Annotated in this window: 114 protein-coding genes and 8 pseudogenes (2 of these 122 cut by a window edge); 76 read left to right on the forward strand and 46 right to left on the reverse strand. The window is 63.2% G+C overall.

From position 1 onward, the window contains the following. On the reverse strand, positions 1–293 hold the start of the coding sequence (locus tag AMR74_RS12840; protein ID WP_053772462.1) for a glycerophosphodiester phosphodiesterase. 640 nt of this gene lie to the left of the window's left edge; 293 of the gene's 933 nt are visible here — the first part of the coding sequence; its start codon is at positions 291–293; its stop codon lies off the left edge, out of view. 120 nt (positions 294–413) lie between these two features. On the opposite strand from AMR74_RS12840, the gene AMR74_RS12845 reads away from it, so the two are divergent. After that, complete coding sequence (locus tag AMR74_RS12845) at positions 414–809, forward strand: hypothetical protein (RefSeq protein ID WP_053772463.1); 396 nt, start codon at positions 414–416, stop codon at positions 807–809. 3 nt (positions 810–812) lie between these two features. On the opposite strand, the gene hisE is transcribed toward AMR74_RS12845, so the two are convergent. The 3 genes from hisE to AMR74_RS12860 form a co-directional block, all read right to left on the reverse strand. Next, a complete protein-coding gene (gene hisE, locus AMR74_RS12850) occupies positions 813–1,139 on the reverse strand; it encodes a phosphoribosyl-ATP diphosphatase (protein ID WP_053772464.1) in 327 nt (108 codons plus the stop codon). Continuing rightward, positions 1,136–1,729 carry a pyridoxal 5'-phosphate synthase glutaminase subunit PdxT gene (gene pdxT / locus AMR74_RS12855; protein WP_053772465.1) on the reverse strand — a complete coding sequence of 198 codons (594 nt, stop codon included), beginning with the start codon at positions 1,727–1,729 and terminating at the stop codon, positions 1,136–1,138. Before pdxT ends, hisE begins: the two co-directional genes overlap by 4 nt. Before the next feature lie 92 nt (positions 1,730–1,821). Further along, positions 1,822–1,983: a preprotein translocase subunit Sec61beta gene (locus AMR74_RS12860; protein ID WP_077152317.1), complete on the reverse strand. Its 162-nt coding sequence runs from the start codon at positions 1,981–1,983 to the stop codon at positions 1,822–1,824. 145 nt (positions 1,984–2,128) lie between these two features. On the opposite strand from AMR74_RS12860, the gene AMR74_RS12865 reads away from it, so the two are divergent. Together AMR74_RS12865 and AMR74_RS12870 are read left to right on the forward strand one after the other, a co-directional pair. After that, the gene (locus tag AMR74_RS12865; protein ID WP_004598787.1) at positions 2,129–2,398 is read left to right on the forward strand and encodes a thioredoxin family protein; all 270 of its coding nucleotides are present in this window, start codon (positions 2,129–2,131) and stop codon (positions 2,396–2,398) included. A gap of 137 nt (positions 2,399–2,535) precedes the next feature. Continuing rightward, a complete protein-coding gene (locus AMR74_RS12870; RefSeq protein WP_006111655.1) occupies positions 2,536–2,685 on the forward strand; it encodes a 50S ribosomal protein L40e in 150 nt (49 codons plus the stop codon). Between the two features lie 105 nt (positions 2,686–2,790). On the opposite strand, the gene AMR74_RS12875 is transcribed toward AMR74_RS12870, so the two are convergent. Then, positions 2,791–3,432: an MBL fold metallo-hydrolase gene (locus AMR74_RS12875; RefSeq protein ID WP_053772466.1), complete on the reverse strand. Its 642-nt coding sequence runs from the start codon at positions 3,430–3,432 to the stop codon at positions 2,791–2,793. Positions 3,433–3,542: 110 nt separating this feature from the next. Between AMR74_RS12875 and AMR74_RS12880 the strand changes: the two genes are divergently transcribed. From AMR74_RS12880 to AMR74_RS12890, 3 genes are read left to right on the forward strand one after another with little or no spacing between them, the layout of a single operon-like run. Continuing rightward, on the forward strand, positions 3,543–3,725 hold the full coding sequence (locus AMR74_RS12880) for a DUF5786 family protein (RefSeq protein ID WP_007995123.1): 183 nt from the start codon (positions 3,543–3,545) through the stop codon (positions 3,723–3,725). Further along, on the forward strand, positions 3,726–4,343 hold the full coding sequence (locus AMR74_RS12885) for an endonuclease dU (protein ID WP_053772467.1): 618 nt from the start codon (positions 3,726–3,728) through the stop codon (positions 4,341–4,343). A gap of 24 nt (positions 4,344–4,367) precedes the next feature. Beyond that, positions 4,368–4,991 carry a uracil-DNA glycosylase gene (locus tag AMR74_RS12890; RefSeq protein ID WP_053772468.1) on the forward strand — a complete coding sequence of 208 codons (624 nt, stop codon included), beginning with the start codon at positions 4,368–4,370 and terminating at the stop codon, positions 4,989–4,991. Between the two features lie 4 nt (positions 4,992–4,995). On the opposite strand, the gene AMR74_RS12895 is transcribed toward AMR74_RS12890, so the two are convergent. The 3 genes from AMR74_RS12895 to phnD form a co-directional block, all read right to left on the reverse strand. After that, positions 4,996–6,012 carry a PhnE/PtxC family ABC transporter permease gene (locus tag AMR74_RS12895; RefSeq protein WP_053772469.1) on the reverse strand — a complete coding sequence of 339 codons (1,017 nt, stop codon included), beginning with the start codon at positions 6,010–6,012 and terminating at the stop codon, positions 4,996–4,998. Beyond that, positions 6,009–6,827, reverse strand: coding sequence for a phosphonate ABC transporter ATP-binding protein (gene phnC / locus AMR74_RS12900; protein ID WP_053772470.1), 819 nt, complete (start codon positions 6,825–6,827; stop codon positions 6,009–6,011). Before phnC ends, AMR74_RS12895 begins: the two co-directional genes overlap by 4 nt. A 66-nt stretch (positions 6,828–6,893) precedes the next feature. Next, positions 6,894–7,955, reverse strand: a complete 1,062-nt coding sequence (gene phnD, locus AMR74_RS12905; protein WP_053772471.1) for a phosphate/phosphite/phosphonate ABC transporter substrate-binding protein — start codon at positions 7,953–7,955, stop codon at positions 6,894–6,896. A gap of 129 nt (positions 7,956–8,084) precedes the next feature. Here phnD and hisH point away from each other — a divergent pair, with 129 nt between their 5' ends. Next, positions 8,085–8,786 (forward strand): imidazole glycerol phosphate synthase subunit HisH, encoded by a 702-nt coding sequence (gene hisH, locus AMR74_RS12910; RefSeq protein WP_053772472.1) that lies wholly within the window; start codon positions 8,085–8,087, stop codon positions 8,784–8,786. Between the two features lie 22 nt (positions 8,787–8,808). Here the strand turns inward: hisH and AMR74_RS12915 are convergent, their stop codons facing one another. The 4 genes from AMR74_RS12915 to AMR74_RS12925 form a co-directional block, all read right to left on the reverse strand. Further along, positions 8,809–9,822 (reverse strand): aldo/keto reductase, encoded by a 1,014-nt coding sequence (locus AMR74_RS12915; RefSeq protein ID WP_053772473.1) that lies wholly within the window; start codon positions 9,820–9,822, stop codon positions 8,809–8,811. Between the two features lie 153 nt (positions 9,823–9,975). Continuing rightward, complete coding sequence (locus tag AMR74_RS18575) at positions 9,976–10,119, reverse strand: DUF7560 family zinc ribbon protein (protein ID WP_121600285.1); 144 nt, start codon at positions 10,117–10,119, stop codon at positions 9,976–9,978. Between the two features lie 62 nt (positions 10,120–10,181). Then, positions 10,182–10,937: an ABC transporter permease gene (locus AMR74_RS12920; RefSeq protein ID WP_053772474.1), complete on the reverse strand. Its 756-nt coding sequence runs from the start codon at positions 10,935–10,937 to the stop codon at positions 10,182–10,184. Beyond that, complete coding sequence (locus AMR74_RS12925; RefSeq protein ID WP_082356877.1) at positions 10,934–12,121, reverse strand: ABC transporter ATP-binding protein; 1,188 nt, start codon at positions 12,119–12,121, stop codon at positions 10,934–10,936. Before AMR74_RS12925 ends, AMR74_RS12920 begins: the two co-directional genes overlap by 4 nt. 110 nt (positions 12,122–12,231) lie before the next feature. On the opposite strand from AMR74_RS12925, the gene folP reads away from it, so the two are divergent. The 4 genes from folP (at position 12,232) to AMR74_RS12945 (ending at position 18,460) form a co-directional block, all read left to right on the forward strand. After that, positions 12,232–14,850 (forward strand): dihydropteroate synthase, encoded by a 2,619-nt coding sequence (folP, locus tag AMR74_RS12930; RefSeq protein WP_053772475.1) that lies wholly within the window; start codon positions 12,232–12,234, stop codon positions 14,848–14,850. A 91-nt stretch (positions 14,851–14,941) separates the two neighbouring features. Next, complete coding sequence (locus tag AMR74_RS12935; RefSeq protein ID WP_053772476.1) at positions 14,942–16,426, forward strand: DHH family phosphoesterase; 1,485 nt, start codon at positions 14,942–14,944, stop codon at positions 16,424–16,426. A 76-nt stretch (positions 16,427–16,502) separates the two neighbouring features. Further along, entirely contained in the window at positions 16,503–17,237 is a 735-nt protein-coding gene (locus AMR74_RS12940; protein ID WP_053772477.1) for a class I SAM-dependent methyltransferase, read from the forward strand. Positions 17,238–17,389: 152 nt separating this feature from the next. Further along, a complete protein-coding gene (locus AMR74_RS12945) occupies positions 17,390–18,460 on the forward strand; it encodes an NAD(P)/FAD-dependent oxidoreductase (protein ID WP_053772478.1) in 1,071 nt (356 codons plus the stop codon). A gap of 417 nt (positions 18,461–18,877) precedes the next feature. Here AMR74_RS12945 and ilvA read toward each other — a convergent pair whose 3' ends face one another. Further along, a complete protein-coding gene (ilvA, locus tag AMR74_RS12950; RefSeq protein ID WP_053772479.1) occupies positions 18,878–20,089 on the reverse strand; it encodes a threonine ammonia-lyase in 1,212 nt (403 codons plus the stop codon). Between the two features lie 267 nt (positions 20,090–20,356). Then, a complete protein-coding gene (locus AMR74_RS12955) occupies positions 20,357–20,764 on the reverse strand; it encodes a gamma-glutamylcyclotransferase family protein (protein WP_053772480.1) in 408 nt (135 codons plus the stop codon). 129 nt (positions 20,765–20,893) lie between these two features. Between AMR74_RS12955 and AMR74_RS12960 the strand changes: the two genes are divergently transcribed. The 3 genes from AMR74_RS12960 to AMR74_RS12970 all read left to right on the forward strand — a co-directional run bounded on the left by AMR74_RS12960 (position 20,894) and on the right by AMR74_RS12970 (position 23,895). Then, on the forward strand, positions 20,894–21,979 hold the full coding sequence (locus tag AMR74_RS12960) for an ATP-binding protein (RefSeq protein WP_053772481.1): 1,086 nt from the start codon (positions 20,894–20,896) through the stop codon (positions 21,977–21,979). A 29-nt stretch (positions 21,980–22,008) separates the two neighbouring features. Continuing rightward, entirely contained in the window at positions 22,009–23,445 is a 1,437-nt protein-coding gene (locus AMR74_RS12965) for an MATE family efflux transporter (RefSeq protein ID WP_053772482.1), read from the forward strand. 72 nt (positions 23,446–23,517) lie between these two features. After that, a complete protein-coding gene (locus AMR74_RS12970; protein WP_053772483.1) occupies positions 23,518–23,895 on the forward strand; it encodes a group I truncated hemoglobin in 378 nt (125 codons plus the stop codon). A 49-nt stretch (positions 23,896–23,944) separates the two neighbouring features. Here the strand turns inward: AMR74_RS12970 and AMR74_RS12975 are convergent, their stop codons facing one another. Together AMR74_RS12975 and AMR74_RS12980 are read right to left on the reverse strand one after the other, a co-directional pair. Further along, positions 23,945–24,256, reverse strand: a complete 312-nt coding sequence (locus tag AMR74_RS12975; protein WP_053772484.1) for a hypothetical protein — start codon at positions 24,254–24,256, stop codon at positions 23,945–23,947. Positions 24,257–24,304: 48 nt separating this feature from the next. Then, entirely contained in the window at positions 24,305–25,879 is a 1,575-nt protein-coding gene (locus AMR74_RS12980) for an alpha-isopropylmalate synthase regulatory domain-containing protein (protein ID WP_053772485.1), read from the reverse strand. Between the two features lie 300 nt (positions 25,880–26,179). Here AMR74_RS12980 and AMR74_RS12985 point away from each other — a divergent pair, with 300 nt between their 5' ends. Then, entirely contained in the window at positions 26,180–26,668 is a 489-nt protein-coding gene (locus AMR74_RS12985) for a cupin domain-containing protein (RefSeq protein WP_053772486.1), read from the forward strand. Positions 26,669–26,807: 139 nt separating this feature from the next. Here the strand turns inward: AMR74_RS12985 and AMR74_RS12990 are convergent, their stop codons facing one another. Further along, positions 26,808–27,485, reverse strand: coding sequence for a hypothetical protein (locus AMR74_RS12990; protein WP_053772487.1), 678 nt, complete (start codon positions 27,483–27,485; stop codon positions 26,808–26,810). 399 nt (positions 27,486–27,884) lie between these two features. Between AMR74_RS12990 and AMR74_RS12995 the strand changes: the two genes are divergently transcribed. From AMR74_RS12995 to AMR74_RS13020, 7 genes are all read left to right on the forward strand, one after another. After that, complete coding sequence (locus AMR74_RS12995; protein WP_053772488.1) at positions 27,885–28,970, forward strand: sulfite exporter TauE/SafE family protein; 1,086 nt, start codon at positions 27,885–27,887, stop codon at positions 28,968–28,970. Between the two features lie 113 nt (positions 28,971–29,083). Then, complete coding sequence (locus AMR74_RS13000; protein WP_082356878.1) at positions 29,084–30,076, forward strand: S49 family peptidase; 993 nt, start codon at positions 29,084–29,086, stop codon at positions 30,074–30,076. Further along, positions 30,073–31,101: a DUF4350 domain-containing protein gene (locus AMR74_RS13005; RefSeq protein ID WP_053772489.1), complete on the forward strand. Its 1,029-nt coding sequence runs from the start codon at positions 30,073–30,075 to the stop codon at positions 31,099–31,101. The genes AMR74_RS13000 and AMR74_RS13005 overlap by 4 nt, the downstream gene beginning before the upstream one ends. A gap of 108 nt (positions 31,102–31,209) precedes the next feature. Beyond that, complete coding sequence (locus AMR74_RS13010; RefSeq protein ID WP_053772490.1) at positions 31,210–32,262, forward strand: zinc-dependent alcohol dehydrogenase family protein; 1,053 nt, start codon at positions 31,210–31,212, stop codon at positions 32,260–32,262. Between the two features lie 73 nt (positions 32,263–32,335). Beyond that, a complete protein-coding gene (locus AMR74_RS19170; protein ID WP_167551917.1) occupies positions 32,336–32,509 on the forward strand; it encodes a hypothetical protein in 174 nt (57 codons plus the stop codon). Positions 32,510–32,806: 297 nt separating this feature from the next. Then, positions 32,807–36,037: a right-handed parallel beta-helix repeat-containing protein gene (locus AMR74_RS13015; protein WP_053772491.1), complete on the forward strand. Its 3,231-nt coding sequence runs from the start codon at positions 32,807–32,809 to the stop codon at positions 36,035–36,037. A gap of 3 nt (positions 36,038–36,040) precedes the next feature. Beyond that, positions 36,041–37,504 carry a PKD domain-containing protein gene (locus AMR74_RS13020; protein WP_139043005.1) on the forward strand — a complete coding sequence of 488 codons (1,464 nt, stop codon included), beginning with the start codon at positions 36,041–36,043 and terminating at the stop codon, positions 37,502–37,504. 39 nt (positions 37,505–37,543) lie between these two features. Here the strand turns inward: AMR74_RS13020 and AMR74_RS13025 are convergent, their stop codons facing one another. Beyond that, entirely contained in the window at positions 37,544–37,912 is a 369-nt protein-coding gene (locus tag AMR74_RS13025) for a VOC family protein (protein ID WP_053772493.1), read from the reverse strand. 132 nt (positions 37,913–38,044) lie between these two features. On the opposite strand from AMR74_RS13025, the gene AMR74_RS13030 reads away from it, so the two are divergent. The 4 genes from AMR74_RS13030 to AMR74_RS13045 all read left to right on the forward strand — a co-directional run bounded on the left by AMR74_RS13030 (position 38,045) and on the right by AMR74_RS13045 (position 40,348). After that, positions 38,045–38,716, forward strand: coding sequence for a class I SAM-dependent methyltransferase (locus AMR74_RS13030; RefSeq protein ID WP_053772494.1), 672 nt, complete (start codon positions 38,045–38,047; stop codon positions 38,714–38,716). Further along, entirely contained in the window at positions 38,713–38,979 is a 267-nt protein-coding gene (locus AMR74_RS13035; RefSeq protein ID WP_053772495.1) for a hypothetical protein, read from the forward strand. The genes AMR74_RS13030 and AMR74_RS13035 overlap by 4 nt, the downstream gene beginning before the upstream one ends. Positions 38,980–39,043: 64 nt before the next feature. Beyond that, on the forward strand, positions 39,044–39,229 hold the full coding sequence (locus AMR74_RS13040; RefSeq protein WP_053772496.1) for a hypothetical protein: 186 nt from the start codon (positions 39,044–39,046) through the stop codon (positions 39,227–39,229). Positions 39,230–39,280: 51 nt separating this feature from the next. Continuing rightward, positions 39,281–40,348, forward strand: a complete 1,068-nt coding sequence (locus AMR74_RS13045; RefSeq protein WP_082356879.1) for an ABC transporter substrate-binding protein — start codon at positions 39,281–39,283, stop codon at positions 40,346–40,348. 158 nt (positions 40,349–40,506) lie between these two features. Here the strand turns inward: AMR74_RS13045 and AMR74_RS13050 are convergent, their stop codons facing one another. Continuing rightward, positions 40,507–40,965 (reverse strand): hypothetical protein, encoded by a 459-nt coding sequence (locus AMR74_RS13050; protein WP_053772497.1) that lies wholly within the window; start codon positions 40,963–40,965, stop codon positions 40,507–40,509. Between the two features lie 55 nt (positions 40,966–41,020). Between AMR74_RS13050 and AMR74_RS13055 the strand changes: the two genes are divergently transcribed. Both AMR74_RS13055 and AMR74_RS13060 read left to right on the forward strand, forming a co-directional pair. Then, positions 41,021–42,079, forward strand: coding sequence for an ABC transporter ATP-binding protein (locus AMR74_RS13055; RefSeq protein ID WP_053772498.1), 1,059 nt, complete (start codon positions 41,021–41,023; stop codon positions 42,077–42,079). Continuing rightward, positions 42,076–42,918: an ABC transporter permease gene (locus AMR74_RS13060; protein WP_053772499.1), complete on the forward strand. Its 843-nt coding sequence runs from the start codon at positions 42,076–42,078 to the stop codon at positions 42,916–42,918. The genes AMR74_RS13055 and AMR74_RS13060 overlap by 4 nt, the downstream gene beginning before the upstream one ends. 244 nt (positions 42,919–43,162) lie before the next feature. On the opposite strand, the gene AMR74_RS13065 is transcribed toward AMR74_RS13060, so the two are convergent. Beyond that, positions 43,163–43,648, reverse strand: a complete 486-nt coding sequence (locus AMR74_RS13065; protein ID WP_053772500.1) for a DUF7529 family protein — start codon at positions 43,646–43,648, stop codon at positions 43,163–43,165. 80 nt (positions 43,649–43,728) lie between these two features. On the opposite strand from AMR74_RS13065, the gene AMR74_RS13070 reads away from it, so the two are divergent. From AMR74_RS13070 to AMR74_RS13090, 5 genes are all read left to right on the forward strand, one after another. Continuing rightward, on the forward strand, positions 43,729–46,464 hold the full coding sequence (locus tag AMR74_RS13070; RefSeq protein ID WP_053772501.1) for a dipeptide ABC transporter ATP-binding protein: 2,736 nt from the start codon (positions 43,729–43,731) through the stop codon (positions 46,462–46,464). 90 nt (positions 46,465–46,554) lie between these two features. Continuing rightward, positions 46,555–48,267 carry an ABC transporter substrate-binding protein gene (locus AMR74_RS13075; RefSeq protein WP_053772502.1) on the forward strand — a complete coding sequence of 571 codons (1,713 nt, stop codon included), beginning with the start codon at positions 46,555–46,557 and terminating at the stop codon, positions 48,265–48,267. A gap of 50 nt (positions 48,268–48,317) precedes the next feature. Next, complete coding sequence (locus AMR74_RS13080; protein WP_053772503.1) at positions 48,318–49,331, forward strand: ABC transporter permease; 1,014 nt, start codon at positions 48,318–48,320, stop codon at positions 49,329–49,331. Beyond that, a complete protein-coding gene (locus AMR74_RS13085) occupies positions 49,328–50,245 on the forward strand; it encodes an ABC transporter permease (protein WP_053772504.1) in 918 nt (305 codons plus the stop codon). The genes AMR74_RS13080 and AMR74_RS13085 overlap by 4 nt, the downstream gene beginning before the upstream one ends. After that, positions 50,238–50,585, forward strand: a complete 348-nt coding sequence (locus tag AMR74_RS13090; protein WP_053772505.1) for a DUF7268 family protein — start codon at positions 50,238–50,240, stop codon at positions 50,583–50,585. Before AMR74_RS13085 ends, AMR74_RS13090 begins: the two co-directional genes overlap by 8 nt. A gap of 157 nt (positions 50,586–50,742) precedes the next feature. Here the strand turns inward: AMR74_RS13090 and AMR74_RS13095 are convergent, their stop codons facing one another. Together AMR74_RS13095 and AMR74_RS13100 are read right to left on the reverse strand one after the other, a co-directional pair. After that, positions 50,743–51,192 carry an acyl-CoA thioesterase gene (locus AMR74_RS13095; protein ID WP_053772506.1) on the reverse strand — a complete coding sequence of 150 codons (450 nt, stop codon included), beginning with the start codon at positions 51,190–51,192 and terminating at the stop codon, positions 50,743–50,745. Between the two features lie 87 nt (positions 51,193–51,279). Then, entirely contained in the window at positions 51,280–52,035 is a 756-nt protein-coding gene (locus AMR74_RS13100; RefSeq protein WP_053772564.1) for a class I SAM-dependent methyltransferase, read from the reverse strand. Positions 52,036–52,242: 207 nt separating this feature from the next. Between AMR74_RS13100 and AMR74_RS13105 the strand changes: the two genes are divergently transcribed. The 3 genes from AMR74_RS13105 (at position 52,243) to AMR74_RS19175 (ending at position 55,364) form a co-directional block, all read left to right on the forward strand. Then, on the forward strand, positions 52,243–53,949 hold the full coding sequence (locus AMR74_RS13105) for a methyl-accepting chemotaxis protein (protein WP_053772507.1): 1,707 nt from the start codon (positions 52,243–52,245) through the stop codon (positions 53,947–53,949). After that, the gene (locus tag AMR74_RS13110; protein ID WP_053772508.1) at positions 53,946–54,683 is read left to right on the forward strand and encodes a bacteriorhodopsin; all 738 of its coding nucleotides are present in this window, start codon (positions 53,946–53,948) and stop codon (positions 54,681–54,683) included. Before AMR74_RS13105 ends, AMR74_RS13110 begins: the two co-directional genes overlap by 4 nt. Positions 54,684–55,193: 510 nt before the next feature. Then, the gene (locus AMR74_RS19175; RefSeq protein ID WP_167551918.1) at positions 55,194–55,364 is read left to right on the forward strand and encodes an HVO_0758 family zinc finger protein; all 171 of its coding nucleotides are present in this window, start codon (positions 55,194–55,196) and stop codon (positions 55,362–55,364) included. Positions 55,365–55,634: 270 nt separating this feature from the next. On the opposite strand, the pseudogene AMR74_RS17350 reads toward AMR74_RS19175, so the two are convergent. After that, positions 55,635–55,859: pseudogene (locus AMR74_RS17350) on the reverse strand (IS5/IS1182 family transposase); the annotation flags it as partial. Between the two features lie 650 nt (positions 55,860–56,509). On the opposite strand from AMR74_RS17350, the gene AMR74_RS19180 reads away from it, so the two are divergent. The 7 genes and pseudogenes from AMR74_RS19180 to AMR74_RS19610 all read left to right on the forward strand — a co-directional run bounded on the left by AMR74_RS19180 (position 56,510) and on the right by AMR74_RS19610 (position 61,295). Further along, entirely contained in the window at positions 56,510–56,647 is a 138-nt protein-coding gene (locus tag AMR74_RS19180) for a hypothetical protein (RefSeq protein ID WP_158293652.1), read from the forward strand. Positions 56,648–56,861: 214 nt separating this feature from the next. Further along, positions 56,862–58,028, forward strand: coding sequence for an ISH3 family transposase (locus AMR74_RS13115; RefSeq protein ID WP_053772509.1), 1,167 nt, complete (start codon positions 56,862–56,864; stop codon positions 58,026–58,028). Positions 58,029–58,254: 226 nt separating this feature from the next. Continuing rightward, positions 58,255–58,473, forward strand: coding sequence for a type II toxin-antitoxin system HicB family antitoxin (locus AMR74_RS20055; protein WP_449272041.1), 219 nt, complete (start codon positions 58,255–58,257; stop codon positions 58,471–58,473). Positions 58,474–58,515: 42 nt separating this feature from the next. After that, positions 58,516–59,583, forward strand: a pseudogene (locus AMR74_RS13125) (RNA-guided endonuclease InsQ/TnpB family protein); the annotation flags it as partial. Positions 59,584–59,663: 80 nt separating this feature from the next. Continuing rightward, positions 59,664–59,864 (forward strand): annotated as a pseudogene (locus tag AMR74_RS19605) (RNA-guided endonuclease TnpB family protein); the annotation flags it as partial. Between the two features lie 291 nt (positions 59,865–60,155). Further along, positions 60,156–60,593, forward strand: a complete 438-nt coding sequence (locus AMR74_RS13130; protein ID WP_053772511.1) for a hypothetical protein — start codon at positions 60,156–60,158, stop codon at positions 60,591–60,593. A gap of 450 nt (positions 60,594–61,043) precedes the next feature. Then, the gene (locus tag AMR74_RS19610) at positions 61,044–61,295 is read left to right on the forward strand and encodes a hypothetical protein (RefSeq protein WP_240471168.1); all 252 of its coding nucleotides are present in this window, start codon (positions 61,044–61,046) and stop codon (positions 61,293–61,295) included. A 259-nt stretch (positions 61,296–61,554) separates the two neighbouring features. Here the strand turns inward: AMR74_RS19610 and AMR74_RS13140 are convergent, their stop codons facing one another. The 3 genes from AMR74_RS13140 to AMR74_RS13150 all read right to left on the reverse strand — a co-directional run bounded on the left by AMR74_RS13140 (position 61,555) and on the right by AMR74_RS13150 (position 64,204). Then, positions 61,555–62,382 carry an undecaprenyl-diphosphate phosphatase gene (locus AMR74_RS13140; protein ID WP_053772513.1) on the reverse strand — a complete coding sequence of 276 codons (828 nt, stop codon included), beginning with the start codon at positions 62,380–62,382 and terminating at the stop codon, positions 61,555–61,557. A 63-nt stretch (positions 62,383–62,445) separates the two neighbouring features. Then, a complete protein-coding gene (locus AMR74_RS13145) occupies positions 62,446–63,018 on the reverse strand; it encodes a hypothetical protein (protein ID WP_053772514.1) in 573 nt (190 codons plus the stop codon). An 85-nt stretch (positions 63,019–63,103) separates the two neighbouring features. After that, the gene (locus AMR74_RS13150) at positions 63,104–64,204 is read right to left on the reverse strand and encodes a DUF4330 family protein (protein ID WP_053772515.1); all 1,101 of its coding nucleotides are present in this window, start codon (positions 64,202–64,204) and stop codon (positions 63,104–63,106) included. A gap of 130 nt (positions 64,205–64,334) precedes the next feature. Here AMR74_RS13150 and AMR74_RS13155 point away from each other — a divergent pair, with 130 nt between their 5' ends. Then, positions 64,335–64,781, forward strand: coding sequence for a VanZ family protein (locus AMR74_RS13155; protein ID WP_053772516.1), 447 nt, complete (start codon positions 64,335–64,337; stop codon positions 64,779–64,781). Between the two features lie 48 nt (positions 64,782–64,829). Here the strand turns inward: AMR74_RS13155 and AMR74_RS19190 are convergent, their stop codons facing one another. Next, complete coding sequence (locus AMR74_RS19190) at positions 64,830–64,994, reverse strand: hypothetical protein (RefSeq protein WP_167551919.1); 165 nt, start codon at positions 64,992–64,994, stop codon at positions 64,830–64,832. Between the two features lie 377 nt (positions 64,995–65,371). On the opposite strand from AMR74_RS19190, the gene AMR74_RS18580 reads away from it, so the two are divergent. Next, positions 65,372–66,901 (forward strand): hypothetical protein, encoded by a 1,530-nt coding sequence (locus AMR74_RS18580; protein WP_167551920.1) that lies wholly within the window; start codon positions 65,372–65,374, stop codon positions 66,899–66,901. A gap of 52 nt (positions 66,902–66,953) precedes the next feature. Beyond that, positions 66,954–67,106 (forward strand): annotated as a pseudogene (locus AMR74_RS19615) (IS5/IS1182 family transposase); the annotation flags it as partial. A gap of 225 nt (positions 67,107–67,331) precedes the next feature. On the opposite strand, the gene AMR74_RS13160 reads toward AMR74_RS19615, so the two are convergent. Next, a complete protein-coding gene (locus AMR74_RS13160; protein WP_053772517.1) occupies positions 67,332–67,562 on the reverse strand; it encodes a hypothetical protein in 231 nt (76 codons plus the stop codon). 327 nt (positions 67,563–67,889) lie between these two features. Here AMR74_RS13160 and AMR74_RS17380 point away from each other — a divergent pair. The 11 genes and pseudogenes from AMR74_RS17380 to AMR74_RS17405 form a co-directional block, all read left to right on the forward strand. Further along, positions 67,890–68,072: pseudogene (locus AMR74_RS17380) on the forward strand (IS5/IS1182 family transposase); the annotation flags it as partial. A gap of 139 nt (positions 68,073–68,211) precedes the next feature. Next, positions 68,212–69,666: a sugar transferase gene (locus AMR74_RS13165; RefSeq protein WP_053772518.1), complete on the forward strand. Its 1,455-nt coding sequence runs from the start codon at positions 68,212–68,214 to the stop codon at positions 69,664–69,666. Between the two features lie 128 nt (positions 69,667–69,794). Continuing rightward, complete coding sequence (locus AMR74_RS17385; RefSeq protein ID WP_077152321.1) at positions 69,795–70,703, forward strand: NAD-dependent epimerase/dehydratase family protein; 909 nt, start codon at positions 69,795–69,797, stop codon at positions 70,701–70,703. A 65-nt stretch (positions 70,704–70,768) separates the two neighbouring features. Further along, positions 70,769–71,020, forward strand: a complete 252-nt coding sequence (locus tag AMR74_RS13175; RefSeq protein WP_240471169.1) for a hypothetical protein — start codon at positions 70,769–70,771, stop codon at positions 71,018–71,020. 57 nt (positions 71,021–71,077) lie between these two features. Further along, positions 71,078–71,557: a DUF7342 family protein gene (locus AMR74_RS13180; protein WP_053772565.1), complete on the forward strand. Its 480-nt coding sequence runs from the start codon at positions 71,078–71,080 to the stop codon at positions 71,555–71,557. A 783-nt stretch (positions 71,558–72,340) separates the two neighbouring features. After that, the gene (locus tag AMR74_RS13185) at positions 72,341–72,589 is read left to right on the forward strand and encodes a UPF0175 family protein (protein WP_053772520.1); all 249 of its coding nucleotides are present in this window, start codon (positions 72,341–72,343) and stop codon (positions 72,587–72,589) included. A gap of 176 nt (positions 72,590–72,765) precedes the next feature. Then, complete coding sequence (locus tag AMR74_RS19405) at positions 72,766–72,945, forward strand: hypothetical protein (protein WP_053772521.1); 180 nt, start codon at positions 72,766–72,768, stop codon at positions 72,943–72,945. Positions 72,946–73,173: 228 nt separating this feature from the next. Beyond that, entirely contained in the window at positions 73,174–73,404 is a 231-nt protein-coding gene (locus tag AMR74_RS13195; protein WP_014556651.1) for a DUF433 domain-containing protein, read from the forward strand. Further along, positions 73,401–73,727: a DUF5615 family PIN-like protein gene (locus AMR74_RS13200; protein WP_053772522.1), complete on the forward strand. Its 327-nt coding sequence runs from the start codon at positions 73,401–73,403 to the stop codon at positions 73,725–73,727. The genes AMR74_RS13195 and AMR74_RS13200 overlap by 4 nt, the downstream gene beginning before the upstream one ends. Positions 73,728–73,773: 46 nt before the next feature. Continuing rightward, positions 73,774–74,025 (forward strand): hypothetical protein, encoded by a 252-nt coding sequence (locus tag AMR74_RS19195; RefSeq protein ID WP_053772523.1) that lies wholly within the window; start codon positions 73,774–73,776, stop codon positions 74,023–74,025. Between the two features lie 603 nt (positions 74,026–74,628). Beyond that, positions 74,629–75,255, forward strand: a complete 627-nt coding sequence (locus tag AMR74_RS17405) for a glycosyltransferase family 2 protein (RefSeq protein WP_077152323.1) — start codon at positions 74,629–74,631, stop codon at positions 75,253–75,255. Positions 75,256–75,472: 217 nt separating this feature from the next. Here AMR74_RS17405 and AMR74_RS13210 read toward each other — a convergent pair whose 3' ends face one another. The 4 genes from AMR74_RS13210 to AMR74_RS18605 form a co-directional block, all read right to left on the reverse strand. Then, positions 75,473–75,826 (reverse strand): hypothetical protein, encoded by a 354-nt coding sequence (locus AMR74_RS13210; RefSeq protein WP_053772524.1) that lies wholly within the window; start codon positions 75,824–75,826, stop codon positions 75,473–75,475. Then, the gene (locus AMR74_RS13215) at positions 75,823–76,194 is read right to left on the reverse strand and encodes a MarR family transcriptional regulator (protein ID WP_053772525.1); all 372 of its coding nucleotides are present in this window, start codon (positions 76,192–76,194) and stop codon (positions 75,823–75,825) included. The genes AMR74_RS13210 and AMR74_RS13215 overlap by 4 nt, the downstream gene beginning before the upstream one ends. Positions 76,195–77,302: 1,108 nt before the next feature. Beyond that, on the reverse strand, positions 77,303–79,297 hold the full coding sequence (locus tag AMR74_RS18600) for a hypothetical protein (protein WP_139043007.1): 1,995 nt from the start codon (positions 79,295–79,297) through the stop codon (positions 77,303–77,305). Continuing rightward, positions 79,294–81,678 (reverse strand): hypothetical protein, encoded by a 2,385-nt coding sequence (locus AMR74_RS18605; RefSeq protein ID WP_139043008.1) that lies wholly within the window; start codon positions 81,676–81,678, stop codon positions 79,294–79,296. Before AMR74_RS18605 ends, AMR74_RS18600 begins: the two co-directional genes overlap by 4 nt. A 342-nt stretch (positions 81,679–82,020) precedes the next feature. On the opposite strand from AMR74_RS18605, the gene AMR74_RS13225 reads away from it, so the two are divergent. After that, a complete protein-coding gene (locus AMR74_RS13225; RefSeq protein WP_053772527.1) occupies positions 82,021–82,296 on the forward strand; it encodes a hypothetical protein in 276 nt (91 codons plus the stop codon). Next, positions 82,293–82,733, forward strand: coding sequence for a type II toxin-antitoxin system VapC family toxin (locus AMR74_RS13230; RefSeq protein ID WP_053772528.1), 441 nt, complete (start codon positions 82,293–82,295; stop codon positions 82,731–82,733). Before AMR74_RS13225 ends, AMR74_RS13230 begins: the two co-directional genes overlap by 4 nt. Before the next feature lie 68 nt (positions 82,734–82,801). Here AMR74_RS13230 and AMR74_RS13235 read toward each other — a convergent pair whose 3' ends face one another. Continuing rightward, positions 82,802–83,260 (reverse strand): hypothetical protein, encoded by a 459-nt coding sequence (locus AMR74_RS13235; RefSeq protein ID WP_240471170.1) that lies wholly within the window; start codon positions 83,258–83,260, stop codon positions 82,802–82,804. 83 nt (positions 83,261–83,343) lie between these two features. On the opposite strand from AMR74_RS13235, the gene AMR74_RS13240 reads away from it, so the two are divergent. Beyond that, positions 83,344–84,624 carry an RNA-guided endonuclease InsQ/TnpB family protein gene (locus AMR74_RS13240; protein ID WP_053772530.1) on the forward strand — a complete coding sequence of 427 codons (1,281 nt, stop codon included), beginning with the start codon at positions 83,344–83,346 and terminating at the stop codon, positions 84,622–84,624. 99 nt (positions 84,625–84,723) lie between these two features. On the opposite strand, the gene AMR74_RS13245 is transcribed toward AMR74_RS13240, so the two are convergent. Beyond that, the gene (locus AMR74_RS13245) at positions 84,724–85,431 is read right to left on the reverse strand and encodes a DUF7437 domain-containing protein (protein WP_053772566.1); all 708 of its coding nucleotides are present in this window, start codon (positions 85,429–85,431) and stop codon (positions 84,724–84,726) included. 238 nt (positions 85,432–85,669) lie between these two features. Here AMR74_RS13245 and AMR74_RS13250 point away from each other — a divergent pair, with 238 nt between their 5' ends. The 6 genes from AMR74_RS13250 to AMR74_RS13275 all read left to right on the forward strand — a co-directional run bounded on the left by AMR74_RS13250 (position 85,670) and on the right by AMR74_RS13275 (position 89,119). Further along, the gene (locus tag AMR74_RS13250) at positions 85,670–86,377 is read left to right on the forward strand and encodes a sugar phosphate nucleotidyltransferase (protein ID WP_053772531.1); all 708 of its coding nucleotides are present in this window, start codon (positions 85,670–85,672) and stop codon (positions 86,375–86,377) included. Between the two features lie 136 nt (positions 86,378–86,513). Continuing rightward, positions 86,514–87,071 carry a DUF7342 family protein gene (locus tag AMR74_RS13255; RefSeq protein ID WP_053772532.1) on the forward strand — a complete coding sequence of 186 codons (558 nt, stop codon included), beginning with the start codon at positions 86,514–86,516 and terminating at the stop codon, positions 87,069–87,071. 5 nt (positions 87,072–87,076) lie between these two features. Continuing rightward, positions 87,077–87,580, forward strand: coding sequence for a hypothetical protein (locus AMR74_RS13260; protein WP_053772533.1), 504 nt, complete (start codon positions 87,077–87,079; stop codon positions 87,578–87,580). A gap of 81 nt (positions 87,581–87,661) precedes the next feature. Next, positions 87,662–88,222 carry a DUF7342 family protein gene (locus AMR74_RS13265; RefSeq protein WP_053772534.1) on the forward strand — a complete coding sequence of 187 codons (561 nt, stop codon included), beginning with the start codon at positions 87,662–87,664 and terminating at the stop codon, positions 88,220–88,222. A gap of 71 nt (positions 88,223–88,293) precedes the next feature. Continuing rightward, positions 88,294–88,689 carry a hypothetical protein gene (locus tag AMR74_RS13270; RefSeq protein WP_240471171.1) on the forward strand — a complete coding sequence of 132 codons (396 nt, stop codon included), beginning with the start codon at positions 88,294–88,296 and terminating at the stop codon, positions 88,687–88,689. A 130-nt stretch (positions 88,690–88,819) separates the two neighbouring features. Beyond that, the gene (locus AMR74_RS13275) at positions 88,820–89,119 is read left to right on the forward strand and encodes a sugar phosphate nucleotidyltransferase (RefSeq protein ID WP_077152324.1); all 300 of its coding nucleotides are present in this window, start codon (positions 88,820–88,822) and stop codon (positions 89,117–89,119) included. Between the two features lie 46 nt (positions 89,120–89,165). Here AMR74_RS13275 and AMR74_RS19410 read toward each other — a convergent pair whose 3' ends face one another. Beyond that, positions 89,166–89,579 (reverse strand): hypothetical protein, encoded by a 414-nt coding sequence (locus tag AMR74_RS19410; RefSeq protein ID WP_053772535.1) that lies wholly within the window; start codon positions 89,577–89,579, stop codon positions 89,166–89,168. 306 nt (positions 89,580–89,885) lie between these two features. Between AMR74_RS19410 and AMR74_RS13285 the strand changes: the two genes are divergently transcribed. The 4 genes from AMR74_RS13285 to AMR74_RS19200 all read left to right on the forward strand — a co-directional run bounded on the left by AMR74_RS13285 (position 89,886) and on the right by AMR74_RS19200 (position 93,481). Continuing rightward, positions 89,886–91,085: an orc1/cdc6 family replication initiation protein gene (locus AMR74_RS13285; protein ID WP_053772536.1), complete on the forward strand. Its 1,200-nt coding sequence runs from the start codon at positions 89,886–89,888 to the stop codon at positions 91,083–91,085. Positions 91,086–91,195: 110 nt separating this feature from the next. Continuing rightward, the gene (gene tnpA / locus AMR74_RS13290; protein WP_053772537.1) at positions 91,196–91,585 is read left to right on the forward strand and encodes an IS200/IS605 family transposase; all 390 of its coding nucleotides are present in this window, start codon (positions 91,196–91,198) and stop codon (positions 91,583–91,585) included. Then, a complete protein-coding gene (locus AMR74_RS13295) occupies positions 91,582–92,820 on the forward strand; it encodes an RNA-guided endonuclease InsQ/TnpB family protein (RefSeq protein ID WP_053772538.1) in 1,239 nt (412 codons plus the stop codon). The genes tnpA and AMR74_RS13295 overlap by 4 nt, the downstream gene beginning before the upstream one ends. 523 nt (positions 92,821–93,343) lie before the next feature. Further along, complete coding sequence (locus AMR74_RS19200; protein ID WP_158293564.1) at positions 93,344–93,481, forward strand: hypothetical protein; 138 nt, start codon at positions 93,344–93,346, stop codon at positions 93,479–93,481. Positions 93,482–93,632: 151 nt separating this feature from the next. On the opposite strand, the gene AMR74_RS13300 is transcribed toward AMR74_RS19200, so the two are convergent. From AMR74_RS13300 to AMR74_RS13310, 3 genes are all read right to left on the reverse strand, one after another. After that, complete coding sequence (locus tag AMR74_RS13300; protein WP_053772539.1) at positions 93,633–95,048, reverse strand: ATP-binding protein; 1,416 nt, start codon at positions 95,046–95,048, stop codon at positions 93,633–93,635. 780 nt (positions 95,049–95,828) lie between these two features. Beyond that, positions 95,829–96,242: a type II toxin-antitoxin system VapC family toxin gene (locus AMR74_RS13305; protein WP_053772540.1), complete on the reverse strand. Its 414-nt coding sequence runs from the start codon at positions 96,240–96,242 to the stop codon at positions 95,829–95,831. Continuing rightward, positions 96,229–96,456, reverse strand: coding sequence for an antitoxin VapB family protein (locus tag AMR74_RS13310; RefSeq protein ID WP_053772541.1), 228 nt, complete (start codon positions 96,454–96,456; stop codon positions 96,229–96,231). The genes AMR74_RS13305 and AMR74_RS13310 overlap by 14 nt, the downstream gene beginning before the upstream one ends. A gap of 600 nt (positions 96,457–97,056) precedes the next feature. Here AMR74_RS13310 and AMR74_RS18610 point away from each other — a divergent pair. After that, positions 97,057–97,164, forward strand: a pseudogene (locus AMR74_RS18610) (IS5/IS1182 family transposase); the annotation flags it as partial. Positions 97,165–97,287: 123 nt separating this feature from the next. Here the strand turns inward: AMR74_RS18610 and AMR74_RS17420 are convergent. The 4 genes and pseudogenes from AMR74_RS17420 to AMR74_RS13320 form a co-directional block, all read right to left on the reverse strand. Further along, positions 97,288–98,820, reverse strand: coding sequence for a flippase (locus tag AMR74_RS17420; RefSeq protein WP_077152325.1), 1,533 nt, complete (start codon positions 98,818–98,820; stop codon positions 97,288–97,290). A 53-nt stretch (positions 98,821–98,873) separates the two neighbouring features. Beyond that, positions 98,874–99,455 carry a sulfatase/phosphatase domain-containing protein gene (locus AMR74_RS19950; protein WP_139043010.1) on the reverse strand — a complete coding sequence of 194 codons (582 nt, stop codon included), beginning with the start codon at positions 99,453–99,455 and terminating at the stop codon, positions 98,874–98,876. Between the two features lie 12 nt (positions 99,456–99,467). Continuing rightward, positions 99,468–99,842, reverse strand: a pseudogene (locus AMR74_RS13315) (IS6 family transposase); the annotation flags it as partial. A gap of 5 nt (positions 99,843–99,847) precedes the next feature. Continuing rightward, the gene (locus tag AMR74_RS13320) at positions 99,848–100,483 is read right to left on the reverse strand and encodes an IS6 family transposase (protein ID WP_053772542.1); all 636 of its coding nucleotides are present in this window, start codon (positions 100,481–100,483) and stop codon (positions 99,848–99,850) included. A 271-nt stretch (positions 100,484–100,754) separates the two neighbouring features. Between AMR74_RS13320 and AMR74_RS13325 the strand changes: the two genes are divergently transcribed. Beyond that, positions 100,755–101,660, forward strand: coding sequence for a hypothetical protein (locus AMR74_RS13325; protein ID WP_240471173.1), 906 nt, complete (start codon positions 100,755–100,757; stop codon positions 101,658–101,660). On the opposite strand, the gene AMR74_RS18210 is transcribed toward AMR74_RS13325, so the two are convergent. After that, positions 101,657–101,941: a hypothetical protein gene (locus AMR74_RS18210; protein WP_053772543.1), complete on the reverse strand. Its 285-nt coding sequence runs from the start codon at positions 101,939–101,941 to the stop codon at positions 101,657–101,659. The two genes, AMR74_RS13325 and AMR74_RS18210, sit on opposite strands and share 4 nt — an antisense overlap. Positions 101,942–102,815: 874 nt before the next feature. Here AMR74_RS18210 and AMR74_RS18215 point away from each other — a divergent pair. Further along, entirely contained in the window at positions 102,816–104,417 is a 1,602-nt protein-coding gene (locus AMR74_RS18215) for an O-antigen ligase family protein (RefSeq protein ID WP_167551921.1), read from the forward strand. Between the two features lie 101 nt (positions 104,418–104,518). On the opposite strand, the gene AMR74_RS17440 is transcribed toward AMR74_RS18215, so the two are convergent. Both AMR74_RS17440 and AMR74_RS17445 read right to left on the reverse strand, forming a co-directional pair. Then, the gene (locus AMR74_RS17440; RefSeq protein ID WP_077152328.1) at positions 104,519–105,988 is read right to left on the reverse strand and encodes a sulfatase-like hydrolase/transferase; all 1,470 of its coding nucleotides are present in this window, start codon (positions 105,986–105,988) and stop codon (positions 104,519–104,521) included. 66 nt (positions 105,989–106,054) lie between these two features. Then, positions 106,055–107,260 (reverse strand): glycosyltransferase, encoded by a 1,206-nt coding sequence (locus AMR74_RS17445; protein WP_077152329.1) that lies wholly within the window; start codon positions 107,258–107,260, stop codon positions 106,055–106,057. 90 nt (positions 107,261–107,350) lie between these two features. Between AMR74_RS17445 and AMR74_RS17450 the strand changes: the two genes are divergently transcribed. Together AMR74_RS17450 and AMR74_RS17455 are read left to right on the forward strand one after the other, a co-directional pair. After that, positions 107,351–108,454 (forward strand): glycosyltransferase family 4 protein, encoded by a 1,104-nt coding sequence (locus AMR74_RS17450; RefSeq protein WP_077152330.1) that lies wholly within the window; start codon positions 107,351–107,353, stop codon positions 108,452–108,454. Between the two features lie 85 nt (positions 108,455–108,539). Continuing rightward, complete coding sequence (locus tag AMR74_RS17455; RefSeq protein WP_077152331.1) at positions 108,540–109,904, forward strand: sulfatase-like hydrolase/transferase; 1,365 nt, start codon at positions 108,540–108,542, stop codon at positions 109,902–109,904. 35 nt (positions 109,905–109,939) lie between these two features. Here AMR74_RS17455 and AMR74_RS17460 read toward each other — a convergent pair whose 3' ends face one another. Then, positions 109,940–111,091: a glycosyltransferase gene (locus tag AMR74_RS17460; protein ID WP_077152332.1), complete on the reverse strand. Its 1,152-nt coding sequence runs from the start codon at positions 111,089–111,091 to the stop codon at positions 109,940–109,942. A 134-nt stretch (positions 111,092–111,225) separates the two neighbouring features. On the opposite strand from AMR74_RS17460, the pseudogene AMR74_RS13355 reads away from it, so the two are divergent. Continuing rightward, positions 111,226–112,282, forward strand: a pseudogene (locus AMR74_RS13355) (cell division control protein Cdc6); it runs 154 nt beyond the window's last position.

The following is a 112,282-nucleotide window of genomic DNA, read 5'->3' on the forward strand; positions in this document are numbered from 1 at the left end:
CGCACGTCGAGCTCGGTCCGGTCGGTCGCCGCCGCGGCCGCCTCGACCGCCGCGACGGTGTTCTCCGGGTTCTCGGCCGCGAAGCCGCGGTGCGCGATCAGGGGCGGGCCGAGGTCGCTGCGGTCGCCGCCCGCCTCGGTCGCCCCGCCGCCGTCCCGCCCGACACAGCCCGCGAGGGCGGCCGATCCGGCTACCGCCGCCCCGCCGACCGCGATCGACCCGCACCGCCGAAGCACCGCTCTGCGGGACGGGTAGGTCTCCGCACCGGATCCGGTCGGCTCAGTGTCGCTCACGGGACCGTCCTCGTCGAGGAGTTCGGCCCCGCGGACAAAAGCTCGCGGTCGGCGACGCTCGGCCGGCGACCGCGCTCGCCCGGGAGAAGGTATTTGCGGCCGGCAGCCCGATTTCGGGGCATGGACGGGAAGCAGGCCCTCTACTACGCGGCGATCGCGATCGCGGTGCTCGTCGGAGTCAGCGTCGTCGTCAGCGTGGTCTCGGCCCTCTTGAGCCTCGCGTGGGCGGTCGTCTCCGGGATCGTCACGCTCGCCGTGCTGGCGGGGCTCGCGTACGCCGCGTACAAGGCCGGCTCGTGGCTGCTCGGCGACGGGGACGCCGGCGCCGACTCGCTCGACTCGATCGGGTCCTCGTCGTCCGCCTCCGCCGACGCCGCGACGAGCCGGCAGGACCGCCTCCGCCAGCAGTACGTCGAGGGACAGATCAGCGAGTCGGAGTTCGAGCGCCGCATCGGCGAGGAGTTAGAGACCGAGGAGGTCGACGACATCGACCGCGAGCTCGAACGCGAGCGCTGAGGATCAGAAACGGTCGCGGAGCTCTCCGCGCAGGTCGTCGACGTCGAGGTCCTTCATCGCGAACAGCACGAGCAGGTGGTAGACGAGGTCGGCGCTCTCCGCGGTGAGCTCGTCGCGGTCGTCGTCCTTCGCCGCGAGGATCGCCTCCGTCGTCTCCTCGCCGATCTTCTCTAAGACGGCGTTTTCCCCCTTCTCGTGGGTGAACAGCGAGGCCGTGTACGACCCCTCCGGCAGCTCCTCCTTCCGCGACTCGATGGTGGCGAACAGCTCGTCGAGGACCGCGTCGGGCGGCGCCGCCCCCTCGCCGGATTCCGGACCCCGATCGCTCACGCGACCACCTCCCGCTCGGGGAAGAAGGCGAGGTCGTGGATCCGCGGGTCGTCGGTGAGCTCCGGGTGGAACGCGGTGGCGACGACCGGGCCGTCCCGCACCGCGACCGGGCGCCCGTCGACGGTCGCGAGCGTCTCGACCCCCGGCCCGACCTCGTCGATGGCGGGCGCGCGGATGAACACGGCGTGGAAGGGGTCGTCGAGCCCGGCGACCGGGACCTTCGCCTCGAAGGAGTCCTTCTGTCGACCGAACGCGTTGCGGTCGACGGAGACGTCGACCAGCCCCAGCGGGTCGACCCGGTCGTCCTTCGCGTCGTTCGAGCAGACGATGAGCCCGGCGCAGGTCGCGAGGACGGGCTTCCCGCTCGCGACGTGTGCCTCGATCTCGGCGGCGATCCCCTCGCGGTGGATCAGCCGGGAGATGGTGGTCGACTCTCCGCCCGGCATCAGGAGGACGTCGCAGTCGGGCACGATCCCCGCGTCCCGGACCTCGACGACCTCCGCGGACTCGTCGTGGGCGGCCGCGGCGTTGCGGACCGCGGCGGCGTGTTCGGCCACGTCGCCCTGAACGGCGATGACGCCTGCTTTCATACGAACAGGTGGGGCGGGCGCGTGGAAAAAGGGCGCGCTACGCGGGCGAACGGCTCGCGCTCGGTCCGTCGGTGCGAGGAGAGGGGGAGCGTCTACGCGACGGTCAGCGACAGGATCTGGACGAACACGCCGAAGAGGACGCAGAACGCGACGACCGTCTTGGGGTCGATCGAGATGGCGTTCCGGTCCTCGTTCTCGAAGTAGCGGACCAGTCCCGCGCTGGACATCAGCCCGCCGGAGTTGGAACCACTCATGTCCGTTGCTGGACGGCGACGCGGCGTAAACGTTTCGTTCGCCGTCCGAGCCGACGGGTCGCAGCCGCCGATCGCGCCGCGCGGACCGCCCGCGTACACGAGTGGGAAACCCTTATGCGCGGGCCGGCGATAGTTGACGCCGACTATGACCGTTCGACTGCTGGATTTCCACGCCGAGTGGTGCGGCCCGTGTAAGACCCAAGACCCCATCCTGGAGGAGATTCAGGAGGACCTCGGCGACGCGTTCGAGCTCCAGAAAGTCGACGTCGACGAGGAGCAGGACGTCGCGAACCAGTACCAGGTCCGCTCGCTCCCGACGCTCATCGTCGAGAACGACGACGGCGTCGTCGACCGCTTCGTCGGCGTCACGCAGCGCGAGGACATCGAGGCCGCCCTCACGGAAGCGGGCGCCTGACCGTCGGTCCCGCTCGGCAGCCGTTCTTCTCGCGGCCGATGGCCGCACCCGAACGCTTTCAGACGGCCGCTTCGGGGGCGCGACCCGCCGCCGCGGCGTCTCGCAACCTTTTACAGCACCGCACGCGCAGTAACGGTATGGCCAAATTCGACGCCGCCGAACGCCGCATGCTCGACCGACAGATCTGTATGCGCTGTAACGCCCGGAACGCCTCCGAGGCCGAGCGCTGCCGCAAGTGCGGCTACACCAAGCTCCGCCCGAAGGCGACCGAGCGCCGCGCCGCGTAATCCGGTCGGCCGCCGGGCCGCCCTCGGCCCTTCCTCCGAGCTATTCCCCCTCGACGAACAGCCGCGCGTCCCCCTCGCGGCCCCGGCCTCGGTCGCGCCCCGCGCTCACTCGTCGGGGTACTTCGGCTCGCGGCGCTCGGCGCGCTCCGTCGCGCGCTCTATCACCTCGCGGACGGTGTCCGGCCCGTCGGCGGCGCGGTAGACGTCGCCGTGGCCGGGGAACATCGCCGCGGTCGTGTCGGGCAAGCGGTCGAGGATCTCGCAGAGGCTCTCGATCAGGCGCTCGCGGGACTGGCCGGCCATGTCCGTCCGGCCGAACGAGCCGTCGTCGAAGGCGCCGTCGTTGTAGACGACCACGTCGCCGGAGTAGAGCCGATCCTCGCCGACGAGCGAGACGTGGTCGTCGGCGTGGCCGGGCGTGTGGACGACCTCGCACGCCTCGCTCCCGACGAGCACCTCGTCGCCGTCTTCGAGCGCCACGTCGCGGCGCGGGTGGTCCGCGTACGCGAACACCCGCGGGTCGAACCGGTCGGCCACCGCGTCGAGCTCGCCCACGTGGTCGTGGTGCTGGTGGGTGATCACGACGCGGTCGAGCCCGTCGACGCCGGCGTCGTCGAGCGCGTCGGCGATCACGTCGTCGACGCCCGGCATCGTTCCCGCGTCGACGAGCGTCGTCGCGTCCCCGACGGCGAGGTACGCGTTACAGGTGAACTCATCCGCGTCCGCGGTGACGGTGATCGGCTCCATGCCCGTACTCGCTCGCGGAGCGACAAAAGGGTACAGCCGCGGCCGCGCGGCGTCTCTCCCCGCGAGCGGCCGTGGATTTATTTGACACCCGCCGTTAACTTCACACACAGATGGGCTTCGGCAGCTACGACGAGTCCGAACAGGAGAATCAGGACCTGGACGCGGACTTCGACGACGACGACGGTGTCCGGGCTGCCCAGGAGACCCACCAGGGGTCCGTCGACTACGAGCCCGGCGCCTCGAACGACGAGCTTCTCGACCGGCTCCAGGAGATCAAGTCCGAGGACGCGTGAGTGACCGCGCCGAGCCGCACGCTCGGCGTCGCGTTCTCCGACGCCCGCGACGTTAGCTACGCGGCCGGCGTCGTCGTCCGCGCCGACGGGACGCCCGACGGCGTCGCGTTCGCGTGGTGTACCGTCGGGGGAACCGACGCGACCGACGCCGCCCTCGACTGCTGGCGCGCGCTCGACCGCGAGGACGTCCGCCACGTCGCCTGCGCCGGGGTCGCGCCGGCGTGGTTCAACCTCCTCGACCTCGACCGACTCCGCGAGGCGCTCGACCGCCCGGTGTACGCCGTGAGCTACGAGGCGAGCCCCGGGCTCGAACCGGCCCTGCGCGACGCCTTCGACGGCGACGCGCTCGCCGAGCGCCTCGCGACGTACCGGTCGCTGCCGCCCCGCGTTCCGGTCAGCTCCGCGGACGCGGACGGCGGCGACGCTCCCGACGGCGGCGAGCCTCGGTTCGTCCGCGCGGTCGGCCTCGACCCCGAGCGCGCCGCCGCGGCGGTCAGGGCGCTCACCCGCGACGGCTTCCGGCGCTGCGAGCCGCTCCGGATCGCCGCGCTCGCCGCGAGCGCCCACCGCGAGGCGGTGACGGCGAGCGATCCCCCCGGGGCGACCGACGCACCTTAGACGGCCGCGCCCGGAGCCGTGGGTATGAGCGAACACGGCGGCGACGGCCTCGACGAGGACCTCCGCGTGCCCGCCTGCGAGCGGTGCCCGGAACTGGTCGCCTCGCGGAGCCGGATCGTCGACGGCGTCGGCCCGACGGACGCGGACCTGCTGTTCGTCGGCGAGGGGCCGGGCGCCACCGAGGACGAGGAGGGCGAGCCGTTCGTCGGGCGGTCGGGCGACGTGCTCGACGAGGCGCTACGCGACGCGGGGCTCGCCCGCGCCGACGTGCGGATCACGAACTGCGTCCGGTGCCGCCCGCCCGACAACCGGGACCCGACGGCCGAGGAGCTGTCGAACTGCCGCGGGCACCTCGACGCGGAGATCGACCGCCTCGACCCGGCGCTGATCGTGACGCTCGGGAAGGTGCCGAGCGAGCACCTCCTCGACCGGTCGGTGGCGATCACCTCGGCGTCCGGCGACGTGGTGGACGCGCGGCTCGCCGGGGCGTCGCGGCGCGTCCTCCTGTCCGTCCACCCGGCGGCGACGCTGTACGACCGGAGTCAACGCGACGGCTTCTTCGAGACGATCGCGCGGGCGGCGGAGCTGAGCGGCGTCGGAGAGCGCGGCGAAAACGGCGGCGGCCAGTCGCGGCTCGGCGACTTTTAGGCGCTCAGTCCCGCTTGGGACCGTCGCCGATACCGAGCCACTTCTTGGCGTCGAACAGGCCGCGGATGGCCTCGATCAGTCCCTTCCCCTCGTGCTCGCCGGGCCGGAGCCGGGCGCGGATCCGCGAGGAGATGAGCTCGATGCCGAGGACGACGATGAACACCATCACCAGCCCCGCGGCGGTCTGCTGGAACTCGAAGAGGTCCTGACTGTTCCGGATCATCAGCCCGAGGCCGCCGGCGCCGACGACCCCGAGCGAGATGGCGATCCGGGTGTTGATCTCCAGGATGTACAGCGTCCACGCGATGAACGACCGCGAGACCTGACTCAGCATGCCGAAGCTCACGGTCTGGGTGCCCGAGGCGCCCGTCGACCGGATCGCCTCGATCGGCCCCTCCTCGATCTCTTCGAGGTCGTCGGTGAACAGGCGGCCGAGGTTCCCGATGCTGTCGGTCGCGATCGCGAGCACCGCCGTCACCTGTCCCGGCGGGCCGACGGGGATGTACAGGAAGATCCAGACGATCGCGGGGATGGCGCGGATGCCGCTGAGCGTGCCGCGGAAGATGAAGTTGAACGGGAACGGCGTGACGCGCTCGCTGCCGAGCACGCCGAGGATCAGCGCGAACGGGAAGGCGAACACGGTGCCCATGAAGCCGAGGAGGAGCGTCACGAGGCTCGCCTTCACCAGCGTCTGCCGCGGCGACTGGAAGCTCTCGACGATGCGGGCCCCGCCCTCGCCGAAGCTCGCCGGGATCGCCTGAAGCCCCGTGATTCCCTGGTCTTTGGTGTAGATCGTGAAGTTCTGGAAGTCGGGCGGGAAGAAGCCGGTCGCGATGAACTCGTACATCGCCGGGAGCCGCCCGGCGACGACGTTCGGCTGGAAGCCGATGAAGCCGAGCCCCCAGTAGGTGACGCCGAGGACGGCGGTGAGGAGCACGGCCCACAACAGGTACTTGAGTCGCCGGAGCCGTTCGAGCGCGCGGAACTGGTCCCTAATCGCGGAGTCGGACGAGGAACTCACGCTTCTTGCCCCCCGTCTGCGGCCGCATCAGCCTCAGCGTCGGTCTCGCCCAGCTCCTCGCCGGTCGTGCCGGTCGGGACCGTCTTTCCGTCCTGTGCGCTGCCGTAGTAGATGCGGTCCATCTCGTCCATGGTGAGGTCGTCGGCGTCGCCGTCGAAGATCACCTCGCCGTCGCGGATCCCGAGGAACCGGTCTCCGAACTCGCGGGCGATGTTCACCTGGTGGAGGCTGGTGACCGTGGTGAGGTCCTGTGCGGTCGCCGCCTTCTTGAGGTACCGCATCACGTCCCGCGCCGCCTTCGGGTCGAGGCTGGCGACCGGCTCGTCGGCGAGGACGATCTCCGGCTCCTGAACCAGCGCCCGGGCGATCCCGACGCGCTGTTTCTGCCCGCCGCTCATCGACTCGGCGCGCTGCCCCGCCTCGTCGAGGAGGCCGACCGTCTGGAGGGCTTCCAAGGCGGTCCGCTTGTCGTCGTCGTCGTGCATCCCGAGGGCGCTCCGGAGGAGGCCGTTCCGGGAGAGCGCGCCCGACAGCGCGTTGCCGAACGCGGTCTTGCTCTCGATGAGGTAGTGTTCCTGGAACACCATGCCGACGCTGCTGCGGTTACCCTGTATCTCCTCGCCGCCGATGCGGACGGACCCCTCGGTGGGCTGCGTGAGTCCGTTCAGCACGCGCAGCATCGTCGACTTGCCGGCGCCGGAGGGACCGAGGAGGATGACGAATTCGCCCTCGGAGATGGTGAACGATACGTCGTCGAGGGCGACGGTGTCCTCGCCGTATCTCTTGGTGACGTTCTCGAATTCGATCGTTGGCATAGGGTGTGGCTTTGTCCGAAAGGGGAGGAATCGGGTGAAAAGTGATCCGAAGTTGGAGACGGGGCCTTACTGGTCGAAGATGTCGGTGCCGACGCCGAGCTCGTTGGCGACGTCGATGACGGACTGGTAGTCCTCCTGGCTCGCCTCGCGGACCTTGCTGAACCAGAGGTCGTCGTCGGTGTCGGACTCGCCGTCGGCGCCGTAGTAGATGCTGTCCGGCGCCTCGAGGAACGACTCCCGAATGGCGGACTTCACGTCGTCGCTCAGTTCGGGCGACACCACCATCGGCGCGCGCGGCAGCCCCTCGTCCTCGTGGAGCGTGGTGGCGACCTCCTGCCACTCCTCCGGCGCGGGGCCGGTGCCGGTGTCGCGGACGAAGCCGCCCATCGCGGCGGCGTCGACCTGGCCCTGTTCGAGCAGGGTGTACGAGCCGACGTGGCCCCCGGCGAAGCGGGCGTCGAACTCGGCCTGCGAGCCGTCGCCCTCGGGGAGCTCGCCGATGTCGAGGTCGCCCTGGCTCGACATGCTGTACAGCGGGTACAGCGCACCGCTGGTCGACAGCCGGTCGGAGAAGGCGACGGTCTTGCCGGACAGGTCCGACAGCTCCGTGATGTCGCTGTCGTTCGGCGTCGCGATGATGCTCTTGTACGTCCAGCCGCCGTAGCCGAACCGCTGGAGGATGATCTCCGCGTTCCCGGTCTTCACGCCGAGGGCGGCCGCGAACGGCCCTGTCTCCGCGACGTCGGTCGTGCCCTGGCCGAGCGACTGGATGATCGCGCTGTAGTTACTGCCGACGTTCCCCTCGACCGAGAGGCCGTCGGGGACCTCGTAGTTCTCCTTCAGATAGCTGCCCACGTGGTCGAGCAGCGGGGAGTACTGCACCTCAAGGTCCTCCTGCGGGACCGACGGCGAGATGCCAAAGTCGACCTTCCCGTCGCCGCCGAACGACATCTGCGAGTCGCCGCCGTCAGAGCCGTCAGACCCGTCGCCGCCGTCGGACCCGTCGCCGCCGTCGGACCCGTCGGATCCGTCACCGCCGTCGGACCCGTCGCCGCCGCCGCTACAGCCTGCGAGTCCAACGATACTTGCCGCACCCGCGATCTTGAGGAATTTGCGTCGTTGCGCCATGAGGTGTCCATTTGATGCTTCTACTGGCGTTTCAAAAGTGTTGCTGTTGACATATACACACGACTCTATACCGCTATGTAACAGTTCCCGGATGGAAACTGACTTCCACCGCGGTCGCGAACCGAAACCATGGACGAATCACCAACGGGCGCCGAGGTGTCCGTCGCGCTCGTGGACTACGGGCTCGGGAACCTCCGGTCCGCGACCCGCGGGCTGGAGCGCGCGGGCGCGTCCGTCGAGATCACCGACGACCCCGAGGCGTTCGCGGCCGCCGACGGCGTCGTCCTCCCCGGCGTCGGCGCGTTCCGTGAAGGGATGGAGAACGCCGGGCCGCTGCGCGAGGCGCTGACCGACCACGCCGAGGCGGGGCGCCCCCTCTTCGGGATCTGCCTCGGGATGCAGATGCTCCTCACGACGAGCGAGGAGGCCGACCACGCGGGCGAAGGCGAGGTGACGGGGCTCGACCTGATCCCCGGCACCAACGTCCGCTTCGAGGTCGACCGGAAGGTGCCGCACATGGGCTGGAACGAGCTCGAAGTCGAGCGCGACCACCCGATCGTCGACGGCGTCGACGGGGCGGAGGAGTCGGGGGCGGCCGAGTCCGCCGGCGGGTCCGTCGACGGCGAGCACGCCTACTTCGTCCACTCCTACTACGCCGCGCCGGACGACGCCGACGCGGTCGTCGCCACCGCCGACTACGGGGTCGACTTCCCGGCGGTCGTCGCCAACGACGCGGGCAACGTGTTCGGCACGCAGTTCCACCCCGAGAAGAGCGGCGAGACGGGACTGACGATCCTGCGGAACTTCGTCGACTACTGCGCGGAACGGTAGTCGGCGACCGCGTCCGCTCCGCTTAGAGCTCGTCGTACGGGCCGGGCTTGGCCGCAGTCAGGCGGTCGACTTGCTCGTCCGAGAGGTCGATCGTCGCGGCCGCGAGGTTCTCTCGCAGCTGGTCGACGGTCCGGGCGCCGACGATCGGGGCCGTGACGCCGTCGCGGTGCGAGAGCCACGCGAGCGCGGTCTGCGCGGGCGAGGCGCCGACTTCCTCGGCCACGGCGTCTAACTCGTCGTGGACGTCGAAGTTCGCCTCGGTGAGGTACGCCTCCTGGAACCGGCTCGACTCCGCCGCCTTCGAGTCGCCGGGCAGGTCGGCGTCGCGGTCGTACTTCCCGGTCAGGAAGCCCTGTCCGAGCGGGCTCCACGGGGAGACGGCGAGGTTCCGCTGGCGCGCGAACTCCAGGTACTCCCCCTCGATCTCGCGGTCGACGAGGTTGTAGCGCGGTTGGAGCACCGTGAACGGCTCCCAACCCTCGCTGCGGGCGATCTCGTTGGCGCGGGCGACCTTCCAGGCGTTCGGGCAGAGCGTCGAGGCGCCGAGGTAGTGGACCTTCCCGGACTCGACGAGCCCGTTCAGCGTCTTCATCAGCTCGCGGGCCGGGGTCTCGTCGTCCCAGCGGTGGATGTAGAGGACGTCGACGTAGTCGGTGCCGAGCCGGTCGAGCAGGGCGTCGACGCGGTGGCGCACGTTCTTGCGGTTCGTCCCGCGGCTGTTCGGGTCGCCGTCGCGGATCTGCCAGTACACCTTCGAGGCGACGGTGTAGCGCTCGCGGTCGCGCTCGGCGAGCCAGTCGCCGATCCAGCGCTCGCAGTCGCCGCCGCCGTACACGTCGGCGGTGTCGATGTACCGCCCGCCGGCGGTCTCGTAGGCGTCGAGCAGCTCGTGGGCGCGCTCCTCGTCGATCTCAACGTTCCCCGCCTCGGTCACGCGGCCGAACCGCCACGTGCCGAACTGGAGCTCGCTCGTCCGCAGGCCGGTCCGACCCAGCGGCACGGTTCCCAGATCGATCTCGTCGAGTTCGGGCGTCATCGCCGAACGGTTGTCGCGGTCGACGCAAAAAGGCTCAGCAACCGGATGCGATGTGCGAACGCGTGGCGGCCGCGGGGGCGGGACGGCGGCGGGAGCGTCGCTCTGGTTTCCGACGGGGCCCGGCGTCGAACCGACGCCACCGGATCGCGGCGGTCACTCGCACGTCACGGCGAAGTCCTCCTCCGCCGCGGCTGCGGTACACACCGGACAGCCGGCGTCGAGGATGGTCTCCCGCATCGCGTCGTTGACCTCGATGGTCTGCTCGCAGTCCGGACAGGTGAAGTGAACGGTGGTCAACGCTTACCCTCTCGTTCCCCCCGGATGCGGTCTGCGGACATAAATGGACGGTTCCGACCGGCTCACTCCGTCCGCGGTACCGCGTACGCGCCGACAGCGAGGAAGACCGCCGCGAGCGCGGTCAACACGAGGAGGTCGCCGGCCCACCGACCGCCGGTGAAGGTGATCGCCCGAGCCCCGCGCGCGAAGTACGTCAGCGGCGAGGCGGCGACCGCGGGCAGGAACCACTCCGGCAGGAGCGAGGGGGTGACGAACGTCTCGGAGAGGAAGAGCAGGGGAAGCGCGACCGTGTTGCTCGCGGCGATCACGCCGTCCTGCGAGTCGGCGAGCGCGCCGAGGACGGCGCCGAGCCCGCAGAAGAGCGCGACCGCGACCGCGACGAAGACCGGCAGGGCGGCCAGCGACGGCGAGACCACGAGCGTCGCGTCGGTCACCGCAACCACGAGGCCGAGGATGAGCAGGCTCGCGGCGCCGATGATGCCGACGTTGACGAGCGTGTGCGCGACGAGCCACTCGGCGCGGGAGAGGGGCGTGGTCGCCAGCTTCTCGAACCGCCCGCCGTCGCGGTGGCGCGCGATCTCGGAGCCGACCCGCGACAGCGGCGTGAACAGGACGACGACCGCGAGGTAGCCGGGAATGTAGTAGCCCGCCGGCTCGGCGAAGAGGCCGCCGCCGGTCGGCTGCGTCCGCACCAGCGCGCCGAAGATGACGACGAGGATGACCGGAAAGAAGAAGGTGAAGAACACCGCGGTCCGGCGCCGGGTGAACGACCGCGCCGCCGCGACCGCCTCGGTCCCGATCCGCCCGAGCCGGGTCATCGCTCGCCCCCGTCGGGCGCCGCGTCGTCTGCTGCGCGACGCCCGTCGGGCGCCGCGTCGTCTGCTGCGCGGCCCCCGTCGGACGCCGCGTCGTCTGCTGCGCGGCCCCCGTCGGACGCCGCGTCGTCTGCTGCGCGACGCCCGTCGCCGACCGCCACGGTCGGTCCCCCATCGGCTCCCCGCCGCGCGTACTCCTCGCCGGTCAGCCGCAGGTACACGTCTTCCAGCGACGGCTCCGACCACGACAGCGAGTCGAAGGCGACCCCGGCGCCGTCGAGCGCGTCGACGGCCGCGCCGATCGCCTCGGGCCGCACGCCGCGCACCCGGATCCCCCCGTCTGTCGCCTCGACGGTGGGGTCATCGCCGAGTCGCTCGCGGACGCCGGCCGCGACCGCCGCGACGGTCTCGTCGGTCGCCGGCCCCGCGGTCGCGGCGTCGAGCCGCGGCGCGCCGCCGTGTTCCGCGACCAGCCGGTCCGGCGCCCCGCTCGCGACGACCCGCCCGTCGCGGAGCATGGCCACGCGGTCGGCGAGCCGCTCGACCTCGTCCATCGCGTGGCTCGTGAGGAAGACGGTCGTCCCGCCGGCCGCGAGCCGCTCGATCAGCCGGTGGATCGCCCGGCGACCGGCGGGGTCGATCCCCGTCGTCGGCTCGTCGAGGAAGAGGAGGTCCGGGTCGTTGACGACCGCGGTCGCGACGCAGGTGCGGCGCTTCTGCCCGCCCGAGAGCGTCTCGTACCAGGCGTCGGCGTCGTCGGCCATCCCCACGTCCTCGAGGACCGCCTCGGTGTCGCGGGCCGCGTCGTAGAGGCCGCCGTAGTAGTCGACCAGCTCGCGGGCCGTGAGCCGCGCGGGCGGGTCGAACGACTGCGGGAGCAGCCCGACTCGGGCGGGGTCGACCTCGCGAGGCGGCGCGCCGAACACGCGGAGGTCGCCCTCGGCCTCGGTCGTCCCGGTGAGCGCGCGCACCAGCGTCGTCTTCCCGGCGCCGTTGGGGCCGATGAGCCCGAACACCTCGCCGGCGGCCACGTCGAGGTCGACCCCGTCGAGCGCGTCGACCTCGCCGTACGCCTTCCGGACCCCCTCGCCGACGACGACGGGGTCGCCGGCGGGCGCGTTCGAGTTCCCCGCGTCCGCCCCGGCGGTCCCGCTCCCGCCCGCGTCGACGGTCGCTGTCTCGTCCATGCGACCGAGTCCGGCCGCCGCGCGCGTAAGGGTTGCTTTTCGGCCGACGCGGTCGCCGGGGCTCGGTCAGGTCCGTCACGCCTAAGCGACGCGCTCCCGACCTACGGCGTATGTACTACCACGAGGCGGCGGCGTTCCTCTTCGACCTCCGCCGCTTCTCGGTCAAGCCCGGGACGGAGCGGGTGGAGGCGCTGCTCGCGCACCTCGGGGACCCGCACGAGGAGGTCCCGTTCGTCCAGATCGCCGGCTCGAACGGGAAGGGCAGCGCGGCGCGGTTGACGGAGTCGGTCCTCCGAGAGGCGGGGCTGTCGGTGGGCCTCTACACCTCGCCGCACCTCTCCGCGCTCGCCGAGCGCGTCCGGGTCGACGGCCGGCGGATGACCGAGTCGGCGATCGCCGACTTCGTCGCGGAGGTGCGCCCGTGGCTGGTCGACCGCGCGGCCGCCGGCGAGCCGCTCACCTTCTTCGAGGTCGTGACGGCGATGGCGGTGCGGGAGTTCGCGCGCCGCGAGGTCGACGTGGCGGTCTTGGAGGTCGGCCTCGGCGGCGAGTACGACGCGACGAGCGCGGTCGACCCCGTCGCGACCGCCGTCACGAACGTCTCCCTCGAACACACCGACGTGCTCGGCGACACGATCGGGGAGATCGCCCGCACGAAGGCCCGGATCGCCCGCCCCGACGCGCCGTTCGTCACCGCCTGCGAGGGCGAGGCCCTGGACGTGGTCCGCGAGGTCGCCGGCGAGGCCGGCGCGCCGGTGACGCGGGTGACCGGCGACGGCGACGCCGACGACGCGGGCTCGGCCGACGAGGGTGACCCCGGGGACGAGACCGACGACTCGCCCGCGCTCGCCGCGACCTACGAGGGCCGCGTCAGCGCCACAGACGCCGCGGTCTCGCTCGCCGGCGAGCGAGAGGGGACCTACCGGATCCCGCTCGTCGGGCGTCATCAGGCCGCGAACGCGGCGGTCGCCGTCGCGCTCGCGGACCGGACCGCGGCGGCGCTGGGGACCGACCTCCCCGACCGCGCCGTGCGCGACGGGCTCGCGCGGGCGACGTGGCCGGGGCGGTTCGAGGTGGTCGACACGGCGCCGCTGACCGTCCTCGACGGCGCGCACAACCCCGCCGCCGCCCGGACGCTCGCCGCGACGCTCGACGAGTACGACTACGACGACCTCCACCTCGTGTACGCCGCGATGCACGACAAGGACCACGCCGAGACGGCGGCCGGGCTCCCGGACGCGGCGACGGCGGTCACCTGCCGCCCCGCCATCGACCGCGCCGAGGACCCCGCCGTGCTCGCGGCCGCGCTCCGGTCGGCGGGCGTCGACGAGGTGACGGCCGGCGACGACGTGGCGGACGCGCTCGCGACCGCGACTGACCGCGCCGCCGACGGCGACTGCGTACTGCTCGTCGGCTCGCTGTTCGCGGTCGCCGAGGCCCGGGCGGCGACCGTCCGGACCGTCCGCGAGCGGACGGTCCGGGGGCCCGACGACGCGGCGCACGCCCTCGACGCGGCCGGCGTCCCGCCCGAGGGCGTCGCGGCCCACCGGGACGGCGTCGACCACCGCGTCTTCACGCTCCGGCTGCGCGGCGACCGGGCCGAGCGCGTCGCCAGCGAGGCCCGAGCGGTCGGCGGCGGCGCCGCGCTCGGGGGGCTCGGGGCGGACGAGGACCGCGGGGCCGCCGGCGAGCAGATCCCCGTCACCGTCGCGGGCACGGTCGCGGAGTTGCGCGCGCTCGTCGACCGCCTCGACGCGGCCGACGGGGGCGGGCTCGGCGGCGTGGCGGCCGACCTCGCGGCGGCGGCCGGGATCGACGCATGCGGACCCGGCGGAACGGAGGGCGAGGGCGACGCGGCCGACCCCGAATCCCCCGACTACCCGTGGACCGACCGCACCGCGGTGATGGGCGTGCTCAACGTCACGCCGGACTCGTTCCACGACGGCGGGCGCCACGCGGACCTCGACGACGCGGTCGCGGGCGTCGAGCGGATGGTCGACGCCGGGGTCGACGTCGTCGACGTCGGCGGAGAGTCGACCCGCCCGGGCGCGGAGCCGGTCCCCGTCGAGGAGGAGATAGAGCGCGTCGTGCCGACGATCGAGGCGATCCAGTCGGTGCCCGCGGTCGGGTCCGGCGAGGTGCTGGTCTCGGTCGACACGCGCAAGCCCGCGGTCGCCGAGGCGGCGCTCGACGCGGGCGCGGACGTCATCAACGACGTGACCGGGCTGGAGGACCCCGAGATGCGCTCGGTCGTCGCCGACGCCGACTGCCCGGTGATCGTGATGCACAGCCTCGACGCGCCGGTCGACCCGGACGCCGACCCCGAGTACGACGACGTGGTCGGCGAGGTCGTCGACGCCTTACGCGAGCGGCTGGCGCTGGCGGACACGGCCGGCATCGACCGCGACCGCGTCATCGTCGACCCCGGGCTCGGCTTCGGGAAGTCGCCGGCGGAGGACTTCGAACTGCTCGCCCGCTGCGGGGAGTTCGCGGCGCTCGGCTGCCCCGTCCTCGTCGGCCACTCGCACAAGTCGCTGTACGGCGCGGTCGGGCGCGACGCCGACGACCGCGAGCACGCGACGGTCGCCGGCACCGCGCTCGCCGCCGACCGCGGCGCCGACATCGTCCGGGTCCACGACGTGGCCGAGAACCGCGCCGCGGTCGACGTCGCCGCCGCGGTGAACGGGGCGCTCCGTGGCGGGGGCGACCCCGCGGAGGACGGGGAGTGACCCGGGACCGGCGCGCGGTCGGGCGCGACGCCGACGGTCGCTCCCGCCGCGCCGACGGCAGCGTTTTGCCTCGCGGTCCCGTCGCGTCCCTATGACCCGGCGCCTGCTGCTCGGCTGTAGCGCGGTCGGGAACGCGCTCGTCGAACACGCCCGCGACGGGCGCGGCGGGCGCGACGACCTGGTGGCGATCACCGACGACACCGGCTGGGTGTCGACGCTGCGCGACCGCAACGTCGCCACCGTCGAGGCCGACCCGACCGACCCCGGGACCTACCCCGACAGCGCCGGCGTCGTGCTGATCGCGAGCGACGACGCCGAGCGGAACGTCGCCGCCGCGCGCGCCGCCCGGGAGCGGTACCCGGAGGCGCTGATCGTCGCGCACCTCGGGGCGGCGCCGACGGACGAGCAGCGCGCGGCGGTCGAGGCGGTCGCCGACCGCGTTGTTGACCCGGTCGAGGCGGTCGCCGACCGCGTCTTCGCGGCGGTCGGCCTCGACGACGCCCCCGACCCGACCGCGGAGTTCGCCGCCGCCGACGGCGCCGAGAAGCCGGCCCGGCTGCTCGCGGCGCTCCGGGGGCTCTCGGGGCCGCTGCTCGTCGTCGCCCACGACAACCCCGACCCCGACGCCATCGCGAGCGCGCTGGGACTGGCGCGGATCGCGGCGTCGATCGGCGTCGAGGCCGACGCCTGTTACGGCGGCGAGATCGCTCACCAGGAGAACCGCGCGATGGTGAACCTCCTCGACATCCGGCTCCGGTCGTTCGACGAGATCGACCTCGACGCGTACGGGGGCGTCGCCTTGGTCGACCACTCCCGCTCGGGGATCAACGACAGCCTCCCCGAGGGCCACCCGGTCGACGTCGTCGTCGACCACCACCCGCCGCGGGGGCCGGTCGCGGGGTCGTTCGTCGACATCCGTCCCGGGGTCGGCGCGACGAGCACGCTCATCTCGGAGTACCTCTCGCGGTACGGGATCGCGCCGGAGCGGGACCTCGCCACGGCGCTCCTCTACGGCATCCGGATCGACACGAAGGACTTCACGCGCGCGACCGCCACCGACGACTTCGAGGCGGCGGCCGCGCTGCTCGCGCACGCCGACGAGTCGACGCTCGAACGCGTCGAGAGCCCGAGCGTGAGCCCGGAGACGCTGCGCGTCCTCGCGGCCGCCATCGAGAACCGCGACGTGCGGGGGTCGGTGGCGGCCTCCTGCGTCGGCGAGATCGCCGACCGCGACGCGCTCGCGCAGGCCGCCGAGCGGCTCCTCGACCTGGAGGGCGTGACGGTGACGTTCGTCTACGGATACACGGAGGGAGTTATCTACGGCTCCGCCCGCGCCCGCGGCGCTGACCTCGACGCGGGCGAGCTGCTGCGCGACGCGCTCGACCCCGTCGGCTCCGCCGGGGGCCACGCGGCGATGGCCGGCGCGCAGGTCCCCCTCGGCATCCTGAGCGAGGTCTCGGAGTCGGAGTCGCTGGCGGACGTCGTCGAGGCGTTCGTCGCCGGCCGGTTCTTCGAGGCGCTCGACGACGCGCCGACGCAGCCCACCGGGCTCCCGCCCGAGTTCCCGACCGATTGACCGCACGGGACCGACGAATGGGACGGCGTCGCACGGCGCCGTAACGCATTCGGCGCCGGCCCGCGACGCGCCCGACATGCCCGACGGTCTCTACGACGAGCGCCCGCGGCTGTACGACGCGATCCAGTCCGAGTGGGACTACGACCGCGACGTCGCCTTCGTCCGCGGCACGCTCGCCGACCGCGGTGTCGACCCCCACCGCCTGCTGGAGGTCGGCTGCGGCACCGGCGAGCACACGCGCCGGCTCGCCGCCGGCGGGCTCGACGTGACCGCGATAGACGTCCACGAGGGGATGCTCGGCGTCGCGCGCGAGAAGTGCGCCGACCTCGACGGCGACGGCACCGCCGAGTTCCGCCGGACGGGAATTCCCGACCCGGACCTCGGCGGCGCCGGCCCGTTCGACGCGGCCGTCGCGATCCGCGGCGTCGTGAACCACCTCGCGCCCGCGGACCTCGACCCCGCGCTGGCCGCGCTCCGCGACCGCCTGCGGCCGGGCGGCGTCCTCGTCTTCGACAACTCCCCGCTGCCGCCCGAAGGGAACCGCCCCGGGCTCGACGTGGGCCGCGACGCGGACGGGGCGGTCGAGTACGTCCGCGTCGCGCACCACGTCGCGACCGGCGACGGCCGCCTCGACTGGCGCGCGGTGACGTTCACGCCCGACGGCGACCCCTTCGTCGACGCCCGTCGGATGACGCCGTTCGCCGACGAGCGGATCGCCGACGCGCTCGCCGCGGCCGGGTTCGACGAGGTCGATACCGTCGACGGCTACGGCCCCGACGACGACCGGAGCGTGTTCGTCGCGGTGCGGTAGGTGTGAGTCGCGGTACGGTGGCGCGGTCGTCGCGGTGCGGTGGCGCGGTCGTCGCGGTGCGGTGGCGCGGTCGTCGCGGTGCGGTGGCGCGGTCGTGCGGGAATCGCGCAACGGTCGCAACGTACATACGGCGCGCCGGCGAACCGGATTACATGACCGACGACATCGTCGAACACCGTCGACTCATCATCGCCGGCACCGGTATCTCGGGGCTCTCGGCGGCGATCTACGCCGCCCGGTCGAACAACGACCCGCTGCTCATCGAGGGCGACGAGCCGGGCGGCCAGCTCACGCTGACGACCGACGTGGAGAACTACCCCGGGTTCCCCGAGGGCGTCTCCGGGCCCGGCCTGATCAACGACATGAAAGAACAGGCCGAGAAGTTCGGCGCGGAGGCCCGCAACGGCGTCATCGAGGACGTCTCGAAGGAGCCCGCGGGGCACTTCCGCGTCGCGCTCACCGACGGCGACGCCTACACCGCCGACGCCGTCATCGCCGCGTCGGGCGCCAGCGCCCGGACGCTCGGCGTCCCCGGTGAGGAGGAGCTGATGGGATACGGGCTCTCCACGTGCGCGACCTGCGACGGCGCGTTCTTCCGCGGCGAGGACATGCTCGTCGTCGGCGGCGGCGACGCCGCGATGGAGGAGGCGAACTTCCTGACGAAGTTCGCGGACACGGTGTACGTCGCCCACCGGCGCGAGGAGTTCCGCGCCGAGGACGTGTGGATCGAGCGCACGATGGACGCCGTCGAGGAGGGCGACATCGAGCTCCTCCTCAACACCGAGCTCACCGAGATCCACGGCACCCCCGAGGACGGCATCGATCACGTGACGCTCGTCGAGCATCCCGACGGCCACCCGAAGGAGAAGCTCGACGACCCCGCGACCGCCGACGAGGTCGACGAGTACGACTTCGACGTGGGCGCCGTCTTCTACGCCATCGGTCACACGCCGAACACGGACTTCCTGGAGGGGACCGGCATCGAGACCGACGACGACGGCTACCTGATCACCGAGGGCGGCCGCGGCGGCGGGCAGACCCGGACCGGCGTCGAGGGGCTGTTCGGCGCCGGCGACGTGGTCGACTTCCACTACCAGCAGGCGGCCACCGCGAGCGGCATGGGCGTGAAGGCCGCGCTCGACGCCGACGAGTACCTCTCGGACCGCGAGCGCGCCGGCGAGCTGTACGAGGGCGAGGTCGACGCCGCGGCCGCGGACGACTGATAATCGCGTAGTTCCGCGGTTTCTTATGTATCACCGTTGGGTCTCGCTTTCGGGGTCCGACGACTGATAGACCTCGGGTCGACCGTTCATTTATAAATAACCGGCTGTGAATCGACGGCGAACGGCTTCAAAGCCCCAGCCGTGAGGACTCGCGCGGCTTGCTGTGCTCCTCGCTCAGTCGCTTTGCTCCTTCGCTGCGGTGCTTACTGCGCCGGGCTTCGTCCTCACGGCTGCCCCTTTGAGTCCCACCCGACAGCGACCGCACAGCACCTCACGCCTCCCCAGCCTCGCGGCTCGTTCGGGGCTCCCTGCGGTCGCCCCTCACTCACCGCGTCCCTCGCGCGTGCGGTTCGCGGCCTGTCGGCCGCTCACCGGCACGCGCCACCGCCGTTCCGCTTATGAAAAGTCGCCGCTCGTTCAGGACAGGATCTCCACGTCGTACCCCTCGGCTTCGAGCGCGTCGACGATGTCGGCGGCGTGTTCGGCGTCGTCGGTCTCTAATTCGAGTTCGAGCTCGGCGGCGTTGACGGCCACGTCGCGGGAGGTGCGGTCGTGGTGGACCGCGTACACGTTCGCGCCGGTGCGCGCGACGATGCTGGAGACCCGCTCCAGCTCGCCGGGCCGGTCCTTCAGGTCGATCGTGATCTTGAGGTACCGGCCCATCTGGACGAGGCCGCGCCGGACCACGGTCCCGAGGCGGTTGAGGTCGATGTTGCCGCCGCAGAGCGCGGCGACGACCGTCTCCCCGTCGTCGTACTCGAAGGCGTCCGAGAGGACGGCGGCGAGCGCGACCGCGCCCGCGCCCTCGACGAGCGTCTTCGCGCGCTCCAAGAGCAGCGTGAGGGCCAAGGCGATCTCGCGGTCGTCGACGGTGACGACCTCGTCGACGTACTCCTCCATGACCGCCAGGGTCTCCTCGCCGATCGACCGCGTCGCGATCCCGTCGGCGATCGTGTCGACGCTGTCGATCTCCGCGACCTCGCCCGCTTCGAGCGACTTCGCGGCCGAGGCGGCGCCCTCCGCCTGAACGCCGACGACCCGCACGTCGGGGACCTGCTCTTTGATCGCGACCGCGACCCCGGAGATCAGGCCGCCGCCCCCGATCGGGACGACGACGGTGTCCAGGCCGGGGCAGTCGTCGACGATCTCCAGGCCGAGCGTCCCCTGGCCGGCCATCACGACGGGGTCGTCGAACGCGTGGACGTAGGTGCGCCCCTCATCGCGCTCCAACTGATGGGCGTACGCCTGCGCCTCGTCGTAGTCGACGCCCTCCAAGCGGACGCTCGCGCCGTATCCGCGGGTCGCCTTCACCTTCGAGACGGGCGCGAACTTCGGCATCACGACGGTGGCGTCGACGCCCGCGCGGCTGGCCGCCAGCGCCACGCCCTGCGCGTGGTTGCCGGCGCTCGCGGTGACGACGCCGGCCTCCCGCTCCGCCGCCGAGAGGGTCCGGATCCGGTTCATCGCGCCGCGGATCTTGAACGCGCCGGTCCGCTGGAAGTTCTCCAGCTTGAGGTGGAGGTCGGCGCCGCTCATCTCCGAGAAGGACCGCGACCGTTCGAGGGGCGTGTGCCGGGCGACGTCCGAGACGCGCTCGCGCGCCTCCCGGATGTCGGCGAGACTGAGCATGCCACCCCGTCGCCGCGCCGACCGCTAATCGGTTCCGGTCGGACGCGACGGGGCACGCGGCGCGCGACCGCCGCGTCGCGGTCGCCGCGCGGGCCGACGCCGCCGATCCGGCCCGCGGGTGCGGGTCGACGGCGCGGTCGCTCGCGGTGGTAAAGGGGGGAATGCACGCGTGTGACGTGCGAGTGAAACGAGGCGACGAGAATACAAAAAGGTGAGGCTACCAGAGCGAAAGTGAAACCGCACGACTGCGGCGCCGTCATCCGCCCGTCAGACGGGATCTCGGGGGGTCAGCCGCACCCGCACGTCGCGGTCGCCGAGCACCGTCCGCACCCGGTCCGGAAACGGTCCGGTCCCGGGCCACGTCGCGTCCGCGTCGAGGCGGTCGGGGTCGCCGACGTACACCGCGGCGGTGTCCGGGTAGTCGTCCGGGGCGTCGAGCGGCACGGCCTCGCGGACGTACAGGCCGCCGTCCACGTCCTCGTACGCGTCGAGCGCGTCGACCGCCTCCGTCCGGAGGAGCCGCCCGGCGGTCTCGCCGCCCGGCGCGAGCGTCGGGTACCGCCCCTCCACGAGCCGGAGGCCGTCGAGGGTCGCCGGTCCGACGAAGACGAACGAGTCGACGACCTCGGCGACCCGCTCCGGTTCGGTCAGCGTCCCGTACACGAAGACGTCCATGAGGCCCGTGGGTCGCTCGCGGGTTTCAACGTTCGGACGAGTCTCCCGCCGCGGCGTCGATTCCTCGCACGGCGCTCCGCCGCTCGGCGATCCACAACTGTTTTACTCGTTTCCTCGGTTCGATACGTAATGTCGACGCTGCGTGGTCACCACGCGGTCTCTCTGATCGGGGCCGGTCTCCTCGCCGCCGCCGCGGTCCACCACGTCACCGAGATCGGCGCCATCGGGACCTCCGCGGGGCCGCTGCTGGCGTTCGCGCTCGACGGCGGGATCGCGGTGACGGTCCTCGTCGCGAGCCGCCGGATCGCCCGCAGAGATCTCTCGCCGGCGGAGGAGTGGCGCGTCGCGCGGTGGACCGCCACCGGGACCGTCCTCGCCGTCGCCGCCTTCGCCGCGACGCTCGCCGTCCGCGCCTTCGAGGGGCGGCCGCTCGTCGAGCCGGCCTTCCCGATGCTCGTCGCCGCCGGCGTCGGGGGGCTCGGCGGCGCGGTCGCGGGCTACTACGCCGTCCGCCAGGCCGCGGAGGCCCGGCGCGCCCGCGACGCGGTCCGCGCCGTCTCCTTCGTCAACCACCTCCTGCGGCACGACCTCCGCAACGACCTCTCGACGATCCGCGGCTACGCCGACCTGCTGGACGGCGACGGGGAGGGGGCCGACCACGCCGCGACCGTGGCCTCGAAGGCCGCCGAGGGCCTCGACCGCATCGAGGCGACGAGCGCGGTCGCGGACGCGATCCTCGGCGACGCGGACTCCAGCCGCGTCGACCTCGCGGAGACGACGCGGGGCGTGCTGGCGAGCGTGGCGGACGACGAGTCGGTGACGGTCGAGGCCGACCTCCCGGAGACGGCGCCCGTCGCGGCCAACGACGGCGTGCGATCGGTCGTTCACAACCTCGTCGAGAACGCGATCGAACACGCCGGCCCGGCGGTCACCGTCCGCGTCTCGGTCCGGGTCGACGGCGACGCAGGCGAGGTCGCGCTCGTCGTCGAGGACGACGGCTCGGGGGTCCCGCCGGAGATCCGTGACGGGTCGTTCTTCGCCGACGAGCCGTCGGCGGCGGACCCGAACGGCGGCGTCAGCGGCCTGCGGCTGGCCGCCACGCTCGCGGGGGCGTACGGCGGGTCCCTCACCCCCGGCGAGTCGCCGCTCGGCGGCGCGCGGTTCGCGGTACGGCTCCCGCACGCACCGGCCGACTCGACCGGCTCCGACACGTAAAAACCGCGGGCGACCGTCCCGGACGACAGATGGACTTCCCGCGGCTGCGGCGCGTCTGGAGGCGCGTGTTCTCGCTCGCGTGGCCCGTCATGGCCGAGCAGACGTTCCGCACCGCGATGCGGACGACGGACGTCCTCGTCACCGCGCTGTTCTCGCCGGCCGCCGTCGTCGCCATCGGCCTCGCCGACCTCTACGCCCGGTTCCCGCTGCGGATCGGGCTCGGCCTCGGCGGCGGCGCCATCGCGCTCTCCTCGCAGGACACCGGCGCGGGCGCGGCGGAGAACCGCGACGAGGCGGTGACGCAGGCGATCCTGCTCGGCGCGCTCGCCGGGGTCCCGTTCGTCCTCTTCGGCTTCCTCTTCGGCGAGTTCGCGATCGGCGTGTTCGGCCGGCTCGTCGGCGAGCGCACCTCGCCCGCGGTCGTCGACCTCGGCTCGACGTACCTCGCGATCGTGTTCGCCACCGCGCCGGCGCGCCACGTCGCCCTCGTCGGCGCCCGCGCGCTCCAGGGGACCGGCGACACCCGCACGCCGATGTACGTCAACATCGCGGCCAACTCCGTCAACATCGCGGGATCGGTCGTCCTCGGGCTCGGACTGTTCGGGCTCCCGCGGCTGGAGGTCCTCGGCGTCGGCCTCGCGACCGCGGGCGCCAACGTGCTCACGGCCGGGCTGCTCTGTTTCGCCATCTGGGGCTCGTGGACCGACGCGGAGTTCGCGTGGCCGCGCGACCTCACGATCGCGAAACAGCTCCTGGTCGTGAGCGCGCCCCGCGTCTTAGAGGGGTTCGGCTCCGAGATCGCGGAGTTCCCGTTCAACGCGCTCCTCTTAGGCTTCGGCGAGACGGTCAACGCCGGCTTCCAGATCGGCCGCCGCGTCTACCAGCAGGTGACCGGCCCGCTCTCGCGCGGTTACAACGTCGCGGCGTCGGTGCTCGTCGGCCAGGCGCTCGGCGAGGGCGACCCGGAGGCCGCGCGGTTCAACGGGTGGGCCGTCGTGGGGCTCGGCGTGCTCACGGTCGGGTCGATCGGGCTCGGGCTCGTCGTCGCCGCGCCGCGGATCGTGCCGATATTCACCGACGACGCGGCAACGGTCGCGTCCGCGGTCGACTTCGCGCGGGTGTACGGCGTCGCCGGCGCCGCCCTCGCCTGCTTCTCCGCGCTCTCCGGCTCGCTCCAGGGCGCAAGCGAGACGCGGATCCCCCTCGTCGCGCGCGTCTCGGCCATGTTCGGACTGTTCTTGGGCCTCTCGTGGGTGCTCGGCCGCACCGTCGGCCTCGGCCCGACCGGCGCGTACGTCGGGGTGTCCGCGGCCTACGCCTGGATGGCGCTCGTCGTCGCCGCCGGCTTCCGCCACACGGGCTGGGCGGGCCGGGCCGCGGACATGATGGACGCCCGCGGGTCCGGACCGGGCGCCGACCCCGACGCGGCCGCCGGCGACGGGTCGCGCGCGGACGATTCGCCGTGAGGCGCCGCGCCGCGGGATGAGCGCCCGCCTCCGCAGGGGAACAGTGATACGGCCGGCGTCCGTCACCGACGTATGTCGAACGAGACGCTGTACGAACGCCTCGGCGGCGAACCGGCCATCGGCGCGGTCGTCAACGAGTTCTACGACCGGGTGCTCGACGACAACCGGGTGAACCACTACTTCGACGACGTGGACATGGCCGACCAGCGCTCGCACCAGACCAAGTTCCTGAGCGCCGTCACCGGCGGGCCGATACAGTACGAGGGCGAGGAGATGGCGACCGCCCACGAGGAGCTGGCGATAACCGACGCGGAGTTCGAGGTCGTCGCGACGCACCTCGACGAGGCGCTGCGGGCCTTCGACGTCGACGACGCCGACCGCGAGGCGGTGATGGAGGCGGTCGCCGGGTTCGAGGACGACGTCGTCGGCAGCCCGGGCGGAGACGAGTAGCGGCGAGCGAAGGGGTAGCGCCGACCCGCCCGCGGGCGGGGACCGCGGATCAGGGCTCGCCGCCGAGCGACTCCTGCTCGGAGCCCGGGTCGCCCCTGAGCCGCCGACGCCGCTTGTCGTACGCCGCCTCCAGCTTCGCGTTCGTGGCCCGGGAGACGAGGTAGCAGTCCGCGTCGCCGTCGTCGCGGGGGTGCGCGCTCGCGACCCAGACGTGGCCGTCGCCGGCCGAGAGGTCGTCCGCCCACCGCTCGGCGGCCGCGCGGCTCTCGAAGGCGTGACGCGGCCCGTCCTCGAAGACGAGCCGACCCACCTTCGCGTTCCGCTTGCGCGCGGACGGCTTGATCGCGACGACGACGCTCACACCCCGGGATCGGACGCCATCGGGTAAAAACCTCGTCAGACGCCGGCGTCAGTCGTCGGCGACGGCGCCCGGCTCGGCGTCCGCGGCGTCGGCCTCAGCCGCGAGCAGGCGGTCGAGCCCGTCGACCATCCCGACGACGCTCGCCCGGGTGATGTCCGCGTCCGACGCCGAGACGCTCACCGAGCGGTCGCCCCGCGAGAGGTCGACCTCGACGGTGACGACCGCGTCCGTGCCGCCCGTGATCGCGTCGACGTGATAGGAGTCGAGGTCGAACGCGACGCCGCCGTCAGCGCCGTCCTCCCCGCCGCGCTCGCCGTCCCCGTCGCCCGCCAGCGCCGCGCGGACCGCCTCTAACCCCGCGTCGACCGGGCCGGCGCCGGTGCCGGAGGCGACGCGCTCCTCGTCGCCGACGCGGAGCCGCACCGAGGCGGTCGGGAGGTTCCCGCCGGAGGTCGCCGAGAGGTCGACGAGCTCGACGTGGCGCTCGCGCTCGCGGCCCCGCACGTCGTCGGCGATGGCGAGCAGGTCGGCGTCGGTGACGCGCTTCCCGCGCTCGCCCAGCTCCTTGACGCGGGCGACGACCTCGCGCAGCTCGTCGTCGTCGACCGCCACGTCGTGCTCGGCGAGCGCGGCCTTCACGCCGGCGCGGCCCGCGTGCTTGCCGAGGACGAGCCGGCGCTCGCGGCCCACGGTCTCCGGCGGGTACGGCTCGTACATCGTCCCGTCCTTCAGCGTCCCGTCGGTGTGGATCCCGGACTCGTGGGCGAAGGCGTTGGCGCCGCAGACGGCCTTGTTCGGCGGGAGCGCGACGCCGGTCGCCTCCGAGACGGTCCGGCAGAGCCGGTAGAGCCGCGCGAGGTCGACGGTGTCGACGCCGTACGACTCGCCGAGCGCGATTGCGACCTCTTCGAGAGCGACGTTGCCGGCGCGCTCGCCCACGCCGAGGACGGTGCCGTGGACGGTGTCGGCGCCCGCCTTCAGTCCCGCGTGAACGTTCGCCAGCCCGAACCCGAGGTCGTCGTGGGTGTGGAGGCTCGTCGGGCCGAGGTCGGCGAGCCGCGAGACGACCGCGGCGGTGCGCTCGGGGTCGGCCGCCCCGACGGTGTCGCAGTAGCAGATCCGGTCGGCGCCGGCGTCGAGGCCGGCGCCGAGCAGGCGTTCGAGGTAGTCGAGGTCGGCCCGCGAGCCGTCCTCGCCGAGCACTTCGACCCAGAGGCCGTGGTCCTTCGCGTACTCGACGAGTTCGACGGTCGTCTCGACGACCTCGTCGCGGGTCGAACCCACCTTCGTCTCGACGTGCTTGTCGGAGGCGGGGACGACGAGGTTGACGCCGCCGACGCCGCAGTCGAGCGCGTGGTCGACGTCGCGTTTCACCCCGCGGGCGAAGCTCGTCACCGTCGCGTTCAGCCCCTCGTCGGCGACGCGGCGGATCGCCTCGCGCTCGCCCGCCGAGGTGCACGCCGACCCGGCCTCGATCAGGTGGACGCCCGCGGCGTCGAGCTCGCGGGCGACGCCGACCTTCTCGCCGGGCGTCAGGGAGACGCCCGGCATCTGTTCGCCGTCGCGCAGGGTGGTGTCTAACAGCTGTACCTCGTCGAGGTCTGTGAGCGGTGTTCGGGTCAAAAGGGAGTCCGTCGGCTCTGCGGTGGTCTCGGGGTCGGTGCCGCCGCGGGGCGGTCGTGCCCCGTCGTCGTTATCGCCGGAGAATTTCGCGGCCAGCCGCCGCGAGGCGACTTCCTCTATCCTCCGAACGATCGCGAGTATCTCGCGTCATTCGTATCCGTGCGGACGACACACACACGGATAAACTGTCGGGTCGCGTCAGGTTTGACCGAGCGATCGTCGCCGCGAGGCGGGGGTACGCCGACGGATCCTCGGCGCGGCCGCCGACAGCGTTAGGGGCGTCCTCTGCGACCAGCCCGCATGGAGCGAGTCGCGGTCGACGACGTCGACGTCGTCACGAACCCCATGGGCGTCCACGACATCCGGAAGCCGGTCTCGCGCGCGCTCGGCACCGACCACGTCGCGATGAACTACTTCGAACTCGCGCCCGGCGACGCCTTCTCGGGCGGCCTCCACACGCACGACGACCAGGAGGAGGTATTCTACGTCCGCTCGGGCACCGCGACGTTCGAGGTCGGCCGCGACCGCGAGCGCGTGACCGTCGGGCCCGACGAGGCGATCCGCTTCGCCCCGGGCGAGTTCCAGTCCGGATTCGTGCCCGCAGACGCCGACGAGGAGGTGGTCGCCTGGGCGATCGGCGCGCCGGGCGCGCGCCACGACTGGGACCGGATCCGGTCCGTGGTCGAGTGCCGCGAGTGCGGCGGCGAGCGCGTCCACGACACTGAGCTCACCGACGAGGCGCGGTTCCGGTTCACCTGTACCGACTGCGGCACCTCCTTTTCGCCCTGAGCACGGCTCGCGGGGTGTAGCGGCGACGCAAGGACCGCAAGGAGGGAGCGCCAGCGACTGACTGAGGACCGCAGCGAGCCGCGCGAGTCCTCGCGGCTGGGGCTTTGGAGGGGTTCGTCGCCGCTCCGCGGCTAACTGCTTATAAAGAAACGTCCGTCTCGATGTCCTCGGTCGCCTCGCGCAGGCCGTCCTCGCGGGCGTCGCTCGCGAGCGACCCCTGGATGTCGGCGTCGGTGAGCAGGTCGCGGAATGCGTCGCGGAACCGATCGTTCGCCCGCGTGGAGGCGATGTCGGTGCGTGCGACCGCGGCATACCGGGCGACCGTATCCGGCTGGGCGTCCAGCTCCTCGGCGCACTCGACGATCGAGTTCCCGGCGGCGGTGAGTCGCTCCAGGTCGGCGTACGCGAACGCGGTATCCGAGTCGCCGTCGGGCGCGTCGACCTCGCGGTCCGACTCGCGCACGAGGTGGAGGTCGAGGCGCGCTTTCCGGACGGTCTCGGCGTCAATTTCATCCGGATCGACATCGCCGTCGCCGTCTGTGTCAGTCAGTCCGTCGCGGATCGCCGCCGCAATCGCCGCGTCGTCCTCATCTGTGAACCGGCCGCGGGCGACGAGGGCGTAGGTGTCGTCGTTGAGGGGCGTCGAGAAGCCGTACCGCTCCCGCATCGCGGCGACGAGGTCGCGGACCCCCTCGCCGACCGCCTCGTCGTCGCGGTCGACGAGGGTCCCCCGCGCCGCCTCCTGGCGTTCGGTGACCGTCTCCGAGCCGGTGGCGTCGACGAACAGGTCGCGGAGTTCGGCGGTCTTCTCGTCCATGGGCTTCGACGTACGCGGGCGCGGTAGAAAAGGGTCGTGTCGGCGCGGCGGCCCCATCGACGCCGTTGCGACCTCACACCAGCCCACCAACCGTGAACGCCACGTAACAGCACGCCACCAGCGCGCCCAAGTGAAGGAGTGCGTCGTAGTGCCCGCGCGCCGCGGTCCCGAGCTCCCGCGTCATCGTTCGATCTGCGGGTGACCGACCGCTCCGTTTAACCGTTTCTTTCTGTCATAACGCATTCATTTGCGGCTTCGGAAACGTTCGGACGCCGATCCGTATTTCGACGGCGTCGCGGCCGCTGTGACGCCCTCCGCGACGTTGATGATCTTTCATAACTATCGTGACGTGTGGAAACGCATTTATTATACCCCACGTAATTCGCGTTCCACGCCTCAATGAGCACGTCACTCTCGAGCGATCTCCAGCGCGCCTTTCTGCGCTACCAACACGTCTTCGTGTTCCTCGCCCCGCTCCTGTTCGTCGCGGGGGTGTACGCCTTCGCGCCGACGCCGGCCGACGCCGGCGTCGACTACTGGACCGAGTACTGGTGGCTGTTCCTGGCGTTCGTCACCGGCGCCACCATCGTCAACACCGTCGGGATCAGCGGGTCGGCGCTGTTCGTGCCGTTCCTCATCTTCGTCTTCCCGCTGGTCGCGTACCCCCTGGAGCCGACGACGCTGGTGAAGATCGGGCTCATCAGCGAGTCGTTCGGGCTGTCGAGTTCGTCGCTCGCCTTCATCCAGTACGGGCTCGTCGACCGGCGGCTCTCGCTGTCGCTCGTGCTGGGCGGCGTCCCCTTCGTCGTCGGTGGGGCGCTCCTCTCGTTCGTCATCCCCGAGCCACTGTTCCACGCCCTGCTCGGGATCGCGCTGCTGGCGGCGTCGTACCTGCTGTTCAAGGCCAACCTGGGCCACGGCGACCCGACCGAGGGCGCGGACGACGAGGAGGTCGCGACCGACGGCGGGTCGGCGCCCGACCTCCCGGACGACGACAACAAGCTCGGCCCCGCGGGTGTCGACACCGACGACTCCGGCACCGTCACGCGCGTCGACCGCGACGGCGACGACTATACCTACTCCCGCGGCGGCTACCTCGAACGGTTCCTCAACTACAGCGTCGGCGGCGTGTTCCAGGGGCTCGCCGGCTTCGGGATCGGCGAGCTCGGGATCATCTCGATGCTCCGCACGCAGGTCCCGGTCCGGGTCGCCATCGGCACGAACCACATCGTCGTCGCGACGACGGCCGTGCTGGCTTCCGTGGTCCACGTGTTCGGCGGCGGGCTGGTCGGCGGCCACACGATGGACCTGGCGACGACCCCGTGGAACATGGTCGTCTGGACGGTCCCGGCGACGACGCTCGGCGGCCAGATCGCGCCGTACGTCTCGACCGCGCTCGACACGGGGACGATCAAGGCCGGCGTCGGCGGCCTGTTCGCGGTCATCTCCGTCGCGCTGTTCGCGATGGCGGGCGGCGGGATCTGAGCGGCGTCCCGCGGCGGCGTGGCCTGTGGCGCATCTCGGTTCGTCGGCGACGCACCGTGCTCGACGTCGGCGCTCCTTCGGTGTTTTTTTCACATATTTCGCTCAGTTGTTACATGGCGATGTCATTAGACAAGCCCTCCACGGCCCTCACGTCGCGACAGCAGGTGGCTGTCGTCGTGTTGGCCGCGGCTCTGGTCGGCGCCGTGCTCGCTCCGAGCGTGTACGCGGCGACCAACGACCCGAACGACACAGTTGCCGTCGTCGAGATCGAGGGGCCCGTCAACACGGCCCTCGCCGACGACGTCGAGAGCGAACTGGCGGACATCCGCGCTAACGACTCTGTGGGCGCGGTCGTCCTCAAGCTGGACACGCCCGGCGGCGCGCCCGTCGCCTCCGAGCGGATGTACAAGGCGGTCCAGCGGACGAGCCAGGACATGACCGTCATCGCGAGCGTCCAGTCGATCAGCGCCTCCGGCGGCTACTACGCGATGGCGCCCGCCGACGAGATCTACGTGATGCCGACCTCGACGGTCGGCAGCATCGGGCTGAACGCCCCTGCGCCGTCGGCCCGCTCGGCGCCCTTCGGTCCGAGCGGCCCCGACAAGGCCGGCAGCAACCCCACCCAGGCGTGGGCCGAACAGGAGACGCTCGCGGACACGTTCATCAACGCGATGATGGCGGAACGGGGCGAGGAGTTCCAGATGCCCCGCGAGGAGGTCGCGAAGGCCGACACGTACCTCGGCACCGAGGCCGTCAACAACGGCTTCGCCGACGAGATCGGCTCGCTCAACGAGGCGATCCACGCGGCGGCCACCGAGGAGAATCTCGGCGAGTACACGGTCGACACGCGGGAGACGGGGGGCCTCTCGGGGATCCCCTTCCTCGTCCGCACCGACTCCGGGCTCGTCGCGATCCACGCGAACGACCCCGGGTACGCCGAGGTGAAGCCGATGCCCTCGACGTACGTCTACACGCCCGCCGTGCCGCACGTGGACACGATCGAGCGCTTCTCCGAGCCCGACCTCCGTGACGCCGGCGCGGCGTCGACGGAGCGGACGGCGACCGGCAACGAGACGGCGCGGCTCAACGGGGGTGTCGGCGCGTGAACCGCGTCGCAACCCTCGCGGTCGCGTTCGTCGTGACCCTCGCGGCCGTCCTCGGCGGCGCCGCGGCCGTCGGCTTCGCGACCGCCGACGGCGCAGCGCCCGCCCCGGAGATACAGAACGACCACTTCCTTGACGACGACCTCGTCGTCGACGACGACCCCGGCCAGGCGACCGTCGAGATGGACGCCTCGGCGGCGTCCCAGACCGTCCTCGTCGACCCCGGCGTCGAGGCGGGCGGACCCGGTCCGGCGCTCCCCATCAGCCTCCTCGGGCTCGGCGGCGGCGGCGTCGACGACCGGGACATCAGACCGCTCGCGAACGCGCTCATCGAGAACGGCCACGAGGTGGGCGTGTACGTGCCCGACCCGGACCAGCGCCGACCGCCCGCGCGGCCCGGCGCCGACCGGCCGACGCAGCTCGGCGAGCGGCTCGCCGAGGCCGACGCGTTCGTGACGTTCCGGACGGACTACGAGCCGGAGCAGCTCGACGAGATCGAGTCGTTCGTCGAGTCCGGCGGCCACGTCGTGCTCGCCACCGAGCCCGACGCGGCGTACTCCCAGCCCGGCGCCGCGTCGCTCGACGCGACGCTCGACGTCACGACCCGGCCCGGCTACGTGTACAACATGGACGAGAACGACCTGAACTACCAGCGCGTGTACGCCGAGGCGACCGGCGACTCGGTCCTGACCGAGGGCGTCGACCGCGCGGTGTTCCCGTCGGCGACCCCGGTCGGCACGGCCGTCGGCGGCAGCGAGGTGCTGCGCCCGATCGAGGGTAGCGAGCTCTCCACGACCCGCGAGGCGACCGAGGCGCCGCTCCTCGTGCGCAACGACGAGGTCGTGATGATCGGCGACGGCGACTTCCTGTCGCCGGAGAACGCCCGACGCGCGGACAACGACGCGCTGATCGGGAACCTGGCCGACTTCCTCGTGACGAACGACCGGACGCCGCCCGGCGCGGGCGGGTCGACGGGCCCGACGCCGCCGGGCGGCGAGCAGCCGCCGACGAACAGCACGGCCGCCTGACCGGTCGCCCGCCCTGCCGACCGGACCGCCGCGACCGGGCGAGCCGGTCCGGTTCCGGTCGGCTTCCGACACCCGCTCATTTTTGTCGCGCGCGACGGTAGCGGAGCCATGCGCGCAGCCGTCTTCAACGGACCCGGCGACATCGGCGTCGAAAAGCGACCGCGCCCCGAGATCGAGGCGCCCACGGACGCGATCGTCCGCGTCACCCACACCGCGATCTGCGGCTCGGACCTCTGGTTCTACCGCGGCGACAGCGACCGCGACGCGGGCTCTCCGGTCGGCCACGAGCCGATGGGGATCGTCGAAGAAGTCGGCGACGACGTGACCTCGGTCGCGCCCGGAGACCGCGTGCTCGCCCCCTTCGCGATCTCCTGTGGCGAGTGCGAGTTTTGCCGGAAGGGGCTCCACACCTCCTGTGAGAACGGCGACTCGTGGGGCGGCGACAACGGCGGCGGCCAGGGCGAGTACGTCCGCTCGACCCACGCCGACGGCACGCTCGTCCGCGTGCCCGACCGGTACGCCGACGACGAGGACGCGCTCCGCTCGCTGCTCCCGCTCACCGACGTCATGGGCACCGGCCACCACGCCGCCGTCAGCGCGGGCGTCGACGAGGGGTCGACCGTGGCCGTCATCGGCGACGGCGCGGTCGGGCTCTGCGGCGTGCTCGCAGCCCGCCGACTCGGCGCCGAGCGCATCGTCGCGGTCGGCCACCACGAGGACCGGCTCCACCTCGCCGAGGAGTTCGGCGCCACCGAGACCGTCTCCGAGCGCGGCGAGGCCGCCGTCGAGCGGATCCGCGAACTCACCCACGGCGGGCCGACCCACGTGATGGAGTGCGTCGGCGCCGCGAGCGCGATGAACACCGCCATCGACGCGGTCCGCCCCGGCGGGACGATCGGGTACGTCGGCGTCCCCTACGGCGTCGAAGACGAGGGCCTCGACGTGTTCGGCATGTTCGGCGACAACGTGACGCTCGCGGGCGGCGTCGCTCCCGTCCGCGCGTACGCCGAGGAGCTGATGGCCGACGTGCTTCAGGGGACGCTCGACCCCGCGCCGATCTTCACCGAGACGGTCGGTCTCGACGAGGTCGCCGAGGGCTACCGCATGATGGACGAGCGGGAGGCGATCAAGGTGCTCGTCAAACCCCACGACGACGCGTAGGCCGGCTCAGAGACCCTCTTTCGACAGATTCGACGTAACATTTAGATGCGTCCAGCCCGTGTTGATAGTTGTCATGTGTCACCATCACGACGAGGCGATGACCTGGGAGGAGGTCCAGGCGCGTCACCGGTCCGAAGAGGCGGACGAGCTCGACGACACCCCCGGCGTCGACGCGGTCGACGAGCCGGCGGACGAGACGGAGGAGTCCGAGCCCCCGGCGGAGCCGCGCGCCCCGGCCGACGACTGACGCGGTCGGGCACGACCCCGCCTCGAACCCCGACGTTTCTTTCGCGTGTCGTCGTCTCGTGAGCGACAGCTCCGTCGCCCGCGTCGCGTAAACCCGATTCAGAGATCCGGCCTCAGAGCGGTGTACGCGGCTTTTAGGCGTGGCCTGAAGTACCATTCAGGCGTTTCCCGAAGCCGTTCAGTCGGCGAAATACAAGGTCCGTAGGGGACGTGATATCGGTATCTCCAGTACGGAGTCCGACATCATGACAGCGACACACGCACGCTATCGATTCGCACAGTCGACGGAGGAGCCGGTATGACGCGGGAGCAGGTACGCGCGGTCGCGCTGGCCGCGATCATGGTGGTGTCGATGGTCGCGGTCGGCGCCGGCTTCGTGGGCAGCGCGGTGGCGCAGAACGACGGTAGCACGACCTACGAAGTCGGGCAAGGAAACGGGACGAACTTCCAGACGATCCAGGAGGCCCTGAGCAGCGACGCCCTCTCGCCGGGCGACACGCTCGAACTCGTTGACGAGACGTACTCGCCGTCGGGACAGCTCACCGTCGACACGGCGGGCGTCGAGATTGTCGGCGTCGGCGACACGACAATCGAGAGCGAATCGACCGGGTACGGAATCCGCGTCACGGCGGTCGACGTGCGCCTCAGTAACTTCGAAATCACCGGCTCCGGGACGTACGCGGTCAAGGTCTCCGGCGCCGACCTGAGCGAGGGTCGGCTCGACGGCTTCACGATCGAAAACGTCGAAGTCAGGGATAGCGGATCGACGGGCATTGATCTCAACGCAGTCACGAACGCAACGATCGACTCCGTGACCGTCTCCGACACCGTCTCCGGGAACGGCATCGCGTTCACCGACGTGACCGACACCGAGGTCACGGGCGTCACAACGACGAACAACTCGTGGGGCGGCGTCGCGATCTACGCCGACGGAGCGCTCAGCGACCAGCTCGGCGACGACGTCGGCTCGTACGGGATCGAGTTCGACGGCGACCTCAACGCCGATGAACCGCTTCCGCTCTATGAGCAGGCGTCGTCGGACGACCTGATCGGCGACATCGACTACCCGGGGAACATCCAGTACCGGGTCGCTGCGAACACCTCGTCGACGCCTCCCGACCGAAACGTCGCTAACCAGTTCGAGTGGTTCTACACTAGCGAATCCGCCGCGGTTGACGCCGCCGTGGCGACGAACGACGGTACCGGAACCGACGCGGCCGTCGTCTCCGAGCTCGGCGGGCCGTTCGTGGTCGCCGACGACATGAGCGTCCAGTCGGCCGTCAACGGAGCGGCGGCCGGCGATACGATTGTCGTTCGCCAGGGCATGTACCTAGAAAACGTAACGATTGATACCGCAGACCTATCTATTGAAGGCCCGAATGCCGGAATTCCGGGGGACCACAGTGACCGCACATCCGAAGCCGTGATCCAAGGACAGGTCGTCGCCTCCGCAGACGGAGTTGTTTTCGACGGGCTGACGGTCACCCCGCCCAATGCGAGTACTGACGCCGGCGCGGAGGCACTTAGGGTGAGCGGCGCGGCGGACAACATCACTGTCCGTAACAACGTCGTTCGCGACTTCGGCGCGGCCGGACTCCCGGAATGGGAAGGTGTCGACGCGATCAACGTCTTTGGCGGTAATGCCGACGACGCTGTTCGCAACGTCATCGTCGCTGACAACCTCATCGAGAACGTCTCTGGACGGTCTACTAAGGGCGGCGTCACTGGCATTTCTGTCCAAGGAAACGTTGAAAATGCGGATGTTAGTGATAACGTCGTTCGCAATGTCGGAGAGAGCGATACCGCGTGGGCGTTCGGAGCCGTCGTGCGGGGAACCGGTAACCACGACGTGGTCCCGAGCGAGATCAGCATCGCACAAAACAACATCTCGAACATCCGGTCGAACCCCGAGACGAGGACGGTTGGCGTCGGCATCGGCGTCGAAGCCGGTGGTGCTCCGGCAGTCACCTTTGAGAACAACTCGGTGAGTGACGCTGCGTTCCTCGTAGAAGACAAGACTGCGACCATTAACCTATCAGTCTTTGCGGGGAACAACGATCTTGATCGAGGGGCGATCCTCCAGCCGGTCGAGATCGACGGTCAGGACCGGAATATTGTCCTCAACAGCGTTCAAGACGCTCTGAACCTCGTTTCAGAAAACGAGACTGTCAAGCTTGTTCCCGGAATATACGCTGAGAACGTCTCGGTCGAGACCCCGAACGTCACTCTCGTCGGTCAGGGCGACGACACCGTGATTGACGGGTCCGTCGCGCTGGACGCCGACGAGACTACACTGTCGGAGGTTCGAATAAACGCTTCAGTCGGCGACGTGTTCCCGAACCCGGCGGCCGAAAACAACGCGGTCAACGTGGCCGGGTCGAACGTGACGGTCTCCGACGTTACCGTTGACTTGTCCGTCGAATCAGCCGAGTTCAGCGAGGGCCTCGCCATCGAAGTATTCGGCAGCGACGCCTCTGCGACGATCACGAACGCGACGATCGACGGGACCGGCGAGATGACCGCTGACAATCTCACGGCCGTCGTCGGCGTCAGTGCCGACGCTGGTGCGGACGCGACGGTCCGCGACAGCGACATCGACGTCGCGAGCGACGGATACTCCTTCGCCGTGGTCGCTCGCGGCGGCGCGACGACCGACGTCCGCAACAACGAACTCTCCGCGAGCGGCGGCGAACTTGACGGCGTCGGCTTCGGCGTCGAAGGCGACAATCCCGGGGCTCAGACGGTCCGGTTCAACACCTTCGACGGTGTCGAGACGATCGAAAACAAGGCCGGGGACGGCGAGTTGGACGTAACGGGGAACTACTGGACCGATCTTAGCGATGTCGAATTCCTCACGGACGCAGATACGTTCAAGGAGGCTCAGAAGGGCGGAGAAATCACCTACGACCCGCTCCTGACGGTCGAACCTGACGAGGTTGACGCCGACTCGCTCGGCGAGACGACGCAGTTCGGGCACGACCTCGTCATCCCCGCCGACGGCGACACGCACTCGGTCGCGTTCCCGGCGGCCACCGAGGGGACCGTCGACGAGGTCTTCGGTGACTTCAACGGCACCGTCTACGCGTACAACGGGACGAACTGGGTCGGAAACGAGGACATCGCCGATCAGAGAATCAGCGCGCTCGACGCGTTCGCAGTCACGATCGACGAGGATGAGTCCGACCAGCGGATCACCTTCGAGTACGCCGACGCCGACTCCGAGATTCCGGAGATGACCTCGACCGAACTGGAGGCCGGCTGGAACTTCGTCGCGGCGCCGTCGAACGGAACCGTGAGTAACGCGTTCGGCGTCTCGACCACCGAGGTCGCCTCCGTGGTCAACGTGGTCGGCGGCCCCGCCGACAAGAGCACGCCGTACCGGCTCGCCGGGTCCGACGAGATAAACCCGACGACCGTCGGTCCGTTCCAGGGCTACTGGGTGTTCGCGACCGACGACGGCGAACTCGGCGCGGCGGTTCCGGTCGGTCCGACGCAGTCCGACGAGGAGACCACTCTCAAGGGGAACTAATCCATGAACTTCCGACACATGCTCGGGATCGCGGCGCTCGCGGTGCTCGTCGCCGGCCTCGTCGCGAGCGGGGCCGCGGTGAGCGGCGCGGCGGCGCAGGACAGTCCGCCGCCGACGCCCGCGGCGTACTACGGCCAGGTGACGGCCGACGGCGAGCCGCTCGACGGCGTCACCGTCGAGGCGGTCGTCGACGGCGAGGTCCGCGATTCGATCGAGACCGACGCCGAGGGGCGGTTCGGCGGCCCGGGCGCCTTCGACGAGAAGCTCACCGTCGAGGGGCCGGCCGACGAGGTGACGTTCCGCGTCGCCGACTCGCAGGCCGGCACGGCGGCGTGGGAGTCGGGCGCCAACGAGGAAGTCGACCTCTCGCTCGCCGAAGCGCCGGCGCCGCCCGACGACGGCGACGGCGGGGATGGGACGCCGACCGACCCGGGCGACGGGAGCGACGATACGCCGACGGATCCCGGTGACGGTGACGACGGCGATGACGGCACCGGTACGGGCGGCGCGCCTGGCGGTGGCGGCACGGGCGGCGCACCCGGTGGCGGCACGGGCGGCACACCCGGCGGCGGCACGGGCGGCGCACCCGGTGGCGACGACGGCGAGACGCCCGGCGAGGGCCCGGCCGACCCGCCGGCGGTCGACGACGTGCTCGACCTGCCCGCGGGCGCGTCGACGACCGGCGCGGAGACGGCGACGGCCGCGGTCGACGAGGCGACCGGGACGAGCTCGGTGACGTTCACCGGCCAGACCCCTATCGAGGGGATCACCTTCGACGGCGCAGTCGAGGGCGCGGTCGGCGTCGCCGAGTACGAGTCCGCGCCGGAGACGACCGGCCCGGCGCCCGGCGCCTCGGTGTCGGTTGTCGAGATATCGGTGCCGGAGTCCGCGACGGACACGCCGGCGACGATCCGGGCGCGGATCTCCGCGGACCGGGTCGCGGCGGCCGAGGCCGACCCCGGCGACCTTCGGCTCTCGCGGTTCGCCGACGGCGAGTGGCAGGGCTTAGAGACGACGGTGGTCGAGGAGACCGGCGACGCGGTCGTCTTGGAGTCCGAGACGCCCGGGTTCTCGACGTTCGCCGTCTCGGCGGTGAGCGAGCCCGACGCGGCGATCACGGTGCCGGTCGAGACGCTCGACCCCGGCGAGGCGGTGACGCTGTCGGGGCTTCAGTCGAGCGACGAGTACGGCGAGGTCGTCGCCTACGACTGGTCGATCGACGGCGACGCCGCGGCCGGCAGCACGACCGAGGCGTCGTTCGCCGAGCCGGGCGAGTACGAGGTGACGCTCACGGTGACGAACGACGCGGGCGAGACGGACACCGCGACGGAGACGGTGACCGTCGCCGCGGACGACGCGCCGGTCGCGGAGCCGGGGCTGTTCTCGCTCCGGACGCTCGGCGCGGTCGCGATCGCGGTCGTCGTCGCGCTGCTCATCGTCGTCGCGGTCCGCCGAGCCGACGGCTAACGCGCTCTCGCTCTTTTTTCGAATCCCCGAGACGGCCGTTCAGAGCGGCTCGATCAGCTCGACGACGCGGCCGTCGGGGTCCTCCACGAAGGCGACGCGCGCGCCGGCCTCCGGGTGGTCGGTCGGCGCCTCCACGACGCCGTGGTGGTCGAGGTCCGCGAACGCCGCGTCAACGTCGTCGACGCCGACGGCGACGTGGTCGTAGCGGTCGCCGTCCGCGCTCGGCTCCTCGCCCGGCGTGTCCGACAGCTGGAGCTCGACGCCGCTCTCGTCCGCGACGTACACGCTGCGAGTGTCGCCGTCGGCGACCGTGAACTCCCACGAGCGCTCGAAGCCGAGCTCGTCGACGTACCAGTCGGCGGTCCGGTCCGCGTCCGCCACGTTCAGACAGGTGTGGAGAAGCTCCATGCGTCGCCCTCGCGGCCCGCCGGCATACATTCCCGAGCGGCGACCGGACGACGGGTCCGGTCGAGTCGGCAGCGATCCGGACGCCGACGGGGACGCCCGAGCAATCATGTCGCTCGCGCCCGTCACGTCCGTATGGATCGAAACGAGGTGCGCCGCGCGTGGGACGCGGTCGCCGAGACGTACGCCGCTCGGCGCGACCCGGACGGCTCAGACGCGGCGCTGATCGACGACCTGCTCGACGCGCTGGCGAGCGACCCGCGGGACGCGACCGACGGCGACGACCCGCTCGTCCTCGACGTGGGCTGTGGCGACGGCGCTCGCACCCTCGCGAACCTCCCGCCCGGCAGCGTCGGCCTCGACGTCTCCCGCCGCGGGCTGGAGCTCGCGGCCCAGACCGTTCCCGCCGCGCGGCTCGTCCACGGCGAGATGTCCGCGCTCCCGTTCGCGGCCGACCGCTTCGACGCGATCACGGCCTACCACGCGGTGTTTCACGTCGCGCGCGAGCGCCACCCGGCGGTGTACGACGAGTTCGCGCGCGTCCTCCGCCCGGGCGGCCGGCTCCTCGCGACGCTGCCGAGCGGCAGCTTCGAGACGGTGCGGCGCGGCTGGATGGGCGGGGAGATGTTCTTCTCCGCGCCCGGGCGCGAGCGCACGCTCGACCAGCTTCGGGCGGCCGGGTTCGCTGACGTCGAGACGCGGACCGCAACCGACCCGCTGGGGAGCAGCACCGAGTTCGTCTTCGCGACGCTGGCGGGCGAGCCGGCGCCGGACGGCGGCGCCGAGTCAGGGGCGACCGACCCGTGACCGACCCGGACGAGGTCCCACACGACGTGCGCGCGAGCCTCGCCCAGCTGCTCGCGGAGGCCGGCGCGGCCGCCGAGCGCGGCGACGCCGACACCGCGCGCGCCCTGCTCGACACGGCCGAGACGGTGGCGACGAACAAGCTCCCGGCCGGCGAGCGGCGCGACCGGATCCGGTGGGGGTGTGCGGCCGCGCTCGACGCCCTGCCGAACGGCGATCTCGCGGCCGCGTACGCGTCGGCGACCGCCGACGCGGTCGGCGAGTGACGGTCTCGACCTGCCAGCCCGCGGGAGCGGGAGAGTTTTCCGCCCGACGGACAGACGGGGGCATATGGAGACGCGAGACGCGCGCTTCCTCCTCCTGAGCACGCTGCTCGCGGTGACGCTGTTGAACTCGCTCGACGCGCCGACCGCGGCGTGGTTCCGGACGGCGTCGTTCGCGCTGGCGTCCGGCGTGCTGCTCTACGTCGGCTACGCGGTCGCGCGGCCAGTCCTCGCGCGGCTCCCGGCCCGGTAGCGACCGACGTCGGGCCCCTCACTTTAGTCGCCCGAGCGCCTCCTCTCCGGTATGCGCGTCGCCTCCCTCCTCCCCTCGGCCACGGAGACGCTGTTCGCTCTCGGCGTCGAACCGGTCGGCGTCTCGCACAGCTGCGACCACCCGCCCGCCGCCCGCGACCTGCCGACCCTGACGAGCACGGTCGTCGACCACGCGGACCGCTCGGCAGCCGACATCGACGAACAGATGCGCGAGGTCGACGGCGCCGTGTACGACCTCGACGAGGACCGCCTCGCGGCGCTCGATCTCGACCTCCTGGTCACGCAGGCGACCTGCGACGTCTGCGCCGTCGACGCGAGCGACCTCCGGGCGGCCGCCGCGCGCCTCGACCCCGAACCCGAGGTGCTCACCTGCGACCCCCACTCGTTCGAGGACGCGCTCGACGACGTGGAACGGATCGGCGCCGCGGTCGACGCGGAAGCGGCCGCGAGCGCCCTCCGGGCCGACCTCCGCGAGCGCGTTGAGGCGGTCCGCGAGCGCGCCGAGTGCGCGGTCGCCGACGAGGGGCGCCCCCGCGTCGCCGTCCTCGACTGGACCGACCCGCCGATCCGCGCGGGCCACTGGGTGCGCGACATGGTCGAAATCGCGGGCGGCGACCCCGCCTTCCAGCCCGACGGCCCCTCCGAGCCGGTCGCGTGGGCGGCCGTGCGCGAGTTCGACCCGGACGCGCTCGTCGTCGCGCCCTGCGGCTTCGACCGCGACCGCGCCGAGCGTGCGGTCGGCGACCTCGCGGCTCGGCCGGGATTCGACGAGCTCCGGGCAGTCGCGGACGGTCGGGTCTACGCCGTCGACGGCAACGCCCTGTTCAACCGGCCGAGCCACCGGCTCGTCGACTCGCTGGAAACGCTGTTCGCGTGTCTCCACCCCGAGCACGCGGCGACGGCGCCCGAAGCGCTGGACGCCGTCGCCAGCGTCGACGCGGAGAAACTCGTCATCGAACAAGCGGTTACCAGCGAGGAGCCGGCCGAGGGGTACCGCCGGCGCGCCCAACGAACCCGCGAACTCGCCGACGAACTAGCGGGCGTCTCGGCGGAGGCGAACGACCACCTCGACGAGAGCCCGGACCGTGGATCGCGCTAGCCGTACTGGGTGAGCGGGAGGCCTCCCATGCCGAGCGCACCGACCTGCGTGAACCCACGGGTGGGGCGCACGCAAGAGACGTGTCCAGTTCTCAGTATCGCTTCTCGACGGCAGCAGTCGTTGTGATTTCGACAGCGCCACTCGAATTGACCGGGTGGTCACGTCTCGGCCAACTCACGGAGCCCCGACAGCGTTCCCGCCTCACGCAGGTCGGCGACGGTACAGTACCACGCGCCGCGCACGCCGTTCAGGTCGTTCTCGACTGGGCTATCGAGCGGCACGAGGTCGTCGAACGCGAAGACGACCACGACGCGCTCCTCGGAGAAGGGATCGATGAGCGCCGCCCAGTCGTCCTCGTCCATCGGTCCGGGGTCGCCGCGCGCCTGTTCGGTGCGGTCGACGACGCGGGCGTAGTGGGTGACTGCCGACACCGGCGCGGTGCGGTAGAAGGCCATGAACTCGAAGTCGGCGCGGGTGCGGTCGTACGAGCGCGGCGCCGGGTAGAAGCCGGCGCGGCAGCGCTCGAACGTCTCCGACTGGGTCGCGACGACGCAGACGCGGGCGTCGCCGGGCGCGTCGTCGTCCGGGGCGTCCGCGGCGAAGCGGTCGAGGTCCATGCGTACGGTGGGTTCCGAGAGGGGATATATCCCTGCTCGGCCCCTATTCGACTCAATGGCACGGAGCGCGACGAGCGCGCGCGGTGGTCCCCGAGAGCGCGACGCGACGCAGGGCGGCGGCGACGAGGCGAACGCGGACGGAGCGAGCGCGGGGCCGCCGGCCCTCGCGGTCGAGGGGCTCACGAAGCGGTTCGGCGAGGGCGACGACGCGGTCGTCGCCGTCGACGACGTGAGCCTCTCCGTCGAGCGCGGGTCGGTGGTCGGCCTGCTCGGCCCGAACGGCGCCGGCAAGACCACGCTGATCAAGTGCGCCCTCGGCATCGTCATCCCCGACGCGGGCTCTGTCCGGGTGTTCGGCACCGACGTGCGCGACGGCCGCCGGGCGGCCTACGCCGACGTGGACGCGATGCTGGAGGGCGCGCGCAACGACTACTGGCGACTCACGGTTCGCGAGAACCTCCGCTACTTCGCGACGATCAGCGGCGTCGACCCGGACTCCGTGGCGGCGCGCCACGAACGCCTGCTCGACCGCCTCGACCTCGCCGACAAGGCAGACACGCCGGTCCGCGACCTCTCGCGGGGCATGAAACAGAAGGTGTCGCTCGCGAGCGTGCTGGCCGGCGGCGCCGAGTTAGTCTTCCTCGACGAGCCGACGCTCGGGCTCGACATCGAGAGCGCGCGGACGCTCCGGGCGGAGCTGCGCCGGCTCGCGGCCGAGGAGGGGCTCACCATCGTCGTCAGCAGCCACGACATGACGACGATCGAGGCGGTGTGCGACCGCGTCGTCATGCTGTCGAACGGCCGGATCGTCGCCGACGACACCGTTGAGGCACTGTTGGGCGCCGCCGCGAGCGACGCGGTGCGCGTGGCGAGCCCGGACCTCACGCCGGAGACCGTCGCCGGGCTCCGCGAGCGGTTCGAGGTCGTCGGCGTCGACCGCGAGGCCACTCCGCCCGCGGTGACGGTCGCGGCGGGCGGCGACCGGCTGTACGACCTGACCGACGCGCTGCGGGCGGCCGGCGTCACCGTCTCGGACATCCGGACGGTCCAGCCGGACCTCGAAGAGGTGTTCTTAGAACGCACGGGGTCGGGGCTCGGGGGTGCGTCCCAGTGAGCGGGGACGCGCCGCCCGCGGACGCGTCGGCGGCGACGGCGTCCGGGGCCGACGACGACCCTCGACCGGCCACCTACTACCACCTCGCGAGGGCGGTCCTCTACCGGGAGTTCCTGATCTTCGTGCGGTATCCGGCCAACGCGATCGGGGGGATCGTGGTGTCGCTGTTCTTCTTCGCCGCGCTGTTCCTCGGCGGCCAGCTGCTCGCGGGGCAGGCGCTCGCGGACTCGATCGAGGGGATCGTCGTCGGCTACTTCCTGTGGACGCTGTCGGTGGGCGCGTACTCGTCGGTGTCGAACGACATCGGCAGCGAGGTGCAGTGGGGCACCCTCGAACGCCACATCACCACGCCGTTCGGCTTCGCGCCCGTGGCGCTGCTGAAGGGGGTCGCGAAGGTGATACGGACGTTCCTCACGAGCGCCGTGATCCTCGCGGTGATGCTTCTCGCGACCGGGACGCGGCTCAGCCTCGCGCCCGTGACGGTGGTCGTCGTCGCGGGGCTGTCGATCGTCTCGGTGCTCGGCCTCGGCTTCGCCGCGGGCGGGGTGACGGTCCTCTACAAGCGGATCGGGAACTGGCTCAACCTGCTCCAGTTCGGCTTCGTCGCGCTGATCTCCGCGCCCGTCTTCGACCTCCCGTGGACGCGGGTGCTCCCCTTGGCGCACGGCAGCGCCATGCTCCAGCGCGTGATGGTCGACGGCGTGCGGCTGTGGGAGTTCCCGCTCGCGGACCTCGCGCTCCTCGCCGCGGTCGCGGTCGGCTACCTGGTCGGCGGCTACCTCGTCTTCCAGTACGCGACGGGGCGCGCGCGGCGGCTCGGCGTGCTCGGCGACTACTGACGCTCACTTCCGCCCTGTGAGGCGGTATTTTCATAAACGAGTGTGACTGCGTCGGACGCACGACGGGTCTCACTCTCCGACGGACGCAGCGGAGACGCTCGCGACTGCGAGAGGCGCCACCCTGAACCGCCTCCTCGAACGACAAGACGGTTGATGTTCGAGCACGCACCACTCGTACGTCCTACCCGTGCTCGCCTCTCCGGACTCACCGCCCTGCGATCACTCCCGGCTTGCGGGACGCCGATCACTCGACTGGTTCCGGGAGGAACGGCGCCGGATCGTCGTGGACGAACCGCACGGTGTCGTCGTTCAACCGACGGCAGAAGAGACGCACGGTCCCCGCCTCTCTGATCGATTCGATCGTCTCCGCTGTCTGGCTCGGATCGTAGTACGCGGGGACAAAGACGGCCGTTTCGCTCTCGGGCGCGACTTCGATGACCAAGAGGTAGACCAGTTCGTCTCCCCCCGCCCGGAACACATCGACATGTCGAAACTGTCGATCGTCGACGAGCGACTCTAACTCCTCGAACTCCGGGCCAGGGAGGACGACGTCAAGGCCGGTTCGACGGTCCGAGTTGATGAGGACCGAATCGCCGGGATGGAGTTCAAGCGTCGTCCACCCGCGCTCTCGGTACTCCGTCGCGGTCGCTTCCATATCCTCGATGACGGCGGACCACCCGTCCCCCGCCTGTACGTTCGTGGGTGCGTCGTCGCCTGTAGGCTCGCTCATACCAGCAGACGCTCGGGTAGTCGTATAAATGGTTTCACTGTCCCCAAGATATATTTCCGTAAGGCGCGCTACCGCCGACAGTGACTGATCTGCTCTCGCTTTCGGCACTCCGAACTCAGTTCAGAACCGAACGGGGCGCCGTCAAGGCCGTCGACGGCATCGACCTCTCAATAGAACACGGCGAGACTGTCGGTCTCGTGGGCGAGTCCGGCTCGGGCAAGAGCGTCACCGCCCTCTCGGCGATGGACCTCGTCGACGATCCCGGCGAGATAGCCGGCGGCCGGATCACCCTCGCGGACGCGTCGCTTGCCACCTCCCTCCTTGACGAGTTCGACGACGCGTACGTCCCGTACCCGTCCGGACTGATCGATGCGGTGGCGGCCGTGAGCAGTGATCTCCGCGCCGGACGGCGCGTCTCCGACACGGCGGCGGAGCTTCGGGGGATGGCCGACGACCTCGCGGACGAAGCGGACCCCGCCGACCTCGCGAGCGATCTTGAGGCCGCTGCCGGTCGCCTCGCGGACGACACCGACCCGACGGTCGTCGGAGAGGACCTCGAGGCGGCGCTCGCAGCCGCCGTTGACGGCTTCGTCTTCCTCGACGCGGATGCACGCGAGCAGATCCGCGGCGGTGCGAAGCCGACCGATGTCGATATCCATGAGGGGATCGTCGATGTGACGGCAGCTCCCGAGGCGGCCGTCCGTCGCGTTCGCGGGGGCGAGATGGGAATGATATTCCAGGACCCGATGACCTCGCTCAACCCGGCGGTCACCGTGGGCGAACAGATCGCCGAGTCACTGCGCCTCCATCGGTACGGCGGTCAGAAGACGGACTCGTGGACCAACGGAATCCGAGAGATACTCCCGAAGATCGGAGGTCGAGACAGCGACGACGAGGTGATGGACGAGGTCGTCAGAATGCTTCAGGCGGTCGGCATTCCGGAAGCGAAACAGCGCGTCGACGACTACCCGCACGAGTTTTCCGGTGGGATGCGCCAGCGCGTGCTCGTCGCTATCGCGCTCGCCTGCCGGCCGAACCTCCTCATCGCTGACGAGCCGACCACCGCGCTCGACGTGACGATCCAGGCGCAGATCCTCGACTTGATCGACGACCTACAGGCGGAGTTCGGGATGTCCGTCCTGATGATCACCCACGACCTTGGCGTCGTGGCCGAGACCTGTGACCGCGTGGCCGTGATGTACGCCGGCGAGATTGTTGAGGAAGGCCCCGTTGAGGAAATCTTCGCGAACCCTGCCCACCCCTACACGTACACTCTGCTGGAGTCGATCCCCACCGAGGAAAAGGAGCGGCTGACGCCGATCGAGGGGAACGTCCCCGATCTGATCGACATGCCCGACGGGTGTCACTTCGCACCCCGCTGCCCGTGGGCCGAGCCACAGTGCCGCGAGGGTGAGATCCCGTACCTCCAGCACGGCCCGGATGAGGTCGATCACCGGTCGAAGTGCGTCCACGAAACGTTCGACAAGACCGCGTACGGGAGCGACGGCGTCGAGGCCGGCGCGAGGTCCGCCATCGGCGATCCGATCGTTGAGGTCCGCGGAATGAAAAAGTACTACCAGCAGGAGGACGGCGCGCTCGACCGGGTGTTCGGCGGCGGCGACCCAAGCGTGAAGGCCGTCGACGGGATCGACCTCGACGTCCGCGAGCGGGAGACGCTGGGGCTCGTCGGCGAGTCCGGCTGTGGGAAGTCCACGGCTGGGCGGGCGATCCTCCACTTGGACCCGCCGACCGACGGGACGGTGGTGTTCGCTGGAGAGGACCTCGGGTCGCTCTCGAAATCGGACCTCCGCAAGCGTCGGAAGGACATGCAGATGGTGTTCCAAGACCCGATGTCGAGTCTCGACCCGCGGATGACCGCCGGCCAGACGATAATGGAGCCGCTGAAGATCCACGATCTCGCCGAGGGGCGTCGACGCGAGCGCGTCTTCGAACTGATGGACGCGGTCGGGCTGGAGCGTGGGCAGTTCGGCCGCTATCCCCACGAGCTCTCTGGCGGCCAGCGCCAGCGGGTCGGCATCGCCCGGGCGCTGGCGGTAGACCCCGACTTTATCGTCGCCGACGAGCCGGTGTCCGCGCTCGACGTCTCCGTCCAGGCGCAGATCATCAACCTCTTAGAGGACTTACAAGAAGAGTTCGGTCTCACCTTCCTGTTTATCGCGCACGACCTGAGCGTTGTCCGACACATCTCCGATCGGGTGGCCGTGATGTACCTCGGCGAGATTGTCGAAGTCGCCGAGACGGACGAGCTGTTCGAGACGCCGAAACACCCCTACACCAAGGCCCTCCTGTCCGCGATTCCGGAACCGGACCCCCTCGCCGACACCGACGACAGAACGATCCTCAAGGGTGACGTTCCGTCCCCAATCGACCCGCCCTCGGGATGTCGGTTCCGGACCCGGTGCCCGTCGGTCATCCCCCCGGACGACCTCAATATCGACCAAGGGCGCTACCGGGAGGTAATGTTCTACCGACAGCGCTTGGAGTCCGGCGATATTGACCTCGACGCTATCGAGTCCGAGGTCCGGATCGAGGACGAGTCGGCACCGACCGCCGTCGCGGACGGCGGCGAGCATCCGAAGCTCTTCGAGTACTTCTTCGACGGGCCGCTCTCGGGAGAGGCTCGGTCGGCCGTGGCCGAGTCCTTCGAACTCCTCAAGGAGGACCGGTGGGACGAGGCCGAGGCGACGCTCCGCGAGACGTTCGAGAGCGTCTGCGAGCGGGAGGACCCTCAGATCGACGAGAGCGGCCATCCCGCGGCGTGTCACCTCTACGATGAGCGCCCCGACGGCGCGTAGCCGCCCGACCGTTCCGCCGAGGCCCCGTCTCGGGGGGTCGTCCTGTCGCTCCACCAGAATTATTTAGCTAGCCGATATACTGCTCGCCGTATGTCGTCAGATACCACAGACACTTCACGACGCGGTTTCCTACAACGAGCGGGTGGCGCGACGGTCGCGACCGCGTCCGTCGTCTCCCTTGCCGGCTGCGGCAGTGACGGCGGCGACGGCAGCGACGGCAGCGACGGTAGTAACGGCAGTGACGGTAGTGATGGCAGCGACGGCGGCGACGGCGGCGACGACACGACCAGCCTCCGCTACGGCCGCGGCGCCCACTCCAGCACCCTCGACCCGCAGAATACGACCAGCGGTGAGGTCGCGAAGGTCACCAACCAGGCGTACGAGGGGTTGATCGCCTTCCAGCCGGGCGAGGCGTCGCTCACCGAATCGCTCGCCACCGACTGGTCGCTTGACGGCGATTCGGTGACCCTCACGCTGCGAGAGGGTGTGAGCTTCCACGACGGGTCGGAGTTCACCGCTGACGACTTCATCGCCACGTATCGGCGGTTTGTCGACGACGACTACGAGTACCACTTCGAGGACGCCTCCGTTTACGGTCCGTTTACCCTCGGCAACTGGATCGACAGCATCGAGGCGCCAAGCGACTACGAGCTTTCGATCACTCTCACCCAGACGTACGCGCCGTTCCTCCGCAACCTCGCGATGTTCGCGGCGGTCGTCATCTCGCAGGACGCCATCGAGGGCGACGCGGACCTCGGGGAGGAGATGGTCGGGACCGGCCCGTTCCAGTTGGAGACCCTCGATGACGCCAACAACCGGATCCGGCTCACCGCCTTCGACGACTACTGGGGCGAGAGTCCGAACGTCGACGAGGTGCTGTTCCTCACCCGCGGCCAGAACTCCACGCGCGCCCAGGCACTCGTCGAGGAGGAATTAGACATCATCGACGGACTCGACCCCGACAGCATGCAGATCATCGACGGGTCCGACACCGCCGAGAGCCGGACGGCGACCGGGATCAACATCGGGTACATGGCGTTCAACCTCTCGCGCGTTGAGGCGTTCCGCGACCGTCGGGTCCGCCGCGCGATCAGCTATGCCATCGACACGCAGGCGATCGTCGAGAACATCTACTCGGGGATCGCCACGCAGGCCGACCAGCCCATCCCGCCTGCGCTGTTCGGCCACAACGACGACATCAGTCCTTACGAGTACGACCCCGATCAGGCCCAGAGCCTCCTCGACGAGGCAGGCTACGGCGACGGGTTCTCGTTCTCGCTGACCACGTTCCAGAACCCCCGCGGGTACAACCCGGCACCGCTCCCGACCGCCCAGACGATCCGGTCGAACCTCTCGGAGGTCGGCATTGAGGTCTCGATCGACGACCGGCAGTTCTCCGACTACCTCACATACACCAGTCAGGGGAACCACGACGCGACGCTCGCCGGCTGGTACACCGACAACGCCGACCCCGACAACTTCTGTTACGTCCTCCTACATCCGCAGACCGATGTGCCGGAGGAGCAGGATTGGGTCTCGTGGGACACGGAAGGGTTCAATACCTCGAACAACGCCGCGTGGGCTAACAGCGAGTACATGAGCGTCGTCGAAGAGGCTCAACGGACCACGAACCAAGAAGACCGCGCGGAGCTGTACCGGGAGGCCGCCCAGATCGCCCACGACGAGGCACCGTGGGTGTTCATCGACTACGCCGACGAGGTCCGCGGCGTCTCCAACCGCGTGAGCAACTACACCGTCGCCGCGATCGGCGGCCCGTACCTCGAAGCGGTCGAGCTCGAGTAGTCGACACCGAGCACAGATTTTTTGACCGTCCCGCGCGCCCGTTTCCCTGAATGGTCTCCAAACGTTTCGTATTGAAACGGCTGCTTATGCTGTTTCCCGTGCTGTTCGGGGTCGCGACGGTGGTGTTCGCTATTCTCCACCTCTCGCCCGGCGATCCCGCCGTGGTCATCGCCGGCGAACGAGCGAGCCAGGAGTTCGTCAACCAGGTCCGCGCCGACTTGGGGCTCGACGACCCGCTCTGGCAGCAGTACGTTCGCTTCCTCGGCGAGGTCGCGACGTTCGACTTCGGTCAGTCGTATCAGGTGAACCGCGGCGTAGCGGTGAGCCAGATCCTTACCGATCGGCTCCCGATCACGATCGAACTCGCGCTGCTTGGCCAGTTCGCCGGTCTCTTGTTCGGACTTCCGCTGGGGATCCTCAGCGCGGTCAAGCAGGACACGTGGACCGACCACCTCACTCGCATCGGTGCCTTGAGCGGAATCAGCGTCCCAATCTACTGGAGCGGTCCGCTACTCATTCTGCTCTTCGCGCAGTTCCTCGGACTCCTCCCGACCAGCGGTCGGATCGGCTCCGAGTACTTCGTTGAGCCGGTCACAGGGCTCATCCTCGTTGACACGCTGCTAGCGGGGAACATCGCGGCGTTCCAGTCCGCGGCCGTTCATCTGCTCTTGCCCGTGGTGGTGCTCGGCATCTATCAGATGGCGTTGCTCTCGCGGATGATGCGCTCATCGATGGTGGAAGTGCTCCGCCAAGATTACATGCGGACCGCTCGGGCGAAGGGGCAGGGATCGAAGATCACCGTAATGAAACACGGGCTTCGAAACGCCTTCATCCCCGTCATCACCGTGATCGGTATCCAGTTCGGATCGCTGCTCGGGGGTGCGGTGCTCACCGAAACCGTCTTCGAGATCAACGGTATCGGAACGCTCCTCGTCGACGCGATCAACCGTAGCGACTACCCCGTCGTCCAAGGAACAGTCCTCGTTTTTGCTGTGTTGTACACGCTGGTCAACCTGGGCGTTGACCTCACGTACTCGGTCCTCGATCCCCGTATCGAACAATGAGCACGGAGACACAGACAGAAACCGTCGACCGAAGCATCGCCGAGCGGCTGCGCGCGAGTCCGTTTCTCTCGCAGCTCCTCTCGAACCGACTCGCGATCACCGGGATCGTAATCATCGTGGCCGTCGTCTTGATCGCGGTCTACGCGCGTTTCACCTACAATCTTAGCGAACTCATGGCGACTCAGTTCGGGACGAATCCCGCTGAGTCCCCGCCCAGCTCGGAGTACCTCTTTGGAACGGACGGGCAGGCTCGCGACATCTTCCCGCGCGTGATGTACGGGGCTTGGTACGCGGTCCTCTACGGTACTGTCACCGTCATCGCTTCGACGTTCCTCGGAGTGAGTCTCGGAATCGTTGCGGCGTACTACGGCGATCTGACCGACAACGTCATCATGCGGACGATGGACGTCCTGTTGTCGTTCCCGTCGCTACTGTTGGCACTCGCGCTCGTCACCATCTTCCCGGAAGAGTTGGGGCTGTGGCGAGCTGTCGGGGCGCTGACGCTGGTCTACACCCCTCGGTTCGCCCGCGTCGTCCGCGGAGCCGCACTAAAGGTACTCGAAGACGAGTACACAGATGCTACGAAAGCGCTCGGCGCGACGGACCCGCGGCTGCTCGTTCGCCACGTCCTCCCGAACTGCCTTGCGCCGATAACGGTCCAGTCGACGCTCAACTACGGGCTTGCGATCATCGATATCGCCGCGCTGTCGTTCCTCGGATTCGGCGCCAGCCCGGGGGAGCCGACGTGGGGGATGATGCTCTCGAACGGCGTCGAGTTTGGGTTGTTCTCCGGGGCGTGGTGGTGGTCCTTCTTCCCTGGTCTGCTGCTCGCGCTGACGGTGCTCGGGTTCAACCTCCTCGGTGACGGAATGCGCGACGCGCTCGACCCTCGGATGCGAGAGACCGTTGACTGACCGCGACGGACGGCCGTCTGGACTAACGGTCGCACGGTGGGTCGGCATCGGCAGCCTCCTCGGGGTCGTCGTCGCGGGCGCGCTCTTCCCGTTCGCCGGGGCGCGGCGAGCGACCGACACCTCGTTCGCGCTCGGTGTGCTTCTGTTCGGCTTCGGCGTCGCGACGTGGGGCGGCGCGGTCGGGTTCGGCGACTCAATGTCAGCGGTTCAGAGCCATCTCGGCGGCGAGTCCGGATGGAGCCGTGAGGGCGCCCGACAGGCATTCGCCGTATTGACTTGGGTCGGCGCCGGCTGGGCGGGGACCGCAGTCGCGGCGTCGATACTGTTCGTCGGTCTGTGAACGCGACCTACTCCGACATCCCGTCTCGACGGGACTGATCCGCTGTCGGGAGAGGCCACGAGTACCCTCAGATCACAGCGATTCGATCGGATGTATACATACTGAATGTGCCCCGACCGGTTAGCCCGACTTCCGTCCCGCCGCTTCTCGCGAACCGTCACCGGCTTTCGTCCGGCTCTCCGGCCAGCGCCTCGTCACGGAGCTCGCGGCAGCGCTCGCCCGCGACCTCCAGCTCCGGGACGGGCGTCGGGTTGCCGTCGGCGTCGACGGCGACGAACACGAAGTACGACTCCGTGGTGAGCTCGCGCTCGCCCATGCGCGGGGACTCGCGATACGCGCGGATCCGCGTCCGGAGGCTCGTGCGTCCGACCGCGTACACGTACGACTCGATGACGCAGGTGTCGCCCTGCGGGACGGGCCGCTTGAAGTCCAGTCCGTCGATGTTGGCCGTGACGCAGGTTTCGCCCGCGGCGCGCATTGCGGACATCGCGCCGATCTCGTCCATCCACTTGACGACGTTGCCCCCGTGCGCCGAGGCGTAGTTGTTCGTGTGAGTGGGCTGGACGCGCTGGCGGTTCTCGATGTACGTGTCGCTGACGCTTGGCATACCGTCCTGTGGCGCGGCCCGGTGAAAAGCCCGGCCCCGGCCCCGACCGCCGGCGGCCCGCGCCCGCCGTCCGGAGCGATTCCGACGCTACTTCCGCAGTTCCCAGACCTGGATACCGTCTCCGTCCGCAAGCGGTTCGCCGTCGAATCCCCCTTGGACCGACCACTGATCGAACGGCGACTGACGCGCCAGCAACTCGACCTGTTGGGGCGGAAGATGCGAGAGGGCGAACTCGTCGCAGGCGACGACTTCCCCGTCGGCGTCGAGGAGCTCCTGCTCCGTGCGATAGGTCTGGGACACCTGATCGGCGATGTCGGCTCGGGAACGGCCTCTCAGCGTCGTCCCCTCGTATTCGACCTCGCGAACCGCCTGCCACTCGCCGAACGACTCGGCGATGACGTCGTACCGGGGGACGTACACGTCGAACAGGAGTCGGCCGCCGGCCTCGAGCACGTCGTGAAACGCCTCGAGGGCAGCGAGCTGGTCGTCGACCCGTTGGAGGTTGCACATCGAGTTGTAGGGAACCAGCGCCAAGGCGTACGACCGATCCGCGTCGACAGCCCGCAGATCGGCTTCCCACACTGTCGGCGTCAGACCCTCGCTGGCGGCCTTCTCCCGGAGGATATCCAGCATTGCCGGCGAGATGTCGAATCCGTCGGCGTCGACGCCGTTGCGAAGGAGTTCGAGGTAGAGCCGTCCGGTTCCGCAGGCCCCCTCCAGTACCGGCCCGGCAGCGCTCGCGGCCGCATCGAGATAGAACGACTCGTCGCCGATGTCCCCGTGGTCGTGCGTCGCCTCGTAGAACGCGGCTAACTCCTCGGAAAATCGGTTCCCTTCGGCCATACCGACGAACAACAGCATGAGACGGAAAAATCCCACTGAAACTGTGGGTTATTTTGTTGACACGAACCCCGGCGCACAGCCGTCCGCGCTCCTCGGCTCCTGCCGGGCGTTCCGGAGGCCCCCGACGCCGACACTCGCGACGATTATCGCGCCCGGTAATTGCGCCTTTACTCCTAAGTACGCCGGTTCTATCGGTTCGCGTATCGAATGTTCAACGTAATTACCGCGCGCTACGGCCGACGGGTCGGGGCGGCCGTCCTCGGGACGCTCGCCGTGACGCTCGGGTTCGTCGCGCTCTTCGCGGCCCACGTCTCGGCGACGGGGACGGCGGAGGCGGCGACCGCCTCCCTGGTCGGGGTCGGCATCATCGTCACGCTGAACCTCGGCCTGCTGGGCATCGTGTTGATCGGAAACGTTGCGGTCGAGCTGCGGCGCCTGACCGAGACCGCGGAGGCGGTCGGCCGCGGCGAGTTCGACGCCAGCGCCACCTCCGACCGCGGCGACGAGATCGGGCGGCTCTTCGAGGCGTTCGACGAGACGCGGCGGTCGCTCCGGGACGCAGTCGCCGAGTCCGAGCGGGCCCAGTCCGAGGCGGAGGCGGCCCGCGAGGAGGCCGAGGAGCTGTCCGACACCCTCCTGACGCGCGCTGAGGAGATCGGCGGCGCCATGGAAGACGCCGCCGAGGGCGACCTCACGCGGCGGCTCGACGCCGACAGCGATGTCGACGCGATCGAGCGCATCACGGCCGCGTACAACGAGATGACGGGCGGGCTCTCGACGACGGTCGAGGACATCCAGGCGTTCGCGGGCGACGTGGAGGCCACGAGCGAGGAGATGGCCGCGGAGGCCGACGACGTGGCCGCGATGAACCAGGAGGTGGCCGCCGAGATGCGCGAGCTGGCCGACGAGCTGGACGCGCAGACCGAGCGGTTACGGGAGACGGCCAACGACACCGACGACTTCTCCGCGACCGTCGAGGAGATCGCCTCCACCACCGACGAGGTGGCCGGCGACGCGAGCGCCGCGGCGGAGCTGGGCGAGAAAGGCGAGGAGCGCGCGACCGAGGCGGTCGAAGCGATCGCGGCGATCGCCGACCTCCTTGAGGACCTCGACGACCTCGTCGCCGGGCTCGACGACCGGATGGACGGCGTCGCAGAGACGACCGACGTGATCGCCGACATCGCCGAGCAGACCAACATCCTCGCGCTGAACGCCTCGATCGAGGCGTCGCGGGCGGGCGGCGACGGCGACGGCTTCGCGGTCGTCGCCGACGAGGTGAAGGGGCTCGCCGAGGAGACCCGCGACTCCACCACGGAGATCGAGGCGACCATCGGCGAGGTGACCGACGACGTGTCGGCGGTCGCCGGCGAGATGGACCGGACGATGACGGAGCTCGACGAGACGACCGCGGCGGTCGAGGCCGCGGGCGAGGCGATCGAGGAGCTGACGGGGACCGTCGAGGACGTCGATGTCGCGATGGGCGACATCGCGCGGGCGACCGACGAGGGCGCCGAGGGGATCGAGTCGGTCGCGGCGCGCGTCGAGGCCGTCCACGGCTCCGCCACCGACGCCGCCGACCGCGCGCGGACGCTGGCAGAGACCGCCGACGACACGGCCGAGACGGTCGGCGACCTCGCGGAGACGGCGACCGCGCTCTCCGAGCGGACCGCCTCGCTCACCGAGCGGCTCGACCAGTTCGAGACGCGGGCCGAGGGCGCGGCGCCGAGCGCGACCCCCGCCGGCGCGTCCGGGTCGGCGACAGACCGCGGAACGGCGACCGAGGTCGGGACGGTGGCGGACGGCGGAACGGCGACGGACGGTGGAATGGCGACGAACGGCGAGACGACGGACGCCGCCGGCGACGCGGAGACGCCACCGAACGGCGCCGCCGGCGACGCGGGGGTGACCCGATGATCGAGCCGTCGACGGTGCGGTTCGTCTCCGCGAGCGTCTACGCCATCTCCGCGCTCGTGTTGTTGGGCCTGGCGCGCCGCAAGCCTGCGGCGCTGCGGCGCTACTGTTACCCGTTCGTCGCGGTCGTCGCGATCGCGGGCGTCGGCGTCGGGCTGTGGGGCGCCGGGGTCGGGACGTTCGCGGTCGCGAGCGGGACGCTGGAGGGCGGCCAGCTCCTCACCGACTACGTCGCCTACCCGTTCCTGTTCGGGTTCGCGGCGTTCGTCTCGGGAGCAGGCCAGCGCTACGTGGTCGGCGTGACCGCGCTCACCGTGACGATGCGGCTCGGCTACGACTTCGCGGAGGTGTTTGAGGGTCCGCTCGCGCTGGCCGGCACCGCAGCGATCCTCGTCGGGTACCTCGTCCTCCTCGGCGTGTTCTTCGGCCCGCTCTCGACGGCGGCCGCGCGGCAGCCGCCCGCCCGCGAGCTGTTCTTCAAGAAGACGCGGAACCTCTCGCTGTTCGCGTTCGGCGTGTTGATCGCGTGGGCGATGGTCAGCATCGCCGGCCTGCTCGATACGTTCACCGCGGCGGTCACGCTGGAGTACCTCGATCTGCTGCTCCGCGTCGGCTTCGCCGGCTTCGTGTTCGCGAACGTCGAGACGCTGGCGGCGGAGACGGAGTCCAGGGGGGACGCTGGAACTGATACCGGTGAGTCGGCGCCTCACACGGTGCCGGGAGCAGGCGTCGACTGAGGTGACGGGACCCGCAGTTCATAGAGAGTGATTCTTAAAAGATCGCCAACAAGATTAACGAGAGCGGATGCGTGGCTAGTGGATAACAATATTATAATTGCATGATAGTCAAAGACAACACGCTTAGGAGTGTGCATACTGACACGATTCGACAATATACAGTACTCAATAGCTCAAAGCACGTAAACAAGTCAGTGCGCTTAGTTTGGTCGCGTTAAGTCTGGCGTGGCGACGAAGATTTAACATTTTTTGTACACAATTAGAATAGATGACTGAATTATTAGCGTTCCAACAGGATATTTTGTACATACGCCCTTATGAAGTACATTGTTGGTGAGAACACTCCGGATTGATGAATTCGGTAGATCGATTCTTTTACCCTGTTTTATTCCCGTTCTGGTGAGTCCAGACACCGTGTAGAACTACGACAAGATCGCCCGACAGCTCGACACCAACAATGTTCTACGCAAGAGCGTAGGCTTTTTTCGGTACTGGGTATCACAGACCCGCATGAAGTCCACACGAAAGGCGCTTCGCGACGATGACATATTTAAAGACACCTACGAGCGCCTCAACTGTGTAGACTGTGAGAAGGTCCTGAAGACAACAACCGATTCAGAAGCTGTGTTTGATATTCGGACGTGTCCAGAATGTGGCACCGAGTACAAAGACCTTCGCTGACAAATGCTGGCGCTGTGAGTGGTGGTAATGCGGGAAACTGCATGGGAGCTCTCCGCTTTGGGACCCCCAAGGACACACCGTACGGCGATCGGTTGTGTATTATTTTCACAGCGTATTTTTTGGTAATATCTGGTTAAATCTTCTCATACCATTAGGCCGACTGGGCTGGTGTAACCCGTATGAGCATCCGAACCGCACTCACCATCGTGTGGCTTGGATCCCGGGATGGAATACACATTGAGTGTCGCCACTGCGGGACCACGTTGGAACGGCCGCGTTGTGACCAATCTCTCCGGTTATTTGTGGTATCTCTTTGAGCAAGTCGATCGTCATACGGTACGATGAATCGAGGTAAATTCGCAGACAGTGAAGCGAAACGAGTGCATAGTCGGCGAATCCGCCGCCACCGTCCGGGGCGGCAGATTCGCCTCCATCGCCAGTAACTCTTTGAGCAACCGGTACAACTTCCTCGATGAAGCAGAAGATTTGGGTGATGAACAACTGAAGCCTCCCGCTTCAACTCCTTTGATTTAGCGGCCCACCTCGCTGCTGTATGGCGATTCAACATAGCCGTTGAGTCGGCACTGATCAACGCCATTGTCGACGGGCTGTTTGTGGAGTGATCGAGGCGCAACGCTGCTGTCCGATCAGACTCCTAGCTTCAGTTGACACTCTCTTGTGAATGCTGTGTTAAGAGGGTGATTCTCGCACGCTCCTCACACAATAGGCTCCGCTCAGTCGAGTGCTAGGCGGGTACTCCCGACCCGGGTAACAGACCGCGCCGGGAGACCTTAGCCACACATGTCTTCAACACCGTGTGGCCTCACACACAGCCGTGGACTGCTCAGGCCTACTGCTGTGGATCGCAACCAGCACACCTAGTTGAGTTTGTCAGGATAAAAAACCTCCGAGAGGAGGTAATTGAACCCACGTCGGTTTGAGCTGTCTACCGGTGAAACGGTGGAACTCAGGCCTCCACCCCTTTGCCTTTCGATGAGTCAAGCTCTCCACGGGTTAAGCCGCTCGCTATCGCCTTGCTTACCTCTTAAGCGACATATGCCCATCTCCCCCGCGACCGCCGCCCGGCTCCGCTCTGCTGTGGTGCGAATCGGAATACAGTTCCCACAACCTGCGGTACGTCGTATATGAGCCGGAAGGAGGCCGCCGAACCGGTGCTCTCGCGGATGCCCGTCGTGGAGCGGCCCGCGGGGCACGTCCCGTTCAAGCGGAAGCTCACGTGGACGGCCGGAATCCTGATCGTCTATTTTTTCCTGACCAACTAGGGTGTCATAGAATATTTGCCACGACATTTATTTCGTGAACTCATAGTTGAATCAGCCGATAGGATATGCCTGCGTATCGAGCATCAATGGTCTGTGTGAGACGGTAGGTCTCCCGAAGCGTTTTGCATCTCGGTGAATTACCGGGAGATATGGCACGAGCTGATTCTCAGTACATCACAAAGCCGGTTAGTTGAGACGTCTGCTTGCTGAAGGTGTGTCTAATACCAAGCAAGCAGACAGTGAAATCCACGAGAACCAGCTTCTTAACTTCCTCGTCAACTCCCTTGAGGAGGAAGTCACCCTCACACTCGCTGAAAACGCAGAGATCGATGCTGAAGACATCTACGAGGTCCTCGCCGGCGCGTGCGCCGACGGGACCTCGGTCTCAACGCTCTGTGAGAAAAGYGAAGAYGCCCCCCACGAAAATTCGGTTCTCTACCATCTCCGCACCAAATTCGACCTTGAGACGCTTGAGCAAGTCGGAAACGCGCTCCTTCAGAAGGACGTTCTCGACGTCCTTCCCCAGCAGGTGGAGGTCGTTTCAGACCTCCACCTGCGGCCCTACTACGGCGACGAAGATGGGACAGACGGCCTGTACCACTCACAAGCGAAGCGTGGAACRACTGCGTTCCACGCCTACGCCACACTCTACGCGCGTGTGAAGAACAAACGCTACACGCTGGCGGTGCGCCGTCTCGAAGACGGCGACACYGCCAGCAGTGTCCTCGCAGAGTTTCTCGGTATCCTCGACRGCCTTGACCTCGAGGTCAAGGCCGTCTTTCTTGACCGCGAATTCTACGACAGCAARTGTTTGACGCTGCTTCAGGCACACAACCACGCCTACGTCATGCCGATCGTCCGCTGGGGACAGACGATCAAGCAAGAACTCTCGGAAGGCTGGAGTCGCGTGATTCAACACGACATGACGGCGAAACTCGACGGTCACAGCTGGACCGTCGAGTTTCCCGTCTACATCGACTGTACGTACCARAACGGACGGTACGACGAACATGGRGTGGCGCGTCACGGCTACGCCGCTGACGCGCCGTTCATCGACTCACCACGAGACGCYCGATACCACYACGCGAAACGCTTCGGTATCGAGGCCAGCTACCGACTCTCCGAGCAAAGTATTGCGACGACYTCGACACAAAAYCCGGTCGTACGGCTGCTGTACGTCGTGGTGAGCTTGTTGTTACAGAACGTCTGGCGGTATTTACACTGGGAATATGTGGCGACGCCCCGCCGTGGGGGGCGTCGCCTCTGGAAGTGGTCGTTCAAGGAGTTCATCAACATGATTCAACGGGCAGCGTGGACGGCCCTCGCGACGCGTCGGGCCGTCCCCGCAAACCGACCACCAGACGACCGGTTTACCCGCTAATCTCCGACCGGGCTAGCCTCCGCCAGGAGTGGCGACGCTGTCGCGTCGGCGGCAGCCGCCGCCGACAGCGACAGCTCTCCGTCGGTTCGTCGACAATCTTCTCGTCAAGACCACCCAGCACAACCGCTCCGCCACAGAACTCAGGCTTCAGAAACAGCTAGCTGAGGATGCTTTGTGAGGTACTGATTCTGGGAATTCGGACCCTCCTGAACGGGAAATCCGCTTAGTGAAGAACCCAGATGGCCAGTGGACGGCTCGTGATCTCCGTGTCGGCGTGACTGCTCAAGGTAAAAGCCGGGACGTAGCACTTGACAATCTTGATGCCGTCATTGAGGCGGTAGAAGGCGATGGCGGGCGGCCTCCAACCGACGAGGAGATACGTGACCTCGGTGTTGATCCTGAAGTCGCTCAATCACAGAGCGATGAGCTTCCCGATGTCTTATAGTAGCAATGGTGACGCGGGACTTTTCGGGTGAAGACGTGTACAAAGTGCTGGAGCGACCTGAAAGGTGTTCACTCGAAGGTACTACAGAAGGTCGTGCAACGGCTGTACGACAACCTCTCGACACTACGAGGGCGCAAAGAGAACGGCTACCGCGTCGGGACGCTCAAGTGGAAGGCACCGGGCGAGTACCGCAGTTTCACCTACAGTCAATCCGGCTTCAAGCTCAAGAACACGGGCGGTCGGACGCGACTGTGGCTCTCAAAACTCGGAGAAATCCCGCTCACCTTCCACCGCGACCTCCCCGACGACGCCGACATTAAGGCCGTCACGGTCAAGCAAGAACCTACCGGGAAGTGGTACGCCATTCTCGGCATCGAGACGCCCGACGACCCGCCGGAGAAGCCGGAGAATCCCGAGAACTGCGTGGGCATCGACGTGGGGATTCTCAAGTACGCCCACGACACGGACGGAACCGCCGTCGAATCCCTTGACCTCTCCGACGAACGCGAACGTTTGGAACGCGCACAGCACGACCTCTCGCGGAAACAGCACGGGTCGGACAATTGGGAGAAACAGCGTCGGGTCGTGGCAGAACGCCACGCCGAGTTGAAGAACAAGCGCCGCGACTTCCTTCACAAGCTCTCGAACTACTACGCTCGGGAGTACGACTTCGTGGCGGTTGAGGACTTGGACGCAAAGGGGTTGGTCGAACTACCGGGCAACTCGCGGAACCGGGCAGGTGCGGCGTGGGGAACATTCCTGCGGATGCTCAAATACAAGTGCGAACGCGAAGGAACGTACTTCGTTGCTGTGAATCCGCGCGGAACGACGAAAGAGTGTGCGTCCTGCGGCGTTTCGACCGAGAAACCGTTGTGGGTGCGCGAACACTCCTGCCCGGCGTGTGGGTTCGAGGCTGACAGAGACGCGAACGCGGCGTTGAATATTCTTTCTCGCGGTGTGAAGAAGCGGTTAGGAGCGGGACGCTCCGAATTAACGCCTGTGGAGACTGCGCTCCCTGTGTCCTCGGTTGTGGATGCAAAGCGCGTCGTGAAAACAGGAAGCTCCACCCTCAAGCGCGAGGGCGTCAGCCCGAGCGGTAGGGTGGGGTAGTTCACCGGTGAGATACGGCCAGATGTTCGGTTCGGTGATCGCGCTCAGTCCTCGCGGAATGTAATCGTTCAGCGTCGAGAAATATCAACGCTTCCGCGAATATCGCACGACGGGTTGACCCGTGGGGAGAGAACGTTCCGCTTGACAAGGCGGAACGCGATGACTCGCCTCGGGATGGGAGCGGTAGTGACACCGCCATGACTCACCGTGAGACGAGCGTACCAGCGCAGATGACGCTCACGGCGTTCCAAGAGCCGAAACCCTCTACCAGCGACGACTGACTGGTATTCCCCATGCGTGAGAAGCTTCGCCGTTTACGTCGAGGAGGATGTCACACTGCGGGCTGTGTGCCTGTTTCCAGCGCCCGGTTCAGCACACTTCAACGTGGACCGGCTCATCTTCAGAGTACGCACCTGTCAGCGATGGTCAGCAGGCGAGTCAGCGCGAACGGCGTACTCGCATGAAGAGAACGGTAACGCCGTGTGTGCGTCGGTAGGTCGAAAGTACACCGTGTTCTCAGGGACGATATCTATACGCTCACGTTTATATTAGTCACTGAGACGACGTATGGTATGAAAGATATTTTACTCCAACACAGCCTCTGGATCGGGATTGTATTTGCTGGGGTGCTCGCTGTGGCTCTTGTGTCGAAAACAATTATGAGATCGGAACTAAGCACATCGCCGCCGTCGCACTACCGCAAAACGGCGCGCGCAACGGTCAACCGTGTCCATGGCTATGACGACCTTACCGATCACCAGCAGGCGTTTCTCCGCGAGTGTGCTGCTGATTTTCTTCAACGCGGGTATGATCTCAACGCGCAGGTCGACCGGCTTGAGGTGACCACCTCAAACGGACCACGGGCGTGTCTCACAATCACTGAGGACGCCACAATCGAGATGCTGGCGTACGTCAAGCCGGACGGCTGGCAGCGGATCGACCCTGTCTCTGCTCCCGACACCGAGTCTACGCTCAAAGCAAAACAGAAGCGGCTTAATGAGCACTTTTAACTCCGTTCTGTTTCACGGCTATCCGCTGTCCGTCTGTGTCGCTTGTTCCGAAACGCAGCGGCAGTGTCGCTGGGACCGCCACAACCAGCCGCACAACACGCGGGATCACCTCTATCCGCTCTCGGACGCCGACACGACAGCCGCGGTCGACCGGAGCTGCGCGACGGATCTCTCCCGCGTTGTCGAATGAACCGTGCTGCCATGGGTCGACGACCGGGTCGGCGCGCCGTGGGAGTCGGACACGCGGTAGTTCCGCGGTGACGCCACGAATCGTCCGACGTCGATGTCGCGCTCGGGTTCCCGGACGACCTGTCCCCGACAGAACGGTTCCGTCAACGGAACCGGATTGACGCGGACCTCCAGAGTCACGCGGACGCCTTCGTCGACGTAAGCGACATCGACAGTCTTCCGCTCCCGATCGCGCACGCCACCCTCCAAGACGGGATTCAGGTGGTCGGAGACGACCGGGACCTCGAGACCTATCGCAAACGTGTTGAGGCCGAGTACGAGGAGACCGCCGCCGAGCGGGAACGGGACCGCCGAGCGTTCGTCGATCGGCTCGTGAAAGGAGACTCATGGCTGCGTGGGCCTGTGAGCCGAGTGTCGAACGTGTCTGTGAACTGTGCGGCGCTGTATCCCCTCCCTACTCACTCGCTTCGCTCGTTCGTCGAGGAAGGGGCCTTAGCGCCTACTTTCAGGTAAAGCCGTGGATTCGCTCGTATCGACGCCGTCACATCGTCCGACGACCGACTCGACATCGTCGCTTTGACCGGCACCGAACTCGAACTGGCGGTTGAGACCTGTACTCGTACGCTGATGTGATGCTTTTCACGCGGATCCCTCTCTCCTCGACGGTCGGCGCACCGTACTGTGGTCGGTTTCCGAGCGATTCCCCTAGAGACCCGGTCCGTACTGCTTTGAGACGTGCGGCCCAGCCGGTTGCAATGGCAACCACGGAGTCTCACACGACCAGCGCGATCCCACCACCGCCGACGATCGCCAGCGCACCGAGCGCGAAACACACCGTTGCGAACGGCACGCGCTCGACGACCCGCATCAAGGCGTCAATCGTCAGGTAACCGACGACGGCGCTCACGCCGAGTGCGACCGCCGCGGGCACTGGCGCGATCCCTGGCAGCCCGCCCACGCTCGCGAGGGTGAGGGCGGCCGCACCAACGGATGCGGGAATCGACAGCAGAAAGGAGAGCCGAAACGCGGTCGGCGGGTCGTAGCTGCGGAACAGTAGTGCGCTCGCGGTCACGCCTGACCGAGAGATGCCGGGGAGGATAGCGAACCCCTGTGCACTGCCGACGAGAATCGAATCGACGAGTGACGGGGTCTCGCGTCCACCCATGCTCACCGTGTCCGAGGCCCGCTGGAGGAACCCGGTGATCACGAGGAGCACGCCGATGACGGCGATGAAGACGCCCCCCGTGAGGTCGCTGACGAGATCCACGGCGAGAACGTAGAGTGGGATGCCGACGACCCCGGTGAACAGCGACGCCACGACGATGTACGTCGCGATCGCGTGGTCGCCATCGTACGCTGTCTCGGGCCGCCACCCGGGGAGTGTGTTGAGGATAGTCGCGATCTCATCACGGTAGTAGGCTGCGGCCGACAGCGTCGTGCCCAACTGGAGAAACAAGGCGAGTTGGACGGCGACCGCGGGATCCGTGCCGACGAGCGTGAGCACGAGCGAGAGGTTCCCCTGACTCGAGACGGGAAGCCACTCGACGACGCCCTGGACGATTCCAGCAAGTATCGCGACAAGCAGCTCCGTGGTGGTCACTACTCAACCCGGACACGGGCACTCACTTAAGCGGCCGGCTTTGAGCGGGTGAACCTGCAGCGGCTACTTGTCGTCTAAGTCGTCGCTTGGATCGTTACCGGGCGTGTGCTCTTCCTGCGGCTCAGGCGGTTCGAGCGCGGCGAGAAGGAGCCTGACTGGCCGAGTCTCGCGGAGTTCGGTCCAACTCCGTCGCTCGCGGGTGGCGAGGGCGCCGGTGATGAGTGTGACGGCCGTCAACGCGAGTCGGGTCGTACTGAGCGTGCCCGCGCCGACGCTCGCTACCCCCACGAGTGCGCCCGCAACGAGAAGTCCGAGGCCGGCGACGACCGCGGGCTGCTGGCGGGTGACCGTCGCGCCCGTCTGGACGGCCCCGGCGACCCGTGACTCTCTGACGGCAGGTGCGAGACGGTCGATGGCCGCGTCAAGAAGGCGAATGACCAAGCCGACTGTCCACGTCTCCCGGAGGTCTATCACGATCACGTCCGGGTCTGGTTCAGCAGTCAGCCACCGGTACAAATACGAGTCGCGGACCGCACCGGCGATCCACTGTCCTAGCCGGCCGAGTCGGGAGCCCTGGACCGCTCGTTGGACGGTGCTATCGCCCGGCAGCTCCTCCGAGTCGGCCGTGTTTTCCATCTGTGAGTTCATTGGCCTGTCACGCGTATGGGGGTTACGGCTCCGATGGGCCCTGGTGCGAGTGCGGTATCTGCTGGGTCTCTGATCAGCCTCCCACGCTGATGACGGTCGCCTCAATGACCACCGTCCCGAGATCGAGAGTCACGGTCGACCCCTGCCGAAGCTGCTCGCCCTTGAACGTGAGCCCACTTGGCGTTTCGCGGAGCTGTAGGTCGGCGGTGATGGTTACGTCGCGGTTGATCGGGTGATCGACAACATTGACGCTGCCGTTCTCGCCGGTGGTGATGATGAGCGACGGTTCCGTCTTCACGCTCGTAATCCGGGCCATCGTCGTGTCGCCGGTGCGTTCGACCATTCCCGGCTCAATGGCGTCTGCGAAGTCCTCGCGCACCTCGTCCATCCGAAGGGTGACCGTCCGAGTTGTCGTTGCACCGAGGCCAAACTCTCCGCCGACCTGTTCGATCTGGCTGTCAAGTGTGTACTCGCTTGCAGGGAGCGTTACTGTCTGCCCGCGTCGGACCGGCGTGCCCCCGAAGCGAAGCCGGTCCTGTTGGCGGTGGGCGGTGAGCGTCGCCGCAACGAGAAGTTGCCGGGTGGTCGGCTCCCCGGTGGCGTAGGAGGTCACGTTCTCGATTCGAGCCACTGTGCGGCCGCTCAGCCGGATTTCATCGCCCGGCGTGACAGTCGCGGCGGTGCCCGCATCGACGTGACTGGACAGCAGCACGCGCTGTTGGGTGGTCGCGAGCGCGTCGCTGTCGCCCACGTCACGAATCTGACCGTTGATCTGATAGCGGTCGGTGGTGATATCCAGTGTACGGCCGAGACGGGGTGGTGCACCACCATAGGTGAGACTGTCCTGACTGTTGAGTTCCCCTTCGAGGGCTACTCGGAGGATGACCCGCGTCTGATTGCCCTGCGGTGTGAGATGAACGTCCGTGATGCGGAGCGTGGACGCGCTGTCGGGGCTGTGGGTGTCACCCTCCTCGATTGCGTCAACGATGTACGGGGAGACGGTGCCGACATCAAGTGTCGCGTAGGTGGTGTCCGTCTCCGGTGCGGGTGCAGGACCGTCGGTGAGGACGAACGCGGCGCCCGCAACGACAACGGCAGCGATCAGCAGAACGACGAGCGCGTCGATGACGTTGACGGCCCCGAACAGCCGCCCCTCGTCGTCGATCAACTCCATGGAGATCCCTCCAAGCGCAACATTATCATCGACGACCGGCGCGCAGGTAAAAAGCGTACCCGTTCGCCGATCCGGCACGGGAGCCCGAATCCGCAGGCTTTTATCGGTCCTGCGAGACGACTCGGCCATAATGGGTCGCCTGCGGCTCCCGCTCGTGCCACGTGCGATCCGGCTGGCAGGGGTTCTCGCGGTTGCGGCGACGATCCTCTACTTCTCGGTGGTTACACCGCCCGGGAGTGGCATGATTCGAACCGGGCCGTTCGGCGTTCTCCCGTACAGCACATGGCTCCACGGGCTGGCGTACGCCGGCCTCGCGGTGACGCTTGCGTACGCGTTTCAGGATTCGGCGTGGCGCGACCGGACTGTGCTGGTCGTTGTGTTCCTCGTCGCCGTCGGGTATGGCGGGAGCATCGAGCTGCTCCAGTCGACGCTGGACGCGCGAACCGCCGATGTCGGCGACCTGCTTGTGAATGCAATCGGGGCGGCCGCCGCGGCCGTGTGTTGGCGGGTGCTCACGCGGTGGGTGCGGTTCTATCGTGTGCGGCGCGCAGCCGACTTTGAGACACCAGTGCGGTGACCGGCCTGCCTTTTCGCCTGAAGACAGAGGCTGTGGGCAAGATACGACTCAATCGGCGCATCTACGACCCAGAATCTCAACGGCGACGGGTACGAACTCGAGATCGATCGGGATGCGGTCGCAGCCGCCGACGACTCGGATCTCTGCGGTGTGCCCTCCGAGTTCCAAGTTAACGAGGTGTTCATCCGTGACGGTGGTGGCGGCGTTGCGCAAACCTCTGCGAACTCTGTGGCACTGGGTATCGGTGAGACCTACTCGACCAGCTAAGTAGCCACAAGTCTGCGGCCTCTCCTATGACAGCACGCGACCCCTTACGGTCGCGGCGTGGGCCCCGCCCGCGTGACGGCGGTTCGACTCCACCGGTGGGTTCCTCGGCGCGGTTTAAGTGTGGGAAGATGTCACGACAGTTTTCACTCGTCTCTGTCGCGGCCCACAGCTGTCTCAATTTTGATAATCTTGACGATGTATTATTATACTCTACTATACCAGCGATAGTACACAGACGAGTTTATTAGTGTACCATGACCTCACACATCACTCAACGCCTCCGAGAGATTACTTACAGGCACTTAGCAACTGCTTTGTGTGCTATGTGTCTCCTACTCCTACTCGTATATACCGGGGTTGGATCTGTAACGGCAGAGGGGACAACAGTCAACATGACTGTAGATAACGAAGACGCTACGGGTGGGGCTGAACTAGTCGTCTTTGAAGACCCAGAGACAAACATTACAGTCACGGCAAATACTCCGATAGATCTACTCGAAATTCGTGTTAATGGTGACATCTACCGTTCATACCGGCCAAACTCCACCCAGTTTGACCGCTCTCTTACACTTGAGTTAGACCCTAACGAGAACACTGTTGAGACAATTGTGAAAACGGACGGGATAACAACGATACAAACCGCCGTAACAAAGCATACCGCAGCGCCCCGTGTGCGATATACCTCGCCGTTCTCGACAACGATCAAAGGGGGGCCAAATAGCACAGTAAACGTGACGAGTGGACAGGTTACACTAGCTGGTGATCTCCATACGATGTTAGATGTTGAGCGGGTTCGAATTGAACGAACCACTGACTACGGACCCGGTGAAAATAGCTCTCAAGTCGACCGAAGAATCCATGGCATTTCGAATCCCGGGGATTCATTCTCGCAAGAACTGTTACTCGCAAACGGAACGAACGAGATTGTAGCGAAGTACACGGATAGTCGAGGCCGCACAAACACCGATCGGTTCTCGATCATTCTTGACGATGAAACTGACCCGCAGATTGAGTTCACAGCTGAAAATGAAAGCTACACTGACACCGCCCACGTTAGTGGAATAGTCCGAGATGAGACTAAACTCACGCGCGTTGAAATAAATCGGACCTCCAATAACGGGTCACAGGTACTGCTGCTGAGTGGAAACGCAAAGCCAAACCCAGATATGCTGAAATATGAATTTGATACGACAGTGGATTTATACGATGATAACGATGATAACGAGTTTCAAATCACAGCAGAAGATGCTGCTGGGAACATCCGGAATAGGACGCTTTCAATTCGGTATGATCCTGAGCCAGATGTGAGTGTTACAGAGGCGACTACTAATGTAGAAACAGAAACAGTCCGCGTTACCGGGACAGTTTCGGATGCAGAGATTGGTCAGGTTACGGTTGAGACAGTTGACACACGCACTGGTGAACGGATGGACCTCGTTCGACCGTATTACGCAGGGGGCTTTACTGATAAAGTGAATATTGATCAAGAGCTCAAAGCCTCTCCTGAGAATACACTGGTGTACGTGTTGGTCAAGTATCGTACTGGAGAGTATACAACAAAAATCACGCCAGACGTCCCAGATACACAACAGGACACAGACGCTGACACTGACACAGCGTCTGCCACTACCACAAACTCAACAAATTCTACGGAAACGAATACGACGACACAGAACGCACGCAGTGAGGACACAGGTAACAAAAGCGTTAGCGGTACAGATGGTCCCAGCGGGGACGGGTCACCATCGGACACTGGGTCAGAGTCTCCGACGCTTCTCCCAATTCGCACACGTGATGCTCTTGGTGGAATCGTTATTGTGGGAGGGACTTACCTACTTGGACATTGGGTTTGACATCCTCCCCGCGCTAAATCAAAGGGGTTGAAGCGGGAGACTTGAGTTGCTCATGGCGCAAATCTCCCACTTCAACGGGCAAGTTGTGCCGGTTGCTCAAAGAGTTACTGGTGATGGAGGCGAATCCGCCGCCACCGTCCGGGGCGGCGAATCCGCCGACTACACACTCGCTTCCCTCCATTGTCTCCGGATTTGCCTCGATACAGAGGGTGTCATAGAACAGTTCACATACCTCTGTATAGCGACCTGTATCAAGAGTGGCTCCAATTTCTGACGCTATTCTTCGAACTCATCTAGACAAATATTCTCTCGTGTCCCCTATGATAACAGTTCTATGACAACCTTACCGTCACTATACTGGTTGGAAATACGAAACCGCAATTCGATCGCTCTACGAGTAGACTGAGCTCAAGAAATTAATTCGCTGATGTCAGTCCTCAAGTCCGAAGTCAGCAAGTGAGTGCGTATGATGCCATACAGCGACCACCTCGTCAACATCGAATGTGAGGACGCCGTCTGTCAACTGAATCTTGATGACCCCGTCTTCGATCTCTGAATCGTGGAGATGCATCTCCAGCGGTTCATCAAACTCTGAAACTGCGAGCATTAGTTCACCCTTTTCTTCCAGCTCCGATTGGAGTTCCGCTGTTTCAACCACCATCGTACTACTGAATACGGGTTTAGAAAAAGTAAAGATTTGTTTCTTTCCTAAAAACCTATTTTCGTAGAAGATGTTAATTGTCTGGATACCACAAGACCACTATCGTTGGATCTATGCTGTTGGTCACGTTTGTTACGTCTCAATCGGCGTGTCAGATAAATTGAATCACCAAATTAATCGCTCTGAGGGCGTCATAGAACAGTTCACATACCCTCTGTAGGGCGATTCGTATCAATAGTGGCTCCAGTTTCCGACGCTATTCTTCGAACTCAACTAGACAAATACTCTCTTGTGCCCCCCATGATAACAGTTCTATGACACCCTCGCTATGACAAGCAATCGCTTCGTGAAAGTCTGCGTGAGTTCGGGATCAGACCGCTGATCAAGCACCGCATCTTCGCACCGTACGACCACGCACACAACGTCAGAATCGACGATAACCGCTACAATCAGCGCTCTAAGACCGAACTCGTGAGCTTAGCTTTCAAGCGCTCGCTCGGCTTCGCTGTATAAGCGTGGTCCTGGTTCGGTGAGTTCTGGGGAATCGCGCTGGTTCGGCTGCACCGTGGGCTTCCAACTCGAACGTCTGTGAACAGCACCCGCCCGTGAGACGCGACGCTTATTAGGATGTGCCTGACACGTTGTAGCGATGGATACCGGCTGGCAGTATCGGATCGCGAGCGTGGGGGGCGTCGCCGCGCTAGTCACGGTGGCGGTGATGCTCGTCAACAACGGCACCGTCCAAGCGGCCGTGTCAATGGTCCCTGTCATTGGGCGGCTACCCGTTGACCCGCCGGCGGGCGCAGAGTTCGTCATTGAGGTTGTACTGACCGTGACGGTGGTGGCGGGCGCATTCATTCCCCTGTACAAGCCGCGCCCGCGGCGGATCCTCGACATTATCGCGCTCGCGCACAAGCGTGTCTTTGTGGCCGTGTTCGCCTTAGCGACGATCGGCTACTTCGATTACACGTACAAGGTGCCGCGGCTAACATTAGTGTTGATCACGCCGATTCTACTCGTCATCCTGCCGGCGTGGTTCATCTGGCTGCGCCGCCCGGAGGCCCGCAGCGAGCGGGCGATTGTTGTTGGGGATGATCCTATCGAGATTTCGCGTGTCGCTGAGGCTGGGCGTGAAACAGATCTCGCGCTGCTTGGATATCTGTTTCCAACACGGCCACAAGGTCACTTGGGGGAGAACCACGGAGCAACAGACGCCGATATGATGTCCGCCGCAGATGGTGGCTACCGGATAGAGACTGGCCTTGATCAGTTGGGTGGCCTTTCTCGGCTTGAGGATGTGTTGGTCAACCACGACATTGACACCGTGATCCTCGCGTTTGGGGAGACAGACCGGGCTGAGTTCTTTGGCACGCTTGACGCCTGCTATGAGCACGGAGTCGCCGCAAAGGCCCACCGCAATGCTGCCGACGCTGTGCTGCTCGCAGAGGACGACCCGGGCGTGCTCGTTGATATTGACATCGAGCCGTGGGATATCCAAGATCATCTCGTCAAGCGAGCTTTCGATGTTGGGTTTGCGGGGATCGGACTGCTTGTGCTTTCTCCGGTGATTGTCGCTATCGCCATCGCGATCAAACTGGATGACGGCGGATCAATACTTTATGAGCAGGAGCGGACAGCCGTATTCGGTGAAACGTTTGACGTGTACAAGTTCCGCTCAATGGTCGAAAACGCTGAGTCGGCGACCGGCGTGAAGATCAGTGATGAGGACGAAGGAGGTGTTGACCCTCGAGTGACACGTGTTGGGCGGGTGCTCCGCCAAACACATCTCGACGAGATTCCACAGCTATGGGCAGTGTTATCGGGGAAAATGAGCGTTGTTGGGCCGCGGCCGGAGCGCCCTGAGATCGATGCCGACATTCAACACGGTGTCGATGACTGGCCGAAACGGTGGTTCGTAAAGCCCGGGCTCACCGGCCTCGCACAAATCAACGACGTGACGGGGAAGGAACCGGGCCGGAAGATCCGATACGATCTACAGTATATCAAACGACAGTCATTCAGCTTCGATATGAAGATCGTAATTCGGCAAATTTGGAAAGTACTCGCGGATACTATGCGTCTCGTTACAGAGAGCTCGAAGTAGACTACTGGATTACCGCCCTGTGTCATGTCCTACTGGAGCCTCGGAAATCGTGGTGGCTTGCAACGACCAATCACTGGCAGAGAAATCAAAAACCGACAGCACTTACAGTTGAGCTATAGAGACCTCTTATGAACACACCGACAGGTCAGTCGATACTTGTGACCGGTGGTGCCGGCTTTATCGGAAGTCACCTCGTCGAGACGCTGGTTACTGACAACGACGTCACCGTTCTCGATAATCTTTCGAGCGGCCGTCGCGAGTGGGTTGCTGACCAAGCGACTCTCATTGAAGCCGACATCCGAGATTCAGAGGCAGCGGAAGAGGCAGCCGCGGGAGCAGACCTCATTTTTCACGAAGCAGCAAACGTGAGCGTTGAACAATCCGTCGAGGAGCCGGTGGACAGCCACGAAGTAAACGTGGATGCGACGCTCCAGCTGCTTGAATGCGCTCGGAAGGAAGGTGCCCGATTTATTTACGCGTCAAGTGCGGCAGTATACGGAACTCCAGACTCGGTGCCAATTCGAGAAACGGACCCGAAGGCACCAGCGTCTCCATATGGATTAGAAAAGCTCACCGCTGAGGAGTATTGTCGGCTCTACAACGAGCTGTACGACGTAGAGACGATTATGCTTCGGTATTTCAATGCGTACGGACCGCGCCAGCGCGGTGGGCAGTACAGTGGTGTTATCGATGTCTTCCTCGGGCAAGCGCGTCGTGGAGAAGATATCACCGTTCACGGAGACGGCGAACAGACGCGTGACTTTGTCCACGTCGACGACGTCGTTGCCGCAAACTGCCTTGCCGCGGTGAACGGAACACCCGGAGAGGCGTACAATATCGGTACCGGGAAGAGTATTAGCATCAAAGCTCTCGCACAGCTGATCGTTGACACAGTTGAGTCAGATTCGCGTATCACCCACGTCGCAGCTCGTGACGGAGATATCGAGCGAAGTCGCCCATCAATACAGAAAGCTCGTGCTGAGTTGGGGTTCGAGCCCAGCCGATCGCTTGGGTCTGAGATTGAATCCCTCTGTTGAGGAATCGCTGCCCAGAAGAGAGGCAAGGCGGCCAGCGAGGTTGACCCAGCAGTAAGGTTTACGTGTTGCCTGAAGACGTCTTTCACGCCTGTGCGCTCCTTCGGCCGTCGGCCGATGGCGAGTTCCAGCTGAGCGAGGCCGTGGGGGTGTTGGTGCGGGCGGGCTACGAGGTGGCGACGGTTCGGGTGGGTGAGCGGGTGAACGTGAACACGTCGGAGGATATCGAGCGGGCGAGCGAGTTGGTGCGCGGAGAGAGAGTGGGACACAGAAAAACGAGTGTTGAATATCTCCAACCCCTTGTATATATATTTCCTTAGGGCATAGGAGATTCTATGTCGAACGAAACGGACGCTGCCGATCCGAACGCTCCCTCGATGACGCGAGGTGAGCGAATTCGTGCGGCCGCGCGAACGCTCCGAACGCCTCGAACCGCATCGTGGGTCGCCGACGAGACAGAAACCACGACGAAGACGGCCCAGAAGTACCTCGATCAGCTCGTCGAGGATAACGTTTTACAGAAGACCGACCGCGGGAACCAGACGCTCTACTGCGTCGATCAACTGATGGCGACCTATCGCGAAGTCGCGACCCTCCAGCGCGAGCACGACCGGGAAGAACTCGCCGACACCCTGGAGAGGATGCGGGCGCGGATCGCAGAGTGGGAAGCCGAGTACGACGTCGAGTCGCCGAGCGAGCTCCTTGCGAGTATCGCCGAGATCGATACCCCTGACGAGGCCGAGAGACGGCGTGCGATCGCCAGCGAGTGGGACCACCTCGCTGACCGGTTGCCGGTCGTGAAGGCAGCGCTCAAAGAGTACGATTGGGCGACCGATAGAGACGTGGTTCCGGTCTGAACGATGGGGTTGCCGGGAACGATCGACGCGTCCGTCTATACCGGGCTTCGTGACGTCTTAAATCGACATCCCAAAGTTACGACCGTTGGTTTTGCGCCGGACAGTATCTCGAAAGAATACATTCGGGCGAGTGTCGCTCCCGACCGGGTTGAGCCCCCTACTGGTCCAGAGTCCCCACTGCTCGAAGTGGAGTGGCGGTTTCGACGAGCGACGGAATCCTATCGAATCCACTACGCAGATCCGAACACGGGCTTCAACTGTGGGTGGCACCGCGACGAGGATCATCCGGATCTAGGTTCGGTACATTTTCAGTACGAACACCGGAACACGGGGGAATCCGATCGGATACGCGCAGAATTCACGAAATCTGTTCCGACAGAGATTCTGTGGACTGCGCTTCAGCGGTTGTTCGAAACGAAGATTCCAGCATACACGTCGGACCGATAGATGTTCGCCTGAGTAACGCCGCTTTTAGCATCGACAAAAAGGGCAGCTGGTCGTATCGAAACCGGATAGCGGACCGCTCTATGTCTCGGAGGAGCCGAACCAACGGATTGAGTGACTCGTGTGTGTACTGGCCGTGATATGGACGCGGTCATCCCGCTACCGGGCCAAGCAGTCGACTCGACGAGCTGACGGCGGACGGACCGAAGGGACTCGTCGACGTCGCGGGGCGACCTCTCTTCACGCACGTCTTCGAGACGGCGTCAAGGAAACAAACGTCGTGACTGAAGCGAGTGGACGAACAGCGTTACTAAGTAGCACGACGCCAGATCCAACGACATGAGCAGCATCGATCTCCCGTCGGACGTGTTGGACGCAATCGCGGCACCACCAGAGGATCGCGAACCGATCGTCCGGCAGGAACTCGCGGTGTCGCTGTACCGGGAGGAGTATTTGTCCTTCGGAAAGGCACGAGAGCTAGCCGGTCTTTCGAAGGCGGAGTTCCATCGGCTCCTCGGAGAACGCGGGGCGGAGCGACACTACACCGAGGGGGATCTCGCGCTTGACGTCGAGTACGCGCGAGAATGACGGTCGTCTCGAACACGTCGCCACTGTTGAATCTGGCACTCATCGAGCGGCTTCACCTGATCGACGCCCAGTTCGGTGAGGTGGTCGTTCCGGCGGCGGTCTGAAACGAGCTCACAGCCGGCTTTGACGGCCGTGACCGTATCGAAGCGTTCCGCGATCAGGGTGGGATTCGAGTCGTGTCGGCGGAGCCAACCGACCTCCGAATCGAGTTCGAGCGGGAACTCGATCGCGGAGAGGCCGCGGCCATCGCGTACGCCGTCGACGTCGACGCGGACCGAGTACTCATCGACGAGCGTGAAGGCCGGGCGACCGCTACGCGTCACGACGTACGTCGGCCAAGGGAGAGTACCAGCTGAGCGAGGCCGTGGGGTTGTTGGTGCGTGCGGGGTACGACGTGGCGATGGTTCGTGTCGGTGGACGTGTGAACGTCAACACGCCCGCGCACGTGGAGCGGGCGGCGGAGTTGGTGCGTGGGGAGTGAGAACGGTCGTTCCCACGGATCTCTCTCGACGGAAGGCCGGCATGAGATACGCCACGATCGGCCGGACCACGTGTTTCAAGTCGCTGCTCGGCCATTCCGTGGTATGGGAGTCGTTCGGGATCGCGAACACAGTGACGGCGCACCGACGATCGAGGGAACGGGAATTCGCGTCGAGGACATCGCTTCAGCGTACGAACACAGCGGGTACAGCCCTGACGAGATCACACAACTGTACCCCGATCTCAGCCTCGGCGACGTCCATCGAGCACTCGCGTACTACTACGACCACATCGACGACTTTCGGACCTCGTCTTCGGAGCCCGCCTCCGCATGACGCGGCCGCTGTACTGTGACGAGAGTATCTGGATCCCCGTCGCCGATGGTCTCAGTCGTCGCGGGTGGAGCGTTCACACCGCGAGAGACGAAGGAACGGTGGGAGAGTCCGACCGAGAACAGCTCCGGTACGCGGTCGAACACGACTGGATTCTGCTGACCTTCGACGACGATTTTCTCTCACTCGTCGAAGGGGAAGAGATGGAACACAGCGGAATGATATACGTCCGACAGGCCGGACGGCGGATCGGTGACGTTGTGAAAGTCGTCGACGAGCACCTACAGAACCGTTCGGAAGACGCTCCACCGGTCCAGTATCTGTGACGTCCATCTCGAAGGACCGGATCGGTGTGGGATCGGTCGTGTACTCGTGTGCCTGCTCCGGTTTCTTCGCGACGACCGCCTCGTCCACCAGCTAGACGTCTCCTTTCGCGAGCCGATCGATGAACTCGCGCCGGTCCCGTTTCCGATCGGCGGCAGTTCGCTCGTATTCGGCATCTATCCGTTCGCGGTAGGCGGCGATCGCTCGTTCGTCACCGACCAGCCGAACTCCTTCCTAGAGGGCTGCGCGTGTGATCGGAAGGGGAAGGTCCTGAATGTCGCTTACGGAGAATCGAGGTGAAGGGCGGGGTTTTAGCCTTACAACTTCCATAATTCTAGTGTCGCCGAATTATTTAGTTGATAGGGAGAATCACCGTGCGAAGGCCGCAACTCGGTGGGTTCACCGACGACCGACTGAAGGGGCTCGTCGACGTGGCGGGGCAACCCCTCCTCATGCACGTTTTTGATGGTTTTTTGTCATACCCCACGGCGTCAGCACAGTAGTTCACAGGCCAGCCAGCAGATCGCCCAAGAACCCACGAATTGAGTCGTTTTGAGGGGTTTTTACACAGAATATCCGATTAGGGGGTCAATTAGTGGGTTGTAACGTATATAGAACTTAGATGAGTGGGATATTGCTGAAAATCGCATGACGTAGGACCGTTACCGGGTTCAGATACGACTGATAATAGTAATAATAAGAACCAACTCACGACAGGTGTGAGTACCGTATCGACACCTCCCGGCACGGAGGCGCGTCTCCCCACAACCCCGGTGGACAGATCAGCATACTAGCCACTGAGAGTTCTACTGAGCGTCACGACTGCTCACTGCTACCGTTCCCATGGTTCGCAACTCACCGGACAGACAAAGTGCTGGGTACACCGAGCGTTGAGTAGCACCTATGTCAGCGACCACGGTTGTCGTCCCAGCGTACAACGAGGCAGGCCGGATTGGCACGACGGTTGCAGAACTCCCTGATGAGCACTCAGTGTTGGTGGTTGATGATGGCTCCACAGATGCCACTGTCTCGGAGGCTCGATCCGCAGGCGCAACTGTCGTCGAACAGCCACACAATAAGGGGTACATTGCCGCGTTGAAGCGAGGGTTTCGCGAAGCCAGCACCGACATCATCGTCACCTTCGATGCCGATGGAGAACACCGACCGGCTGACATCAAGAAACTCATCCAGCCGATCGCCGCCGACAAATTGGATCTCGTGTTGGGCGCGCGCTCAACAATCCCCCGACCGTCAGAACGACTGTTGAACAAGTTGACCCAACTTCGGCTTGACGTCCACGATTCGGGCACTGGCCTCAGGGCGCTTCGCCGATCGCTGGCCGTGGAACTTGCACTCGACACCACATGTACGTGTGGCACCTTCGTGTTGGAAGCCGCAGCACGCGGCGCACGAATCGGTGAGGTCCCAGTTGAAACGCGCCCCGTCCAGAAGCCGCGCGGGATTGCCTGGAAGCATGGGGCCCAGTTCTTTCACGTGCTTCGGTACCTGCTCGTTTCACAAAGCGCCTGATCAGGAGTTTGAGCTCTAGGAAAATCCCATTACCGAGGATCAGATTCGAGACTTCCGATGGTCACTGTGTCTCTCTCAACCACCTCATCCACTGGGGACTCGCATACGGTTTCTCCTCGCCAGGCGCTGGTTCGATCGCGGCGTGGACGGAGTGATCCCCTCTGTGAACAGACTCCGTCGTTGGTAGTTGGCTCCCACCCGGTTCCCGATCGGTCGGCTACTGTAGCTCTCCGACGAGGGCGGCAACCGCTTCGTCGACACGGTCGCTCTCCACCCGGCCCTGCCAGAAGTCGATATCCTTGATGTCGATCGATTGGACGCCCCATGGAACGATTCGACTCTCGTCGGGTGTCCCACCACGCAGCCAACTCTCCTCGGGAATTTCGATCAGCCCGTCCATCCAGGATTTCGTCGTCAACGTCAGCGCGATATACTGCTCGCCGTGGAACGGACGGGTTTCGTGATTGGCAAGAATGAGCCACGGTCGGGCATCATCTTCGTCTTTGAACGGGTCATCACCGTAGACTACGTCGCCCCGCTCAAAAATCGGGGTTGCGTTCTCGTCGGTCACTGCTCGCTTTCCACACTCGGATGTGGTTTGTCGGGGGCGTGTTCGCGCCACGACTTCTTGTCTTCGTCACCGAGTTGCTCATTGAACAGAGCGGTCGCCCGTTCGTAGCCGCTATACCCGCCTAGTCGATCGTTGTCGTCAGTTACGGCCCAGTACGTTGCCTTGTGGTCGACCAAATCCCGATCCTTCAGCCGCGAGAGCGCAGTGCTGACAGCGCCTTCGTCAATGCCGATCTGGGAGGCGATTTCCTGCGCTTTGAACGCACGATCGTCGTGGGCAGCGAGAAACCCGAGAACCTGATCCGGGACAGAAAGGTCTTCGAGTTCATCCTCGCTCGTGTTCTCGAAGGTGTCTCGGTCGATGGACATCTTAGACTAAGATACGCCACCCACTGTGAAGAGTGTTAAGACTGAAAGCTTTGAAGCCTTCGAAGACAATGATACAACACTGTCAGCGAGTAGAATTGACTTCATCCCACGCGTTAAGATGCGGGTATACAGTTGAACCATATATCACCGAAGTGTTTCGCCTGTGTGTGCCGGTCTGCTCAACAGAGATACACCAACGTCTCCAAGTCAACTTTGGCGGTGGATTGGAGTGGATACTGGTGTTCAGTCAGGCCGGTGGAGAAGTAATCAGACACCGGGTTAGCTCAAAACTAATAATCAGAGGTCAGTAGAAGACTCGGTAGCGGTTCACGGACGCTGTTAGGTACAGATAAAAAGAATTCTGACATATTTTGCGAGCAGGTGAGGATAGCCTGTTCACAGCAGAAAGTGGATCTACTCACCATGGCTCCGCCCCGAAGGTGGTTCCGCTGGTCTCTCAATTCCCGTCAGTGGGAGGGTTATTATTACTATTATCAGTCGAACTCGTGGCCCCATCATGGCCGCGACGTCTTGTGATTAGCCCCCTCATTAGCCCCCTGATACCCCTCATTCACGATCTGGCCCACTCATCTGTCCCGCTCATTCACAAAATTCGCTCGAGAGCGGCGACGTCTGAGACAACAAACACACCAATCGACTCGTTGAGCGCCGATCGGAGACGACTAAATACATACAACTAATCAGACATATCGGCGGCAACGCCTCTGGGTTGTGGAGGAGACACTATCTATCATGTAGGGGCTACATCACCCGCTGCGTGGAGGAGACACTACCCGTCGCATGGATGTTCCACCACTCACCACGTGGAGGCCACACCATCCGCCACGTGGAGGAGACGCTACCCGCCACGTGGAGGTCACACCATCTGCCGCGTGGAGGAGACGCTACCCGTCGCATGGATGGTCCACCACCCGCCACGCAGAGGCCACACCATCGCCACGTGGAGACTACACTACCCGCCACGTAGAAGCCACATCCCCGCTACGTAGAAGTCACACTCCCCGTCGCATGGATGGTCCACCACCTGCCACGTAGAAGGTACACTATCCGTCGCAAAGACGGGCCACTCTCAGCACAGGAAATCACACTACCCTTGTGCGGGTTCAGATGGGTACCGCCACGTCCGTTTTTGCAGGTCGTCACTATGGATGCTTGAGAGTGTTCCAGGGAACGCAGACTTCAGACTCACAGAAAAATTACCGTGGATTGGCTCCTCGGTTTGGTGACGAAGCCATGAGATAAACGCGGTTTCGACATCAGCGTAGGTGAGCGAGCGATCGGGATCTGCAACGGTGTACGTCGCAAAAAATTCGGTCGCGGCCACCCGATCGCGAGTCGTGAGCCGGGGAGCATCCCACTCGGCGTTAGGCTGGTATTCAGAGACGGTGTCGCCGTCGTGTAAAAGAACCGTAGCGAACGCAAGCCCGTCTACAAGCCACGATGGCACAGCTGGCGGGTAGACAAACTCGAACTCTTCGAAACACGATTCATTCGTTTTGTAGATTCGCTGGGCGCCATCGGACGGCTTTGTGACAGTGAAGAGCCCATCACGATGAGAGACCTGCGGGAACCCGGCCGTGATCGTCTCGAAGGTCTCGTCGGGGCTTGCGCGGGCACTGACTGTCCCGCCCTGATGGTATTCCAAGTCGCCTGTGGGCGTGAGTATCCACTCGCTCGTTGCTGGGAGTCGATGGACTGGCGCGTCAAGCGTCTTCGGTAGTCGCATCGATTTGGTGTACAGTCGCGTCTTCCCGTCGTCGGTCCGGATGAACGGGCGTTGGAGACAGTTCCGTGCCCGAGACGCAACGTCAGTTGTGTCTGTGAACACGGTGAGCCGATCAATTGTGGATGACTGATGGATGTCTGTGGCGACCGCAACCAAGTCGCCACGGATGAACGCTGGGTCCGTCAGGATGACACAGTGGTGTGTCTGGTTTGGGTACGCCGCCGTGAACTCCTCGAACGGACTAGCGTAGTCGTCGGTGACGTTCGCGCCCTGTTCGCGGGCCCACTTGAGGGCGGTTTGACCGAACGACGATTCAATCTCGAGTTCCCCAGCAGTCGGACTGGGATCCGATGGCGGCGGCGAGGCTGCCGGTGGCTTTGGCTCTCGCAATGTGTACTGCGGGGTGATTCGTGGTGGTGCGCGACCAAAGTGTTTCCACGGCGAGACATGGTACGTGTGGGCTCGCAGTCCACAGAACGCTGGCAAGAGTTCGACATCGAGGCGAACCCATGGAAGCACCCTATGTTGGGCGTACGTCGGTGTGAGTGGGGCCGCAGGTGGGTCATCAGAGAACAACGCGGTATACTCTGTTGGGGTCAGTGAGAGGTCGCGAGCAGACGCAAGTGTTGGGACCTTCACAACCGCGCCGTGTTCGCGTGTCACCATCGGAACGGGTGGCCCAGACAAGCGGGTTTCTGTGTGCTGTTGCCAGCCGTGATCGAAGATGAACGCACGGTTTGTCGTGAGATTGAATGCCTCAAAGGGGGCAGCTATATCGGGCGCATGCTGGTGATAGTGGGCATCACCGGCAGCCGTGTGGGTAACCACCGTAGGTGAGAAATCTGCGACGCGGAGGCTCACTTCAACGGACTCACCCTTGAATCGACTGACGATGAGTTGGATCGCATGTGGGCGCATACTGGTCGCAATCTTGAGGAGTTGTTCGAATGGGGTTGGCGTCGATATCTGCGCGCGCGTGACTGGGTGATCGCGTGTTGTGAGCAGTCGGTGGACGGGCACAGGGGTGACACCGAGCGGTGCTGGATCAACTTCGACCATCGTGATGCCGACCTCAAGTGGGAGTTGGTCGTTGGCAATACTGGCAAGTTTCTCGGTACGCTTTCTGGAGTGTGTGGTCGATCGCGACCGAAGCAGGTACCGCTCACGGTGGTGTCCAGACACCGCGAGCAACGTGACCGCGGTGAACCCCTCGTCGAAAAGCGCCCGATAGATCACCCGCGCGAGGAGTCGTGAGACGGGCGTGTCATGGTAGTCAGTTGGTGACTTGCTGGTGGTGACGAACTCAACAGCAGTCCACGGCGAAGCGGGATGGCTCCCCGTTGTAATATGTTTCATTCCGCCTCGTCGGTGTCAATCTCGACGTCGGCCACCGACGTCTCTGTGAGCGTTTCAGTAAGGTCGGTGAGTCCTTCTTCAACGCCCGGGCGATGCGGCGTGTCGATCTCCGGAGGGATGACCCAGTCGTATCCTGGGTAGTGCGGATTGCGGTTGTTGGTGCCGCCTTTCTTTGCGTCTTTGATTTCCTCGGGGAGTGCTTGGACGATGATCGATCCCGGTGGCGTGTCGTGGGCTGAGGCGGCGGTGTAGTAGTGTTGCGCCCACGTTTGGAGTGCTCCCGACGAGATGCGCGCGTCATCGCGTTCACAGATGAGTTGATCCGTGAACCTTTCGAGACAGCCACGGTGTCGCTTCATTTTGCCGGCGCTGTCAGGCGTATCCCAGTCCGGGGGATCAGAGTAGACGTCAATGCCACCTTCTCCGGTGCGGTACGCAACCGTTGCGAAATGAAGGTAGTTCCCACAGATTGGAATGTGTGGGAGTGGAATCTTTGTCCATTCTGCGGTGAACGTCTCTTGTTCGTTGTACGTCTCAATGACCGCTCCGTCTGCATCCTCAACGCGGTGAACGCCGTCGACCTCCTGATAGAAATGGGTGTCCCACGAGAACTCACCGACATCGCCGCCGGGTGTGCCGCCTGCGATACGCTCGCCGTTGACGCGAGCGACAATCCGGTCGCGACCAAACAGCTCCCAGGTGGTTGTGGTACTGCCTTTCACCACCGGAATGCGGTCGTCGGGACACCGCACTGGCTTTGTGCGGTTGTACAGCCGAACACCGCCATCATCTCGGTCGGAGAGGTTGTCGTTGTACGGCTGACTGAGATGGGTATATCCTAGTCGTGCGCTTTTGAATGAATCATACACGAAGATAACGTGCCGGCCCATGGCGTAGGCGCGGTCAGCGTTGACGAGTGTGGTCGTCGCTTTTGTTTTGTTGTGGAGTTCGGCCTCAACAGAGACGTATGAGGCGTCGACAGTCAGCGGGATCGTACTAATCTCACCGGTCTCTGTGTGGAGTTCGATATCCGGCAGCGACTTGCTGTTCTGGGTGATTTCGTAAATCTCATCGCCGCCTTCGGTGAAGATGTCAATAATCGACTGGACGTGTCCGTGGTGTTCAATGCTGCCGGTGTTTGCGAGCGTCTCGTCGGGGACGTGCATGAGCTCATCATTGTCGCCATAGTTTGGCGCCGTTGAGCCGTATGTGTTGAGTATCTCTTCTGTGTAGAATTTGGGCGGTTCACGCCCTGGAACGACCCCCCACGGGTTGGTCTTCCAGCGTAATCGAACCAGGCCAGTGAGTTGTGCTACGAACGGTCCCGTAATATCGAATCGAGCATAGCGGTTGAGTTCTTTTTTGAGCAGTGTGTCCCACGTTGCGTTCGCAGACAGCATATGCCAGTAATCGGCTTTGCCAAGCACGATCTCTTTCACTTGGTCCGCTTCACGCCGTGCCTGCGATCTTGATTTGCGCGATGTTACCATTTCATCAGTGTAACTTGCGCTGCCGAACGATTCACCGTTGATTTTCTCGGTGTACTCGGTTTCCCAGTACCGGTCAGTGAGTCCCCGGAAGTTGGAGGTGAGGTTGTACGCGCCGAACGTCGTCGCCAGATCAAATGGGTGGCCGCGTTCAGCGATCTTAACGAAGTCCTCTCGACCGGTAAAGACGAACTGAGGTGGATACGTCGCAAGTCGAACGGCGGCAGTGTACTGGCCATCTTGTTTCGGTTTAAGAAGTGTTTGATAGACGAATGCTACTGAGTGCTCACGTAGTGTGTTAAACGTCGTCGCGAGCACGTCGACACCGCTCGTGCCAACGGGATTGACCACGTGATCTTTACGGAGATGAAGCCGAGACACGTTGACTGGGGTGGTACCGAGTGGAGACAGATCGAGAGACCCACGTTCAACGGTACATTCCTCAGGAACGTATTTTTGAATCGCCTTGGTGAGTTTGTTGGCGCCCGCCTCATGGGTCCTGTCGACAAAGTCGCCGACCGTGCTCTGGTTGGTACTTCGGGCGTCATTCCGTTTTGGCTCGATGCTCAAGATGAGTTCTAAGCCAACCGGACCAGGGTACTGGAGTACTTCGAACTGATTGATTCCACCGGCGGTTTCCTTCCGGACTTTTTCGATGACTTGGGTGATACACCCGCGGATGTAGTCCGGAAGGGTTTCGAATTCGTCTTCGATGATGGGGAGTCGAATCCGAAAGGCCGAGCGTCGTTGGGGCTTGTCTTTAGGTGGTTCGAACCGAGCGCGTGTGCTGGGCCTGAACTTCTCGTCTGGCAGGGTGTCTGGGGTAGAAGAGTCTTCCTGGTCGTTTTCAGCGCGGTCGTCGTCAGTTTGTGGGGATTCTGGGGTGGCGGCCATTTAGCGGGGACACAGGAGGGCGTCGTTGCTCAGGGCGGCGGTTCGAGATGTGGAGTGTGGGTGTTGTCGTGTGTAGTTCACAGTGAGTCTGTGTTGGGTAGTCAGCGAAGTCGGTGCGATTGGTGTGTTTGTGTCGAATGAAGAATGTGAATTAATTGTTGCTCTCAAAATATCGGGGGTGAGAAACAGGGTGGTGGTTGGGTGATAAGGGTAGAGATTCTGAGGGATGTATCGGTGACAACTCGAAGTTGAGCCCACAGAGAAAGCGGTCTGGTCCAGTCAGAACAAGCATCGCTGATTTTGGTAGGAACATTAACTGTGTTGTAGTCACAACTCAACTGTATGTCAACAGCGGTCAAGATGGATGAAGACGCGAAATCAAAGCTCGAAGAACTCCAGGCAGAGATCCGGCTCAAAACGGGGAAGAAGGTCACTCAGCAGGAAATTCTCTCCACTCTCATTCAATCGGCAGTCGACTCCCGCGCGGAGTTCGTCGATTCGTTCCGAGACGGAACAACAGCCCTGAACGAAACGGAACTCGAGGAGTTCAACCAAGGGACGATTGCCTCCGGTGTGGAAACGACGGAAGACGACATCGACGACATCCTCTACGGATGAGCGTCTTCGTCGACACCGGCGTCTTCTACGCGCATCACGACGCCGACGCTAGCCGACACACGGAGGGTACTGAGGCGTTGAACACCGTCCTTTCGTCCGCAGAATACGGTCACGTGATGACGAGCGACTACGTCTACGACGAAACAGTCACGCTGACGCAGCGGCGGACAGGGGACATCGACGCCGGGCTTGAGGTGGGACGGCGCATTCGCGGTGCGGGATACCCCTCGGCCATCGAACTACTCCACTCATCTCCGACGCTCTTCGATCGTGCCGTGTCCGTCCACCAGACGTACGCCGACCACGAGCTCAGTTTCACCGACGCGATGACCGTCGCGATGGTCGAATATCACGAGATAGACGGGGTGTTGAGTTTCGACGACGACTTCGACGGGATCGTTTCCCGACTCGTTCCGGACACACTCACGTTTCAGTGAAACCGGATAGTTGTGGTCGCGGGTGCTTAAGCAGCGGAGGAATTTCCGCATAGTGGACACCCCCTGACCTAGATCAGCCGCATCGAGTCGCCCGAATCGTCACCGATGATGTCTTCTAATCTGTGAACCGCGATCGTGTCCGTGTATCCTTGCGCCCGGACGGCGTTCTCGATACCCTTCTTGGCAGGCTTATCGTCTGTGAGGACGATAACACCCGCCGTTGAACGGTCTCTGACGTGCTGGATCGCCAACCCGGCGAGAATCGCATCCGTTTTTTCGACCTCGTGTTCGGGCTGATCGGTTTCGTTCGCAATAGTTCGTTTGGCGATATCACTCGCGGCGACAGCGTCGCCATCCGTCGGTGAGGGAGCATCAATAATCGTTGCCCACCCCTCGTCGAGCGCCGTTCGGACGCGGTCCGTTTCTGGTCCTCCAAGTTCACCGATCACGCGCCTAGGGAGTTTACGGAGAATCGAGGAGAAAGCCTCGCGCTTTAGCGCGGGGATGAATCCGACACTACACTTCACACTCCACCGTTCGATGGTACGGCTGGATATTCCACGCTGAGCAAATACACACCTTCAAGTAAGTAGATCTACATAGGTTACATATGGCGAAACAGGTCGTTACCCGCACCTATACTGCTTCCATACGGAACCAGCCGCGGGTGCAAGACGACCTTGATTCGCTCGGGTTCGCCGCCTCGAAACTCTGGAACGTCGGACGGTGGACATGTGGCCGGATCTGGGACGAAATCGATCACATCCCGAACCACAACGAACTCACCACGTACCTCAAAACCCACGAACGCTATGCTGACCTGCATTCGCAGTCAAGTCAGCGAGTCCTTCAAGAACTCGCCGAGGCGTTTAACGGCTGGTACGGCAAACGACGTAACGGAGACACACGAGCGAACCCGCCCGGCTACCGTAAACACGGCGACGAACACCCGCGTTCCACAGTCACGTTCAAAGCCGCTGGCTTCAAACTCGACACCCAGTACAACCGCGTTCGACTCTCAAAGGGGTCGAACCTCAAGGAGTATTGGTCGGACTTCATCCTGTGTAAGTACCAGACTCGCCCCGRCRTYGATCTCTCGACTGTCGAGAACGTCCAACAGGTTCGGGCAGTTTGGACAGGTGAGAAATGGGAACTGCACTTCGTCTGTAAGGTTGAACTAGAGGTGGCTGAAGCCCCCGGTGAGAAGGCGGTGGGCGTTGATCTCGGGATCAACAACTTYGCCGCGCTTGCCTATGAAGACGGCCACAGCGAGCTGTATCCGCTGAACTGTCTGAAGCAGGACGACTACTACTTCAGCAAGCGGATTGCCCGGTGTGACGACTCGAACTCTGAGCAGGCCACCCGGCTGAACCASAAGAAGTCGGCTCGTCGCACTCACTATTTCCATACGCTYTCGAAAYACATTGTTGAACGGTGTGTTGAGGAAGGCGTTGGAACGATCGTAGTGGGAGATCTCTCGGGAATCCGCGAAGAGGATGACTCTGACGAGTCGAAAAACTGGGGCAAACACGGCAACCTCGACTTACACTCGTGGGCGTTTGACCGTTTCACAGACCTTCTCGAATACAAGGCGGAGATGGAAGGTATCACCATCGAGGAAGTCTCCGAGGAGGACACGTCGAAGTCGTGTTCTTGCTGTGGTCGCAAGCGTGACGCGAACCGAGTTGAACGTGGATTGTATGTGTGCGATGAGTGTGGGACGGTAGCGAACGCGGATGTGAACGGGGCAGAGAATATCCGACAGAAAGTATCTCCAAGTCCCGCCACGGATGGCGGTGATAGGAGTAACGGCTGGTTGGCACAGCCATCGACGTTCCTGTTTGACAAGGAAACTGGTGCGTTTGCCCCTCAAGAACAGGCAACGTCGTAAACCACAATATCCCAACCCAGCGGTGCCGTGGGAATCCTCGCGCTTCAGCGCGGGGAGGATGTCAACAGAGAATGGTGTGTCGGAACCCATTTGACCGACTCACCTATCGAGATCCGACGAACGGGTCGGGGCATCAGATACATCATCAAGCTCGGGGAGATCCATTTCATCATCCACATCCGGGAACAGATACTCAAAGAACGGATCGTGGTCTCGGCCAACGGCCAGTGCCGGTTTGAGTGCGTAGATGATCATCATTGCTTCCGTTTCGCGAACGTCGATATCAGCGGCGACCATCCGCTGAGTTGTCTTGCCCGCGAAATGGAGTCCAGCACCCCGCAAAGCTGCGATGAGCTTCCCAATACCGTAGCGGTCGATGAAGTATGCGACGTCCTCGTCGACCTCTTGGAGCGCGAGGGCGTGGAGGACGGTTGGTGTGATGACGATTGGGGCGTACTGCTCGACGATGACGATCGGCTCGGCGGTCAGTTGCTGGGGGCGCGTCGAGTCATCACGGTCGACGAGGCCGAGGTCGACCAGCCGATCGACGTACTCGTAGGTCGTCGATTTCGAGATATCGAGTGCCTCCATGATCTCTGGCGGGGCAACCGGCCCCCAGTAACACACGTAGACGTAGACGCGGGCCAGTGCTGGGTTGTTGAGCAGCTGAACGACCGTCTCGAGTCGCGGAGCGTTCTGGGCCAGCGTCTCTGGCTTGAGCGCCTCTTCGTCCATCACGTCTCTCGGTGGCGGGTCCAACGCGTCGATCCCACCATCCAGACGAACACGGTTGTGATCAGCGGTCATACTCGTTAGTCCGAAGTCTGTGTACTTCAGACTATCGCCGCAAACAACTGTCACAATGCCCGTGACCACGTCCATGCGGGACCAGAGGCCCCAATTTCCGGCGACGATACGACACACCCGACCGACTGGCGTGACATCCTCTCGACGGTGCGTTCGGAGATCGAAGCCCGCCAACGTGGCTTCTGGATCGGATAGTCCCGTTGATGCGGTTAGGTGACTGGCGTGTGGCGTCTTGCGTATGGACGCAGTCATCCTCGCCGCAGGCCGAGGGAGTCAACTCGGCGAGCTGACAGCAGAGCGACCGAAGCGGTTCGTCGACGTGGCGGGGCGACAGCTCCTCGTGCACGTCTTTGAGACGGCAGTCGAGGCTGGGGCCGACGAGCTGATCGTAATCGTCGGGTACGAGGCGGGCTGGATCGTCGACCAGTTCGGCGACACCTTCGAGGGCGTTCCTATTATGTACGTCCACCAGCGCGAGCGGTTGGGGCCCGGGCACGCCGTGCTTCAGGCGGAACCACACGTCGACGGGACGTTCCTGCTCGTGAACGGCGACAACGTCTTCGGGGGGAGCGTCGCGCCCGCGGTTACAGCTGTTGAGGAGGCGGATGCCGTGCTCGGGGTCGAGGAGGTGTCGCCCGAGGTGGCGACGACGACCGGCGTGATCGAGACGGACGAGCGGGGACGTGTGACTGGGGTCGTTGAGAAGCCGGCTGAGCCGTCGTCGACGCTCGTCACGACCGGGTGTTACGTGTTGCCCGAGGACATCTTCCATGCGTGTGCGCTCCTTCGGCCGTCAGCCGAGGGTGAGTACCAGTTGAGCGAGGCCGTGGGGTTGTTGGTGCGGGCGGGGTACGAGGCCGCGACGGTCCGGCTCGGCGAGCGCGTGAATGTGAACACATCGGAGGACGTGGAGCGGGTGAGCGAGTTACTGCGCGGGGCGTGGTGAACCTCGGGAGTTCGGAGGATATCCCCATTCGGGAGCCGAGGCGGAACCACTCAGTTCGTCCGTTCGTCGTGAGCATGTTCTCGCATATCTGAGAGCCGTCCAAAGAAATAATAGATAACACTCCCTACGACTAGATATGACTGAACGAGGCCTCGCGTCATGGAGTGACGGGCAGACCGCCCGTGAGCGGGTCAGAGCGATCGCCACGACCCTCACGCAGCCGCGGTCCGTCGACTGGGTTCGCGACGAGGCGCAGGTGTCCTCGTGGCAGACAGCCAAAGACGAACTAGAGATGCTCGCCGAGTTCGGGCAGGTACAGATCGTCGACGGGGACGACGGGAGTCCCAGGTACGCGCCGAACTACCAGCAGCGGTATTTCACCGAACTCACCGAGTTAATCAACGACCACACCCGCGAGGAACTCCGCGAGGAGATCGCGACCCTCCAAGCACAGATCGACGACTGGAAGACGGCGTTCGACGTCGAGGTACGCGACGAACTCGAAGCGACGCTCACCGACGACGCGCTTTCGAGCGACGAGATCCGGGAGCGAAATCGGATACTCCGTCGCTGGGAACACACTGAGGACAACAAACGACTTCTCAGGCACGCGCTCGAACTCTACGACGACGCTCGTGAACTTTATACCGGACAGGGAGACTCAGCGAACGCCTCAAATCCGCTCTCACAGTAGTCGCGATGATCTTTCTTGCAGATCGTGTCAACCTCGACAAGCGGACGCTTCTCACGCGGATCCACACCCAGCTACAGACACAGACCGGTGCGGACGCACCGGTTGAACACGTCCGGTATTATCCCTCGAAGGCGAACAAACTCGAGGTTCGAGCGACGATTCACCCGGAGCGATTTTTCGACGCGTCGTATCCCGCCAGCACGGTCCAACTCCACGTGTCGTTTGACTTTCCGACCGAGTTCGCGTACGACTTCTATCGGATCCAATGGGTCGACTCCGACCGGGAGCTCATGTTGGGATGGCACCAGGATGACACGCATATGAACCTCGGCGAGTGTCGCTTTCAGCTTGATTACCGTGGTGACACCATCCACCGAACGGAGGCGGTGTTTCTCGACCGGCATCCACGGAACGTGTTCGACCACCGAATTGCCCAGCTCGTGGACGTCGTCGATGCGCTCACGTGGACCGACGGTCGACCTGCGATCCCAGACGTGACCGGTGAGTAGGTCGCTCTCACGCGGTCTCGCTCTGAGAAAGTATATTTCTGCTTCCGAAGGTATATATCTGTTTAGGTCGTCTTCCAGAGTATGTCAGGGGACTCTACGTGGGACCCGGCGTCGTCGGACGGGCGTGAGGAGACGCGACAACAGTGGAAACGCGACCGAACCACGTTTCAGCGGGTGTACGACGTCATAACCGGGGTCACGGAGTATACGGGAGCGAGCGGTATTGCCGATCGTGCAGACTGCTCCACTGACGGGGCGCGAGACGCGCTCACCCAACTGGCCGAGATGGGAGTCGTCGACCACCGTGAGGGCCGTCCGGCGGAGTATCGACGCAACGAGTCGTATTTTCAGTGGAAGCGCGTCGAACGGCTGGCCGACGAACACACCCATGCGGAGCTCCGGGAGCACCTGGATCAGCTCCTCGAAGAGGACGCTGACTTCCAGCGGTCGTTCAGTGTTCCCTCCCCCGATTCCGTCGACATCGCTCGGATCGAGGACGGGGAGCACGCAGCGGTCCACGATCGACTCGAATCGCTGTCTCGGTGGCGAACGGTCCGGCACGATATCGAACTGCTCCAGCGGGCTGTCTCGCGGGCGGCCGACCGGCAACGTGACGGTGGCGACCTCGGCGCGTCCGCGTGACCCGGAAGGACATGTCGGACGATACATCTCCCGATGACGGACCCGCCGGTGGTCGACTCGATCGGACGACGATGCGAACGCTCGGCCGACGGGCGGCGACACATCCGCTCGTCGAGTCGTGGACGTTCGAACCCGACGCGATCTCGCCGCGCTCGCTCGCGATATCACTCGATTCGAGTGCGTATCCCGACGCGGTCGACGCCGCACGGATCGATATCCACTGGTTCGTGACGAACGACTACTACGTTCACTACGTCGAGACGCGTGGCACGGCTCGCTACCAGTGTCGGTGGGATCGCCATCCGAAGACAGACGCACCCAGAGCACACGTTCATCCACCCCCGGACGCTGGCGACGCGGAACCGTCACCGCTCGGCTCCCACCACCTCGACGTGTTGTTCACGGTTCTCGACCACGTCACCGAACGCGTCGAGACGCTCCACGGCGACGCGGGTCACTCCGCGTGAACTCCCTCGGGGCGTAACTCCGAGACACTCAGCCTGCTCCGCCCGTCGATCGAGGAGGAAGTCGGCCCGAGACTCGTCACGTACGTCCCGAAAGCGATCGTGAACCGACAGCAGATCGGGAGCCCTGGGCGTGATCCGGGCGGACGAGACGGGAGGCGTGACGAGGATCGTCGAGAAGCCGGCAGAACCGTCATCGACGTTCGTGGCGACCGGGTGGTACATCCTGCCGGCGGATGTCTTTCACGCGTGTGCGCTGCTCCGGCTGTCGGCCGAGGGCGAGTACCAGCTGAGCGAGGCCGTGGGGTTGTTGATGCGGGCGGGCTACAAGGTCGAGACTGTGCGGCTCGGCGAGCGAGTGAACGTGAACACATCGGAGGACGTGGAGCGGGCGAGCGAGTTGGTGCGTGAGGAGAGCGGGACGGGTTCCTGATACTCCACCATGTCGAGTGCTTTTTTCACTGGGCAGTAGTCGACCCCTACACCCCACCGTGTCGAGTGTTCTCGGAGACGACCAACCACAGGTCTCTCATCACACCCCACTGCGTCAACTGTTCGAGACGGGTGGCGCTCGCGTTCGAGCAGGAGGTTACGACGCGTATCTGCGAGCGTAGTCGCCGCATCGGGGTATGCCGGAAGCTTCTGAGTTCCACGGTGTGTGAGCCCGCCACGCGCTCGTACCGCGTCTTGATCGTCTTCGAACGGGCCGGCGTCGCGCCTCGTTCTTCGAGGTACGCGAACGTTTCGAGCAGCAGTTGGGCGTGCTGGATCTGGTCGCAAATCCGGTTGCGTAACCGACCGTGCTGGACGAGGTCCTGGGCCTCGACGATGTTCGAGTCGTCAACGCCGTCGTCGCTGCGCTCCTTCACCACCTCGCCGCCGACTCTGAACATGAAGTAAGCAGCGAGTCGGTGGGCCGAGCGCTCGACACCCCACCGTGTCGAGTGTTCTCGATGAGAATTGAGGGTATGTCTCAGAACGCACCCCACTGTGTCGAGTGTTCGACGTGGGTAACTGAGCATCTCCGTGTCCCACCCCACTGTGTCGAGTGTTCCGTTCGGTTGTTATCTATGAGGGCTGACCGAGTGACACTCCACTGCGTCAAGTGCTAACCGGTAGACTTAGATTATCTATATTTTCACACGACACACTTGACACAGTGGTTTTATCAGTGCGGACTGAGTCAAACGTGACAGAGGATGGCGACGTTCACACGAGACACAGAGATCTTCCGCAACGAGGACATGCTCCGCGAGGATTACCAACCGGATTCGATTACCGCTCGCGAGGACGAAATTTCGACGTACACGGCCGCGCTTCAGCCGATCGTTAACGGCGCACAACCCCGGAATATCTTCTTGTACGGTAAAACGGGCGTCGGGAAGACAGCAGTGTCCCGCTATCTATTGAAGCAGCTACAACGAGATACAGAGCAGTACGACGACGTCGAACTCTCGGTCTGCTGGCTCAACTGTACGAACCTCTCGTCGTCCTACCAAGTCGCAGTTAATCTCGTGAACCAACTGCGACCAGTAGACGATCAGATCAGCACGACCGGGTACCCCCAACAGCGCGTGTTCGACATTCTGTACGAGGAGTTAGATCAGATCGGCGGGACGGTGCTCCTGGTCCTCGACGAAATTGATCACATCGGCAGCGACGACGAAATCCTGTATGAGATCCCGCGAGCCCGCTCAAATGGCTACCTCTCCGAGGCAAAACCCGGTGTGATCGGCATCAGCAACGATTTCGGCTTCCGCGACGACCTTTCTCCGAAGGTGAAAGACACCCTCTGTGAGGAGGAGATCCACTTCTCGCCGTACAACGCTCCGGAGCTGCGCGCCATCCTCGAAGAGCGAGTGGCCGGTGCGATGTACGACGACGCGGTAGACGACGCCGTGATCGCGCTGTGTGCCGCTATCGCGGCGCAGGACACGGGAAGTGCCCGGCAGGCGTTGGATATCTTGTATAAATCCGGTGAGATTGCGCGGACGAACAGCGAGAAGCGACTAACAGAGGAGCATGTCCATCAGGCTCGCGAGAAACTCGAGCAGAGTCAGGTCGAACACGGGATGCGCGAGCTGACGAAACACGGGCATCTCGCGCTCGTGGCCATGCTACAGCTCGCGTTCGAGCAGGAGACTCCGGCGCGGATCCGCGACGTGTACCCGCTGTATCGACGTATCGCAGAGCGTTCGAACGTCGACCCCCTCGTCCGTCGTCGTATGCACGACCACCTCGCGGATCTGGCGATGCTCGGCATCCTTGATCGGCAGATGAAAAACGAGGGGCGGGCGGGCGGACACTACTACCAGTACGAGTTCGACGTCGACCTCGATATTGTCGGCGATGTCGTTCGGGATTTTGATAGAGTTACGAGCGCATACCCCCGTCTTTAGGCGGGGGTCAAGCGGACAATAGCGTCACCTCCACCGACGACACTACGGCTGGATTTCCCACCGGTTCACCACCAGTATTAACACATCTTGATCGATAGTATGTAACGCAGATGAAGACCACACGGCACGCGACTTACAACCTCAACTACCACATAGTGTGGTTGCCGAAGTACCGCAACTCGGTACTCAAAGGCGAGGTCGCTGACCGTGTGCGAACCATCTTCCACGAAATAGCCGACGACAAAGGCGTCGAAATTCTTGACCTCACCGTACAGCCCGACCACGTTCACCTGTTTGTCAGTAGTCCGCCTAAGAACGAACCGGCACTCCTCGCCAACTGGTTCAAAGGCATCTCCTCGCGCAAGTACAACCACCGATACGCCGACCACGACGGAGAGAAAATTGGATGGGCGCGAGGATATTACGCAGGAACCGCTGGACACGTTTCGAGTGAGACTGTTGAGAACTACATCCAGCGTCACGAGGTGGATGAGTCGTGACCGAACTCACGAAGACGCTGGAACTCAAACTGGTAGAGCCGAACGCTCACAAGCGGCGGAAACTCCGAGAGACGCGAGAGGCGTACCAGCACGCCCTCCAAGACGCCTTCAACCAGAACTGTACCACACAGACCGAAGCGAACGACGTGGTGGTCACCTACAATCTGAGCGGATACGCGAAGAACGCACTCAAACAGTACGTCCCGCAACCCACGACGACCTACAACGCGGGCGACCTACACGACGACCACCCTGTGCGCTTCACTAATGAGGGGCTCCGACTCGACCACAAACCCGAGAACGCTATTGAGTGGTATGTCAAAATCCCGCACCACGAGGACTATCACCTCTGGATGCCAGCACAGCCGAACCCCGAACAGCGGGACTGGCTCGAAGCGTTGAACGCTGGTGACGCAGAAATGGGCGAGAGTCGGCTATTCGAGCGGAACGGAACGTGGTATCTCCACGTCACCGCCACCCGCGATGTCGAGGAGCCTTCCGAGGTGTCTGCCGAAGAACGGACGCCTATCGGAGTGGACATCGGGGAAGCGTCACTCGTCACGGTGTGTCACCGCGACGATTACGGTTCTCCGACCGCGCCCGAACTGTGGGCCGACGAAGGAAAGACCGTTCGTCGGCTCCGCAAGACCTACTTCACCGCCAAGCGTCGTCTCCAGACGCGTGGAAGCGAGCGTATCGCGGAGTCATTCGGTGACGACCTGTGGAACCAGATAGACGATGTGTTCCACCGCGTCACCCGCGACGTCGTGGAGTACGCAGAGTCCGTCGAGAATCCCGTTCTCGTTCTGGAAGACCTGACGTACATACGGGAGTCGATGGACTACGGCGTGTATATGAACCGGCGTCTCCACGGATGGGGATTCGCCAAGCTCCACGCGCAGATACGGTACAAGGCCGTCGAGAAGGGAATCCCCGTCGAGACGGTGAATCCGCGTAACACGTCGAGGGAGTGCCACGCGTGCGGTGAGGTAGGATACCGCCCGCGACAGGCGACGTTTAGGTGTACGAACGACGCTTGCTGGATGGGCGAGTACCAAGCGGACGTGAACGGCGCGATAAATATCGCAGATCGCTACCTCAGTGGAGAGAGCCATTCAAGAGAACACACGGATGGCGATGACTCGGCTGAGGATGGGGGGCGTTTGACCGCCCCACAAGACACCCAAGCCGATGCTGAAACCCAGCAAGAGACGCTTGGAACGTATGCGTCTTGAAACCGTAGGGCCACGACAGGCCTGAAATCCAGTGGTGGGATTCCCGCGTCTTTAGGCGCGGGAGGAGGTCAATCTATTGCGCTCCCGAAGGGCGTGACAGCGCGGATCGGGTGAGTTCGATCGGATTCATTCGGGTGGCTCTGGCTGGAGTCGTACGAACACTGGATATGGTAGGATCTCAGCATCCCGTTCTGTCTCGGGGAGAACACTTGACACGGTGGGGTGGGAGTGGCGATGAACGCGGAGGGGCAAAGAAATTGTAACCGTTGTGCTACTGGCAGAACAAAGACGTCGAGCAATTCGGGCCTTGGTGGTGAGATGATGGACTTTGCGGTCTGTTCACTTTGTTGGAACTCACTTGGTATGAGGTGTGTCTGCGAACCTGAATTCTGGTCGGGGTATCGTTCCAACTGAACTGGGTACGTTGACCGCGTTGTACCGTTTCGGCAGGTGTCACTCGGTCCGACGTGTGTGAAGACGGTTTGACCGGGGTTTCACCTCTCGATTTTACTTGGTGTACGGTGTGTCCCTCGTACTGCCCGCCCAGAGAACCCGACGTTGTCAGTACGAGTTCAATGTCGGCCTCGGCATCGTTGACGCCCTCGTTCGGGACTTCGACGACATCGCGCTTTCGACAGTCGTGGCAGCACGGATCGGATGAGTTCGATCGGTTTCGTTCGGGTGGCCCTCGCCAGCGTCGTATGAACACTCGACACGGTGGGGTCACACCGGAGGCTGTCCTGCCCTCTCTCAGAAAGAACACTCGACACGGTGGGGTGGGGGTGGTGAATGCGACGGGGCACAGTCAATATTCAGTGGGAGGTTCCATTCTCGAGAACGGCAACGACATCGGACAGATCGAAGAGGCGGAGGTCATCACGCTCGTCTGCGGCTTCCTCGACGGAGGGGTTGAACCCGGAGCGGCTGAACAGAGCGAATTCGTACGTCGGCTCACCACCCACCGTGGGTGTCCAGTCGACATGCTCCACGTCATCTTCGAGGTCCGAAAGCACGTCATACCCGAGAGGAGTACTCGTGAACTTCGCTTCGCCAGCGATCAGCGTCGACTCGTCAGTCGGCGCGACAACGTCTATCTCTCGGCTCTTGTACCACCACTGGGTCGGCACTCGCGTGAGCTGGTAGTCCGAATAGAGTGCCGGCACCGCTTGCTGACAGAGCGATTTGAACGTTTCGCTGACGAAGTCGGGTAGTTCCGGTTCGATGAGATCCGCGTAGCCGTTCTCGCCGTAGAGTTCGTACTGCCCCTCGCGGCCGTAGAGATATCGGAAGTAAAACCGGAAAACGGGGTCTCGAATCCGGTATCGCGTCCGCTTGCTGCGTGCCGGATCGGAAAGTGCCGGATGGTGTTTCTCGATGATCCGGAGCGTTTCCAGCCGGTCGAAGTAGTACGACGTGTTGGTGCTTGCGATGCCGGCTCCCTGGGCGATCTCGTTTCGACGGCGATTTCCGCTGGCCATCGACTCGAGCACGGAAAAATACGTGTGTACTTCGTTGAGTTCTATCTGAAGGACAGTTTCGGGCTCGTCGTGGAGCGGGCCATCCGGATCGTACAACAGCCGTGTGATGTTCTCTCCGAGGCTCCGTGACGGATCGAGCGGACTGAGATAGCGGGGCGTGCCGCCGAAGACGCCATAGACGAACACCCGTTCTTCGGGATCGTACGTCGGGACGAACTCGTGGATGGCGGAAAACGGCAGCTGGGTGAGTTCAAGGCGGCCGTTTGGCGTCTGAGAGACCCGGCCGTAGAGTGGCGTACCGCCATCGAGGACGTGGGTATGAATCATGCCGATCGCAGAGCCCGTGAGTACGAGCGTCGCCCGGCTCTCATCGACAGCGGTATCCCACAAATGTTGTATGATCGATGGGACCCCCTCGTTAGACTCGATAAGGTACGGGAATTCGTCGATGACGATGACGGCGTCTCGCCTAGTGAGGTGTTTTAGCAGTGGTTCCCACTCTTCTTTGATTTCTGTGATTTCTGGATAGGTCGTCGCTGCAGCCTCAACGAACCGCCTGCGCTGTGTGGTCGCTGTTCCTTGGATGGCCTGATAGTATACGGCATCGTCGCGGTCGGCGATCGATCGGCGGACGAGTTCGCTCTTGCCGATCTGCCGACGTCCGTAGATAACTGCGAGTTCCGCGGCATCGCTCTCATAGAGGGTCTGTAGTCGATCGAGTTCATCGGCCCGATTGACGAACTGATCCATGCCCCTACTCGGGGCGGGAGTCACATATGTGTGCCGAAGTTAGAAATTAGACTATAATACGTGAAGCTATAATAGTTTGAGTTCTAAAACTGAACAGGAGTTAGAGTGGTGTGAGGGTGAACCACCCTACTCTACTGGCAGCCACCTCGCCGAATCGTTCCTCAAAGATGGCTACGACGTGACAGTCCTCGACAAGTTCACCCTTCTACGCTGAGGGTATCAAACGCTACAGGCTCAACGTCGTAGGGTGGGTCCTCCTCGCGCACGTCTTCGAGACGGACAAGGCGAGGCGCTTGACAAATATCGTCGAGAAGCCCGAGCCGTCGTCGACGTTGGTCATGATCGGGTGGTATTGTTGATTGAGACCCTTCGTGACGGTCTCATGTGAACGCAGGAGTCGGTGGACGCGATAGATTCCCTGCTTACGCCCACAGCCGGAAGACCCGACGCTGCCAGTAATCGGCTACAAGCCCTCGCGAACGAACGCGGAGCGCGCTGCTTCGACTGTCGAACGAACCAGTCGGTCAGGTATGAAGCGGCTAAAATCGTCGTGACCAGACTCTCGTTGTCGAGTGTGTCGAGTGCCGGCCGAAGATACAGATGCGTATCGACGCCGGTTTCGAGTTTCTCGCGTACGACCGGAACGGCACAAGTTCCGAAGAGCCCTGTGACGACAATAACGTCACAAGATGCCGGTGACCAGGTCCTCGGGGCCTTCCCTGCGTCTCCTCGCGGTACGGGTTCGCCGCTCCCTCTATCTGTGCCCACGATCGGACCACCTCAGAACGTCTTCCAGTCGACGACGCGGAGGTCGTCGATCCGGTCGAAGTGATCGACGTTCGCGGTCAACACCGGGAGGTCCCGTGTTCGGGCAGTCGCGGCGATATACACGTCGTGGAGATCATCGAGCGGCCGACCGGCTTGTCGCAGCGTCGCGATGATCGTCGCGGCCGTCGTCGCGACCGGTCGCGATATCGGAAGCACGTCGAACCGCGAGAGGAGGCGATCGAGGTCGTCGATCGCCTGTTGATGTCGGTCCGTTCCTCGTTCGTACTGGAGGTCAACTCCGAGCCGGAGTTCGGTCACCGTCACGATGCTGATCGCGTGTCGGCCCGCTTCGTCAAGAGCAGCTACTTTCCCGTCGACCCCGCCGCGGTCGATATCGACGAGGACGGACGTGTCACAGATCTTCATCGGTGACTCGATCCATCGTTCCCTCGCTCAACCGCTCGATCTCATCAGTGACCTTGTCGGGCGTTTCGGCGTCGAAGATGCCTTGACCGGTGACATCCGAGATCTCACCGCCGCCGTCGAGTTTGTCGGCGATCACCTCGCTGAAACTCCGGTCGCCCTTCTCGCGTTTCAGTCGACGGTACACGTCGTCGCTAATCGCGATGTTCTTGCTCATACGTTACGTATAGGTACCCATACGTAAATCGATAGCGGCGCGGAAGACGTCGCCGAACGGCTCACCGTGACGACGATCTCCTCGTCCACCGGCTAGATTGCTCCTGTCGCGGGAACTCACTCGGTGGGAGGTGTGCCTGCGAGCCTAGAGTCTGGTTGGGGTATCGTTCTAACCGGAGCGGGTCATGTTGACTGCGTTTTACTGTTTCGGCAGGTGTCACTCGGCACGACGTGTGTGACGACGATTTTATCGGGGTTTCATCTCTCCGTTTCACTCGGCATACGGTGTGTCCCTCCTACTGCCCGCCCGGAGGGGCCGACGTTGTCAGTACGAGTTCGACGTCGACCTCGGTATCGTTGGGGACGTGGTTCGAGACTCCGGCACTATCGCGCTTCAAAAAAGCGTGGCGACACGGTTCACGTGACCGGGGGATTCGGTCGGGGTCCGTTCAGATAGTCCCCGGAGCATCTCGTTCGAACACTCAACACGGTGGAGCCTCAGCAGAATGCGTTCCACCCTGCCCCGGGGAGAACACTTGAGATGGTGGGGTGGGAGTGGTGATGAGCCCGAGGGGGCCGCAATCGACCTTCAGTCGTGTATTCGCCGAATCGTCTGAAGCGTATGACCGAGATTCGTGACGCACTCGACTTAGATCGGGACGATTCCCCAGACTACAACATGATCTACAAATCGTTCGATCGCCTGAAAAATATAAGAAATCTATTATATTAACTAGGCAACTAGGTGTGACCAATTTAAAGAAATCTGAGTGAGAATTATGAGGTATACACATATGATGCGATTAGGCGCTATTTTAACAGTTACAATTGTCTATACGTATGTTCGCAACACCGATTTAATCCAGCTCAAATCAAAACCCGTTCGCTCCTCAAATCGCTCAAATAAAACAATATCACTTTGACTAACACTACGGGTCAAGACGAGAGAAATAGCTTGGACACAGGAAATACCAATACCAATACCAAGTAACATGACGAAAGATATGTTCTCTCCATGAACAAACTGTCTTACTCCAAGCGCAAATAGAAATGTCGGCACCAGCGGCTTGATACTGTCCATAGAGAATGGATGGCTCTCAACAGCTAGATAGATACCGACGAGTTCAATTCCGTTGTAGACTGCGTAGCCAATAGCGGTTCCAAGCGCGGCACCGACGATACCATACCGTGGAATAAGAAATATATTACAAAATATATTAACGACAACCGCGACGACTACAGAGTACAGTTCGATTCTGGGTCGATCAATCGCCTTCGTCATATCGCCATTTAGACCCACAATCGTACGAACGAACAATCCCCCTGTCAATACTGCGAGCGCAGGCGCAGCAGCAGTATACTCTGTCCCAAAGAACGAAGTAATAATGCTTGGAGCAAATAGCGTGAATACAAGCACAAAAGGAAACGTTGTGATCACTATCCACTTTGTCGTTACCGTGTAAAGACGGTCCAAATCATTAAGATTTCCGTCATCAAAGAATTCTGTTGCGAGCGGCAAAAAGAGAAAAGTGAACGCTACAAGGACGAAAGTTGTTACTTGACGAAGTGGTTGGATTGCCCGATACAGACCAACAGATCGCGGCTGTAAAAAGTAACTTATCATTAGAACGTCAATATTTGAGAGTAAAAGAAAAAATGAGGCACCAACCGCAAGGGGCCACGAAAACATTAATAGATCACGTGTGGTCTTAAGATTGGGCAAACGAAAAACAACATGTGATATGGAGAGTTCTTGTGAGAGATAATACCCGGAAAGAATGGCCATGATCAGAGGAACACTTACCCAGTAGACGATGGCGCCAAAGTACGCCTGACCCACGTACGCAAGCGCACCGAAAATCAAAATACCGCCAATACGAGGGCCTAAATCACGGGTTACAACTGCGGCGCCCGAGCGCTTATAAGATCGAAGAGCACCAAATGACACTCGCGCAATAGAATAGGCTATTATATAAGGAAAAAACAACACTATGAGCCTTGGCAATTGATCGTTATTTAAATAAATAGAAAGCTGAAATCTGAACACGTACAAAATAATCATTAGTACGAAACTCCCGCCTAATGTGAGTAGATACCCACTTCTAAGGACACGATGCTGATACTGCTGTGTGCGTTCTGAGGATAGCAGCCGCGTTACACCCTCGTGAATTCCTAAAAGCCCAAGTCCTCCAGATGTTGATATGACGGTATACGCCAGCGCAATGTGTCCAAATGAGGTTGGATCAAGCGACCTGACGATGAATATTTGACCCAGTAACCCAAGAGCACGTCCGGCCACTGTACCAAAAAAAACGATTACCGCGCTCTTAGCCAAGCCACCAAGGGCATCATCAATTGAACTCATGTACTATCAAATACTGGTGCTCAGGAGTAGCATAATCGGTGGACAGATCATATCTACCCTAGGTCTTGTAGCCACTTCTTACTTGTTGAACGAATATCAACGGATTCCGAATCAGTAGACTCCATCGGTCCTCGGCGATCTGTGAGAACCTGTTGTAATGCTACTTGTACATCTTCTTGATTGGTCGACTCAGACTCGTCTAGATCAGCCTGTAGATCATAAAATTCAGTTTTTTTTTCATCCGATGCCTCAATTAATTTCCAACGGCCGGACCGAACAGACCGAAGTGCTCTGTCGTATCTCCAGATGGCGGGGTCAAGGGGACTGTACTCGTCATCAAGCTTGTCTACTGATAGCTGTGGCGAAGTATACTCTTGACTGTCGTTTGAAATGAGCGACGATGCTGTGTCTGCGTCTACTGAATCAAGTCCCGCAAGATCGGCTACCGTCTCATAAAGCGCCCGCGTTTCGACAAGCGCCTCTGTCGTACCAGAATCAAATACGGCGGGATACCGAATGATCAACGGTACGTGGAGAAGCGTCTCGTACAGCCAATATTGGTGATCGATCAGTTCGTGGTCCCTAATGTTCTCATCGTGATCGCCGACAAGGATAATAACAGTATCACTGAGCAGATTTCTCTCGCGTTAAGTTTGACGTGAATTGTGGTAGACGGCGAAGGCTTCAAGCCAGTTTTGAGCTGTCTCTAACGCGACATTGCTAAAACTATTCGCAAATGATGATGTTCGTCGTTCTATCCCCCAAAAGACACGTTCGATAGCGTTCCGATTTCCATGTCGAATGATTTGAAATCGATAGCCGTCTTCAGCGAGTACTAGTCCAAGATAGTCTGCGTCATCGACGAGAAATTCGACGTTATCGAGCTGATAGCGCCAGTGAAGCTCGGTGAGAAACCATCGCGTCGTCTGTTTATTTACGGTTGGATAGAGGCTCACGTGAAGGATTTCATTCGTCTGTGGATCAACCGCGCCGTACAGCCAGAACTTCTGGCCGTGGAGCCTTGTGTTCAGATAAGCTGATTCCATGCGAAAGCGAACGATCTCAGCCACTCGTCAGCAGTTTCTACTTCGACGTTGCTGAAACAGTTTGAAAAGCTGGTAGTTCTGCGTTTTACCTCACGAAAGACACGTTCGACGCTATTCCGATTTCCATGTCGTTCGTGTCTGAAGTCGAGGTCATGTTTTTCACATGCTCGGTGAAGTGGAACCGCACCATCAACGAGAAAGATCACGTCATCCACGTCGTGTTTTTCGCGGAGTTCCGCGAAAAACTGATCTGCGATCACGTTCGTTCTTGTCGGCTCAAGCTTTGTGTGAAGTAAATCGTTTGAATCGGGATCGACGGCAGCGTACAGCCAATAGCGTTCATCGTCAAGCTGAATCACAGTTTCATCGACCGCGACGTGATTCGGTCTCCGACCAGATTCCGGCTGTAGATCGGCCTTGTGGACCCAGTTATGAACAGTGGATCGAACCCGATCAACACCGAATATCTCAAGAAACGAAACAGTATTCGAAAGCGATAATCCAGCAAGGTGGAGCTGAATACTGAGCTTCATCAACAACCGCGGTGTTGCTTCTCGCTCCACAAACTCTAAGTTGATCTCGTCTAAACAGCCGCTGAGGCGGTCGTTTTCGGGCATGAATCACTTTGAAAACGCACCGCCTCACCTTTCAAACCTTATCTGAACACCGTCCTGGGAATAGTACTGAAACTTAAATAGCGGCACCTAATATTTCAAAGAATGTTATGTGTTTAATCTTCTTGAGTTGTGATATGTGCGCGACAGAGTTATTCATGCCGAGTGCGGATCGGCGGAGTGGAACCGGTATATAAATGACACATTCGTGGATCAAAACAATACCAAACAGGTGTAACAACACTATTTACACTCGTCTTCCATATCGTCCAGCATGACAAGCGTAATCAGTCGACTCCTCAATAGGAAAACTTCTTTCCGCCAACTTACCGCCTACCACGTGAATCGTCTGTTCTACACCATCCGCAATTCTGACGAATATAACGCTGATGGAATCGATATCTTCACACAAGACTGGGATAATCTCCTAATCCTCGATGCCTGTCGGTACGATTATTTTGCCGATCAGTCGGATCTCGACGGAACGCTCAGTACACGAATCTCACGAGCGTCGGCCACACGGGAATGGGTGGGTGCCAACTTCACAGACCGACAGCTCCATGACGTGGTCTATGTTTCCGCAAATCCGAACTATCGCAAGGTCGCAGACGAGATCGGGGCCGAAGTCCACGCGTACATCGATGTTTGGCGGGACGATACCCTGGTTGGTGAAGAAAATACTATCGTACCGCCCGAAACAGTCACCGAACACGCACTCAGCGCCGCGGAAGAATACCCGAACAAGCGCCTACTTGTCCACTACGTTCAGCCACATTATCCATTTATTGGCCCGACTGGCAAGGAGCACTTTGACCCGACAGCGACACTCAAAGAGGTGTCGGCAAAGTATGACCTAACAGATGATAGACTTGACCGAGCCTATCGAGAAAACCTTGATTTCGTTCTCGATGAAGCGGAGCGACTGCTTGAGAAACTACACGGCAAAACGGTGGTAAGCGCCGATCATGGAGAACTTCTTGGCGAACGGCTCTCACCGCTCCCACTACGTGCGTACGGACACCCAAACGGCGTCTACGTTGACGAACTTGTCGAGGTACCGTGGCTCGTTCATCAGAACGGTGAGCGAAGAGAGATCGTCTCCGAAGAACCGGTGGAGCGAGACGACACAAAAGACGAAGCGCTCGAAGAACAGCTCAGGAATCTCGGCTACATGACCTAAACGTATCCTAGCGCGGCGAGCTGCTCCTCGCGGTCAGTCTCGTGGTCTACGCCTGGCTCAATCTCCGGTTCGTACTCTCCACGATCGGCAGCGGTTGTCTCGATCCACGGCACGACCCGAAGGCAGTCCATCGGCATCGTTGGTGGGTGGCCATACACCAACCACTCGCCGAGTGCGTTGCCGTGATCGGAGGTGATCACGACTGTCTCAGCCTCTACGTTCTCCAACAAGAGTTCGATCTCATCAAGAGCGAGCCTGAGGTTTCCCGATAGCCACTCCAAACTTCCTCACGTGATATTTTTCCAGCGCGGAGTTTCTGCCAGACGTCGTCCCAGTCTTGATTTCCAAACTTGTCGAGCCGTTTTCCTTGTGTTAAATTCGGACGCGAAATGAACGGACAGTGCGGCTGCATGTAGTGAGCGATCAGGCGGTCGGGTTGGTGTTCTTGAGCTGTTGCGATAGTTCGATCAGTAATCGCTCGCGGCGGAACTGTCCCTGGATTTTCCCACACGTATTTCCATACCTCGTCAAGCACGTCGAAGTCGTCCTCATCAAGGGCCTGCTTCGAGAACGGGTTCCCACAGACGTATGCTGTCTCGGACATTTCTGTGCCGTACATCGAAAGAAAATTTTTTTGCATCCACAGGAGCGTCATGCTGTCGAGCGAACGAGACTGACTAACATCGCTAATATACTCGTAGTCGGATGCGACTTCGCACATGAGATCGAATCGACAGGCGTCAACGACGATTAGCAAGTCCCAGTCATGATCGTAGATTGGGATGCCACGATCCTGAACCCGAGAAACACCTTGGAGGAATTTATGATATACTGGCCTAATCGATTCTCTGACTCCCTCAAAGCCATGAGTTCTGATTCGCGATACAGATTCAAGAGCCCATTTAGCGACATTCATTATCAGACAAATATCTCATGACTAAATCAATATTGGGGTTTCGAGAGTTATATGTAGTTGCTATATAATGGTAAAATACAGACTTATATCCAACAATTACATATCTGAAAACTATTAGCGTGAGAACTATTTAACTCCGCGAAGATCTACTCCTAATGAATGATACACAACGAACGTATGCGTACGCAATAGGATTAATCATAGGGTCTCTTTTTATTACCCCTGTTTTTGGACTAAGCATGTCTACAGTCGGCGTGCCACTCACACTAGCTCTTCTCTCTGGTTTGTTCGCTGTAGTTGGAGTATACGGTAGCATTGCGATTTCAAACGACGACACTCATTCTGCTCTCACTGTCGCGATACTTGTACTGATGACTGTCGGAGCAAACGTTCCGCTTGGACCGCAACCAGACGGTGTAACCATTGGATCGATTATATTCGTCGTGGATGGAGCATTGATAATCCTCGGTGCTATTTCACTCCGTAGTTGGCGTCGACAGGAAATCGGTAGAGAACACATCTTCTTTCTCTTCTACGTAACTTGGGTTACTGTACTCATTGTCGCTGCTCCTGGCCCGCGATCCGATGTAATGGTCTGGTACTCTGTTCACGTGGCTCGGTACGTTGCTGCTTTCATAGTTATCGCTCGTTCAGTTAGTTCCGGTTGGATTGAAGCATCTAAAGCACTTGGAGTGGTGATACTCACTATTCTAGGGCACGCTATTGTCGCAACCTTTCAGGCGATTACTGGGCCGATTGAGGGATTGACTGTGCTTGGATTTAATACACGCGTTGTTGCTACTTTTGGCCCACTCCCAACAGGCCCGTATATCGGCGGGTTTACCGGTGGCTCTGCTTTTGCGTCGCTTGTTATTATCGCGATACCAGTCGTTTTTTCATATATTTTTTCTGATCGTGTGCCTCGCATTTTTTCGCTGGTGGGAACTGTTTGGTTGGCCTTCATCCTACAGCTTACTGCTTGGGACGCCGCTCGCGGAGCATTATTGGTCAGCTTGTATACTTGTCTAGCAGTATTTGGATGGTGGTATACCGATGTAATCTGGTCTCGTGGCGATGCGATATCCGATGTATGGAACCAAAGCCGTCTACGTATTCAACTGATATCTGTGATATCATTAATAATAACTGCGGCTACAGTTTGGCAATACACACGATTCAATTCCAACGTAGAGTACGACCCCGTGTTTCTTGATCCGGAGCTTGGACAAGCGACAATTCAGTCAATCAACATTCCCGGATTCAGCACAGAAAATCTCGGCATCCGTATTCACCAGTATGTTGGAGGAATTGATATTTTTCTCCAGTACCCGCTTACCGGACTCGGGGGAGCGAATTACAATTACATCGCCCTTGCCTACGCTGATAAGCAGAACATGATACATAATATGTATATTGGTGTGTTAGCCGAGACGGGTATCGTCGGTGCCATATTGTTGTTCGGCGGGATCATGATCGTTCTACTCCGTGTTTGGACCATCGCTAAAACTGAGGACAGTCCAGTGTGGCTTGGCTTGCTTGTTGGACTGATTGGATTCTTTTCACTACAATTGTTACAGCCACAGTACCTACGACCTGTGACAATGACCTCCGTATTCGGAATACTTGGCATCATTACAGGGAAGTATCTCCGGGATAACCCGCCTGACGATGATATTTGGGCGGACGCGTGGACACACTCCCAACTCATCAGCGCGATCAACCATTCAACCTCTCTCAAGATTATTGAATCGATACCTGAGCGTCTTAGCGAGATGACAGAATCAGTACGGCCTCGATTTCAACGGCAGTTCGCGTCTGCCGTGCGGTGGCTAATGGATTAACACATACCTCTCATGCGTTACTTGGAAGGCAATACGCCTGGTTTACCATGTATTGTTTATACAATACCTGCCGGAAAGAGTTAGGCATAGACAAAATGTACTCACAAATACCCAAGTTTCTCCAGCCGTAAAGAAGTCTCGGCGTCCAGTCCCACTTCCTCACCGGCTTGAAGCCATTCTGTATACCGGTCGTCGTCTGGCAGCGCATTCGCCTGCTCGTCTCGGAACTCACGCGAACCATCCACAAGCCCGTATACAACTTTTCTAACATCAGTCTCGTCCCAGTGAGACTCGTAGACGGTCATCGACTCATCGGTAATGAATCCGACTTTGCGAACACACACGTCATCTACCGCTTCGTCATCGTAACGCTCCCGCAGTTCTGTAACGTCCCACGTCGGACCATCGACGGCGACAACGACCCGTCCATCGCTCTGACTCCTTTCGAGTACTGCGTCAACGAACCCCTCAGTTCCGGTCACCGACCCGTTCACGACACTACTTAGCCCGTGCGACAACCCGATCCACGACACCGGCGTAGTGACTTCTACCCCCGTTTCCCACGATGCCGGCGGAAAGACGTACAGCGGAACGTGAATCCCGTGCGGATGTAACGACACCTGATGTCCCAGTTGTCCTTCAGCGCCGAACAGTTGGCCGTGATCGCCAGTGACTACAACCAGCGACTCCTCGAGCACTCGCCGTTGGACCGCTTTGGTCCATTGTTTCACAAGGTGATCGAAATATCGAATCTGTGTATCGTAGATCTCCTTACGACGGGCGAAGACCTCGTCCCACGAATCAAACAGAGCGCGTGTCTTTTCTGGCAACTCGGCATTCTCGAGCATGTAGAGTCGGTCGTCGTTTGCGGCGGCAAGGGCACGACGCTCATGATTCGGAACGGATAATCCGAGTTTTTTCGCTCCGACTTCCGGCGGCGCATGGTGAGGATTATGTGTATCTAACAGGTTTGTGAGACAGAATAGCGGCTGCTCGGCGTTACGCGAAATAAACGTCTGGAGATGATCGAGCACGCGCTCTCCATGATGTGGGTAATCGATATCACTGTCACCGGAGAGTTCGGCAGCGAAACCATAGACGAGGTTCGCAGCGTTCGCCACTTTGTGCGGACGAGACCCAATCTCACGGAGGAGCGCTATCGCAGAATCGAGATTGATGCTGTCAACGTGAGCGTCAGGTGAGAACGGGGAAACGAACGGTTTCCGATGGATGCTATCGTCGACATAGCCGATACCTCGATTAAAGCCAGTCTGTGTGCTAAACGTTGGATTTTCGCTAAACAGTGCTGTGCGGTAACCTTCTTTTAAGACCTGTGTGGGCAGTCTCGCTTGTCGGTCATCGAGCACATCGCCTCGACGAGTCACCCCGTGATCCACCGGCGTCTGCTGGCTGTAAAGTGACGCGTGTGACGGTCGCGTCCACGTGCTCGGCGAATAACAGTGAGTGAATTCGATTTTCGAACGTGCCGAAATAAAAGGAGCAGTATCGGGAGTCAAACTTGTGGCGCGGAGACAATCGCCGATAAGCATGAACACGTGCGGTTTCGACATACGGGAATACAGGTCGGCACGATAGTATATGTCTGTTGTCCAGGCGAAGTCTGTCGTACCAATACGCTATAGCCCGTACACCTGATCGAGCAAGCGATTGACGTGAGCGCTCATAGTGTGTTCATTTGCCCACTCCAGCGCACGACGCTGGAACGCCATCCGATTGTCATCGAACAATCGCTGAATTGCTTGGGCCAGCCCATCGGAGTCTTTTGGCTCGAACAGATACCCGGTCTCACCAGGATCGATCAGTTCCGGAATTCCACCAATATTACTTCCGATCATCGGCAGGCCGACAGCATAGCTCTCGTATATCGTCATCGGCGAGTTTTCCATCCAGATCGAGGGGACAATACCGGCGGCGGCCGTCTTACGAAGGTCCGCTAACGTATCCTCAGAGACGAAGCCATGGTACTCCACGTTCTCTTGTTTTGCGGCCACCTCTTCGGTTCGCTCGGCGTACGGCCCCGTCCCGCAGACGTGAAAGGTCACGTCGGGGAGCTGTTCGGCGGCCACAAAGAGCGTCTCCAACCCTTTGGCTTCGGTATGCTGTCCGACGTAGAGTACCGATTTACTGTCGGTGATCGGCGGTGGGTCGTCTTTGACGCCGTCAATGCCGAGGCGAACTCGCTGGGTGTTCACCCCCTGAAAGAAGCCGTGGTCGCGGTGAACATCGATGACATGCTGGCTCGGCGCAGTAACAATATCAGGAGTACCGAGCGTCATCTGGCGTTGTTTGGCGTAGGCCCGACACGGCATCGGGGGATCCTCACAGACTGTGCGCTCATCGTCGGTGGCCGTCAGGTCTCGGAGCATATTACTCTTCGGGCAGATCAGTCCGTAGTCGTGAAGCGTGTGAACGTGGCGGATGTCGCGCCGCTGGACGGCGCGGCCGACGAGAGTCGAGATGCCAAAGAGATTGTTCGTGTGGACAATTTTGGGATCCAGCCGATCGAGTACTGAGCCGACTGTACGGGCAGCGGGAATGTTAGCTAGATCGATTCCCCGCCAGACCGCTTTCTCAACCACGTTGTTGCCGGTGCTGTTGCTCAGGTGTGAAAGATTCGGCGGATAGAATCGCCAGACAGATATTCCCTCGTACGTCTCCTTTGTCGGTCGCAACGAACTCACCCCGTCGTATGGTTTCGAGGTGATGATTGCGACGTCGTAACCGCGGCGATCAAGACCATGTGCTGCTCGAAGCACGTAGTTTTCTGCTCCGCCTTGGGTGTCGGGCGGAAATTGTGCGTTAACTAAGCAGACATCGGCCATTAAGAGAAAATATCAGGGTGACATAATTAGTCCTGCGTCTCGGAGTAGACACTTACTTGTCGGCTCTAGAAAAATCACTGTATTGAGCAGATGTACGTCGCAATCAACGCCCGCGTGCTCTCGAAGCCGGAACCGGCGGGCGTCAGCCGGTATACCAGAGAACTCTTAGTCGCACTCGCAAACCGCGACGATGAAATTAGCTATCTTGTCTTTGGCGTCGATACACTGCCGCCTGAACTTCGAGAATATAATTGTATCGAGAACGCAAAGTGTTCTCCGCCAGCCGCAAGTGGTCTCCGAGCACAGTTCTGGGAGCAGGTCACGTTACCGCGTGTATTGCGCCATCATAATGTTGATCTTTGTCACTCTACGGCTGGCGTCTCGCCAATTCTTGCCGACATCCCGACAGTGGTAACCGTTCACGATATCTCCCCGATTACCCACCCAGAATGGTTTTCACGGCGGTACGCAACATTATATCGTGTCTTAACTCCCCTCGCGCTCAAGAGTGCTAACCATGTTGTTACGATTTCGAATTTCTCAAAGTCAGAGATCACCGCGACGTATCCTTGGATAAGCGGATCCGTCTCAAGCGTCTACAATGGCCTCACACCAATTCCAGAACACGCAACAGAGTGTGTTGCGGATGTTGAGCAAGGGTCGTATCTTTTGTTTGTTGGATCGATTAATCCCCGAAAAAACATTACCCGGTTACTTGACGCGTACGCACAGTACCGGGATCGAGTTGATAATCCTCTACCACTTGTCATCGCTGGGTCACAGCGGGATGTTTTCGCTGCGATCGACCGCCCCCCTATCGATAATGTACACACGCTTGGATTCGTTTCTGATGAGAAACGCAATTGGCTCTATCATAATTCAACGGCACTTCTATTTCCGTCATTGTACGAGGGATTTGGTCTTCCGATTATCGAAGCGATGGATTGCGGGACACCGGTTCTCACGTCTGACAGAGGGGCGATGGCTGAGATCGCGGGCAACGCCGCTGTTCTCGTTGATCCGACAGACGTGGACGCTATTAGTTCGGGTATCGAACAGATTGCGACCAATAGCTCTTTTCGGAGAAGTCTTATTGAATCTGGGCGAGAGCGCGCTACAAGGTTTACTTGGATGTCAACCGCTGAAAAGATGGTCTCCATCTACCGACAAACGCTAGACACTTATGCTGACTGATGTCGATCATATCGGATCACGCTAAATAGATTGGAACAACCGATGTATTCATTTATCAGGGCGGAACATTGCGAGGTGAAGGCACATGGTAGATAACATTTTTTTGCTGACCGTTGACGCCCTTGGAGCCAAACACGTCGGATTTCTCGGTTACGACCGAAACACTACGCCTTACCTTGACGAGTTTTCTGAGCGGGGTATTCAGTGTCAAGCTGCTATCGCTCAGAGTTCACATACGCGAGAATCGATGCCATCTCTGTTTTATTCTGCGTACCCGTTCCAGCTGGGAGAGGTCGGTCCTGTCCCAGACAGCCGTCCAACAATTACGACAGAACTCGCAGATGCTGGGTTCACAACTGCTGGATTTCACTCAAATCCATACCTTTCTAGAGCATACGGGTTCGACCGTGGCTTCGATACGTTCGATGACGGACTCCCTCTTGCAAAGAATCGAATACTCACTTTTCTACACCGAGCAATCAACCACTTTCAGCTTCAGCCGTACACTCGCGCAGAAGACCTGAACGCGAAAGGGCTGAATTGGATCGACACGACGACGGCTGATCGGCGATTTCTCTGGCTCCACTATATGGATCCACATGGGCCGTACCAGCCTCCAGACAACGCTCAGCGGTTATTCCGTGATGAAACACTCGGTCGCCGTGAGGCGAAGAAGCTGTGGCGACGCACCGTTGACGAACCAGAGACAATCTCCGAGGAGGAGCGCAAGGCACTAATCGACTTGTATGACGCAGAGATTCGATACACGGACAAAGCGATTGGATCGTTCATCGACGAGTTAGAAGCCCGTGGACTGCTTGATTCATCAGTAGTTATCGTGACCGCGGACCACGGAGACACGTTTGGAGAGCACGGAATCTACGGTCACCCCCGCCAACTCTATGAGGAACTTATTCACGTTCCTTTATTAATACTCACCCCAGAGGGGTCATCAACTCATCTCACACAGCCAGTAGAAAACATCGATATTGGGCCAACAATTCTTCAAATAATTGATCGTGATATTCCGGGAGAATTTGAGGGTAGCCCACTAATAGATAAGTCTGAATCCTCTGCGGACTCAACACGGTCAACTGCCAAATCATCGGATGCCGAACAGGCCAGCAACGAGCCGGCGGCTTTTGCTGAAACCCACGGAGAATCTGATGATGTTGGCGTGGGCCGATTTGCGATCCGAACAAAACGATATAAGTATCACGTTGAGACTACTCCAGACAGTACTGTTAAAACACGGCGTTTGTTTGATCTTTTTGATGATCCCGAAGAACGTACACACGTACAGAAAGAACTTCCAGACGTTCGTGAGCGGCTTAATGAGCGGTTACACCAACACATAAGTCGTACACAAGCTGTTGATCGTACTGCTGACGATCAAAGCGAAGTTGATGCTGTCGTTGAAGATCGCTTAGAAAATCTCGGCTATCAATGACGGGCGTGCTAACCGGCCTCACCCGCGTTGATCGCTTACACTTTTCCAGATGAACATTCGGATAGTTGATCTGCTTTCCCTTCTATAATGGCTTGGTATCGGGACTCCATCGTATTGAGCATCTGTTCCCGAGTAAACAGATTCTCCACCCGTTCACGTGCCTGCTTACCATACACAGCTCGCACCTCATCATCGTCAAGTAATTCACTAATTGCGCTGGCGAGTTCGCCAGCTTCGCCTGGCGGAACAGTCCGCCCTGTTTCGCCATCGAGACTCACCCAGGGTACACCTGTCGGGAGGTCAGTGTTAACTACTGGAGTGTGATACGCCATTGCCTCCAACTGAACAATACCGAAGGCTTCACTCGGCTCAACCGATGGAAGCACAAACAGGTCTGCGCGGTCATAACAAGCGTGGAGTTGGGATTCGTTAATGTGTCCAGTAAAAAACACGCGGTTGCCAATTTCGAGGTTTTGGGCGCGTTCTTCAAGATTTTCGCGGCGTTCACCGTCACCCACAATGATGAGATCTGCGTCGATTGACCGCATCGCATCAATAAGATACTCAACCCCTTTATAATAGTTCAGCCGTCCGACGAACAACAGCGTCGGGCGTTCATGATCCACGGAAATCTCGATTTCCTCTGTCTCACCCGGTTGATACTGTTCAAGACGGATCGAAAGCGGAACAACAGACGATTTTTGACGGTAGGCTTGGAGTTGAGTTGACTGATCCAATAGACGGGGTGACGTGACAAAAATATGATCGACTGATTCGAGGAATTGATTCAGGAATGGGCGATAGAACTTGAGTGCGGTCTGTTGACGAACGATGTCACTGTGATACGTCACAACAGTTTTGGCATCTGTTCTTGGCGTAGTGAGATGTGATATGACACTCAGCGGGTTTGGGAGATGGTGGTGAATCACATCCACATTGCGACTCGCCTGATACAATCTGACGGGAAATGTCGGGGAAAGCGGTACAGATTTTGCCACACCGAGGCTGGAGGTACGCGTTATCGGCACGCCCGCAATCGAGTCGTGAGATCCCTGTCCTTGAGGCGTCGATACGAGCACCCGACTTGTGTGACCCCGCTGGGACATTCCCTCGGCAAGCGCTCGAACGACCTGCTCGATTCCTCCGATTTCGGGATAATAGAACTTGTTGAGTTGAAGAATATCCATTCGGTATAAGCTAAACTAGCAACTGGGATCCGCATTAAAATCTGGGTTACGCGCGCCGGAATGTTGAGACGAATTTAGAAACAAAACAGGATGATTGCGCACTCTTCTTTCAATTTTGACTGTATTAGAATGGAATGCTTGGTGGAGCATATCAGCCCGAGATGATAGGAGAAAATGACAAGGAGATCAAGGAGTTCATACAGACGCATCAGCCGGTCGTCAACAGTCGGGACCCGGACAACATCTAGCTCTGGGAACACCCGGGCCGCCAAGACGGAGGTCACCAACTGCCTCCTCTGGCGACTCCGAGATGTCGAAGAGTACGACGACGTGGACTCTTCGTCGTTTCGCTGAACTGTACGCTGGACTTCTCGTACTAGGTGGCCGTCGAACGTGTGAATGAGCTCCGATCCGTCGGCGAGGGGAAGAGATCAACTCGACGGGATACCCACAGCAGACGGAGTTTACCAAGCTCTACCTTGAGTTCGAAGCCCTCAGTGGGATGGCCCAATCGTCGTAGATGAGGTCGACTCGATAGGCAACCGTGACGAGCTGTTGTACGAACTCTCCCCGGGCACGGGCGAACGGAAGCCTCAAACACACCGCAGTAGGCCTTGTCGGCATCAGCAACGACTTGCCGTTTCGCGAGCAACTTGACCCACGCGTTCAGGACACCCTCTGTGAGCGGGAGCTCCAGTTCCTGCCATACGACGCGCCTGAACTTGAGAACGTCTTCCGGTCCCGCGCCGAAGTCGCGGTCGTCAACGATGCGGTCGAATCGGGCGTGCTGGAGTTCTGCGCCGCGCTCGCGGCCCACGACAGCGGGAGCGCTCCACAGGCGATCGATCTCCTCCGACTCGCCGGCGAGGTCGCGGAAAACGAAGACTGTGACCGGATCGAACAGGATCACGTCGAACGCGCTCGCTCCCGTCTCGAACAAGAGCGGGTTCAAGAGGGGATGCGGGATCTGACCACGCACGGTCGGCTCGCGCTGCTCGCGGTCGTTTCGAAGGCGGCCAAACAGGAGACGCCGTGCCGCACACGAGAACTGTACGAGGAGTACACCGCAATCTGTGACTCGTCGGGAGTCGACACGCTCTCGCAGCGATCGGTCCACAGCCACCTCTCAGACCTCCGGATGCTCGGGATCCTCTCCGCCGAGGAGAACCGAAGCGGCTCGCGGGGGAACTA

Source organism: Halorubrum tropicale (assembly GCF_001280455.1).
GTDB classification, from domain to species: domain Archaea; phylum Halobacteriota; class Halobacteria; order Halobacteriales; family Haloferacaceae; genus Halorubrum; species Halorubrum tropicale.

Coding starts and splice junctions, on each gene's coding strand:
- AMR74_RS19175 (WP_167551918.1), top strand. CDS start 55,194: ATGAAGTCCACACGAAAGGCGCTTCGCGACGATGACATATTTAAAGAC.
- AMR74_RS18215 (WP_167551921.1), top strand. CDS start 102,816: ATGTCTACAGTCGGCGTGCCACTCACACTAGCTCTTCTCTCTGGTTTG.
- AMR74_RS19170 (WP_167551917.1), top strand. CDS start 32,336: ATGTGTCACCATCACGACGAGGCGATGACCTGGGAGGAGGTCCAGGCG.
- AMR74_RS13215 (WP_053772525.1), bottom strand. CDS start 76,194: ATGTCCATCGACCGAGACACCTTCGAGAACACGAGCGAGGATGAACTC.
- AMR74_RS12875 (WP_053772466.1), bottom strand. CDS start 3,432: ATGGAGCCGATCACCGTCACCGCGGACGCGGATGAGTTCACCTGTAAC.
- phnC (WP_053772470.1), bottom strand. CDS start 6,827: ATGCCAACGATCGAATTCGAGAACGTCACCAAGAGATACGGCGAGGAC.
- AMR74_RS13050 (WP_053772497.1), bottom strand. CDS start 40,965: ATGGACCTCGACCGCTTCGCCGCGGACGCCCCGGACGACGACGCGCCC.
- AMR74_RS17445 (WP_077152329.1), bottom strand. CDS start 107,260: ATGGCCGATGTCTGCTTAGTTAACGCACAATTTCCGCCCGACACCCAA.
- AMR74_RS13300 (WP_053772539.1), bottom strand. CDS start 95,048: ATGGATCAGTTCGTCAATCGGGCCGATGAACTCGATCGACTACAGACC.
- AMR74_RS13250 (WP_053772531.1), top strand. CDS start 85,670: ATGGACGCAGTCATCCTCGCCGCAGGCCGAGGGAGTCAACTCGGCGAG.
- AMR74_RS13180 (WP_053772565.1), top strand. CDS start 71,078: ATGACGCGAGGTGAGCGAATTCGTGCGGCCGCGCGAACGCTCCGAACG.
- AMR74_RS13025 (WP_053772493.1), bottom strand. CDS start 37,912: ATGGAGCTTCTCCACACCTGTCTGAACGTGGCGGACGCGGACCGGACC.
- tnpA (WP_053772537.1), top strand. CDS start 91,196: ATGAAGACCACACGGCACGCGACTTACAACCTCAACTACCACATAGTG.
- AMR74_RS13305 (WP_053772540.1), bottom strand. CDS start 96,242: ATGAAGATCTGTGACACGTCCGTCCTCGTCGATATCGACCGCGGCGGG.
- AMR74_RS12940 (WP_053772477.1), top strand. CDS start 16,503: ATGCCCGACGGTCTCTACGACGAGCGCCCGCGGCTGTACGACGCGATC.
- AMR74_RS12990 (WP_053772487.1), bottom strand. CDS start 27,485: ATGGACGAGAAGACCGCCGAACTCCGCGACCTGTTCGTCGACGCCACC.
- AMR74_RS12960 (WP_053772481.1), top strand. CDS start 20,894: ATGTCGACGCTGCGTGGTCACCACGCGGTCTCTCTGATCGGGGCCGGT.
- AMR74_RS13100 (WP_053772564.1), bottom strand. CDS start 52,035: ATGGCCGAAGGGAACCGATTTTCCGAGGAGTTAGCCGCGTTCTACGAG.
- AMR74_RS13065 (WP_053772500.1), bottom strand. CDS start 43,648: ATGAGCGAGCCTACAGGCGACGACGCACCCACGAACGTACAGGCGGGG.
- AMR74_RS12890 (WP_053772468.1), top strand. CDS start 4,368: ATGAGCGAACACGGCGGCGACGGCCTCGACGAGGACCTCCGCGTGCCC.
- AMR74_RS13165 (WP_053772518.1), top strand. CDS start 68,212: ATGGATACCGGCTGGCAGTATCGGATCGCGAGCGTGGGGGGCGTCGCC.
- AMR74_RS13105 (WP_053772507.1), top strand. CDS start 52,243: ATGTTCAACGTAATTACCGCGCGCTACGGCCGACGGGTCGGGGCGGCC.
- AMR74_RS18600 (WP_139043007.1), bottom strand. CDS start 79,297: ATGAAACATATTACAACGGGGAGCCATCCCGCTTCGCCGTGGACTGCT.
- AMR74_RS13000 (WP_082356878.1), top strand. CDS start 29,084: ATGGCGATGTCATTAGACAAGCCCTCCACGGCCCTCACGTCGCGACAG.
- AMR74_RS13265 (WP_053772534.1), top strand. CDS start 87,662: ATGTCAGGGGACTCTACGTGGGACCCGGCGTCGTCGGACGGGCGTGAG.
- AMR74_RS17385 (WP_077152321.1), top strand. CDS start 69,795: ATGAACACACCGACAGGTCAGTCGATACTTGTGACCGGTGGTGCCGGC.
- pdxT (WP_053772465.1), bottom strand. CDS start 1,729: ATGAAAGCAGGCGTCATCGCCGTTCAGGGCGACGTGGCCGAACACGCC.
- AMR74_RS12935 (WP_053772476.1), top strand. CDS start 14,942: ATGACCCGGCGCCTGCTGCTCGGCTGTAGCGCGGTCGGGAACGCGCTC.
- AMR74_RS12865 (WP_004598787.1), top strand. CDS start 2,129: ATGACCGTTCGACTGCTGGATTTCCACGCCGAGTGGTGCGGCCCGTGT.
- AMR74_RS13055 (WP_053772498.1), top strand. CDS start 41,021: ATGGCACGGAGCGCGACGAGCGCGCGCGGTGGTCCCCGAGAGCGCGAC.
- AMR74_RS13020 (WP_139043005.1), top strand. CDS start 36,041: ATGAACTTCCGACACATGCTCGGGATCGCGGCGCTCGCGGTGCTCGTC.
- AMR74_RS13225 (WP_053772527.1), top strand. CDS start 82,021: ATGTCAACAGCGGTCAAGATGGATGAAGACGCGAAATCAAAGCTCGAA.
- AMR74_RS13230 (WP_053772528.1), top strand. CDS start 82,293: ATGAGCGTCTTCGTCGACACCGGCGTCTTCTACGCGCATCACGACGCC.
- AMR74_RS17450 (WP_077152330.1), top strand. CDS start 107,351: ATGTACGTCGCAATCAACGCCCGCGTGCTCTCGAAGCCGGAACCGGCG.
- AMR74_RS13155 (WP_053772516.1), top strand. CDS start 64,335: ATGGGTCGCCTGCGGCTCCCGCTCGTGCCACGTGCGATCCGGCTGGCA.
- AMR74_RS12965 (WP_053772482.1), top strand. CDS start 22,009: ATGGACTTCCCGCGGCTGCGGCGCGTCTGGAGGCGCGTGTTCTCGCTC.
- hisH (WP_053772472.1), top strand. CDS start 8,085: ATGGACGAATCACCAACGGGCGCCGAGGTGTCCGTCGCGCTCGTGGAC.
- AMR74_RS18605 (WP_139043008.1), bottom strand. CDS start 81,678: ATGGCCGCCACCCCAGAATCCCCACAAACTGACGACGACCGCGCTGAA.
- AMR74_RS13245 (WP_053772566.1), bottom strand. CDS start 85,431: ATGACCGCTGATCACAACCGTGTTCGTCTGGATGGTGGGATCGACGCG.
- AMR74_RS13095 (WP_053772506.1), bottom strand. CDS start 51,192: ATGCCAAGCGTCAGCGACACGTACATCGAGAACCGCCAGCGCGTCCAG.
- AMR74_RS13080 (WP_053772503.1), top strand. CDS start 48,318: ATGGTCTCCAAACGTTTCGTATTGAAACGGCTGCTTATGCTGTTTCCC.
- folP (WP_053772475.1), top strand. CDS start 12,232: ATGTACTACCACGAGGCGGCGGCGTTCCTCTTCGACCTCCGCCGCTTC.
- AMR74_RS13160 (WP_053772517.1), bottom strand. CDS start 67,562: ATGGTGGTTGAAACAGCGGAACTCCAATCGGAGCTGGAAGAAAAGGGT.
- AMR74_RS13010 (WP_053772490.1), top strand. CDS start 31,210: ATGCGCGCAGCCGTCTTCAACGGACCCGGCGACATCGGCGTCGAAAAG.
- AMR74_RS13325 (WP_240471173.1), top strand. CDS start 100,755: ATGACAAGCGTAATCAGTCGACTCCTCAATAGGAAAACTTCTTTCCGC.
- AMR74_RS12945 (WP_053772478.1), top strand. CDS start 17,390: ATGACCGACGACATCGTCGAACACCGTCGACTCATCATCGCCGGCACC.
- AMR74_RS13130 (WP_053772511.1), top strand. CDS start 60,156: ATGAAAGATATTTTACTCCAACACAGCCTCTGGATCGGGATTGTATTT.
- AMR74_RS13195 (WP_014556651.1), top strand. CDS start 73,174: ATGGGAGTCGTTCGGGATCGCGAACACAGTGACGGCGCACCGACGATC.
- AMR74_RS13320 (WP_053772542.1), bottom strand. CDS start 100,483: ATGCCCGAAAACGACCGCCTCAGCGGCTGTTTAGACGAGATCAACTTA.
- AMR74_RS12845 (WP_053772463.1), top strand. CDS start 414: ATGGACGGGAAGCAGGCCCTCTACTACGCGGCGATCGCGATCGCGGTG.
- AMR74_RS12920 (WP_053772474.1), bottom strand. CDS start 10,937: ATGACCCGGCTCGGGCGGATCGGGACCGAGGCGGTCGCGGCGGCGCGG.
- ilvA (WP_053772479.1), bottom strand. CDS start 20,089: ATGCTCAGTCTCGCCGACATCCGGGAGGCGCGCGAGCGCGTCTCGGAC.
- AMR74_RS19180 (WP_158293652.1), top strand. CDS start 56,510: ATGAGCCGGAAGGAGGCCGCCGAACCGGTGCTCTCGCGGATGCCCGTC.
- AMR74_RS12995 (WP_053772488.1), top strand. CDS start 27,885: ATGAGCACGTCACTCTCGAGCGATCTCCAGCGCGCCTTTCTGCGCTAC.
- AMR74_RS12985 (WP_053772486.1), top strand. CDS start 26,180: ATGGAGCGAGTCGCGGTCGACGACGTCGACGTCGTCACGAACCCCATG.
- AMR74_RS13040 (WP_053772496.1), top strand. CDS start 39,044: ATGGAGACGCGAGACGCGCGCTTCCTCCTCCTGAGCACGCTGCTCGCG.
- AMR74_RS13310 (WP_053772541.1), bottom strand. CDS start 96,456: ATGAGCAAGAACATCGCGATTAGCGACGACGTGTACCGTCGACTGAAA.
- AMR74_RS13260 (WP_053772533.1), top strand. CDS start 87,077: ATGATCTTTCTTGCAGATCGTGTCAACCTCGACAAGCGGACGCTTCTC.
- AMR74_RS17460 (WP_077152332.1), bottom strand. CDS start 111,091: ATGGATATTCTTCAACTCAACAAGTTCTATTATCCCGAAATCGGAGGA.
- AMR74_RS13145 (WP_053772514.1), bottom strand. CDS start 63,018: ATGGAAAACACGGCCGACTCGGAGGAGCTGCCGGGCGATAGCACCGTC.
- AMR74_RS17405 (WP_077152323.1), top strand. CDS start 74,629: ATGTCAGCGACCACGGTTGTCGTCCCAGCGTACAACGAGGCAGGCCGG.
- AMR74_RS17420 (WP_077152325.1), bottom strand. CDS start 98,820: ATGAGTTCAATTGATGATGCCCTTGGTGGCTTGGCTAAGAGCGCGGTA.
- AMR74_RS13270 (WP_240471171.1), top strand. CDS start 88,294: ATGCGAACGCTCGGCCGACGGGCGGCGACACATCCGCTCGTCGAGTCG.
- AMR74_RS13255 (WP_053772532.1), top strand. CDS start 86,514: ATGACTGAACGAGGCCTCGCGTCATGGAGTGACGGGCAGACCGCCCGT.
- AMR74_RS13110 (WP_053772508.1), top strand. CDS start 53,946: ATGATCGAGCCGTCGACGGTGCGGTTCGTCTCCGCGAGCGTCTACGCC.
- AMR74_RS13185 (WP_053772520.1), top strand. CDS start 72,341: ATGAGCAGCATCGATCTCCCGTCGGACGTGTTGGACGCAATCGCGGCA.
- AMR74_RS17440 (WP_077152328.1), bottom strand. CDS start 105,988: ATGTCGAAACCGCACGTGTTCATGCTTATCGGCGATTGTCTCCGCGCC.
- AMR74_RS19410 (WP_053772535.1), bottom strand. CDS start 89,579: ATGTTCAGAGTCGGCGGCGAGGTGGTGAAGGAGCGCAGCGACGACGGC.
- AMR74_RS18580 (WP_167551920.1), top strand. CDS start 65,372: ATGTGTCTCCTACTCCTACTCGTATATACCGGGGTTGGATCTGTAACG.
- AMR74_RS12955 (WP_053772480.1), bottom strand. CDS start 20,764: ATGGACGTCTTCGTGTACGGGACGCTGACCGAACCGGAGCGGGTCGCC.
- AMR74_RS12925 (WP_082356877.1), bottom strand. CDS start 12,121: ATGGACGAGACAGCGACCGTCGACGCGGGCGGGAGCGGGACCGCCGGG.
- AMR74_RS13030 (WP_053772494.1), top strand. CDS start 38,045: ATGGATCGAAACGAGGTGCGCCGCGCGTGGGACGCGGTCGCCGAGACG.
- AMR74_RS12915 (WP_053772473.1), bottom strand. CDS start 9,822: ATGACGCCCGAACTCGACGAGATCGATCTGGGAACCGTGCCGCTGGGT.
- AMR74_RS13200 (WP_053772522.1), top strand. CDS start 73,401: ATGACGCGGCCGCTGTACTGTGACGAGAGTATCTGGATCCCCGTCGCC.
- AMR74_RS13285 (WP_053772536.1), top strand. CDS start 89,886: ATGGCGACGTTCACACGAGACACAGAGATCTTCCGCAACGAGGACATG.
- AMR74_RS12970 (WP_053772483.1), top strand. CDS start 23,518: ATGTCGAACGAGACGCTGTACGAACGCCTCGGCGGCGAACCGGCCATC.
- AMR74_RS13045 (WP_082356879.1), top strand. CDS start 39,281: ATGCGCGTCGCCTCCCTCCTCCCCTCGGCCACGGAGACGCTGTTCGCT.
- phnD (WP_053772471.1), bottom strand. CDS start 7,955: ATGGCGCAACGACGCAAATTCCTCAAGATCGCGGGTGCGGCAAGTATC.
- AMR74_RS13085 (WP_053772504.1), top strand. CDS start 49,328: ATGAGCACGGAGACACAGACAGAAACCGTCGACCGAAGCATCGCCGAG.
- AMR74_RS13015 (WP_053772491.1), top strand. CDS start 32,807: ATGACGCGGGAGCAGGTACGCGCGGTCGCGCTGGCCGCGATCATGGTG.
- AMR74_RS17455 (WP_077152331.1), top strand. CDS start 108,540: ATGGTAGATAACATTTTTTTGCTGACCGTTGACGCCCTTGGAGCCAAA.
- AMR74_RS12870 (WP_006111655.1), top strand. CDS start 2,536: ATGGCCAAATTCGACGCCGCCGAACGCCGCATGCTCGACCGACAGATC.
- AMR74_RS12880 (WP_007995123.1), top strand. CDS start 3,543: ATGGGCTTCGGCAGCTACGACGAGTCCGAACAGGAGAATCAGGACCTG.
- AMR74_RS13150 (WP_053772515.1), bottom strand. CDS start 64,204: ATGGAGTTGATCGACGACGAGGGGCGGCTGTTCGGGGCCGTCAACGTC.
- AMR74_RS12860 (WP_077152317.1), bottom strand. CDS start 1,983: ATGAGTGGTTCCAACTCCGGCGGGCTGATGTCCAGCGCGGGACTGGTC.
- AMR74_RS13075 (WP_053772502.1), top strand. CDS start 46,555: ATGTCGTCAGATACCACAGACACTTCACGACGCGGTTTCCTACAACGA.